Consider the following 114124-nt stretch of genomic DNA (forward strand, 5'->3'; position numbering starts at 1 on the left):
ATGACCCTCGACAAGGCCGTCAAGCAGATGCGCGGCGAGCCGGGCACCAAGGTCACGCTGACGATCTTCCGCAAGAGCGACGACCGCACGTTCCCCGTCACCGTCACGCGCGCGATCATCAAGGTCCAGAGCGTGAAGATGAAGATGCTCGACCCGGGCTACGCGTACATCCGCATCACGAGCTTCCAGGAGCGCACGACGCCCGATCTCGCGCAGAAGCTGCAGGACATCGCGCGCCAGCAGCCGAACCTGAAGGGGCTGATCCTCGACCTGCGCAACAACGGCGGCGGCCTGCTGCAGAGCGCGGTCGGCGTGGCCGGCGCATTCCTGCCGCCCGACTCGGTCGTCGTGTCGACCAACGGCCAGATCCCCGATTCGAAGCAGGTCTACCGCGATACGTACGACAACTATCGCCTGCCGTCCTTCGACGGCGATCCGCTGAAGAACCTGCCGCCCGTCTTCAAGACCGTGCCGATGATCGTGCTGACGAACGCGTATTCGGCGTCCGCATCGGAAATCGTCGCCGGTGCGCTGCAGGATTCGAAGCGCGCGCAGATCATGGGCAAGACGACGTTCGGCAAGGGTTCGGTGCAGACGGTCCGCCCGATGACGGCCGACACCGCGCTGCGCCTGACCACCGCGTACTACTACACGCCGAGCGGCCGTTCGATCCAGAACAAGGGCATCACGCCGGACGTGCCGGTCGATCAGTACGCGGACGGCGATCCGGACGACGTGCTCGTGACGCGCGAGGTCGACTACACGAACCACCTCGCGAACACGCAGGATCCGAACGAGAAGAAGGAACAGGAAGAGCGCGAGCAGCGCCGGCTGGATCAGCTGCGCATTCTCGAGGAGCAGAACGACAAGAAGACGCCGGAGCAGCGCCAGAAGGATCGCGATCGCAAGCCGATCGAGTTCGGCAGCGCCGACGACTTCATGATGCAGCAGGCGCTCAACAAGCTCGAAGGCAAGCCGGTCCAGGAATCGAAGTCGCTGCTCGCCGAGAGCACGACGAAGAGCCCGGCCGCCAAGGCTGCCGCAAGTGCAAAGGCATCGGGCGCGAGCGCCGCGAAGCCGGCTTCCGCACCGAAGCCCGCCTCCGCGCCGAAGTAAGCGCCGGCCGGCATCCAACGGGCCATCGCGGGAAGACCGCGATGGCCCGTTTTTCATGCGCGCCTAAAATAACGAACGTCCGCCCGCCTCGCTCACGATTCCCCATGAACGACGACCAACTCCTTCGCTACTCCCGCCATATCCTCGTCGACGAAATCGGCATCGAGGCGCAGCAGCGCTTTCTCGATGCGCATGCGATCGTCGTCGGCGCGGGCGGCCTCGGCTCGCCCGCCGCGATGTATCTCGCGGCGTCGGGGGTCGGTACGCTCACGCTCGTCGACGCCGATACGGTCGACCTCACGAACCTGCAGCGGCAGATCCTGCACGCGACGGCGTCGGTCGGCCGCAGCAAGGTCGAATCGGGGCGCGACACGCTCGCGCAGCTGAATCCCGAGGTGACGGTGAACGCGGTCGCGGCGCGCGTCGACGATGCGTGGCTCGACGCACACGTGCCGCACGCGAGCGTCGTGCTCGACTGCACCGACAACTTCGCGACGCGGCACGCGATCAACCGCGCATGCGTCGCGCACGGCGTGCCGCTCGTGTCGGGCGCCGCGCTGCGCTTCGACGGCCAGATCAGCACGTTCGACTTCCGCGACGCGGCCGCGCCCTGCTATGCGTGCGTGTTCCCGGAAGACCAGCCGTTCGAGGAAGTCGCGTGCGCGACGATGGGCGTGTTCGCGCCGACCGTCGGGATCATCGGCGCGATGCAGGCGGCCGAGGCGCTGCGCGTGATCGGCGGCATCGGCAAGACGCTCAACGGGCGGCTGATGATGCTCGATTCGCTGCGGATGGAATGGACGACGATGAAAATCGCGCGCCAGGCCGACTGCCCCGTGTGCGGGGGCCGGCACTGACGCGCGACGGGCATGCGCCGGACCGCGCATGCGTAACACTTCTCTACAGTTAGCGGCGACGAAAACGCCTATGCGGCCGCATCCGCCCGCGGCTCGGCGACCGACAGCCGCTGCAGCGCCGCCTGCACTTCTTCCGGCTCGAACGCGGCCAGCACGTCGGCCGTCGGCTTTTCGAGCGCCTTCAGGTGCGCACGCAGGATCTCCTGCTTCACGACGAGCAGCTGGCTCGGGTGCATCGAGAACTCGGTGAGCCCCATCCCGAGCAACAGGCGCGTGAGCGCCGGGTCGCCCGCCATCTCCCCGCACACCGACACCGACACGCCCGCGCGCTTCGCTTCGCGCAACGTGTACGCGATCAGGTGCAGCACGGCCGGATGCAGCGGGTCGTACAGGTGCGCGACCGCGTTGTCGGCGCGATCGATCGCGAGCGTGTACTGGATCAGGTCGTTCGTGCCGATCGACAGGAAATCGAAGCGCTTCAGGAACAGCGGCAGCGCGATCGCCGCGGCCGGAATCTCGATCATCGCGCCGAGACGCACGTTCGGATCGTACGCGAGCCCCGCGTCGTCGAGCTGGCGCTTCGCCTCGCGGATCAGGTCGAGCGTCTGGTCGATCTCCTGCGCGTGCGCGAGCATCGGGATCAGGATCTTCACCTGGCCGAACGCGGACGCGCGCAGGATCGCGCGCAACTGCGTGAGGAACATCTGCGGCTCGGACAGGCTCCAGCGGATCGCGCGCAGCCCGAGCGCCGGGTTCGGCGCCGTTTCGTAGCCTTCGTCGAGCGCCTCGAGCGGTTTATCGGCGCCGACGTCGATCGTGCGGATCGTCACCGGCATGCCCTTCATCCACTCGACGGCCCGCTTGTACGCGGCGAACTGCTCCTCCTCTTCCGGCATCTCCTTCTGATGCATGAACAGGAACTCGGAGCGGAACAGCCCGACGCCGACCGCGCCGGCCTCGACGGCCGCCTTCGCGTCGTCGGGCAGTTCGATGTTCGCGTACAGGTCGATCTTCGTGCCGCACAACGTTTGCGTCGGCGAGAACTTCAGGCGCTGCAGCTTGCGTTGCTCCAGCAGCTTCTCGGACTGGCGGTACGAGTATTCCTCGAGAACGATCGGCGCCGGATCGACGATCACGATGCCCTGGTCGCCATCGACGATGATCAGGTCGTCCTGGCGGATCAGCGCGCTCGCATGCTGGACGCCGACCGCGGCCGGAATGCCGAGGCTGCGCGCGACGATCGCCGTGTGCGACGTGCGGCCGCCGAGATCGGTGACGAACGCCTGGAACGACTGCGTCTTGAACTGCATCATGTCGGCCGGCGCGATGTCGTGCGCGACCACGATCATCTCGTTGGTGCCGTTCCGGGCCGCGCCGTCGAGCGCCTGCGATGCGGACGGCGCGCCGGCAAGCGCCTTCAGCACGCGCTCGACCACCTGCTCGATGTCGGCCTTGCGCTCGCGCAGATATTCGTCCTCGATGTCGTCGAAATGGCGCGTGAGCAGTTCGAGCTGCTCGGTCAGCGCCCATTCGACGTTGTAGCGGCGCGTGCGGATCAGGTCGATGGTTTCCTGCACGAGCATCTCGTCGCTCAGGATCATCGTGTGGACGTCGATGAATGCGCCGACTTCGCTCGGGGTGTCGTCGGTCAGGTCGGCGCGCAGCGCTTCGAGCTCGCGACGCACGACGTCGAGCGCGGTGCGGAATCGCTCCACCTCGGCGTCGGTCTGGTTGGCCTCGATCAGGTAATGGGCGACGTCGAGCGCCGCCGGCGCGATCAGGTACGCTCGCCCGATCGCGATACCTCGTGAGACGGGAATGCCATGCAGCGTGAAGGACACGCGCACCTCCTCTGTACAAGTAAAGCCGCGGCACACTGCTGCGATGCGCTTATGACCCCGGTTAGCGATTATAAATTCCGCGACTCCCTGCTGACTGCATGCAGCGCAGCATTGCGCATTTCGCATCAATGCTTCCGACGAAAAAAATGCCGCGACATCCGCGGCATTCTGGCTGGAAACGGCAACGATCCCGCGTCGCGATCACTGGCCTTCGCCGAACTTGTCGGCGATCAGCTTCAGCAGCGCGTCCATCGCTTCCCGCTCGTCGGGCCCTTCGGTCTCGATCGTCACGGTGCTGCCGATGCCGGCCGCCAGCATCATCACGCCCATGATGCTCTTCGCATTGATCTTGCGCCCGTTGCGTGTCATCCAGACTTCCGACTGGAAGTTGCCGGCCAGTTGCGTAAGCTTGGCCGATGCGCGCGCATGCAGCCCCAATTTATTGACGATGGTGGTTTCTTGTTGAAGCATGATTCTCGGTCGGGTCGGTCGGGACCGCCGGCGGCGCGCGCAGGCGGGTCGGTCTAAAACGAAAAACGCCAGGCTCAGTGCGATTCGGTGCGCGGCTGCGGTTCGGGCGGAATCGGCGCGCACTGGCCGCAGCCGGTTTCGCTCGGCGGCGGCGGCGTGCCGGACGACACCTCGTGGACGCCCTTCGCGCCGCCGGACAGCGCCTTGTCGACCAGCTTGTCGAGCGGCACGGTGCGGTAGCAGACGGCCCGCACGAGCATCGGCAGGTTCACGCCGGCCAGCACGCGCACGTTGTCGAGCTTCGCGAGCTGGCCCGCGATGTTCGCGGGCGTCGCGCCGTACATGTCGGTCAGCACGACCACGCCGTTCTCTTCGCGCAGCCGCGCGAGTTCCGCGTGCGCGAACGCCATCACCTGGGCCGGATCGCTGTCGGCCATCACGTCGATGCAGCCGATGCGGGCGGGCACGCCGCCGTAGATGTGCGCGATGCAGTCCCGCAGCGCGGTGGCGAGCGGAGCGTGCGCGATGATGAGGATCCCGGCCATGTCAGATCGCTCCCGGCCGCCCCTGGCGGGCCGATACCCCGCGGCGGGGCAATGAGCGTAGCGAGTATGGGGAACGTTTCATGTTCAGCCTTGCAACAGTGTCGGCCCGACCGCCGGGCCTTCGGTGCGCCGATCACGGCACCGGGCAAGCGGGCATTGTAGCAGGCCGGTCAAGCTGCTCCGGCGACGGGGGACCTGCGCGGCCGCCGCCGGGGTTGTGCGGGAGGCGGCCTACGCGGCCGCACGCTCCAGCGCGTCGATGAACATCGCGGCGACGTCGAAGCCCGTCTGCTCCATGATCTCGCGGAAACACGTCGGGCTCGTGACGTTGACCTCGGTCAGCCAGTCGCCGATCGCGTCGAGCCCGACCAGCAGCAGCCCGCGCGACGCGAGCACGGGCCCCAGCGTGTCGGCGATCTCGCGATCGCGCGGTGTGAGCGGCTGCGCGACGCCGAGCCCGCCCGCGGCGAGATTGCCGCGCACCTCGCTGCCCTGCGGAATACGCGCGAGCGAATACGGCACCGGCTCGCCGCCGATCAGCAGGATGCGCTTGTCGCCCGCCTTGATCTCGGGAATGAACTTCTGCGCCATCACCGAGCGCGTGCCGTCGTGGCTCAGCATCTCGACGATCGAGCCGAGGTTCATGCCGTCCGGCTTCACGCGGAACACGCCCATCCCGCCCATCCCGTCGAGCGGCTTCAGGATCACGTCGCCGTGCTCGGCGTGGAACGCGCGCAGACGCTTCGCGTCGCGCGTGACGAGCGTCGGCGCGACGAACTGCGGAAACTCGCCGATCGCGAGCTTCTCCGAATGATCGCGGATCGACTGCGCCTTGTTGAACACGCGCGCGCCGGCGCGCTCGGCCAGCTCGAGCAGCCACGTCGACGTCACGTACTCCATGTCGAACGGCGGATCCTTGCGCATCAGCACCGCGCCGAACGATTCGAGGCGGCGCGCGTCGACCGCGCCCGCGTCGAACCAGGTGTCGCGATGCAGATCGTCCAGTTCGCCGACGAACGCGATGCGCCGCACGTCGGCCTCGACCGCCGAGCCCGTCCACGCGAGGTGGCGCGGTTCGCACGCGTACACCGCATGCCCGCGCCGAGCGGCCTCCGCCATCATCGCGTAGGTCGAATCCTTGTAGATCTTGAAACGCTCGAGCGGGTCGGCGATAAAAAGAATGTCCATGCGGGTCCTGTACGTAGCGAAGGTCCGTTACACCTGGATCGCTTCGGGGTCGGTCTTTTCCAGTTCGATCGACGACGCGATCAGCGACAGCCGCGCGACCACGCCGTACATGTAGAAACGGTTCGGCGGCGCGGCGCCCGGCTTGGCGCCGGCATCCGGCAGCGCGGTGTGCTCGAAGCCGAGCGGCACGTAGTGCATGCCGGGCGCGTTCAGGTTCTGGTCGCGCTCGCGGCCGCCGTGCGTGCGGTAGAAGCCGCCGACCACATAGCGGTCGATCATGTACACGACCGGCTCGGCCACTTCGTCGCCGACGCGCTCGAACGTGTAGACGCCTTCCTGCACGATCACGTCGCGCACCGCGAGGCCGGCCTTCGATTCGGCCATCTGCGCGCGCTCGGCCTTCGTCATGCGGCCGATCTCGGCCGCGTCGTGCACGGTCATCACGCCGCGGCCCGCGGTGCCCGCGTCGGCCTTCACGACGACGTACGGCTTCTCGCTGATCCCGTATTCGCGATACTTGCGCGCGATCTTCTTCAGCACGCCGTCGATCGCGTCGGCGAGCGCCTGCTCGCCTTCATGCGCCTGCCAGTCGACGCCTTCGACGTGCGCGAAATACGGATTCACCATCCACGGATCGACGCCGACCATCTTCGCGAACTTCTTCGCGACGTCGTCGTAGCACGCGAAGTGCGTCGACTTGCGGCGCACGGCCCAGCCCGCGTGCAGCGGCGGCAGCAGATATTGCTCGTGCAGGTTTTCCAGCACGGCCGGGATGCCGGCCGACAGGTCGTTGTTCAGCAGGATCGAGCACGGATCGAAATTCTTCAGGCCGAGGCGGCGCTGCGAACGCTCGAGCGGTTCGAGCACGATCTTCTGGCCGTCGGCCAGCGTGATCGGCGTCATGTCGGTGATGCTGGGGTCGAGCGAGCCGAAGCGCACGTGCAGGCCGGCCTGGCGCATGATCGTCGCGAGCCGTGCGACGTTTTCCAGGTAGAACGCGTTGCGGGTCGGCAGCTCGGGAATCACGAGCAGATTCTTCGCGTCCGGGCAGATCTTCTCGATCGCGGCCATCGCGGCCTGCACGGCGAGCGGCAGCACTTCGGACGGCAGATTGTTGAACGCGCCGGGAAACAGGTTCGCGTCGACGGGCGCCAGCTTGAAGCCGGCATTGCGCAGGTCCACCGAACAATAGAACGGCGGGGTGTGTTCCTGCCATTCGAGCCTGAACCAGCGTTCGATCGCAGGCGTCGCGTCGAGGATCTTCTGCTCGAGTTCGAGCAGCGGACCGTTCAACGCGGTAACGAGGTGGGGAACCATGAATCACTCGCGAGCGGGAGAATGAAGATTGTAGAGCAATTGCCTTGCCCATTTGGGGATTGTTCCCGGCTTCGCAAGGATATCGAGGAAGTTTTCGGCTATTGACCCGATAGAGTGAAGGGTTATCCGCTACGGCAGTGGGTGACAGGAGAAAAAAAGCCCGCCGGGTGGGCGGGCCGAAGTCGCTGCGCTCATTCGGGGCGGGCGCCGTCTGCGCGGCGGCCCGCCGTTGATTCGTGTGACTTATTCCACGTGTTCGCCGTGCAGGATCACGTCGAGACCTTCGCGCTCTTCCTCTTCGGTCACGCGCAGGCCCATCGTCAGGTCGATCAGCTTCAGCAGCACGAAGCTCAGCACGCCGCTGTAGACCAGCGTGATCAGCACGCCCTTCGCCTGCAGCAGCAGGCTGCCGTCGAAGCCGCCGATGTCCTTGACCGCGAATACGCCCGTCAGCAGCGCGCCGAGAATCCCGCCCACGCCATGCACGCCGAACGCGTCGAGCGAATCGTCGTAGCCGAGCTTCGACTTGAGCCAGGTCGCCGACCAGAAGCAGATCACACCCGCCGCGATGCCGATCACGAGCGCGCCCGCCACGCCGACGAAGCCGGCTGCCGGCGTGATCGCCACGAGACCCGCGACCGCGCCCGACACGATGCCGAGCACCGAAGGCTTACCCTTGGCGATCCACTCGGCGAACATCCAGCCGAGCGCCGCGCAGGCGGTGGCGACTTGCGTCGTCAGCATCGCGAAGCCGGCACGGCCGTCGGCCGCGACCGCGGAACCCGCGTTGAAGCCGAACCAGCCGACCCACAGCATCGAGCCGCCGATCATCGTCAGCACCAGGTTGTGCGGCGCCATCGATTCGCGGCCGTAGCCGACGCGCTTGCCGAGCACGAGGCACGACACGAGGCCCGCGATACCGGCGTTAATGTGCACCACCGTGCCGCCCGCGAAGTCGAGCACGCCGTCGGCCGACAGCCAGCCGGTCGGCTCCCACACCATGTGCGCGATCGGCACATAGACGATCAGCGACCAGAGCGTCATGAACACGAGCATCGCCGAGAACTTCATGCGATCCGCGAACGCGCCGCAGATCAGCGCCGGCGTGATGATCGCGAACGTCATCTGATAGACGAAGTAGACCGATTCCGGAATCGTCGACGCGAGGTGGCTGACGGTCAGCGTGGTTGCCTTGTCGCCCTTGATGTAGTTCATGCCGTGCAGGAACACGCGCGACAGGCCGCCGATGAAGCCGTTGCCCGGCGTGAACGCGAGGCTGTAGCCGACCACCGTCCACAGCACCGTGATCACCGCGGTGATCGCGAAGCTCTGCATCACGGTCGCGAGCACGTTCTTCTTGCGGACCATGCCCGCGTAGAACAGCGCGAGGCCGGGGATCGTCATGAACAGCACGAGCGCGGTGGACGTCAGCATCCACGCGGTGTCGCCCGCGCTGATCTTCGACGAATCGACCGAGAACGGGGCCGTCGGCGCGGCCGGTGCAGCCGGCGCGGACGCGGCGGCGGCAGCCGATGCGTCGGCCGCGCCCGAAGCCGGTGCGGCGGCGGTGGCGGATGCTTCGGCAGCCGGCGCCGAAGCGGCCGGTGCGGCGGCGGCCGATGCGTCGGAAGCAGCGGCGGCGGGCGCCGAAGCAGCCGCGGCGGACGCCGCGTCGTCCGCGAGCGCGGAACCGACGCCGGCCGCGATCAGCGAGCCGGCCATCAGCAGGGACATCAGAAGTTTGCGCATCTTGGGTTTCCTCTTGTCGCTTGTCTTGTCTGTTCTGTTACAGCGCGTCCGCGCCTGTCTCCCCGGTGCGAATCCGGATCACTTGTTCGATCGGCGTGACGAAGATCTTGCCGTCGCCGATCTTGCCCGTGCGCGCGGCCCGCTCGATCGCTTCCACCGCCTGGTCCACGAGATCGTCGGACACGGCCGCCTCGATCTTCATCTTCGGCAGGAAATCGACCACGTATTCGGCGCCGCGGTACAGCTCGGTATGCCCCTTCTGGCGCCCGAACCCTTTCACCTCCGTCACCGTGATGCCCGAGACGCCAAGCGCCGACAGCGCTTCGCGCGTCTCATCGAGCTTGAACGGCTTGATGATTGCGGTAATGAGTTTCATGAAGTCCTCTCGCTGGGTTGTCCCGTCGAATAGAGTTGGAATGTTGTGACGGACTCTTCTCAGCAACTCGCATGCCATGTTTGCCCGAACACCGTCTCGAAGGGCTCCGGAACGGGGTCATATCTTGCGGTGTAAGGCGCCAGAGCCCGGCCGAATGGCCAACATCGGCCGGTTTGCTGGCGCGGCGAAAGGATCGTTGCTAGAGTGCACGCACGTCCCGGATCGCCGGGCCATTCACCCATGCGGGCGCCATGCCCGGAATTTGCGCCCCGCGCGCACCATTTCCGGTCATGCGTGCATCATGGGCACGTACGCAACTGAAGATGCACATTTTTTGTGCAAGGAAGGGGAATCACATGAAGCAACCCAGCGACGTTTTCAACGATCTGCAGTCGCGCGTCAGCGATTTGCTGAAAAACTCGCCGGCCAAGGATGTCGAGCGCAACGTGAAGGCCATGCTGTCGCAAGGCTTCTCGAAGCTCGACCTCGTCACGCGCGAGGAATTCGACACCCAGGCACAGGTGCTCGCCCGCACCCGCGTGCGCCTCGAGGAACTCGAAAAGCGCGTCGCGGAACTCGAGCAGAAGCTCGCCGCCCCGCAGGCCTGACGTCCACCCGGCAGCAAGGTCCGGGCGCGGGGCCGCCTCGTGCGGCCCGCGCCCGCCACCTTCCTCCGCTCTTCGTCGTCCGTCGTTCTTCGCAGCACCCTCCGCTCTTCGCAGTCCATCGCTCTTCGCAGTCCATCGCAGTTCGTCGTTCGCAACACCTCGTTCTTTCCCCGCGCCACGCCGGCAAGCGCGCACCGATTTCTCCGATTCCCGCGGCATGCGGCCCCGAACGGCCGTCGCCGCCTGTCATGCAGGAGCCTCGCCATGTCGCTCGCCGTGGTGCGCAGTCGCGCGCCCGCCTCCGGCCGCGCGCCGGACGTCACCGTCGAAGTCCATCTCGCCAACGGGTTGCCGTCGTTCTCGATCGTCGGCCTGCCCGATCTCGAAGTCCGCGAAAGCCGCGAGCGCGTACGCGCCGCGCTGCAGAACTGCGGATTCGAATTCCCGGTGCGCCGCATCACAGTCAATCTGGCGCCCGCCGACCTGCCGAAGGAATCCGGCCGCTTCGACCTGCCCATCGCGCTCGGCATCCTCGCCGCGAACGGCCAGATCCCCGCCGACGCGCTGGCCGGCCGCGAATTCGCGGGCGAGCTGTCGCTGACCGGCGCGCTGCGGCCGATGCGCGGCGCGTTCGCGATGGCGTGCGGCGTCGCGCGGGACTGGCGGGCGGACACATCCGGCGCGGGCCTGGATGCCGGCGCACCGCGCGATTCCGTCGCGATATCGCGTCCGCCCGAGCTGTACCTGCCGCTCGACAGCGCCGCCGAGGCTGCGCTCGTACCGGGCGTGACCGTATTCGGTGCGCGCGACCTGCCGGCGCTGTGCGCGCACCTCGCCGATGCGCCGGACGGCCGGCTCGCGCCGGTCGCGGCGCCCTGTCTCGACGGCCTGCCAACGCCCGCCGCACCTGATCTCGCGGACGTCGTCGGCCAGCGCGGCGCGCGGCGCGCGCTGGAAGTCGCCGCCGCGGGCGGCCATCACATGCTGATGGTCGGCCCGCCCGGGGCCGGCAAGTCGATGCTGGCCGCGCGCCTCGCCGGGCTATTGCCGCCGCTGACCGACGACGAGGCGCTGACCTCGGCCGCGCTGCTGTCCGCGAGCCGGCTCGGCTTCTCGCCCGCGCAGTGGCGCCGCCGGCCGTTCCGCTCGCCGCATCACTCGTCGAGCGCCGCCGCGCTCGTTGGCGGCCGCAATCCGCCGCAGCCGGGCGAAATCACGCTCGCGCACCTCGGCGTGCTGTTTCTCGACGAGCTGCCGGAATTCGACCGGCACGTGCTGGAAATGCTGCGCGAGCCGCTCGAAGCCGGCCGCATCACGATCTCGCGCGCGGCCCAGCAGGCCGACTTCCCCGCCGCGTGCCAGCTGATCGCCGCGATGAACCCGTGCCCGTGCGGCTGGCACGGCGATCCGTCCGGCCGCTGCCGCTGCTCGCCGGACGTGGCCGCCCGCTATCTGCGCAAGCTGTCGGGGCCGCTGCTCGACCGCATCGACATCCAGATCGACCTGCCCGCGCTGTCGCCGGCCGAACTCGCGTCGCGCGCGACGGCGCCCGGCGAGCCGAGCGCGGCGGTGGCCGCCCGGGTCGCGCAGGCGCGCGCGCTGCAGCTCGAGCGGCAGGGCAAGACGAATCACATGCTGAGCGGCCGCGAAACCGACGACCTGTGCCGGCCGACCGACGAAGGCGAGCGGTTGCTGCGCGAGGCCGGCGAGCGCTTCGGCTGGTCGGCGCGGGCGTATTTCCGCGTGCTGAAAGTCGCGCGGACGATCGCCGACCTGGCCGGCGACCCGCTGCCGACGGCCGCGCAGATCGCCGAGGCGATCCGCTACCGGCGCGCGCTGACGGCGCTGTGAGCGCGCTGCGAGGACAAAATCAGGCTGTCAAGACTTGACTTATGCACAATTCCGCGAATCCGGCCCCGGGTCGCGGCTTCCCGCGGCCTTTGCCGGACGGAATTTGTATCCCGTTGTTTTGATTGATTTTTCTCAAACGGCACACGAGCGACCAAACGGGCCGGAAGGCCGTCCGGCGCGGCTGCGCGGGCAATACGCAGTACTTTTCAACAAAGTTATCCACATGCGCTGTGGATAGTCGAAAAACCTTCGCAAAATCCGGCGATTAGCGTCGAAAGCTGCGAATGAACTTTCAGTTGTCACGGCGTGTCTGAGCGCCCTCGCCGGCCGTCGTCAATCGAGTTTGAACGAGCCGAAAAACTGGTCGAGCTGCTCCTGCGCGAGCGGGCCGTCGGCGATCACGACAGCCTGGTACGCGTGCCGGCCGCGCGCGGCGAGCCGCGCGACGATCGTCTTGCGCGCGCGATCGCCGCCGGCGGCCGCGCCCGCGATGCGGAGCTCGAGCCCGTTCACCGCGCCGCCGGCGGCGAACGGCACCGGCACCGATGCCGTCTGCGGCGCGCCTTCGAGGTTGCGCGACAGTCCCGCGCGCAGGAATTCGAGCGCCGTGCGCCGCGTGTCGTCGCGGTCGTCGGGCAACGTCAGCGTGCCGACCGCGAATACCGCGCCGTCGACGTGCGCGGCCTGCATCCGCATCGGCATCGACGTACCGCCGAGCGCCACCGGTTGCTCCTCGACGGTCGGCTTCGCCGGCAGATCGATCGTATAGCCGGCGTCGTTGTGCAGCGTGCGCCAGTCGTACGACGGCGAGCACGCGGCCAGCGCCGCGCTCACGCAGGCCAGCGCGGCGAAGTGCCGCAGCGGGCGAAAAAGGGGGCGCAACGAATCGGTGACTTCCTTCGGCATGGCGTGGATCGCGGCAGGCAAAACGCGCATTATCCGCCGAACCTGAAATCGGGGATGCGCGGCGGCGGCCGATGCATACGCCGCATTCGCGCTAAAATGAGCGCCGAATTTCGACGTCGATTTCGACGTCCTTTGCATCGATCCGCGTCATCGACTCCGAGAGCACCAGATGAACACCACGCCTCCCGCCCGCCGCAGCACTGGCCCCGTCCGCTACCTCGTCGCGGCCGCCGTCGTCGCGGCGATCGCCGTCGCCGGCTTCTTCGCGTTCAACGGCAAGTCCAGCGTGCCGGACGCGACCTTCACGCTGCTGTCGGGCCAGAAAGTCTCGACCGCCGGCGACCTGAAGGGCAAGGTCTATCTCGTGAACTTCTGGGCGACGAGCTGCGCGACCTGCATGCAGGAAATGCCGCAGATGGTCGATACCTACAATCGCTTCAAGGGGCAGGGGCTCGAATTCGTCGCGGTCGCGATGAACTACGATCCGCCGATGTACGTCGCGAACTACGCGCAGACGCGCCAGTTGCCGTTCAAGGTCGCGCTCGACGACGGCAGCGTCGCGAAGCAGTTCGGCAACGTGCAGCTCACGCCGACGACCTTCGTCGTCGACAAGGACGGCAAGATCCTGAAGCGCTACGTCGGCGCGCCGCAATTCGCGGAACTCGACGCGCTGCTCAAGAAGGCGCTCGACGGCAACGCGGCCTGAGCGCCGCCGGATCCCGCTAGAAGGGCCGCACGCCGCGCCCTGCTCCGCGAAACGGACCGCACTGCGGTCCGTTTGCTTTTCAGCGCTCGGTTTCGCCTTTCGCCGACAGCCCGTAGCGCTTCATCTTCTCGTACAGCGTCGCCTTGCCCACATGCAGTCGGTCGGCCGTCGCCGCGACCGCGCCGCCCGTCTGGTTCAGCGCCTCGGCGATCACCGCGCGCTCGAACTGCTCGATGCGCTCCTTCAGCGTCTGGTCGTTGTCGGCGTCGTCGCCCGCGCCCGTTTCCTGCGGCATGTCGGCCACGCCGAGCACGAAGCGGTCGGCCGCGTTGCGCAGCTCGCGCACGTTGCCCGGCCAGTCGCGCTGCATCAGGCTCGCGCGCTGCCGGTCGGTCAGCACCGGCGCGGGCCGCCCGTAGCGCACGGCCGCATCGAGCATGAAATGCTCGAACAGCGGCACGATGTCCTCGCGGCGCTCGGCGAGCGGCGGCAGCGCGATCGTCACGACGTTGAGCCGGTACAGCAGGTCGCGCCGGAACGTGCCGGCCGCGACGAGCTCGCTCATGTCGCCTTTCGCGGCCGCGACCACGCGGCAGTTCACGCGGATCGGCTGGTTCGAGCCGAGCCGCTCGAGCACGCCGTCCTGCAGCACGCGCAGCAGCTTCACCTGCAGCGCGAGCGGCATGCTTTCGATTTCGTCGAGGAACAGCGTGCCGCCGGACGCGTATTCGAGCTTGCCGACGCGCCGCTTCGCGGCCCCGGTGAACGCACCGGGCTCGTAGCCGAACATCTCCGATTCGAACATCGGCTCGGGCAGCGCGCCGCAATTCACCGCGATGAACGGCTTGTCGTGGCGCGGCGACAGCTCGTGCAGGCTGCGCGCGATCAGCTCCTTGCCGGCGCCCGTGTCGCCGTTGATCAGCACCGACGCGTCGGTCGGCGCGACGTTCGCGATCAATTTTCGCACCTGCTCGATCGCGGGGCTGCGGCCGATGATGCGCGGCGCGACGACGTTCTGTCCGGCCAGCTCGCGCCGCAGCGCGTGGTTCTCGAGCACGAGCTCGCGGCGCTCGAGCGCGCGGCGCACCGTCTCGATCAGGCGCTCCGCCGCGAACGGCTTTTCGATGAAGTCGTACGCGCCGTCCCGCATCGCCTGCACGGCCATCGAGATGTCGCCGTGCCCGGTGACGAGGATCACCGGCACGTCCGGCACGCGCTCGCGGCACTGGGCGAGCACGTCGAGCCCGCTCGCGCCGGGCAGCCGGATGTCGCTGACGATCGCGCCGGCGGTCTCCGCGACGATCGCCTTCTCGGCCGCCTCGGCCGATTCGAACCCGGCGACGTCGAAGCCCGCCAGTTGAAGGCTCTGCACGCTCGCCCGGCGCACGAGCGCATCGTCTTCGATATAGATCACTTGCAGCCGGTTGGCCATCTTGGTCACTTGCTCCTGACAGACCGCGGCGCGCGCGGCTCTCGTTGATGCCGGTCGTTCGCCGACCGGGCCTGCTCACGCTAGTGCGAGCCCGCCGGCTCGGACACGGAGTCCGGATGATGCGTGCGGGCGCGTCGCAGCGTCAAGACGAACAGCGCGCCGCCCGACGGGGCGTTGCGTGCGGTCAGCGCGCCGCCCGCGTCGCTCGCGATCGACGACGAGATCGCGAGGCCGAGCCCGAGCCCGCGCCCCATTTCCTTGGTCGTGAAGAACGGCTCGAACAGGCGCGGCAGCAGATCGGGCGCGATGCCGGAGCCGTTGTCGCGCACCTCGACCGCGAGCGTCGCGACCGACACCGCGATCGTCACCTCGATGGCCGGCGCCGCGACGCCGGCCACCGCGTCGAGCGCGTTGCCGAGCAGGTTGATCAGCACCTGTTCGAGGCGCAGGTCCTCGCAGCGCGCGACGAGTTCCGGATAGTCTCGCGCCAGATCGAGCGGCGCGTCCAGCGCGGGCGAGACGGTCGCGTCCTGCAGCGTCAGCGTGAGCGCGACGCCGCGCAGGCGTTCGTCGAGCAGCGACAGCACGCTGCGCAGCGCACGCACGACGAGCGCCTGCTCGTTGCGCGGCTTCGCGCGGCCGACGAACAGCTTCAGCTGGTTCGTGATCTTGCCCATCCGTTCGGTGAGCGCGGCGATCGCCTCGAGATTCTCGCGCGCGGCCGCCTGCTCGCCGCGATCGAGCAGCACGCGCGTGTTGTCGGAGAAGCTGCGCAGCGCCGCGAGCGGCTGGTTCAGTTCATGCGTGATGCCGGCCGCCATCTGGCCGAGCGCGGCGAGCTTGCTCGCCTGGATCAGTTCGTCGTGCGCGGCGCGCAGCTCCTGCTCCGCGCGGATCCGGTCGCCGACCTCCTTCTGCAACTGCTCGTTCGCTTCAGACAAATCGGCCGTACGCTCCTCGACGCGCCGGTTCAGCTCCGCGTACGCCTGTTGCAGCAGCGCGCGGCCGCGGATCATCTCGCGCACGCGGGCACGGCGCATCCGCCAGTAGAACGCGAGCAGCGCAACCGACACGAAGCCGAAGCCGGTGACGATCGTCGCGTTGCGCGCATCGGCATCGATCGGCGCGATCGGCGCGAGCGTGACGAGCTGCCAGTCGGGCTCGCCGATCCGCCGCTTGCTGGCGAGAAAGCGCGGCGCGCGCCGGCCGGCGCCCAGGCGCACGATTTCCGCATCGGCGCCGAGCGTCTGCTCGACGCGCAGCGGCAGCGGCGTGACCGGTTGCCGCGCGTACTGGCGTGTTTCGTAGATCGACGCGGCGACCGGGCCCGTGAGCGGGCGCAGCGTGTGGTACTTCCACGCGGGCACGGACGACAGGAACACGACGCCGTGATCGTCCACGACGACGAGCGGCTCGGACGCATCGGCGCCCTGGAACCATTCGAGGTTGAGCTTCACGACGACGACGCCCGCGATCTTGCCGTCGTGCCACACGGGTTGCGAGATGTAGTAGCCAGGATCGCGCGAGATCGTGCCGATCCCGAAGAAGCGGCCGACCCGGCCATTCATCGCATCGAGGAAATACGGGCGGAACCGGTATTCGATCCCGACGAAGCTGTCGGGCGCGCGCCAGTTGCTGGCGGCGACGCACAGGCCGTCCGCGCCGATCACGTAGGTGACGGTCGCGTGCGCGTGCTCGTTGAGGTCTTCGAGATAGCGGTTGACGCGGGCGGTGTAGTCGCCGCGCTTCGGCTCGGCGAGCAGATCCTGCACGTACGGATGGCTGCCGAGCAGATAAGGCAGCGATTCGTAGCGGTCGAGCGTGCTCTTGAGCGCGTTGGTGGTGCGGTCGACGCGCACCGCGGCATTGCGCTGCAGTTCGGCGACGCCGCGCTGCCAGGTGACCGTCCACGTGAGCGCGCACGCCGCGACCAGCGCGGCGGCGAGCACGACGAGGATGAGCAGGCGGCGCGTCACGGTCGAGGCTTCCTGGCGATGCGGATCGCCTATTGTGTCATAGGCCTGCTCGTCGATGCCCCGGCCGCCGCGGGTCGCACGGCCGGCCGGCCGTGCCGCCGCCTGCTCGCTCATCGGGTCAGACGCCGGCCGTCTTCTCGGTCGGCGCGACTTCGCCGCCGCCCTTCAGCGCCTGGCGCAGCTTGTTGCGGTCGAGCTCCTTCTCCCATGCCGACACGACGACGGTCGCCACGCCGTTGCCGACGATGTTGGTCAGCGCACGGCATTCGCTCATGAAGCGGTCGATGCCGAGGATCAGCACCATGCCCGACAGCGGGATCGTCGGCACGACGGCCAGCGTCGCGGCGAGCGTGATGAAGCCCGCGCCGGTCACGCCGCTCGCGCCCTTCGACGTGAGCATCGCGACGGCCAGCAGCGTGAGCTGCTGCATCCACGTCAGCTCGATGTTGGTCGCCTGCGCGATGAACAGCACGGCCATCGTCATGTAGATGTTGGTGCCGTCGAGGTTGAACGAATAGCCGGTCGGCACGACGAGGCCGACGACCGAACGCGAGCAGCCGGCCTTCTCGAGCTTTTCCATCAGCTGCGGCAGCGCGGCTTCCGACGAGCTCGTGCCGAGCACGATCAGCAGTTCTTCCTTGATGTACGACACGAAGCGGATGATCGAGAAGCCGGTGAAGCGCGCGATCGCGCCGAGCACGACCAGCACGAACACGACCGACGTCAGATAGAACGTGCCGATCAGCTTGAGCAGCGGCACCAGCGAGCCGACGCCGTACTTGCCGATCGTGAACGCCATCGCGCCGAACGCGCCGATCGGGGCCAGCTTCGTGACGATGTGCACGATGCCGAACAGCACGCGCGTCAAGCCGTCGATGAAGTCGGTCACGACCTTGCCGCGCTCACCGAGGTGCGCGAGCACGCTGCCGAACAGCAGCGCGATCAGCAGGATCTGCAGGATTTCACCCTGCGCGAACGCATCGACCATCGTGTTCGGGATGATGTGCATCAGGAAGTCGACCGTCGACTGCCCGTGCGCCTTCGCCGCATACGACGCGACGGCCTTGCCGTCGAGCGTCGCCGGATCGATGTTGAAGCCGACGCCCGGGCGCAGCAGGTGCGTGGCCGCGAGGCCGAGCAGCAGCGCGAAGGTCGACACGATCTCGAAATACAGCAGCGCCTTGCCGCCGACGCGGCCGACCTTCTTCATGTCCTCCATGCCGGCGATGCCGGTGACGACCGTACAGAAGATGATCGGCCCGATCACCATCTTGATCAGCTTGATGAAGCCGTCGCCGAGCGGCTTCATGTCGGTGGCGATCGACGGGTAGAAGTGGCCGAGGATCACGCCGACGATGATGGCGAAAATCACCTGCACATAGAGCACTTTGTAGAAGGGTTTCTTCTTCACGATGGTTCCTGCTGAAGTAGATGAGCCGTGGAAACGGCGTCACGCGCGCAGGCGAATGTCTCAGGGGAAAGGCATTCGCCCGCGCGGCTGCCGTGCCGCAACAAGCGATGCCTCAGGACGTCCGGAGGGGGAGGAAGGCAGCGGTCATCGGTTGTCTCCTTGCTTGCTGTAGTAGTTCGGCCGGGGGGACGGCCGTGCGTTTTATATCGCAAGGTCGATGCCAGGTTTCCGGAACCCCTCAAGCCGTTGTTTTCATTGTATTTCTCATAATGCGGCAGGCAAGGAAATCCGGGATTCCGGATTTCCGGAAAATATCCGTCCGGCGATCCGGACGGACGCATCGTTTCATCGGACGAATCAGTGCTGCACGGCCCGGCTGGCCAGCACGCCCGTCTGCGCGTAGAACTCCTGCTGCGCGAACGCATCGCGCTCGCGGCGGGCGCGCTCGCCGCGATCCGCGAGCGAGCCGACCACGATCCCCACGAACGCGAGCGGCACCGACACGAGCGCCGGGTTGTCGAGGAAGACCGCCGCATGCGCGTGGTGCAGCACGTCGACCCACACCGACTTCGACAGCACCGTGAGCGCGACCGCCGACACGAGGCCGAGGCCGCCGCCGAGCACCGCGCCGCGCGTGGTCATTCCGCGCCAGAAGATCGACATCGCGAGCACCGGGAAATTGGCGCTCGCGGCCACCGCCGCGACGAGCCCGACCATGAACGCGACGTTCACGTGCTCGAACAGGATCGACAGCGCGATCGCGACGGCCGACAGCCCGATCGTCGCGGCGCGCGAGATGCGCATCTCGAGCCGTTCGTCGGGCTTGCCGCGCGCCCACATCTGCGCATACAGGTCGTGCGAGATCGTCGTCGCGCCGGCGAGCGTCAGGCCCGCGACCACCGCGAGGATCGTCGCGAACGTGACCGCCGCGATGAAACCGTAGAACCAGTTGCCGCCCACCGCCTGCGCGAGCTTCACCGCGACCATGTTCGAGCCGCCGAGCAGGTCGTGCGTCAGGTTGAACGTGCCGTTCGCGCCGAGCCGGAAGAATTCCGGATGCTGCGCGAGCAGCACGATCGCCGAGAAGCCGATCACGAAGGTCAGCAGGTAGAAGTAGCCGATGAAGCCGGTCGCGTAGAGCACCGACTTGCGCGCCTCCTTCGCGTTCGGCACCGTGAAGAAACGCATCAGGATGTGCGGGAAGCCGGCCGTGCCGAACATCAGCGCGATGCCGAGCGACAGCGCGTTGGCCGGATCGCGGATCAGCTTGCCGGGCCCCATGATCGACAGCGCGCCCGGATGCACGGCCACCGCGCGGCGGAACATCGCGTCGATGCTGAAGCCGAATTCGCCGAGCGCGAGCCATGCGAGCAGCGTCGCGCCGGCGAGCAGCAGCACGGCCTTGATCACCTGCACCCAGGTGGTCGCGGTCATCCCGCCGAAGAACACGTAGACGACCATCAGCACGCCGACGATCAGCTCGGCCGTGCCGTACGACAGCCCGAACAGCAGCTGGATCAGCTTGCCCGCGCCGACCATCTGCACGACGAGGTACAGCACGACGATCGTCAGCGCGTTCGCCGAGGTCAGCAGCCGGATCGGCCGCTGCGCGAAGCGGTACGCGACGACGTCGACGAACGTGAACTTGCCGAGGTTGCGCAGCGGTTCGGCGATCAGGAACATCACGAACGGCCAGCCGACCAGGAAGCCGATCGAGTAGATCAACCCGTCGAAGCCGAACATGAACACCATGCCGGACAGCCCGAGGAACGACGCGGCCGACATGTAGTCGCCGGCGATCGCAAGCCCGTTCTGCAGCCCGGTGATGCCGCCGCCGGCCGTGTAGAAGTCGCGCGTCGAGCGCGTGCGACGCGCGGCCCAGCGGGTGAGCGCGAGCGTCGCGAACACGAACGCGAAGAACATCCCGATCGCGACCGGGTTCAGCTCGACCTTGTCGGGCATCGGGCCGGCGACGCCGGTCGCATGGGCGGTGGAGGAAACGACGGAAACGAGGATGCCCAGCGCGCCGGGCGCGCTCGAAATGAATCGCATGTCGGGCTCCGTCACGGACGTTGCAGGATCGCGTCGACGCGGCGGTCGAACGCACGGTTCGCGCGCAGCACGTAGCACGCGGTCAGGCCGATCGCGACCAGGATGATCGCGACGCCCGCGGCGATCCCGACCGTCGTTGTCGCGCCGCGGTACAGCGGCGCGGCGAGCACGTGCGGCGCGAGCGCGACGAGCAGGATGAAGCCGTAGTACGTGGCGATCATCAGCGCGGTCAGCGTGAAGCTGAAGCGGCGCCGCGCCCGCACGAGTTGCTGGTAGTCGCGGCGCGCCGTGACCGATTCGATGACGGAAAGCTCCATGGTGTCTCCTGTGTCGACCAGAGTTAGCGCTTCAGCGCTTACTCTGGTCCCATGCTTTGCGGTCGACCAGAGTTAGCGCTTTAGCGCTTACTCTGGTCCCATGCTTTGCGGTCGACCGGAGTTGGCGCTTCAGCGCATGCTCAGGTCCCCGCAGGGCAAGCCGGCTCGTCATGGCGAGCGATGTAGTGTGGAATGGTCGGCGCGCGTCGACTCACCGCCCGCGCCGCGGCGGAACAAGCGATCTACACGACGCGATCCGCCCGCAGCCGCGCGACGTCCTCCGCCGACATCCCGAGCCAGCCACCGAGCACCGCCGCCGTATCGGCGCCGAGCACCGGCGGCGCGCCGCGCACCGGCAGCCGCGCGCCGTCGAAGCGGTACGGCGGCGCGAGCACGTCGACGCCGCCCGCGACCGGATGCGGCTGCCGCGTGACGAGCCCGGCGCGGGTCGCGCGTTCGGACGTCAGCGCTTCGTGCAATCCGAGCACTTCGCCGCACGGAATGCCCGCATCGGCGAGCGCCGCCAGCAGCGTCGCGCGCGACCGGCGCGCGAGTTCGCGACGAATCTCGGGCAGCAGGTCGGCACGATTCTCCGAGCGGCCGAGGTTGGTCCTGTAGCGTTCGTCGGCCGCGAGATCGGGCCGCCCGATCGCGTCGCAAAAGCGTGCGAACTGCGTGTTGTTGCCGACCGTGATCACGAGCGGGCCGTCGGCCGCGTCGAACACGCCGTACGGCACGATCGACGGATGCGCGTTGCCGTAGCGCGGCGGGTCCTCGCCCATCAGCAGCGCGTCGAGCCCGTAGTACGCGGTGATCATCAGCCCGCAGTCGAACAGCGCCATCTCGATGCGCCGCCCGCGCCCGGTCGCCTGGCGCTCGTACAACGCGGCGAGGATCGCCTGCGCCGAATACATGCCGGTGAACAGGTCGACCGCCGCGACGCCGAATTTCAACGGCGGCTGGCCGGCCTCGCCATTCAGCGCCATCAGCCCTGCTTCGCCTTGGACGACGAGGTCGTAGCCGGGCCGCGCGGCCTCCGGGCCCGAGCGGTCGTAGCCGGAAATCGCGCAATGCACGAGGCGCGGATTCAGTTCGGCCAGCGCGTCGTAGCCGAGCCCGAGCTTCTCCGCGCCGCCGCACTTGAAGTTGTGGAGCACCACGTCGGCCTGCGCGGCCAGCTCGCGCGCGATGCGCTGGCCGGCTTCCGTCTGCAGGTCGACGCAGATCGACCGCTTGCTGCGATTCACGCTGTTGAAATAGGTGGTCTCGGTGTCGCCGATCCGCAGCCCCCAGTCGCGCGTATCGTCGCCGCGCGCCGGATGCTCGACCTTGATCACTTCCGCGCCGAAATCGGCAAGCACCATCGCGCACCACGGGCCTGCGAGCACGCGCGAGAAATCGAGCACCTTCACGCCGGCGAGCGGCAACGCGCACGATTCGTTCGTCATCCTTGTCTCCTCCATTCGCGTCGTTCGACTTTATTGTTTCGACAGCGCGATGTAGCGCGCGAGATGGTGATCCTCGTCGCCGAGCTGGTGATCGATCATCACGAGCCGCTTCGCGTAATGCGACAGCGGCAGCTCCCACGTCATCCCGATCCCGCCGTGCAGCTGGATGCTCTCCTCGGCGACCAGCGTGCCAATCCGGCCGATGCTGTATTTCGCCGCCGCGAGCGCGCGCTCGCGCACCGCACGCGGCGCATCGAGCTGCGCGGCCGCGTTGATCACCGCCGAACGCGCCTGCTCGACTTCGAGCAGCAGGTCGGCCATCCGGTGCTGCAGCGCCTGGAAGCTGCCGAGCGGCAACCCGAACTGCTTGCGCGTGCGCAGATAGTCGAGCGTGTGCGCCTTTGCGACGTCCATCGCGCCGAGCGCTTCCGCCGACAGCGCGAGCAGCCCGTAGCCGAGCACGCGTTCGAGCAGCGCGGCGCCCGCTTCGCCGTCGTGCGCATCCGGCGCGCCGAGCGCGGCATCGGCCGGCAGCGCGACGCGCTCGAAGCGCACTTCGGCCGCGCGGCCGCCGTCGATCTTCCTGTAATCGCGCAGCGACACGCCCGGCGCATCGGCCGGCACGACGAACAGGCCGATGCCGGCCGCGTCGTCGTCGTTGCCCGACACGCGCGCACTGACGACGAAGAACGCCGCCTGCGCGGCCTGGTCGACGACGCCCTTCGCGCCCGTCAGCACCCAGCCGTCGCCCGAACGTTCGGCGCGCGTGCGCACCGTCGTCAGTTCGTAATGCGAGCCCGGTTCGTCGTGCGCGAACGCGGCGCTCGCGCTGCCGTCGATCAGCGCGGCGAGCCGGTCGCGATGCGCATCGCCGCCGGCGAGCGCGAGCGCCCGGCCTGCGAGCAGCGCGCCGAGGAACGGCTCGACGACGAGCCCGCGCCCGAGGCATTCGAACACCACGGCGATGTCGAAGCCCGCGCCGCCGAAGCCGCCGTCGGCTTCGGCGAACAGCGCGCCGACCGTGCCGAGTTCGGCGAAGCGCCGCCACATCGCGCGGTCGAAGCCTTCGGCCGACTGCGCGATGCGGTCGCGCACCGGGAACGCGTACTGTTCGGCGATGAAGCGGTTCAACGTGTCCGCCAGCATCCGGCGGTCTTCTGTGTGCTGGAAATCCATCGTCGCGTCCCTCTTACAGCCCGAGCATCATCTTCGCGATGATGTTCTTCTGGATCTCGTTCGAGCCGCCGAAGATCGACAGCTTGCGGTTGTTGAAGTACTGCTGCGCGGCGCTCGCGGCTTCGTCGAGGCCGACCGGTTCGCCGTCGTAATCGGCATCGAGCGCCTCCTCGACGAACGGCTGCGCGTACGGCCCCATCGCGCGCCGCATCAGCGCGGTGATCTCCTGGCGGATCTGCGTGCCGCGGATCTTCAGCATCGAGCTTTCCGCGCCCGGCACGCCGCCGCCCGCGACCGCGGCCAGCACGCGCAGGTTGGTCGTGCGCATGTTTTCGAGTTCGATCTCGACACGGGCGAGCCGCGCGGCGAAGAACGGATCGTCGGCAAGCGGCCGGCCGTTCTTCGTGACCTTCGCGGCCACCGCGCGCAGCCGGTCGAGCGCGGCGGTCGAGAAGCCGATTCCGGCGATGTTGGTGCGCTCGTACGTGAGCAGGTATTTCGCGTAGGTCCAGCCGCGGTTCTCTTCGCCGACCAGGTTTTCCACCGGCACGCGCACGTCGGTGAAGAACACCTCGTTCACCTCGTGCTCCCCGTCGAGCGTGATGATCGGGCGGACCTCGACGCCCGGCGTGTTCATGTCGATCAGCAGAAAGCTGATGCCTTCCTGCTTGCGTACGTCCATCGCGGTGCGCACGAGGCAGAAGATCATGTTCGCGTAGTGGCCGAGCGTGGTCCACGTCTTCTGGCCGTTCACGACGTAGTGATCGCCATCGCGCACCGCGCTCGTCTTCACCGCCGCGAGATCGGAGCCGGCGCCCGGCTCCGAATAACCCTGGCACCACCAGTCGGTACCGTCGAGAATGCGCGGCAGCCAGCGGCGCTTCTGCGCTTCGCTGCCGTACTTGATCAGCACGGGGCCGAGCATGTTCACGCCGAACGGCACGATGCGCGGCGCGCCGGCGAGCGCGCATTCGTTGTCGAACAGGAACTTCTGCGCGACGCTCCAGCCGGGGCCGCCGTATTCGCGCGGCCAGTGGCTCGCGAGCCAGCCGCGCGCGTTGAGTGTCGCATGCCATTCGCGCATGTCGTCGCGCGTCAGGTGCAGGCCGCCCTTCACCTTGCGCGCGGTGCGCTCGGGCAGTTCGGCTTGCAGGAAGCGTTGCACTTCCGTGCGGAACGCTTCCTCTTCGGGAGTGAAATCGAGGTCCATCGTGGGTCCGTTGCGAATGCGGTGGGCGTTCAGTCGATGCGGTTCAGGCTCGCGAAATCCGCGCCGCGCGCGACGAGATCGACGAGCAGCGGCGACGGCTTCCAGAACAGCGGATCGTCCTTTGCGAATGAGCGGATATCGGCGAGCACGTTCGCGAGGCCGACCGTGTCCGCGTAGTGCATCGGGCCGCCGCGATAGCGCGGGAAGCCGTAGCCGTACAGGAACACCGCATCGACGTCGAGCGGGCGCAGCGCGATCTTCTCGTGCACGACGTTCGCGCCTTCGTTGATCATCGCGGCGAGATAGCGGCGCAGGATGTCTTCATCGGTGAACGTGCGCGGCGTGACGCCCTTCTTCGCGCGTTCTTCCGCGACGATCGCGTCGACTTCCGGATCGGGCGTGCCGACGCGCGCGCCGTCCGGATACAGGTAGTAGCCGCGGCCGGTCTTCTGCCCGAACCAGCCGCGCTCGCACAGCCGGTCGGAAATCTCCACGTAGCGCGCGTTCGGATCGCGCGTCGCCGCGCGGCGCTTGCGGGTCGCCCAGCCGATGTCGCCGCCCGCGAGATCGACCACCTGGAACGGGCCCATCGGGAAGCCGAACTCGCGCACCGCGCGATCGATCTGGTACGGCGACGCGCCGTCTTCCATCAGGTAGTCGGCAGCCGTCCGATAGACGGCGAGGATCCGGTTGCCGATGAAGCCGTCGCACACGCCCGCGCGCACCGGCGTCTTCTTCAGTTGCTTCGCCAGTGCGAACGCGGTCGCGACGACGTCCGGGCTCGCGCGCTTCGGCACGACGATCTCAAGCAGCTTCATCACGTTGGCCGGCGAGAAGAAATGCAGGCCGATCACGTCGGCCGGCCGGTCGATGCTCGCGGCAAGTGCGTCGATGTCGAGATACGACGTATTGGTCGCGAGCACCGCGCCCGGCTTGCACACGCGGGCGAGTTCGGCGAACACCGCCTGCTTCACGGCCATGTCCTCGAACACGGCTTCGATCACGACGTCGGCCTGCGCGAGCGCGTCGTACGACGTGCTGCCCTTGAAGCGCGCGAGCCGCGCCGCGTGCGCGGCCGGCGTCATCCGCCCTTTCGCGACGAGGCCGTCGTACACCTTCTCGACGTGCGCCCGGCCGCGCGCGAGCGACGCGTCGTCGCGCTCGATCATCGTCACCGGCAACCCGGCGTCGAGCGCCGCGACCGCGATGCCCGCGCCCATCGTGCCGCCGCCGACCACGCCGATCCGCTCGACCGGCCGCGCGCTCGCGCGCCGCGCCTCGGGCGCCTTCGCCGCTTCGCGTTCCGCGAAGAACGCATGCACGAGGCCCGCGCGCTGCGGGCTGTCGAGGCACTGCAGGAACAGGCTGCGTTCGAACTTCATCCCCGCGTCGAACGACTGCGTGAGCGCGGCCTCGACCGCGTCGACGATCTTCGCCGGCGAGAAGAGGCCGCGCGACTTCTTCGGCAATTCCGCGCGCGCCGCGTCGATCGCGGCCTGCGCGGCCGCGCGATCGGCCAGGCCCTGCGCGTCGCGCGTGCGGCGTACCGGCGCGCCGAGCGACACGAGTTCCTGCGCATAGGCGAGCCCTTCGGCGAGCGTGTCGTCGCTGTGCGCGATGCGATCGACGAGGCCGAGCGCGAGCGCTTCCTCCGCGCTCGCATGGCGGCCGGTCAGCATCAGGTCGAGCGCGGCCTTCGCGCCGATCAGGCGCGGCGCGCGCTGCGTGCCGCCCGCGCCGGGCAGCAGGCCCAGCGTCACTTCGGGCAGCCCGAGCTTCGCGCCGGGCACCGCGAGCCGGTAATGCGCGGCGAGCGCGACCTCGAGGCCGCCGCCGAGCGTCGCGCCGTGCAGCGCGACCACGACCGGCTTCGCGCCCGATTCGATCCGCTCGCACACGTCGGGCAGCGACGGCGGCACGGGCGGCTTGCCGAATTCGCGGATGTCGGCGCCCGCGATGAAGTTGCGGCCGGCGCCGACGATCAGCACCGCGCGGATCGCGTCGTCGGCCTGCGCGGCGTCGATCGCGTCGGCGAGACCGCGCCGCACGTCGGCGGACAGCGCGTTGACGGGCGGATGGTCGATCATGACGACGAGCACCTTGTCGCGCCGTTCGCGCGTGACGGTGCCGGCCGTCGGGCTGGCGGGGGAAGCGGTGGAATTCATCGTGTCTCCAGTGGTGCGGTGCGCCGGGCGGCCCACACCGGTCGGGCCGGCCCGCAGCGCCGGTGCGCGAGCCGGTCCAGGCGGCGCGGGCAACGGTCCGGCATGGTTGCCGGGTATGACGCGATTCTCGATTGGTCGAGATTCATTGACAATTCCCGCAGGCCTTTACAAGCTGTCAAGTCTGACTTGACACTGAATGCTTTCGGACCGTTCCCGACCGTTTCGGAGCGGGAAACGGGACGGATCAGGAGACACTCCGCATGGACCTGAACGCGCTGACGCTGCTCGTCGAGATCCTCGACGCCGGCAATCTCAGCAAGGCCGCGCAGCGGCTCAAGATGAGCCGGGCGAACGTCAGCTACCGGTTGAACCAGCTCGAACGCTCGATCGGGCAGCAGCTCGTGCGGCGCACGACGCGGCGCATGGAGCCGACCGAGATCGGGCTGAAGCTGTACGAGCACGGCCGGCGCATCCGCAACGAACTGCTCGCCGCGCAGGAATCGGTGACGACGCTCGGCCAGGACCTGCAGGGCCGCGTGCGGCTGTCGGTGCCGAGCGGCTACGGGCAGATGGTGATGTCCGACTGGCTGCTCGCGTTCAAGCGGCTGCATCCGGGCATCGTGCTCGACGTGGTGTTCGAGAATCGCGTGGAAGACCTGATGCGCGACGAAGTCGACATCGCGATCCGCGTGATGTCCGAGCCGCCGCAGAACCTCGTCGCGCGCGACATGGGCGCGGTGCGCTACATCGCATGCGCGTCGCCCGCGTTCGCGGCCGCGCACGGGATGCCCGCGAGCCTCGGCGCGCTGGCCGCCGCGCCGGTCGTCACCGCGACGGTGCTGGGCCGGCAGTTGCGGATCGCCGCGTATCTCGGCGACGAGCGCCACGAGGTGCTGCTCGAACCGACGCTGATTTCGGAGAACTTCCTGTTCCTGCGCCAGGCGATCCTCGCGGGGATCGGCGTCGGCATCGTGCCCGACTACGTGATGCAGGACGACCTGCGGCACGGCGCCGTCGTCACGTCGCTCGATGCGTACCGGCTGAGCATCTTCGGCACCCACATGTACATGCTCTACATGCCGAACCGCCACCACACGCGCGCGACGTCGACGTTCATAGAGTTCATCCTCGAACAGGCCGGAAAGACCGGCCGGGGCGGGCCCGGCGGGATGCGTCAGGGTTTCCTGTCGGATGACAAGCCGCCGGGCGCACGGCGACAATAGCGCGCCGGGGCGGGCAACGCCGTTGCGCCCGCGCCGACGTCAACATCGACGCCGCCGTCTCCTTCGAATTCACTGCTGCCGAGGGTTCAATGTTCGACCGGATTCGTCCGCATTCGCGTCCCTGGACGCTGCTCGCCGCCGTCGCGCTCGTCGCGTTCAACGCCGGCTGCACGTCCCCGTCCGCGCCGTCGGGCGCCGTCGTCCCGGTCGCCGCCGCATCGGGCGCGGCCGTCCCGCTGCCCGGCGTTCACGCGCCCGAACTGTCGTCGGGGTGGGCCGACAAGCCGGGCTGGACCTCGCAGCACTTCATGATCGCGGCCGCGAACCCGCTCGCGACGCAGGCCGGCTACGACATGCTGAAGGCGGGCGGCACCGCGATCGACGCGGCCATCGCGACGCAGATGGTGCTCGCGCTCGTCGAGCCGCAATCGTCGGGCATCGGCGGCGGCGCGTTCATGCTGTACTTCGACGGCAAGACGACGCAGGCGTACGACGGCCGCGAAACCGCGCCGGCCGCCGCGACCGAGCGCCTCTTCTACGGGCCGACCGGCCAGCCGATGGGCTTCTACGAAGGCGTCGTCGGCGGGCGCTCGGTCGGCACGCCGGGCGTGCTGCGCATGCTCGACGCCGCGCACCGCGCGCACGGCAAGCTGCCGTGGCGCCGGCTGTTCCAGCCGGCCATCCGGCTCGCCGAGCGCGGCTTCACGATCAGCCCGCGCCTGGCGATGCTGATCGCGAACGACAAGTACCTGAACAACGACCCGGCCGCCCGCGCGTACTTCTACAACGCCGACGGCACGCCGAAAACCGCCGGCACGGTGCTGAAGAACCCGGCGCTCGCGACCGTGCTGCGCCAGGTCGCCGACCGCGGCGCGAACGCGTTCTACAGCGGCGCGATCGCGCGCGACATCGTCGCGAAGGTGCGCAAGCATCCGACCAACCCGGGGCTGCTGTCGCTGCAGGATCTCGCGCGCTACCAGCCGAAGGTGCGCGCGCCGCTGTGCGCCGACTACCGGCGCTCGGTCGTGTGCGGGATGCCGCCGCCGTCGTCCGGCGGCCTCGCGATCGCGCAGATGCTCGGCATGCTCGAGGCGATGCCCGACTGGCAGCAGATCGGCGCGCAGAAGCCGGTGCGCAACGCGGTCGGCTACGAGCCGACGCCGTTCGCCGCCCACCTGTTCAGCGAAGCCGGACGTCTCGCGTATGCGGACCGCGCACGCTACGTGGCCGATCCCGATTTCGTGCCGCTGCCCGGCGGCAACTGGGCGAGCCTCACCGACAAGACCTATCTCGCGCAGCGCGCGCGGCTGATCGGCGACACCAGCATGGGCGTCGCGCAGGCCGGCACGCCGCAAGGCGCGACGCTCGCGCTGGCCGACGACCGCAGCCCCGAATTGCCGTCGACGTCCGACATCGCGATCGTCGACCGCTACGGGCAGGCGCTGTCGATGACGACCAGCGTCGAGGATGCGTTCGGCTCGCGGCTGATGGTGCGCGGCTTCATGCTGAACAACCAGCTCACCGATTTCTCGTTCGCGTCGACCGACAACGGCCGACCGGTCGCGAACCGCGTGCAGCCCGGCAAGCGCCCGCGCTCGGCGATGTCGCCGGAACTCGTGTTCGACAAGAAGACGAAGCAGGTGACGATGATCGTCGGTTCGGCCGGCGGCCCCGCGATCATCAATCACGTCGCGAAGACGCTGGTCGGCGTGCTCGACTGGGGGATGACGATGCAGCAGGCGATCGCGCTGCCGAATTTCGGGTCGATGAACGGGCCGACGCAGCTCGAACGCGGCCGCGTATCGGACGCGCTCGCCGACGGGCTGAAGGGCCGCGGGCACGACGTGCAGGTCGTCGAGATGAACTCGGGGCTGCAGGGAATCCAGCGGCTGAACGTGCAGGGGCAGACGGTGTGGTTCGGCGGGGCCGATCCGCGGCGGGAAGGCGTGGCGATGGGGGATTGAGCGCGGCAGGCATGGGCGGCGCGTACGTGCTCGTCGCCCGTGCCGTCAGCATGACGTCAGCCGCGCCCCTTCCACGGCACCACCCGCCGCTCGACCCAGCGCATCGCCAGATCGAACAGCCACGCGATCGCGCCGATGAGCAGGATGCCCATCACGACGATGTCGGTGCGCAGGAAGCTCGATGCGTTGAGCACCATCTGCCCGAGCCCGGCTGTCGCGGCGACCATCTCGGCCGCGACGAGCGTCGTCCAGCCGAAGCCGATCGCGATCCGCAGCCCGGTGAGGATTTCCGGCAGCGCGGCCGGCAGCACCACGTGGCGCACGATCTGCGCGAAGCTGCCGCCGAGCGAATACGCGGCGTTGATCTGCTCGACCGTCGCCGCACGCACGCCGGCGCGCGCGGCCATCGCGATCGGCGCGAAGCACGCGAGGAAGATCACGACGAGCTTCGCCGTCTCGTCGATGCCGAACCAGATCACGACGAGCGGCAGATACGCGAGCGGCGGCAGCGGCCGATAGAACTCCAGCAGCGGATCGAGCACGCCGCGTGCGATGCGGCTCACGCCCATCAGGATGCCGGCCGGCACGCCGATCGCGGTCGCGAGCGCGAACGCACCGAACACGCGGGCAGCGCTCCACAACAGATGATCGGACAACGGCAGGCCGCCCTGGATGCGGCCGTGCCACGCATCGACGAACGCGGTCCACACCGCTTCCGGCGCGGGCAGGAACAATGGCGGCAGCCACTGCAGATGCGTCGCGACCCACCACAGCACGGCCAGCGCCGCGACCGTCGCCGCGCTGAGCCCGGCCGTCCTCCCCTGCCCCGGCAACCGGTAGCGATGCGAGGCGCGCGCCGGACGCGGTACGTCGCGCCGCTGCGTATCGCGTCCGTCCGGCCCGAAGCCCGCGGCCGCTCGATCGGCCGCCCAAGAATCCTGCGTGCTCATGTCGTCCTGCCTGTGCAATGTGCTGATGCGGCCGCGCCCGACGGACGCGCCCTGCCGCGCGAACTCGTGCATCACGCCGGCTCCGCGACCGCCTCGTCGCGATGCAGATACGCGATCAGCCGCTCGCGCCACGCGATGAAATCCGGCGACGATTTCACCGCGCGCGCGTCGCGCGATTCGACGTAGCGGCGCGCGAACGGCAGCTCGAAGGTTTCGGCAATGCGGCCGGGGCCCGGCGTCATCACGACGAGACGCGTCGCGAGGAACAACGCCTCCTCGACGTCGTGCGTGATGAAGAACACCGTCTTGCCGGTGCGCGCCCACACGTCGAGCACGAGCGCCTGCATCGTGCCGCGCGTCATCGCGTCGAGCGCACCCATCGGCTCGTCCATCAGCAGCACGCGCGGGTCGCTCGCGAGCGCGCGCGCGATGCCGACGCGCTGCTGCATCCCGCCGGAGAGTTCATACACGCGCGCATGCGCATGGCGCTCGAGGCCGACGAGCGCGAGCATCTCTTTCGCACGCGCTTCGCGTTCGGCTTTCGACACGCGCGCGAAGCGCAGCCCGAGCGCGACGTTATCGAGCACGTCGAGCCACGGCAGCAACGCGTATTTCTGGAACACGACGCCGCGATCGGCGCCGGGGCCCGTGACCGGCACGCCGTCGACGCACACGTCGCCGGTCGTCGGCGCGACGAAGCCGGCCATGCAGTTCAGCAGCGTCGTCTTCCCGCACCCGGACGCACCGAGCGCGACGACGAATTCACCGGACTCGATGCGCAGGTCGACGCGCGCGAGCGCCTGCGTCGTCGGCCTGCCGCGCTCGCCCGGATAGGCGACCGATACCTGACGGACTTCCAGCGTGCTCATGATCGAAGGGCTCCGCGACGAAAGGGCTAACCGGCCGCGCTCAGCGCGCGGCCTTCTGCACGAACTGCGGATCGACGCCGGCCGAATAGTCGGCGAGCACCGTCTGGATCGTGCCTTGCGACTTGAGGAATGCAGCCGTGGCCGCGAGCGACTTCGCGGCGCCCGATTGCGCGCCGCCGCCGAGCCACGTCGGCGATGCCTGTTCGGCCGCCGTCGGGAATGCATAGAGCGCGAGGCTGGCCGGCACGTCCTGCGCGTTCGCGCCGGACACCTTCGCGACCGCCGCGACCTGCGGCGAGCCGACCTTCCACGCGGCAGCGTGCGCGCGGTAGTCGGCGTCCGCCGCCGCGAGCACCTTCACGAAGCGCGTGACGAACTCGGGGTTCTCGCGCGCGAACTTGCGGCTCACGACGAAGCCGTCGAAGGTCGACTTGCCGCTTTCCTTCGCAACCTGGCCCGACGTCGTGAGCACGGTGCCCGACTGCTTGACCTTCGCGAGCACCGGATCCCAGATGTAGGTCGCGTCGATGTCGCCGCGCGCCCACGCAGCCGCGACTTCGGGCGGACGCAGGTTGACGATCTTCACGTCGTTCGGATTGACGCCCGCTGCCTGCAGCGCGACGAGCGTATGGAAGTGCGACGTCGACACGAACGGCACGCCGATCTTCTTGCCCTTCAGCCCGGCGACGTTCGTGACGCCCGAGCCGTTGCGCGCGACGAGCGCCTCGGCGTCGTTGATGTTGTCGAGCACCCAGAACAGCGAGATGTCGAGCCCCTGCGACAGCCCGGCCGCGATCGGGCTCGAGCCGGCTTCGCCGAGCTGCACGGAGCCCGACGCGAGCGCGCGGATCACGTCGGCGCCGCTGTCGAGCTTGCGGAAGGTGACCTTGTAGCCGGTCGCCTTTTCGACTTCACCGCTCGCCTGCGCGTAGCGCCACGGCACGACCATGTCCTGGTACGCGATCACGACTTCGCGCGATTCGGCGTGCGCCGCGCCCAGCGCGGCAAAGGCGGTCAGCGCGACGACGGCGCGGCGGATGAAGCTGAAACGGGACATGCGGCTCTCCTTCGGAATGCGGGCATTGCTGCGGGAGAGCCGACTTTACGGGCTTTGCGCGCGGCGGGAGCGAACTTATCCTGCGAAGCTATCGATGCCGTTTCAGCTTTGCTTTTCATGCTCGACCGGATTGCGCGTCCGGTCGGGTGACGATTGGCGTGCGCATGCGCGGATCATCGCCGCGCCAACGAAAAAGCCCGCATCGCTGCGGGCTTTTTTCGACTGCTCGAGACTGCTGCAGATGCAGGCGAGCGCGAGCGCTCAGACCACCCCCGCCCCATGCGCCTGCAGATCGGCGTGATAGCTCGAGCGCACCATCGCGCCGACGGCCGCGTGCGTGAAGCCCATCTTGTACGCCTCTTCCTCGTACATCTTGAACGTATCCGGATGCACGTAAGCGCGCACCGGCAGGTGGTGCTCCGACGGCTGCAGGTACTGGCCGATCGTCAGCATGTCGACGTCGTGCGCGCGCAGGTCGCGCATCACCTGCAGGATTTCCTCTTCGGTCTCGCCGAGGCCGACCATCAGGCCCGACTTCGTCGCGACGTCCGGATGCAGCGCCTTGAAGTCCTTCAGCAGCTTCAGCGAGTGCGCGTAGTCCGAACCCGGGCGCGCTTCCTTGTACAGGCGCGGCACCGTTTCGAGGTTGTGGTTCATCACGTCGGGCGGCGCGGCGTTCAGGATCGAGATCGCGCGGTCGAGACGGCCGCGGAAGTCCGGCGTCAGGATCTCGATGCGCGTGTCCGGCGACTGTGCACGCGTTTCGCGGATGCACTCGACGAAGTGGGCGGCGCCGCCGTCGCGCAGGTCGTCGCGATCCACGCTCGTGATCACCACGTACTTGAGCTTGAGCGCGGCGATCGTGCGCGCGAGGTTCTTCGGCTCATCCGCGTCGAGCGGATCGGGACGGCCGTGGCCGACGTCGCAGAACGGGCAGCGGCGCGTGCACTTGTCGCCCATGATCATGAACGTCGCGGTGCCCTTGCCGAAGCATTCGCCGATGTTCGGGCAGCTCGCTTCCTCGCACACGGTATGCAGGTTGTGCTCGCGCAGGATCGTCTTGATCTCGTTGAAACGCGAGCTGCCGGTGGCCGCCTTCACGCGGATCCACTCCGGCTTCTTCAGCTTTTCGATCGGAATGACCTTGATCGGGATGCGCGCCGTCTTCGCCTGCGCCTTCTGCTTGGCGGTCGGATCGTAGGCAGGGGTCGCGGCCGTATCGGCCGGTGCGGGAGAAGCGGTAACGTCAGTCATTCGATTGTTCCAGTGCGTGCGGCTTGTCGGCGGCCGCGGATGCGCCGTCGAGGTTGGCGATCAGACGGCTCACCAGCGTGTGGGCGACGTCGTTCCAGTCGGCGGCAACCCCGAGGCTCGCCATGTCGACGGTTTCCAGTCCGGCATAGCCGCACGGGTTGATCGCGAGAAACGGGCGCAGATCCATCTTCACGTTCAGGCTCAGCCCGTGATAGCTGCAGCCGTTACGGATCTTCAGGCCGAGGGCCGCGATTTTCGCGCCCTCGTGCACGCCGGATGCCACGTAGATCCCGGGCGCGCCCGCCTTGCGGACCGAAGCGAGATTATACGCCGCGAGGGTTTCGATCACGGCCTCCTCGATCTTCGTCACGAGCGTGCGCACCATCAGCTTGCGCCGGCGCAGGTCCAGCAGCAGGTAGACGACGATCTGGCCGGGGCCGTGGTAAGTGATCTGTCCGCCGCGGTCGACCTTCACGAGCGGCACGCCGCTGTCGGCCACCAGCAGGTGCGCGGGGTCGCCGGCCTGGCCGAGCGTGTAGACGGGCGGATGCTCGACCACCCAGAGCTCGTCGCCGGTGTCGGCCGTGCGCGTGTCGGTGAACGCGCGCATCGCGTCGAAGCTTGCCTCGTACGCCTCGCGGCCCCGCCACCGCACGGTAACCGGCTGGGCCGGCTGAGCCGGGAGTCCGGCGGGCGATGCGGAAACGGCGACAGGCGTGGACACGATGGAAACCGGCGAAACGGACATGGGCGGTAGTTTACCGAAAACCCGTGGGTCTCGCCGGCCTTAGGACGGGGACGGATCGCCGGTATCCGTCGGATGAAACGATGGTCAGACGGTGCGCCAGCCGTCGTGCAGCAGCGCGTTGACGCGTTCGCGCAGCCGGGACAGCCCGCCGAGCGCGACTTCCCGCGGCGGCCGCGACACCGAGAACGCGACGCGTGCGCCCTCGCGGCCTTCCGCGCTGAGCCACAGCCGCTCGCCGCGGCGCAGCTTCAGCGTCTCGCCGTCGGCCAGGAAGTAGTCGTCGACGTCGTTGCTGCGCGTCGCCCAGACCGGCCCGCACTGGACGACCAGCCGCGTGCTGCGCTGCACCTTCATCGGCACGGTCTCGCCCGGGGGAATTTCGAAGGTGATGCTTGAAGAGATTTCTTGCATGATCGACTCCGCCAATAAGTGCTTCGATGACTACAATCCTAGTCACTTGAAGGTGTCCGACCAAACGACCAATTTTCACGTCGATGTGAGGAAAATTAGCAAATGGACCTCCGCCAGCTGCCGGCGCTGAACGCGATTCGCGCGTTCGAAGCCGCCGCCCGCCACGAGAACTTCTCGCGCGCCGCCGACGAGCTGTTCGTCACGCACGGCGCGGTCAGCCACCAGGTGCGCGCGCTCGAGGAAGAGCTCGGCGTGCAGCTGTTCACGCGCAACGGCAAGCGGCTGTGCCTGACCGACGCCGGCATGCGCTACGCACAGCAGATCCGCACCGCGCTGATGGTGATCGCCGACGCGACGCGCGACGTGCGCGCGAGCGACCGCGACCGGCGGCTGGTCGTGTCGATGCTGTCGTCGTTCGCCGCGCGCTTCATCACGCCGCGCATCGGCACGTTCATCGAGCGGCATCCGGAAATCGACGTCGAGCTGCAGTCGACCAACTCGCTCACCGATTTCGCGCGCGACGACGTCGATCTCGCGATCCGCTTCGGCTTCGGCAGCTATCCGGGGCTGCACGTGGAGCCGCTGTTCGAGGAGGTGTTCTTTCCGGCGTGCGCGCCGACGCTGAACGGCGGCAAGCTGCCGCAGACGCCCGCCGATCTCGCGCACTACCCGCTGCTGCGTTCGGACGACGAGCTATGGCGGCCGTGGTTCGACGCGGCCGGGCTCGACACGCTGACCGAGCCGAAACGGGGGATTCTGTACCAGGATTCGTCGAACCTGCTGCTGGCCGCGATCGAGGGCCAGGGCATCGCGCTGGTGCGCCGCTCGCTCGCGGTGCACGACCTGCTCGACGGGCGCATCGTGCGCCTGTTCGACATCGACGGGCCGAGCCCGTGGCACTATTTTTTCGTGTGTCCGCCGCCGCTCTTGAACACGCCGCGCGTGCAGGCGTTCCGCACCTGGCTGTTCGAGGAAGTCGCCGAATACAAGCGGCTGTGCGACGAGCTGGACGCGCGGCGCGCGGCGGGGAAATGCCCCGCCGAGTGCGCGCGGGAAGGAGGATGGAAAGGGATCAGCGGCCGTTTGCGCTGACCCCGGACGCCGGAACGGGCGTTAAAGGACGACCTTGACCATCGGATGGCCGGTCAGTGCGCGATAGATGTTGTCGAGCTGTTCCTGGCTCGTCGCGCGCACGGTGATCGTGAGGCCCGTGTAATTGCCGCCGCTCGATGCACGCTCCTCGATCTTCTCGACGTCGATCTCGTTGTCGTGAACGGCGACGACCTTGAAGATCGTGTCCTTGAATTCGGGGTGCGCCTTGCCCATGATCTTGATCGGGAAATCGCACGGAAACTCCAGCAGCGACTCCTTCCGGGTCTCGATCGCGCCGGTCACCTCGACGGTTTTGGTCGGTTCGCTCATCATTTTCTCCGGGTTAGGTCAAACTGTTCAAACTCGCGTGCCTTCGCACGCTGGTACGCGTCGTAGAGCGCCGCGAACACAGGGCCCGGCTTGCCGCCCTGCACGGGCAGATCGTCGAGCGACGTAACGGGCAGGATTTCCTTGGTGGCCGACGTCAGCATGATCTCGTCGGCCGTACGCAGCTCGACCTCGCTGATCTCGCGCGCGACGAACCGGATCCCGCATTCTTCGGCCAGCTGCTCGACCAGCGCGTAGCGGATCCCTTCGAGGATCTTGTTGCTGCGCGGCGGCGCGAACAGTTCGCCGTTCTTCACGATCCACACGTTCGACGACGAGCCTTCGGTCACGTTGTCGTCGCGCAGTTGGATCGTCTCAAACGCGTCGCGTTCGGCCGCATGCTGCGCCATCAACACGTTGCCGAGCAGCGAGATCGACTTGATGTCGCAATGCAGCCAGCGGCGATCCTCGGCCGTCACGCAGCGCACGCCCTTCGCGCGCTCCGCTTCGGACGGCAGGCGCAGCGGGGTCGTCATCGCGAACACCGTCGGCACCGCGTTCGCCGGGAACGCGTGACCGCGCTTCGCGACGCCGCGCGTCACCTGCAGGTAGACGAGCGCGTTGCCGTCGGCGAGGCCTTCCGCGTTCGCCGCGACGACCCGCTCGATCAGCGCGCGCCAGCCGGCCGCATCGTGCGGGTCGTCGATGCCGATCTTCTTCAGGCTGCGCGCGAGCCGGTCGAGATGCTGTTCGATCCGGAACGGCACGTGCGCGCCGTCGTGCGCATACACGGGGACGACTTCATACACGCCGTCGCCGAAGATGAACCCGCGGTCGAGCACCGGCACACGGGCTTCGGACAGCGGCACCAGTTCCTCCTGCGCCGAGACGCTGAGGTAGACGATCGGTTCGAATTCGGCTTGGCTCATAGCTTTGACAGATGGGGATGAAGTCGTGAAAACAAAGGCCCGTCGTGCTTACTTTTTCTTGCTGAACATCAGCAGGATCGAGTCCCAGATACGTCCGAAGATACCCGCTTCCGGCACCGCCTGCAGCGCGACGACCGGGAATTCGGACAGCGTCTTGCCGTCGGCGACGATCTTCACGGTGCCGACCTGCTGGCCTTGCGCGAGCGGCGCGATCAGCGGCGCGTTGACGTCGACCTCGGTCTTGACCTTGTCGCCGAGGCCGCGCGGCACGGTCGCCCACTGGTCGCCCTTCACGCCGACCTGCACGGTGTTGTCCTTGCCCTTGTAGACGCGCGGCGTCGAGATCGCCTGGCCGCCCTTGAACAGGCGCACCGAATCGAACGCGCTGTAGCCGTAGTTCAGCATCTTCATGCTGTCCTGCGTACGGTCGCTTTCCTTCTGCTCGCCCATCATCACCGACACGAGGCGGCGCTGGCCGTCGACGCCCGGGATCGCGCGCTTCGCCGACGCGATCAGGCAGTAGCCGGCCGCCTGCGTGTGGCCCGTCTTCAGGCCGTCGACCGTCGGGTCGAGCCACAACAGACGGTTGCGGTTCCCCTGGCGGATGTTGTTGTACTTGAATTCCTTCTCCGAGAAGATGCCGTAGTACTGCGGAAAATCGCGGATCAGGTGGGCCGACAGCTTCGCGAGATCGCCGGCCGTCGTGTAGTGGTTCGGGTCGGGCATGCCGTTCACGTCGGCGAAGTGCGTGCCCTTCATGCCGAGGCGCGCCGCCTCGTCGTTCATCAGCGTGACGAACTGCCCTTCGCTGCCGCCGACCAGTTCGGCCAGCGCGATCGCGGCGTCGTTGCCCGACTGGATGATCATCCCGTACACGAGGTCGTGCACGGACACCGGCTTGTTCGCCTCGATGAACATGCGCGACTCGTCGCGGCCGACGCGGCGCACGGCTTCGCTCGGCGTGACGATCTGCTCCATCGAGATCTTCTTCTTGTCGAGTGCCTCGAACACGAGGTAGGCCGTCATCAGCTTCGTCAGCGACGCCGGCTCGACGCGTTCGTCCGCATTGCCCGATGCGAGCACCGTGTTGCTCGTCGCGTCGACGAGCACCCACGAGCGCGCGTTCACGCCCGGCGGCGGCACCGCGCCCGGCATGTAGGTCGCGGGCGCGCCGGTGAACTGCTCGGCGGCCGGCGCCGCATGCGCGGCCTTGGCCTTGGCGGCCGGCTTCGCCTCGGCGACGACGATCGTCGATGCGAGCGCGACGGGCAGCATCACGCCGAGCGCGACGTTGCGCGCGGCGGTGCTGAAGGCGATGGAGGAAGCGAGGGACTTGAGGCCTTGGGAAGACAGACGCATGATCGATTCAGGCTGATGGCAGAAAGTGCGGTGCGAAACGCGCAGGGTTGAACGGCAAGGCGGCGGGCGTGTCGGGCATTCGCCCGACACCGTCGGGCGACGCGAAACGCGCCGGTTGGACTCGTGCGGGCGCGTTCGGTTCGCGGCCGTCGCGAGCGGGCGGACAGGCGGCGAAACGAGCGCCGCATGGGCCCAGCCGGGCCGCGGGCAACGCGAAATGCGGCCATTATACGTGGCCGCGAACGGCGTTTTCGCGAACCGGGCAGCGGACGTCCGCAACCCCGTTGCGGGAGCATGGCACGGGAATGCGGCGAGCATGCGTGCTCGAAGCCGCGCGAAAGGTGTGCGCAGGCGGCGTGCAAGCCGGGTTGCGCCGCCGTGCGGCACGCGGCGCGCCGCGTGGGGCGGCGCGATGTCGCATGAAGCTTCGGGAAGGGTCGCGCATCGTCCGGCCGGCGCCGGTGCGCGACACGGCCGCCGGCGCTTACGCCGGCGGCCGCATGCGGACTAGCGCCACGCGTCGACGATGATGCGCTTCAGCACGTGCAGCTTGCGATGGAGGAAATGCTCGGCGCCGGGGATCACGACGACCGGCAGCTCCTGCGGCCGCGCCCAGTCGTACACCGACGCGATCGGCACCGTATCGTCGGTTTCGCCGTGGATCACGAGCGTGTTCTCGGGCACGTCGGCCACCTGCCAGCGGCTCGCGGCCGTGCCGACGAACACCATCCGCTCGATCGCTTCGCCCGCGTCGCGCAGGCGCTTCGCGACGTGCGACAGCACGAAGGTGCCGAACGAGAAGCCCGCGAGCACGAGCGGCAGGTCCGCATACGCGGGCTGCGCGCGCATGTGCGCGAGCACCGCGAGCAGGTCGTCCGCCTCGCCCGTGCCATTGTCGTGCACGCCTTCGGTCGCGCCGACGCCACGGAAGTTCGACCGGTAGACGACGTAGTTCAGTTGCACGAGCGTGCGCGCGAGCGTCTGCGCGACCTTGTTGTCCATCGTGCCGCCGAACAGCGGGTGCGGATGCGCGACGAGCGCGATGCCGCGCGGCGCGGCGCCACCTTCGCGCACGGCGTCGGGCAGGTCGACCGCGATTTCGATCTGGCCGATCGGGCCCGCGATCAGCGATTTCTGCGTATGAACGTTCATTCGGCCGGCCCGCTCAGATCTTCAGGCGGTCGACGACCTTGCCGTCGCGCAGGTGCGACTCGACGATCTCGTCGATGTCGGCCTGGTCGACGTACGTGTACCACGTGCCTTCCGGATACACGACCATCACCGGCCCTTCCTCGCAGCGATCGAGGCAGCCGGCCTTGTTGATGCGCACCTTGCCGGGCCCCGCGAGACCGAGCTCCTTCACGCGCTTTTTCGCGTATTCCTGCATGGTCTGCGCATTGCATTGCGCGCAGCTCGGGCGCTCGGCGCCCGGTTCGCGCTGGTTCAGGCAGAAGAAGACGTGGTGCTGGTAGTAGGAATCCATGATGGTGACGAGCGGCCCGGCGCGAGGCCGTGCGGAAAGAGCGGCGATGAATTGCCGTTGCGCGGGGCGGCAACGGAGGATGCGGACGATTATAGCGAGCGGCGCACGCGGCTGCCCGCGGCACGGCCGCCGCCGCACGGCCCGGGCTGCCGCGTCAGCGGCGCAGCGCGGCCGGCAGCCACGCGTGCTCGACGCGCTGGCCGAGCCAGATCAGCGCCGCGTAGGGCCAGATCCACGCGAGCCAGCGCGCGATGCTGTTGAAGTGCACGTAGCGGCCCTGCCGCCAGCCCGACAGCGTGAAGTCGAAGAACGGGTTGACCGGCAGCAGGTTCACGAGCGCGACGCCGGCCAGCAGCGCGAGCGCCGCGAGCATCGCGCGCCACGTCGCCGGCACGCGCAAGGCGACGAGCGCCGCCGCGAAACCGAGCTCGATGCCGAGCCTCGCGCCGGGCGTCGCCCATACGACGACGAGGCCGGTGGTCGACTGCATGTACGTCGCGGCCGCCTTCAGCACCAGCGTGGCGACCACCAGCGCGATCAACAGCCGGATGCGCGGCGCGCGCGGGCGCATCGCGAGCGACGCGATCGTCAACGCGGCGAACAGCATCAGCCCGCCCAGCACGGCCTCCCACGCGGAATCGGACAGCCAGCCGTCGACCCGCTCGGGCCATTCGCTGACGCGCCACGCGGCCGGCAGCCACGCGAGCAACGCGTCCTGCATCGACGCGTCGGCGCGCTCCCACAGCGCGGCCGGCCAGTCGCCGATACCGAACAGGAACGGCGACGGAAACACGATCGCGAACGGCCACAGCGCGGCCAGCAGCAGCGGCGTCGAACCGTCGGCCTCCAGCCACGCGAAGCGCAGCCGGCGCAGCGCGCCGCGGTCGAGCAGCGCGCCGGTGGCCGGCGCGGCAAGCGCCGCGCCCAGTAGCGCGCCGAGCGCGTTGGCGCCGAGGTCGAGATTCGACGCGACACGCGTCGGCAGGTAGGTCTGCAGCGCTTCCATCGTGCCCGACAGCAGCACGCCGAGCCCGCCGGCGATCAGCGTCGCGGCCACGCCGCGCCAGCGCGGGTGCAGCGCCAGCACGCCGAGCGCGCCGAACGGCAGGTAGCCGAGCACGTTCGTGGCCACGTCGAACGCGGTCACGTAGCGCTGCATCGGCGCGAACAGGTAATCGAACGGACCGATGCCGAGCGACAGCCAGCCTTCGAACGGATACAGCGACGCATAGACGATCAGCGCCGCGTAAGCGGCAAACGCCTGCCGCGCGAGCGGTGACGCGCGATGCGTGCCCGGCACGTTCATCGCGGATGCAAGCGCGGATGCACGTCGGCCGTCACGGCGTGCCCGCGTACGCCTGCACGCCGACCCACGCGGCGATCTGCGACACGAGTTCGTCGCTGGCCGCCGCGAGCGCACGCGCGCCGCCGGCCGCGTCGGGCGTGCTCGACGGCGCGCGCGCGACGAACGTGCGCTGGCCAAGCACCTTGCCGTCCTGCATCAGCGTCGCGCGCGCGGTCACCGCGCCGTGGCTTTGCGACTGGCCGTCGAAGACCTGCTCGAATTCGCTCAGGTCGACCTTGAGCGTCGGCGCGCGCACGCCGTCGGCGCCTTCGAGCACCGTCCCGCGCGACGACAGCGCGCCGCGCAGCCGCTGCGTGAGCAGTTGCGCGGGCGGCGCGGTCCAGCGGCTGTCGCGATAGACGGCCACGTGCTGCGCATCGGCGTACGCGAGCCGGTACGCGAACTTGTCCGAGTCGAGCGCATCCGGCGCGGCGACGTCGAGCACCTTCAGCGCGGGGCCCGACCCGGTGGTCGCCACCGACGACGCGGGCCCGAGGTCGTAGCGGATGTTCGACAACACCGCGTCGTTGCCGGCGCAGCCGGCCGCCAGTGCGAGCGTCAGTACGGCAAGTGCGCCCGCGGCCGGGCGCAGCGCGCGGTCAAGAATTCGTGGCATGGCGTATTCCTGCATGAGGTTTCCGGTTTCGATAGGCGTCAGTGCGCGGCCGTCGCACCCGGCCAGACGAAGCCCGCTTCGCCCGGCCCCGGCGCCGCGCCGGGCGAGCCGAACAACAGACTGCGCGGATTGCGGCCGAGTTCACCGGCAACGTCCTTCAATTGCCGGGATGCATCGCCGACGCTATCGGCCAGCGCGTTGAAGCGCGGCAGCGTGTCGTACTGCACGCGCGCGTTGAGGCCGTTCAGCGCGACGCCGACCTGCTCGGCGGCCGTGCCGGCCTTGTTCAGGTTCGACACGAGCGGCCCGTTCGGCTGCAGCAGCGTGTTCGCCGACGCCATCGCGCGGTTCACCTCGTGCATCGTTTCCGGCAGCGCGGTGACGGCCGGGCCGAGCTGCTTCGTCAGCGTCGCGGCGCCGTCGGCCGCGTGCTGCAGGCTTTCGGCGGTCGCGCGCAACTGCTCGCGCATCTCGGGCGACATCAGCGCGTTCGCGCTCTTCGCGGCCAGTTCGAGTTGCCGCAGCAGCACGTCGCCGCGCTCCTGGATCTGGTCGAACAGGCTCGGCCGCATCGGGATCTGCGCGATCGCCTTCGGCGACGACGGCAGCGGCGACAGATCGCGCCCCGTATCCTCGAGCTGCACGAACGCGATGCCGGTCACGCCCTGGAAGCCGAGGCTGCCGTAGGTCGACTGCGTGATCGGCGCGTCGTGATCGACGAGAATGCGGATCCGGATCTGGCCCGGATGCGTGCGATCGAAGCCGATCGACTGCACCTTGCCGACGTCGAGGCCGCGAAAGCGCACGGCCGCGTCCGGGAACAGCCCGGTCACGTTGGTGCGCGCGAGCAGGTCGTACGGCACGCGCACGGTGCGGTCGACGTTGAACCAGAACACGGTGCCCGCGATCGCGAGCGTCAGCGCGATCGTGAACAGGCCGGCCCAGAACGCATGTGATTTGTTTTCCATTCGCGGGTTCCTTGCTTCTACAGCTCGACGCTCGACAGCGCCGGTTCGAGGGCCGCCTTCGGCAGCTTCGCGCGCCGCTCGGGCGGCAGCGCCTGCAATGCGCGGCGCCCGCGCAGCCCCAGGAAATATTCGTGGATGAACGGATGGTCGACGTTCGCGGCCTCCTCGACAGGCGCCGCGACCAGCACCTTGCGGTCGGCCAGCACCGCGACGCGCGTCGACAGCGCGACCATCGTGTCGAGGTCGTGCGTCACCATCACGACGGTCAGACCGAGCGTGCGGTGCAGCGTCGCGATCAGCTCGACGAATTCGTCGGACGCCTGCGGATCGAGGCCGGCCGTCGGCTCGTCGAGGAACAGCAGCTCGGGCTCGAGCGCGATCGCGCGCGCGATGCCAACCCGCTTCACCATCCCGCCCGACAGCGCGGCCGGCATCTTCGACGCGTGCTTGCACGGCAGCCCGACCATCTCGAGTTTCAGCATCACGATGTCGTGCAGCAGGTCCGGCGGCACGCGGCCGAGCTCGCGCAGCGGCTGCGCGACGTTGTCGAACACCGTCATCGACGAGAACAGCGCGCCCTGCTGGAACAGCATTCCCGAACGCGTGCGCATCATCCGCGCGCTCGCGTCGTCGATCGTCGCCGTATCCTCCCCGAACACCTTGATCGTGCCCGACGTCGGCCGTTCGAGGCCGAGGATCTGGCGCACGAGCGTCGTCTTCCCGGAGCCCGACCCGCCGACGATCGACACGATCTCGCCGCGCCGCACGTCGAAGTCGAGCTTCTGGTGAACGATGTTGCGCCCGTAGCGCTTGGTCAGGTTGCGCACCTCGATCACGAGGTCGCCGGCATCGGCGGCCGCGTCCGGCCGGGCGCCGAGCGACCCGGCGCCGATCGCCGCGGCATGCGCGGTCGTTTCGTTCGATGCGCTCATCCGAGCCCCACGTTCTGGAACAGGATCGCGAACACCGCGTCGGCGAGGATCACGACCGTGATCGACGACACGACCGACGTGGTCGTGCCTTCGCCGAGGCTCTGCGAGTTCGCCTTGATCCGGAAGCCGAAATGGCACGCGACCAGCGCGATCAGCATGCCGAACACGACGCCCTTGCCGACGCCGATGTACAGGTTCGCGATCGGCACGACGCCCGGCAGCGAGCGCACGAAATAGTTGATGTCGATGCCGAGCACCAGCTTCGCGGCGAGCGCGCCGCCCGTCAGCGCGATGATGTTGGTCCACATCACGAGCAGCGGCATCGCGACGCCGAGCGCGAGCACGCGCGGCAGGATCAGCCGCAGCCCGTGCGGGATGCCCATCACGCGCATCGCGTCGAGCTCCTCGGTCACGCGCATCACGCCGATCTGCGCGGTAATCGCCGAGCCCGAGCGGCCCGCGACCAGGATCGCCGACAGTACGGGGCCGAGCTCGCGGATCACCGACAGCCCGAGGATGTTCACGATATAGCGGTTCGCGCCGAACATCTGCAACTGCTGCGCGGACAGGTAGCTGAGCACGATGCCGATCAGGAACGCGACGAGCGCGGTGATCGGCAGCGCCTGCGCGCCGGCGCTGTAGATGTTCGCCGAGGTTTCCTTCCACGGCATCGTCCGCGGGCGGCGCAACACCGACAGCGCATCGAGGATCACGAGGCCGAACATCGCGATGCCGCCCTGCAGGTGTTCGCCGAACGCGAAGATCGCCTGGCCGAGCCGCGTGACGGGATCGAACCGCACGATGCGCTCGGGCGCCTCGCGCTGGCTGTCGAGCCGTTCGATGCGCTCGAAGATCGTGCGCTGCGTGGCGCTCAGCGCGACGCCGGCCGGCAGCTTGCGGCCCCACACGCGCCACAGCGCCTGGCCGCCGACGTGGTCGAGCCGCTCGATGCCGGACAGATCCCACTCGCTCACGCGCCCGGCGGCGATCGTCGCGATGCGGCGCGCCACGGCGCCGCGGTTGCGCGCGAGCGACAGCGCGGTCCACTGGCCGGTCAGGCGCACCGTCTGGCCCTGGCCGCCGGCGTCGACCGACAGGCCGGGAGGAGTCTCGAAGTCCAAGGGCGGGTTGTTTGCAAAAGGATGACAGCGGCCATTGTAGCGAACCGTCCGGCGCCGCGACGTGAGGATTACGGTGCGGACGGCGAGCTCGGGCGCGCAGCCGCGGCACCGGGCCGGGTGGGCCGGCCGGGACCGGCCCGAAACCGCCGCGGGCCTCGGCCAGCGGCCGGCGTCGCGACCTTTCATTGTTCCGTCACGTTTCCTTTCGATACTCTCACGCGCCGCACCTCAGGCCGTCGGCGCCCCGCGCCGCCATTCGTGCGTACCTCGCGTTTCATAAAACAGAACACCGAACAGGACAACCGATGCGTCTCCCCCCGCTTTCCCGCCGCCACCTGCCGGCCGCCGCCGCGCTCGCCTGCCTCGCCTTCGTCCTCGCCGGCTGCGGCGGCGACGACGTCACCGCCACGCCGCCGTCGCAGTCCGAGGCCCAGGCGCCCGTCGGCACGACGGCCACGCTCGCGCTGCTCGAGACGACCGACCTGCACACCAACGTGCTGTCGTACGACTATTTCAAGCTCGCCGCCGACAATTCGCTCGGCTTCGAACGCGTGTCGACGCTGATCGCGCAGGCGCGCAAGCAGTACCCGAACACGCTGCTGCTCGACAACGGCGACACGATCCAGGGCACCGCGCTGTCGGACTACCAGGCGCTCGTGAAGCCGCTCGGCTGCGACCAGACGCTCGCGATCTACAAGGTGATGAACGCCGCGAAATTCGACGGCGGCGGGATCGGCAACCACGAGTTCAACTACGGGCTGCCGTACCTGTCACAGGTGACCGGCAACACGTTCGAGGTCGACGGCCTGCCCGCGCCGGCCCAGCAGAAGAAGTGCGCGGGCCCGAACTTCCCGCAGGTGCTCGCGAACGTGATCAGCGCGAAGACCCATGCGCCGCTGTTCACGCCGTACACGATCCTGACGCGCACGGTGACAGCCACGACGCCGGACGGCAAGACGGTCAGCGCGCCCGTGAAAATCGGCATCATCGGCTTCACGCCGCCCGCGATCATGAACTGGGACAAGCGCTGGCTCGACGGCAAGGTCTACACGACCGGGCTGAAGGAAGCGGCCGAGAAATACATTCCGGAGATGCGCGCGAAGGGCGCCGATCTCGTCGTCGCGATCTCGCACGGCGGCCTCGACAATTCCGCGTACTCGCCGACGATGGAAAACGGCAGCTGGTGGCTGTCGAAGGTGTCCGGCATCGACGCGATGCTGATCGGCCACTCGCACCAGGTGTTCCCGGACGCGAACAGCACCGTGGCGCAGTTCAACCTGCCGGGCGTCGACAAGGTCAAGGGCACCGTCAACGGCGTGCCGACCGTGATGGCCAACTACTGGGGCAAGCACCTCGGCGTGATCAAGCTCGGCCTGAAATTCGACGGCAAGACGTGGGCCGTCGACAAGTCGCAGACGACCGTCGAGGCGCGGCCGATCCAGAACGCCGACAAGAGCTACGTCGCGGCCGACCCGTCGGTCTCCGCCGCGATCGCGGCCGAGCACCAGGCGACGATCGACTACGTGAAGACGCCGATCGGCTCGACCGACTACCGGATGAACTCGTACTTCGCGGACGTCGGCGATCCGGGCGCGATCCAGATCGTCAACGAGGCGCAGGCCGACTACGTGAAGACCTACGTGCAGGCGAACCTGCCGCAGTACGCGTCGCTGCCGGTGCTGTCGGTCAGCGCGCCGTTCAAGAGCGGCTTCGGCGGCGGCACCGACTACACCGACGTCGCGCCGGGCGCGCTCGCGATCAACAACGCGGCCGACCTGTACCTGTATCCGAACACCGTGTACGCGGTGAAGGTGAGCGGCGCCGACGTGAAGAACTGGCTCGAGACGGCCGCGAAGCGCTTCAACACGATCGATCCGACCAAGGCGACCGTGCAGCCGCTCGTCAGCACCTTCCCCGGCTACAACTTCGACATGTTCACGTCGGCCGATCTCGCCTATGAAATCGACGTCACGCAGCCGGTCGGCAGCCGTATCCGGAACCTGACGTACAAGGGTGCGCCGATCGACGCGAACGCGCAGTTCATCGTCGCGACCAACAATTACCGCGCGAGCGGCGGCGGCAATTTCCCGGGCCTCGACGGCAGCAAGACGATCTTCGCGTCGCCCGACGCGAACCGCGACGTGCTGATCGCGTTCATCAAGAAGCGCGGCGCGATCACGCGTGCGGCCGACGGCGCGCAGCGCAGCTGGCGCTTCACGAAGCTCGCGAGCTCGGTCGCGCACGTGCGGTTCGCGTCCGCGCCGAACCGCCTCGGCGACGCCGCGGCGGCCGGCCTGACCGGCATCACGCAGGTCGCGGCCGACGACGGCTCGGGCAAGAACCTCGCGACCTACGAGATCGACCTCACCCAATGAGACACGTGATGCAACCGATCCGGACGATGCGGCCCGCCGAAACCGGCTTCGCCGCCGCCGCGCGGCGCGTGCTGCGCGCGAAACTCCCGCCGGCCGCGCTGCTCGCGGCGGCGGCCGTGACCGTCGCGGCCGTCGTCGCGGCGACCGGCCTGCGCGGCGCCGGCCCCACGCCGAGCGCCGCACAGCTCGACGAATGGCAGGCGATGGTCACGCAGGCGACCGAGCCGCATGCGCTGGCCCGGTTGCGCACGCTCGCGCGCCGCGGCTCGGGCGCAGCGCAGGCGGCGCTCGGCATCGCGCTCGTCGATGCGCATGAGCCGGGGCTGCGCGACGAGGGGCGCGGCTGGCTGGAAACGGCCGCGGCGGCCGACGACAAGGCCGATGGGCCGGCTGCGCGGCGCGCGCAGCTCGCGCTCGGCAAGGCGTTGCTGCTCGGCAGCGGCGATCTCCCGAAAGACTATGCGCGCGCCCGCGCGTTGCTCGGCGCAGCGGCTTCGAACGGCGATCCGGCCGCCGCGTATTACCTCGGGCTGATCTACCGCAGCGGCTACGGCATCGCCGCCGACCCGGTGCAGGCCGCGCACTGGTTCGACATCGCGTCGCGCGCGGACATTCCGGCCGCCGACTTCATGCTCGCGAACGCGTACCGCGACGGCAGCGGCGTGCCGCGCGACGAAGCGCGCGCGCTCGCGCTGTATCGCCGGGCTGCCGAGCATGAACTGCCGGAAGCCGTGCAGACGCTCGCGATGGCCTATCGCAACGGCGAACTCGGGCTTCGGCCCGACGCGGACGAGTTCCACGCGCAGTGGATCGAGACCGCGCATGCGCTGAAGCACCCGGTGGTCGCGCCGTGACGGCCGTTCGGCCGGGACGCGCGCGGGCGTGACCCGGCCGAACGGTGGTTGCTTCGCATGCGCCATCCACGCGCCGCGTAGCGGTCGTCCGGAAACGGAAACGGAACCGGTTGCGGGGCGCCTCGACGGCGAAGTCGCCGACCGGCTCGCCGAGCGCTATCAGCTCACGCTCGAGAAAGGCCACCTGCCAGGGGAATCGTCCGTCGGCTATTCGCGCCGGCTGACCGTCCGCGGCCCGGGCGGCGCGCGGATCCTCGTGTCGGCCCGCCAGGGCCCGGCGCTGAAGGGCAAGACGCTGCTGGCCTGCGAAATGACGACCGAAGAAGACATCGAGACGCTGGAGCGGATGGAACAGCACCAAGCCGCGCGACGGCGCCCGCCGCCCTGCAGATTGAGTGCGCCGTCCGGCGCGCGCGCCCGCCCCCTGTCGCTACAATAGGCGCCATGAACGCCCCCACCTCCTCCGACACGCCCGAATCCGGCGACGCGCACATCGCGCGCACCCGGCTCGAGGCGCACCTCGATGCCGCGCCGCGCGCGTGGCCGCTCGACATCGTCGCCGCCACCGGCTCGACCAACGCCGACGTCGCGACCCGGCTCAAGGCGCTGCCGCGCAGCGCGAGCGCATTGCCCGCGCCGCTCGTGCGCGTCGCGTTCGAGCAGACGGCCGGCCGCGGCCGGCAGGGCCGCCCGTGGTTCGCGCAGCCCGGCAATGCGCTGCTGTGCTCGGTCGGCTGCATCGTGCCGCGCGCCGTCGATGCGCTCGGCGGCCTCAGCATCGCGATCGGCGTCGCGCTCGCCGAAGGGCTGGCCACGCTGCCGCTCGACGCCCGCATGCGCGTCGCGCTCAAATGGCCGAACGACCTGCTGCTGACGGCCGACGACGACGGCGCGCCGCGCATCGTCGGCAAGCTCGCCGGGATCCTGATCGAAACCGTCTGGACCACCGCCGACGCCACCGCCGTCGTGATCGGCTTCGGCATCAACGTGCGCGGCGCGGAAGCCGTCGCCGCGCAGGTCGACGCGCTGCGCGCGCGCGAAGCCGCGCTCGCAAGCGGGCTGCCGCCCGCCGCGCTGTCGATCGCGTGCGCGTCGGCGAACCTCACCGATACGCTCGCCGCGTCGCTGAACGCGCTCACGCCCGCGCTCGCGCAGTTCGGCACCGACGGCCTCGCGCCGTTCCTGCCGCGCTGGCACGCGCTGCACGCGTACGCGGGCCGCGAAGTCGTGCTGCTCGAACAGGGCGTCGAGCGCGCGCGCGGCATCGCGACGGGCATCGACGCGACCGGCCAGTTGCTGCTCGACACGCCGAGCGGCGTACAAACGATCGCAGCCGGCGACGTGTCGCTGCGCGAAGCGCAATGAGCGAACCGCATCTGCTGATCGACGCCGGCAACAGCCGGATCAAGTGGGCGCTCGCCGACGCGCGGCGCACGCTCGTCGACACGGGCGCGTTCGGCCACACGCGCGACGGCGGCGCCGATCCCGACTGGTCGATGCTGCCGCGGCCGCGCGGCGCGTGGATCTCGAACGTCGCGGGCGCCGACGTGGCCGCACGGATCGACGCGCTGCTCGACGCGCGCTGGCCGGGCTTGCCGCGCACGACGATCCGCTCGCGCCCCGCGCAATGCGGCGTGACGAACGGCTATACGACGCCCGAACAGCTCGGCAGCGACCGGTGGGCCGGCCTGATAGGCGCGCACGCGGCGTTTCCGGGCGAGCATCTGCTGATCGCGACGTTCGGCACCGCGACGACGCTCGAGGCACTGCGCGCGGACGGTCGCTTCACGGGCGGGCTGATCGCGCCGGGCTGGGCGCTGATGATGCGCGCGCTCGGCACGTACACCGCACAGTTGCCGACGCTGACCACCGATATCGCCAGCGACCTGCTCGCGGGCGCGCAGGCCGAACCGTTCCAGGTCGATACGCCGCGCTCGCTGTCGGCCGGCTGCCTGTACGCGCAGGCCGGGCTGATCGAACGCGCGTGGCGCGATCTCGTCGCCGCGTGGCAGGCGCCGGTGCGGCTCGTGCTGGCTGGCGGTGCGGCGGACGACATCGCACGTGCGCTGACGGTCCCGCATACGCGGCATGACGCGCTGATCCTGTCCGGGCTCGCGCTGATCGCAACGGACGCGGCCGGCCCGGCAACGGCGCAGGATTGATGCACAGGCGCCGGCATCGCGCCGGCGCGTGGCGAAGCAGGACGAAGCGGGTCCCGACGGGCCCGCGTCACGCCGACGAATACGCGCGGCGCCGCGCCAGCGGTCCGCACGAACGGTCGACGGAAGCCATGAAAAAGCCGGCCATGCGGCCGGCTCGACTGAACGACGTGAACCACGTCGATGACGACAAGGAGTTTCGACGATGCTGCGCTGGCTGATCGCTGTTCTCTTTCTCGCCAACATGCTCGCGTTCGTGGTGGCGCGCGGCGTGTTCGGGCCGCTGCCGGCGGCCGGCCCGCGCGAACCCGGCGTGCTGTCTCGGCAGGTGCAGCCCGACGCATTGCGCGTGACACCGCTCGTGCGGGCGACCGACCAGCCCATCGTCGGCGGCCCGATCGCCGCGCCGGCCGTCACGACCGCACCGCTCGCGGCATCGGCCCCGTGACGGCGCCGCGCCCCGCTCAGGACTGTTGCGCGCGCACCTTCTTCAACAACGCAGTGGTCGAGCGGTCGTGCTCGAACGGAATTGCCAGCGCCCGGCCGCCCCAGCCGCGCACGAGCGCGGATTCCGGCAGCGCGTCCATGTCGTAATCGCCGCCCTTCACGAGGATGTCCGGACGGACGGCCTCGATCAGCGACACGGGCGTCTTTTCCGCGAACGTCACGACCCAGTCGACGCTTTCCAGCGCCGCCAGCAATGCCGCGCGATCCTCTTCGCGGTTGATCGGCCGGTCGTCGCCCTTGCCGAGCATGCGCACCGACGCATCGCTGTTCACGCCGACGATCAGGCAGGCGCCGAGCGCTTTCGCATCGGCGAGATACGTGACGTGACCGCGATGCAGGATGTCGAACACGCCGTTGGTGAACACGACGGGCGACGGCAGCGACGCGCGCAGCGCGACGAGGGCATCACGGGTGATCAGCTTGCGTTCGAAGGTGGCGGACATGATGGAGATCGGACGGAATGAACGACGGTGCGCGCGACGGCGGCACCCGATAAAAAGCCCGCCGGACCGGCCGGGCGGGCTTCATGCAATGCATGCAACACGGTGCCGCGAGCCGCGCGCGAATCGGGGCGACTCGGGGCGACTCGGGGCGAATCGGGGCGAATCGGGGCGAATCGCGCCGGCGGCGGCGCCTGCCGACCTCAGGCCGGCTGCGCGGCCGACGACGGACCGCTTTCGGCCTGCAGGCGGCCGGTGACCTCCTTGCGGTAGCGGTTCAGTTCCTGCGCGGTCGCGAACGTGCGCTCGAACAGGATCGACAGGTTGTGCAGGATCCGCTCGACGACCTTCTTCTCCCACTCGCCGTCGAAACGGATCTGCTCGTCGAGCCAGCGCTCGAGCCATTCCGGATCCGGCAGGCGCGACTGCACGGTGTCGCGCGGGAACAGCGCCTGGTTCACGTGCAGGTTGGTCGGGTGCAGCGGCTTCTCGGTGCGACGCGCCGACGCCATCAGCACGCCGATCTTCGCGAATGCGGCACGGGCGACGTCGCCGCAGTTGTTCAGCGCCTTCTTCATGTAGCGCAGGTACGCGCCACCATGACGCGCTTCGTCGCGCGAAATCGTTTCGTAGATCTGCTTGATGACGGGCTCGGTGTGCCAGTCGGCCGCGCAGCGGTACCAGTGGTTCAGGCGGATTTCGCCGCAGAAGTGCAGCATCAGCGTCTCGAGCGGCGGCGCCGGATCGAACTGGAAGCGCACCGCGTGCAGTTCCTCTTCGGTCGGCACCATCTCCGGCTTGAAGCGGCGCAGGTATTCCATCAGCACGAGCGAATGCTTCTGCTCCTCGAAGAACCACACGCTCATGAACGCGGAAAAATCGCTGTCGTGCTGGTTGTCGCGCAGGAACATTTCCGTCGCGGGCAGCGCCGACCATTCGGTGATCGCGTTCATCTTGATCGTCTTCGCCTGCTCGTCGGTGAGCAGCGAAGCGTCGAACTTGTCCCACGGAATGTCCTTCTCCATGTCCCAGCGGACAGCTTCGAGCGACCTGTAAAGTTCCGGATAAAGCATGGTGTTCATGATGGTCCCACCCCTGTTCTGCGCAATGCGACTTCTCTAAACGTGACTGTTGCCGCGCGAGCGCGCCACGCGCGCTTTTTGCAGCCAAGACTGTAATTTTACGCGGGAAACCGGCCCGCCGGACGCCGATTCCTCGTCCGGCAGCCAGGCGGCCGCGTGGCCGCCGTTGGGCATGCCGCAACCCGCTCCGTTCGTGCGGAGCCGGCCGCGCTTGCCTGAGTGGGGGCCGGCGCTGGCCGGCTCGTTGGCGCGCCCGTCCCCTGCCCCAGGCGGGTTCCCCGAAAGGTCCCGTGCGGATGCCGGATCGGCGGGCTGCTCGATATGGTGTATACGGCGGCGGCCATGATAGCACGCGTGCATGACGGTTCCGAGACGCCCGGCCGCTCGCGCGCCGCCCACCGCGGTGCGGCGATCGGTCGCGGCCAGCCGTCGCGAAAACGCAACCTTACAGTGCGCCCGCGCGTGTCAGACCCGCATTTCGCCGGTCGCGAGCCCGCCTTCCGGCGGCGTGCCGGCCGCCGGCGCGCTGCCGCCGTCCGCCCCCGCGATCCAGCCGGCCAGCGTCTCCCGCTGGGCCCGGCCGTCGCGGTAGCCGAGCTCGATCAGCTCGCGCGTGAACGCTTCCTCGAACAGCAGGTAGCTGGCGAACGACGCGCCGGCCGGCTGGCTGCCGCCGATCGCGCCGAGCAGCCCGCGCATCGTCGCCGGCATCTGCTTCAGGTGCTTCGCGGCGATCAGCTCGATGCGCTCGGACGGCGCAATCGCGAGCACGTCGACGTGCCGCCAGCCGCTGTCGATCTCGACCTGGTGCGGCAGGTGCTCGATCATCCGGTTGATGTGCTCGATCCGTTCGATGTCCGAGCCGATCGAGTCGAGAAACACGCTCGCGAGCACCTGCTGGCCGATCTGCGCGAGCGTCGGGTAGCCACGGGCCCGTCCCGTGCCATTTGCGGCGGGAATCTCGGGCCGCGGATCGGCTGCGCCGACGACGACGATCCGGTCCGCGCCGAAGTGGATCGCCGGCGACAGCGGCGCAATCTGCCGGATCGAGCCGTCGCCGAAGTACTCGACCTGCCCGTCGAGCACGAGCGGCACGGCGGGGAACACGAACGGAATGGCCGACGACGCGAGCAGGTGCGACGCCGACAGGTCGACGAGCCGCGCGGTGCGCTGCGCGCGACGCCATGCCTGGATCGGCTCGGCGGCCTGGTAGAACGTGAGGTGCCGGCCGCTCGAATAGCTGAGCGCGGTAACCGCGAGCGCGTGCAGCAGGCGCGCCTCGAGCATCTGCTCGATCCGGTGGAAGCTGAGCTCGCGCTGCAGCAGGTGCGCGAGCGGCGTGTTGTCGAGCAGCCCGCGCGGCGAGCGGCGGGCCGCCCAGCCGAACGTCATCGTCGCGAGCCAGCGCGCGCCGGCGCCGGCGATGCCGAGCCAGTCGGTGCGATACACGTAATCGGCACGCAGCGGCTCCCAGAATTCGAGCAGGCGCCGCACGCCATGGGAAAAGTCGTCCGCGTGGCTCGCGATCGACGTCGCGTTGATCGCGCCGGCCGACGAACCGCACACGACCGAGAACGGCACCGTATGCCGCTGCGGATCGGCCTCGCGCGCGATCTCGGCCAGCGCCTTCAGCACGCCGACCTGATAGGCGGCGCGCGCGCCGCCTCCCATCAGAACGAGCGCGAGTCGCATGATCGACCTGCTAGCTGCGCCGCATCACGTCGAGCGCTTCGGCGGACGCGTTTCCGGCGACGAAGCGGCCGCCGCGCGCGCCGCGGCCGAACCGGACGGCTTCGCGCGCTTCGCGGCGGGCTTGCGCGGCGCGGCCGCGGCGGACTTCGCGGCGGGTTCGGGCGCGGCGGCGGTCTCCGGCGCCGCGGGCTGCATGCCCGGCTGCGCCATCGCCAGGCTCGCGAGCTGGTTGAATTGCGTCTGCAGCAGGTTCCACCAGCCGGACGGGTCGAACGGCTGCTGCGCGGGGTCGCCTTCCGGCGCATCCGCGGCGGGCGCCGCGGCATCGGCCGTGGGCGCGGCCCCGCCCGCCGACGCGGGTTTAGCGGCCTGCGCGGCGGCCACGGCCGCGTCCTCGGCCGCCGACATCGAGCTTTGCGCGAACGCGCCGAACGCGCGCAGCGTCGCGAGCGTCGCGCGCTGCACCTCGAGCGCCTGGATCGCGGACTGCAGCATCCCGAGATTGAGCTTCAGCCACTGCTCGACCGCGCGCAGATCGGTGATCCGCTTGTCGAGTTCCTCGACGTTCGTGAGCGGCGACATCATGTCGGACATGCTCGACAGCGACGGCGGCAGCCCGTGCGTGGCGCCCGGAAACGGCGCCATCCCGCCGAACGGCGACATCCGGATCATGTCCCACATCCGGTCCATCATGTCGGCGGGCTGGAACCCGGCAAAGCCGGCGAAAGGGTTCGCGCCGGAGGCATCGGTCGTCATACGGGCATCCTGGTTGACTGGGAGAGCGAGGCGGCCGCCGTGCACCGCGCAGCCGCGCATGGTTCGATCATAGCGCGCACGTCAGAACGGCGCGTCGCCGGGAAATGCGGGCGGGCGCCGTTCGCGCAGCGAGCGGATGCCTTCCTGCACGTCGGGCCCCGAAAAACCCATGAATTCGAGCGCGAGCGACGTATCGAAGGTCGGCCCGGCCGTGCGCAGCCAGTTGTTCAGCGCGTACTTGGTCCAGCGGATCGCCGACTGCGAACCGTGCGCGAGCCGCTCGGCCACTTCGTATGTCTTCGGCAGCAGGTCGGCCGGCTCGACCGCGAGCGAGACCAGCCCGATCCGCTCGGCCTCCTCGCCGCTCACGGGCTCGCACAGCATCAGGTAGTACTTCGCCTTCGCCATCCCGCACAGCAGCGGCCACACGATCGCCGCGTGGTCGCCGGCCGCGACGCCGAGCCGCGTATGGCCGTCGATGATGCGCGCATCCTTCGCGGCGATCGAGATGTCGGCAAGCAGCCCGGCGACGAGCCCCGCGCCGACGGCCGGGCCATGCATCGCCGACACGATCGGCTTGCTGCAGTTGATCACGTTGTAGACGAGGTCGCGCGCCTCGCGCCACACGCGGGCGCGCACGTCGAAATCGTTCGCCATGTCCTCGACGAGCGCGAGATCGCCGCCCGCCGAGAAGCCCTTCCCTTCGCCGCGGATCACCGCGACGCGCGTGTCGGGATCGCGATCGACGTCGCGCCAGATGTCGGCGAGCTCGCGATGCATGCGCGCGTTCGCGGTCGCGAGGCCGCTGCGGTTCGCGCCCTCGCCGCTCATCACGATGTCGAGCACGCCATGGTCGCGGCGCGTCACCTTCAGTGCTTCGTAACCGCCGTATGCGGCGAGATCGGCCATCTGCTGCTCCTTGCTCAAGGCGCTCGAACGCTTGAATCGAGTGTAGCCAAGCCCGCGCGGTCAAACATCGGGCGAAACCCGGCGCGCGGGCCGACGCCGGGTGTCGCCGGCGCGTTGCGTACCGCGCCGCTTATGCCGCGCCGTCGGGCGGGGAAACCGACTGCTCGATCGCGCCGAAGATCGACTTGCCGGCCGCATCGAACATCTCGATGCGCACGGTGTCGCCATAGCGCATGAACTCGGTCTGCGGCGCGCCGTGCTCGATCGTCTCGAGGCAGCGCTTCTCGGCGATGCAGCAGTAGCCGCGCTTCGCGTCCTTGTTCGACACCGTACCGGAGCCGACGATCGAGCCGGCGCGCAGGTTGCGCGTCTTCGCCGCGTGCGCGATCAACTGGCCGAAGTGGAACACCATGTCGGTGCCGGCGTCAGGCTGGCCGACCTTCTTGCCGTTCCAGTGGACGATCATCGGGCGGTGCACGCGGCCCTCGCGCCATTCGTCGCCGAGCTCGTCGGGCGTGACGGCAACCGGCGCGAACGCGGTGGCCGGCTTGCTCTGGAAGAAGCCGAAGCCCTTCGCGAGTTCGGCCGGAATCAGGTTGCGCAGCGACACGTCGTTCACGAGCGTGACGAGCCGCACGGCCTTCAGTGCGTCGTCGGGCGACGCGCTCATCGGCACGTCGCCGGTGATCACTGCGACCTCCGCCTCGAAATCGATGCCCCATTCCTCGGACGGGCACACGACGTCGTCGCGCGGCCCCAGGAAATCGTCGCTGCCGCCCTGGTACATCAGCGGATCGGTCCAGAACTCGGGCGGCATCTCGGCGCCGCGCGCGCGGCGCACGAGCTCGACGTGGTTCACGTACGCGGAGCCGTCGGCCCACTGGAACGCGCGCGGCAGCGGCGCCATGCAGTTGGCCGGATCGAACGCGAACGCGTTGCGCGCGCGGCCGTGGTTCAGCGCGTCGTACAGGTCGCGCAGTTGCGGCGCGTAGAACGCCCAGTCGTCGAGGACGCGCTGCAGCGTCGGCGCGATCGCATCGGCAATCGCCGCGATGTGCAGGTCGCGCGACACGACGATCAGCTGGCCGTCGCGCGTGCCGTCCTTCAGCGAAGCAAGTTTCATAGGGAGGATCTGCCGTTGTAGTGACGATGGAGGGAATCTATTTTACGATGGTGAATCCCTGCGGCGCGCCATGATCGCGCACGCCGTTTTCGCCCCGTTTCCTGTCGCATTTTCGCGCACCCGTTGCCCATGCCCGCCAGCCCGCTCCCCGACGACGATCTCGCCGACTCCGATACCGACGACGCCGCCTCCGGCGAGCACGGCGAAAAAGTCCGTTCCGGCATCCAGTCGATCGAGGTCGGCTTCCGCCTGCTCGACGTGCTGACGAGCGAGCCGCGCGCGATGATGCTGCGCGATCTCGCGCAGCGCGCGGGGATGAGCCCGGCGAAGGCGCACCGCTACCTGGTCAGCTTCTCGCGGCTCGGCGTCGTGTCGCAGGACCCCGTCTCGGGACGCTACGAGCTCGGCGGCTTCGCGCTGCAGATGGGCCTCGCGCGGCTCGCGCGCGTCGACGGCGTGAAGCTCGCGCGGATCGCGCTGACCGAATTCCGCGACCGTCTCGACCAGACGGTCGGCATCGCGGTATGGGGCAACCAGGGGCCGACGATCGTGCACTGGATGGAATCGAGCCATCCGGCGAAGGCGTCGCTGAAGCTCGGCGACGTGATGCCGCTGCTCGGCTCCGCGACGGGCCTGCTGTTCGCCGCGTACCTGCCGCGCAGCAAGACCGCCGCGATGCTCGAGCGCGAACTCGCCGATACGCGCCGCTCGCCGCACCACGGCGGCCCGCGCACGCTCGACGAAGTCGATGCGGTGCTCGCCGACGTGCGCCGGCATCAGGCCGCACGCGTCGAGGGGATGCTGCTGCCGACGATCCATGCGTTCTGCATGCCCGTGTTCGACGCGGTCGGCGAACTCGCGCTCGCGATCGTCGCGCTCGGCCAGGAAGGCTCGTTCGACATCGCGTGGGGCGGCGAGATCGACACCGCGCTGCGCGCATGCGCGCAGAAACTGTCTTACGAACTCGGCTATAGTCCCGACGCACGCGACGCCTGACGCATCCGGTTCACGCGACGTCACGCTTCGCGAACGCGCAGCGCATCCGGCGGTCCGATTCCTGTGGCGCGCGCCGCGCGCCCGACGTCACCCACGCGCCCGATCCTGTTCCGATGCCCAACCAGCCCGCCGACCTTCGCCCGAGTCACGCCCTGCCCCGCCGCTGGCTGCGCGTGGGCGTCGCGCTCGTCGCTGTGCTGGTGCTGCACGCGCTTGCCGGGTTCTGGCTGATGCGCAACCGCGAATCGTTCACGCCGCCGCCGCCCGCCGACGTCCCCGTGCAGATCGAACTGCTGAAACCGCAGCCGATCGAGCGTCAACCGGCGCCACCGGAGCCGAAGCCGGTCGAACGTCCGGCCGCACCCAAGGCTGCCGCGCCGAAGGCCGCCCCGCCGAAACCCGCGCCGTCGCACGAGCCGGTGCTCACGTCCACGCAAACGGCCGAGCACGGCGAACCGCCGGCTGCCGCCGCGTCCGCGGCGAGCGGCACACCGGAGGCCTCCGGCGCGCAAGCCGCGTCGGCCGCGGGCGCCAGCGCCGCGACACCGGGGCCTGCCACGAGCGGCGTGAAGTTCGCCGCGCCGCCGTCCGGCGACCTGCAGTACGACACGTTCTACAACGGCATGCAGAACATGATCGGCACGATCCACTGGCGCACCGACGGGCACACGTACGACCTGTCGGTGTCGATGCCGGTGCCGTTCGTCGGCCCGTTCACCTATCGCAGCGAAGGCCGCATCGACGCATTCGGCGTCGCGCCCGACCGTTACGTCGAGAAACGCGGCAAGCGGCCGGAAGACATCGCGATCTTCAACCGCGAGATCCGGCAGGTGGTGTTCACGCGCACGCCGAACAACGCGCCTCTGCCCGACGGCGTGCAGGACCGGTTCAGCATGCTGATGCAGTTGTCGGGGCTGCTGCGCGGCAATCCCGCGGCCTACAAGCCGGGCGTCACGCAGCAGTTCTTCGTGATCGACAACAATAGCGGCGAGACGTGGCCGATCACCGTGATCGGCGACGAGCAGGTGCAGACGCAGGCCGGCATCGTCGCGGCGCGACACTTCATGCGCCTGCCGCGCCGCGACGGCGACACGCGCCGCATCGACATGTGGCTCGCGCCGTCGCTCGGCTGGCTGCCCGCGCGCCTGGTGCAGACCGAGCCGAACGGTGCGCAGATCGAGCTGCTGTGGCACGGCCGCCTCGCCGCACCGAACGTGCCTGCCGACGCCGCCCCGCCCGGCGGCACAACGAACGCGCCCGCCGCGGCTCCGACGCCCGATCCATCACCTGCGTCGCCGGCGGAACCGGCACCGCCGGCACCGCCCGCGACGATGCAACCACCGACGTCGTCGACTGTCACACAGTGATAGACGCACAGGAATCGGCAATTTCGACCGATTACAGTTTCCCCGGAAATGGCCGATGACACTCTTTAACAACTATTTCAGTCCACCGGCTCACAATGAGAAACGTTTGATAGACATCGGCTTCTAACCGATACACCCCACGCAAACGGGAGAACGGGGTGTGCAGCGCAAGCCCCTTGAAACCGGCGAGGCTTGCCCCACCTAGGGGACAACAAGGCCAGATGCCACTGCGAAGAGGAGTGCCGCCATGCAAATGATCTACAACAGCCCCAACTACTGCGTCGTCGAATTTGCGCCGCAGGCCGGCCATCACCTGATGAATGCCGGCGGATACGAAATCGTCGACAAGAACGCGCAGCGCGAAATCTTCATCGACGGCGAACTTGCCGAACGATTCCGCGCGCACGTGAAGCAGTTGATCGAGGATGAACCGTCGCTCGACGAGGTCGACGAATTCCTCGGACAATTCGACAGCCTGATGATGATGCCCGTCGTGCTGCACTGACGACCCGCGGCCCGGCGCGTCACGCGGCCGGGCCATTCGCCGCGCATCGATGCGGCGCCGCGTGCACTCCGATCCTGCCCCCGTCCGGCTCGCCGGCGGGGGCTTTCATTTGGCGGGCCGGCCGGCCGCGCGGCGAGGGCCGGCGACCGCTTGACGCACCGGCTACAATGACGGTTTTCCGTCTTCGCCGGTCTTCCGCCCATGTCTGCGACTCCTCTCGCCGCTCCCGTCCCGCTCGACACGTCCTACACGCGCGGCGCCGCCCTGCCTGCGCTGCTGAAATCGCGCATCCTGATTCTCGACGGCGCGATGGGCACGATGATCCAGCGCTACAAGCTCGACGAGGCCGCGTATCGCGGCGAGCGCTTCAAGGATTTCCCGCGCGACATCAAGGGCAACAACGAGCTGCTGTCGCTCACGCAGCCGCAGATCATCCGCGAGATCCACGACCAGTACTTCGCGGCCGGCGCCGACATCGTCGAAACCAACACGTTCGGTGCGACGACCGTCGCGCAGGCCGACTACGGAATGGAAGAGCTCGTCGTCGAGATGAACGTCGAATCGGCGAAGCTCGCGCGCGAATCGGCCGCGAAATACGCGACTCGGACCAAGCCACGCTTCGTCGCGGGCGCGATCGGGCCGACGCCGAAGACGGCCAGCATTTCGCCGGACGTCAACGATCCGGGCGCACGCAACGTCACGTTCGACGAGCTGCGCACGTCGTACTACCAGCAGGCGAAGGCGCTGCTCGACGGCGGCGTCGACCTGTTCCTCGTCGAAACGATCTTCGACACGCTGAACGCGAAAGCCGCGCTGTTCGCGCTCGACGAACTGTTCGAGGACACCGGGGAGCGCCTGCCGATCATGATTTCGGGCACCGTCACTGATGCGTCGGGCCGGATCCTGTCGGGCCAGACCGTCGAGGCGTTCTGGAATTCGCTGCGTCACGCGAAACCGCTCACGTTCGGCCTGAACTGCGCACTCGGCGCGGCGCTGATGCGGCCGTACATCGCCGAGCTCGCGAAGCTGTGCGACACCTACGTGTCGTGCTACCCGAACGCGGGCCTGCCGAACCCGATGAGCGACACCGGTTTCGACGAAACCCCCGACGTCACGTCGGGCCTGCTGAAGGAATTCGCGCAGGCCGGGCTCGTGAACCTCGCGGGCGGCTGCTGCGGCACGACGCCCGAGCACATCGCCGAGATCGCGAAGGCGCTCGCCGACGTGAAGCCGCGCCGCTGGCCGAACCAGTACAGCGACAACGCCTGACCGACCGCCCCACGTCCTTCATCACAAGAATTCGCACCGCCATGACCGATCACATGATGCGCCTTGCCGGCCTCGAGCCGTTCAACGTCACGCCCGGGACGCTCTTCATCAACGTCGGCGAACGCACCAACGTCACCGGCTCGAAGGCGTTCGCACGAATGATCCTCAACGGCCAGTTCGACGAGGCGCTCGCCGTCGCGCGCCAGCAGGTCGAGAACGGCGCGCAGGTGATCGACATCAACATGGACGAGGCGATGCTCGACTCGAAGGCGGCGATGGTGCGCTTCCTGAACCTGATCGCATCGGAGCCGGACATCGCGCGCGTGCCGATCATGATCGACTCGTCGAAGTGGGACGTGATCGAAGCCGGCCTCAAGTGCGTGCAGGGCAAGGCGATCGTGAACTCGATCTCGCTGAAGGAAGGCGAGGACGCGTTCCGCCACCACGCGAACCTGATCCGCCGCTACGGCGCGGCCGCGGTCGTGATGGCGTTCGACGAAACCGGCCAGGCCGATACGTACGAGCGCAAGACCGAGATCTGCAAGCGCTCGTACGACTTCCTCGTGAACGAAGTCGGCTTCCCGCCGGAAGACATCATCTTCGACCCGAACATCTTCGCGGTCGCGACCGGCATCGAGGAGCACAACAACTACGCGGTCGACTTCATCGAGGCGACCCGCTGGATCAAGCAGAACCTGCCGTTCGCGAAGGTGAGCGGCGGCGTGTCGAACGTGTCGTTCTCGTTCCGCGGCAACGACCCGGTACGCGAGGCGATCCACACCGTGTTCCTGTACCACGCGATCCAGGCGGGGATGGACATGGGCATCGTGAACGCGGGTCAGCTCGGCGTGTACGCCGATCTCGACCCGGAGCTGCGCGAGCGCGTGGAAGACGTGATCCTGAACCGCCGCGCGGATTCCACCGACCGCCTGCTCGAGATCGCCGACAAGTTCAAGACCGGCGCCGCGAAGAAGGAAGAGAACCTCGAGTGGCGCAACCAGCCGGTCGAGAAGCGCCTCGCGCACGCGCTCGTGCACGGCATCACGACCTTCATCGTCGACGATACGGAAGAAGCGCGCGCGAAGATCGCCGCGGCAGGCGGCCGTCCGATCAATGTGATCGAAGGGCCGCTGATGGACGGGATGAACGTCGTCGGCGACCTGTTCGGCCAGGGCAAGATGTTCCTGCCGCAGGTCGTGAAGTCGGCGCGCGTGATGAAGCAGGCGGTCGCGCACCTGATCCCGTTCATCGAGGAAGAAAAGCGGCTGCTCGCGGAAGCGGGGGGCGACGTGCGCGCGAAGGGCAAGATCGTCATCGCGACCGTGAAGGGCGACGTGCACGACATCGGCAAGAACATCGTGTCGGTCGTGCTCCAGTGCAACAACTTCGAAGTCGTCAACATGGGCGTGATGGTCCCGTGCAACGAGATCCTCGCGAAGGCGAAGGTCGAGGGCGCGGACATCATCGGGCTGTCGGGCCTCATCACGCCGAGCCTCGAGGAAATGGCGTACGTCGCGTCCGAAATGCAGCGCGACGACTACTTCCGCGTGAAGAAGATTCCGCTGCTGATCGGCGGCGCGACGACGTCGCGCGTGCACACGGCCGTGAAGATCGCGCCGCACTACGAAGGCCCGGTCGTCTACGTGCCCGATGCATCGCGCTCGGTGTCGGTCGCGTCGAACCTGCTGTCGGACGAAGGCGCGGCGAAGTACCTCGACGAGCTGAAGTCCGATTACGAACGCATTCGCGACCAGCATGCGAACCGCAAGGCGCAGCCGATGGTCACGCTCGCCGACGCGCGCGCGAACAAGACGAAGATCGACTGGGCCGGCTACCAGCCGGTGAAGCCGAAATTCATCGGCCGCCGCGTGTTCAAGAATTACGACCTGAACGAACTCGCGAACTACATCGACTGGGGCCCGTTCTTCCAGACCTGGGATCTCGCGGGCCCGTACCCGGCGATCCTGAACGACGAGATCGTCGGCGAATCGGCGCGGCGCGTGTTCTCCGATGCGAAATCGATGCTCGCGCGGCTGATCCAGGGCCGCTGGCTGACCGCGAACGGCGTGATCGCGCTGCTGCCGGCCAACACGGTCAACGACGACGACATCGAAATCTACGGCGACGAGTCGCGCTCGGAAGTGCTGCTCACGTGGCGCAACCTGCGCCAGCAGAGCGTGCGCCCGGTGGTCGACGGCGTGATGCGGCCGAACCGTTCGCTCGCCGATTTCATCGCACCGAAGGAATCGGGCGTGGCCGACTACATCGGGATGTTCGCGGTGACGGCCGGCCTCGGCGTCGACGTGAAGGAAAAGCAGTTCGAAGCCGACCACGACGACTACAGCGCGATCATGCTGAAGGCGCTCGCCGACCGCTTCGCGGAAGCGTTCGCCGAAGCGATGCACGCGCGCGTGCGGCGCGAGCTGTGGGGCTATGCGAGCGGCGAGACGCTCGACAACGACGCGCTGATCGCCGAGAAGTACGCGGGCATCCGCCCGGCGCCCGGCTACCCGGCCTGCCCCGATCACCTCGTGAAGCGCGACATGTTCGACGTGCTGCACGCGGACGAGATCGGCATGAGCGTGACCGATTCGCTGGCGATGCTGCCGGCCGCGAGCGTGTCGGGGTTCTACCTCGCGCATCCGGACAGCCGCTATTTCTCGGTCGGCAAAATCGGGCAGGATCAGCTCGAGGACTACGCGCGACGCATGGCGCTGTCGCTCGACGACGCGCGCCGCGCGCTCGCGCCGCAGCTCTGATCGACGCAAACGGGCGGCCCGGCCGCCCTTTCATCATACAAAATAAAAAGCCCGCTCGAACGCGGGCTTTTTGCTGTCCGGCGAACCGTTCGATCCGCCAGGCAAGGAAGCTCAGAAGCCCCAGTGCACGTCGGCCTGGCCGGCCTTCGCTTCGCGCAGCATCGTCAGGAACGGCGCGACGCGCTGGGCCAGGCTCGGCGGCACTTCGTGGTGCGCGTGGTCGGCTTCGTCCTCGTGGAAATGGCCAGCGTGCTCGGCGCGCTCCTGCTTCGCCTGCGCGACCGCGCCTTCCAGCTTGGCGATCGCGTGGTCCAGTTCGTCGTGCGTAATCACACCGCGCTCGCCCAGCTGCTTGCCGACGAGACCCAGCACATACACGGCGAAATCCTTCAGCACGTCGAGATCCTGTGCCGCCTTGCTCTTGAACGTAATCATGACAATTCCCTTTTCATCTTGTTGTGCCTGCGCGGCGCGGTTGGGGAACGCCCACAGACCGGCGTCCGGCCTCGCGGACGCGGGCCGCCTGAGCGGCATATTAGCACCTGTTAAAATTCTGCGATCCCTGAAACGCGCGCTTAAAAAGCGCGCCGGCGGCCCGGCATTTCCGGCCGCCACCAACGAAGCCTTCTACCAGCATGCTGCCAGCACACAAACAGACCCTCGAAGCCCTGCTCGCGGATAGCGTCAAGCAGGTCGCACACGCGCTGAAAGGCGCCGACGCGGCGTTCGTCGCCCCCGCCATCACGCTGGAGCGCCCGAAGGTCGCCGCGCACGGCGACGTCGCATGCAACGTCGCGATGCAGCTCGCGAAGCCGCTCGGCGCGAACCCGCGCCAGCTGGCCGAGCAGATCGTCGCCGCGCTGACCGCGCAGCCGGCCGCGCAGGGCCTCGTCGAAGCCGCCGAGATCGCCGGCCCCGGCTTCATCAACCTGCGCCTGTCGGCCGCCGCGAAACAGGCGGTGATCGCCGCCGTGTTCGACCAGGGCCGCGCGTTCGGCACGTCGGATCGCGAGAAAGGCAAGCAGGTGCTGCTCGAATTCGTGTCGGCCAACCCGACCGGCCCGCTGCACGTCGGCCACGGCCGTCAGGCCGCGCTCGGCGACGTGCTCGCGAACGTGATCGCGAGCCAGGGCTATGCGGTGCACCGCGAGTTCTACTACAACGACGCGGGCGTGCAGATCGGCAACCTCGCGATCTCGACGCAGGCGCGCGCCCGCGGCCTGAAGCCGGGCGACGCGGGCTGGCCGGAAGCCGCGTACAACGGCGAGTACATCGCCGACATCGCGCGCGACTACCTGAACGGCGAAACGGTCGCCGCGTCGGACGGCGAGCCGGTCAAGGGCGCGGGCGACGTCGAGGATCTCGACGCGATCCGCAAGTTCGCGGTCACGTACCTGCGTCGCGAGCAGGACATGGACCTGCAGGCGTTCGGCGTGAAGTTCGACCAGTACTACCTCGAGTCGTCGCTGTACAGCGAAGGCCGCGTCGAGAAGACGGTCGACGCACTGATCAAGGCCGGCATGACCTACGAGCAGGACGGCGCGCTGTGGCTGCGCACGACCGACGAAGGCGACGACAAGGATCGCGTGATGCGCAAGTCGGACGGCACGTACACGTACTTCGTGCCGGACGTCGCCTACCACGTGACGAAGTGGGAGCGCGGCTTCACGAAGGTGATCAACATCCAGGGCTCGGACCACCACGGCACGATCGCGCGCGTGCGCGCCGGCCTGCAGGGGCTGCACATCGGGATCCCGAAGGGCTATCCCGACTACGTGCTGCACAAGATGGTCACGGTGATGCGCGACGGCCAGGAAGTGAAGATCTCGAAGCGCGCGGGCAGCTACGTGACGGTGCGCGACCTGATCGAATGGTCGGGCGGCGCGGCCGCGGGCCAGGAAGCGGCACCCGACCTGATCGACGAGGCGACCATCACGCGCGGCCGCGACGCGGTGCGTTTCTTCCTGATCTCGCGCAAGGCCGATACCGAGTTCGTGTTCGACATCGACCTCGCGCTGAAACAGAACGACGAAAACCCGGTCTATTACGTCCAGTACGCGCATGCGCGGATCTGCTCGGTGCTCAACGAACTGAAGTCGCGCTACAACGTCGACGTCGCGCAACTGCCGGGCGCCGACCTGTCGCAACTGACGAGCGCGCAAGCGGCGTCGCTGATGCAGAAGCTCGCCGAGTATCCGGACATGCTCACGCACGCGGCGAACGAGCTGGCGCCGCACGCGGTCGCGTTCTACCTGCGCGATCTCGCTGGCGAATTCCACTCGTTCTACAATGCGGAGCGCGTGCTGGTCGACGACGAAGCGCCGCGCAATGCGCGCGCCGCGCTGCTCGCCGCGACGCGGCAGGTGCTCGAGAACGGCCTGGCGGTGCTCGGCGTATCCGCGCCCGCCAAGATGTAAGGATGTCAGCGCGGCCCCGAACCGGGCCGCGAATGGCCGCGGCGGCACCTGCCGGCGGATGCCCGCCGGCGGACGCCCGCCGCAGCCCTCTCACGATTCTTTTTGCAGGTGACTCAAGCAATGGCACAACCACGCCGAACTTCGAAGCAATCGAAACAAGCAGGAGGGACATTTCTTGGAATCGTGCTGGGCCTGATCGTCGGCCTCGCGATCGCCGTGGTGGTGGCGCTCTACATCACGCGTTCGCCGTCGCCGTTCGTGTCGAAGGTCGCGCCGCCGCCGGCAGACAACGGCGCGAGCCAGCCGCAGCAGTTCGACCCGAACCGCGCGCTGCAGGGCAAGACGCCCGGCCAGCCGGTGCCGCAGGCCGCGCAATCCGCGCCGCCCAACACCGCGCCCGGCCAGGCCGCGAACCAGACCCAGGGCGGCCTGCTGCCCGAGCCGCAGATCGTCGAAGTGCCGCCGTCGGGCAACACGAACGGCGCAACCGGCTCGAACAACACCGCCGCGTCGAACAATCCGTCGTCGGGCAACGGCGTCGCCGTCGCGCCGAAGCCGGCCGACACCACGCCGCCGCCGAAGAAGACGCAACAGGCGCAGCAACAGCAGCAAGGCGGCGAGGACGACCTCGCACGCTTCGCCGCGCAGAAGCAGGCGCAGCAGGCCGCCGCGCAAAAGCAGCAGCAACAGCAGCAGGCCGCGAACACGCCGAAGCCGACGTCGTCGGCCACGGCCGCCGCGGCAGCAACGGCGAAGCCGCCGACCGCGAACGACGCGAACACCGGCTACTTCCTGCAGGTCGGCGCGTACAAGACGGAAGGCGATGCCGAGCAGCAGCGTGCGCGCCTCGGCTTCCAGGGCTTCGAATCGAAGGTGTCGAAGCGCGACGTCAGCGGCGTGACCTACTTCCGCGTGCGCGTCGGCCCGTTCTCGAAGTTCGAGGATATGAACTCGGCCCGTCAGCGCCTGTCCGATGCAGGTGTCGACACGGCGGTGATCCGCTTCACGAAGCAGTAAGCCAACCGGCCGCGCCCACGCAGAACCCGTTACGTTCCGTAACCCGAGCAACTGATTCGACGTTCACAACATGAAAAAACTGCTTAGCACGCTCCTTCTGTCCCTGGGCCTGGCCGCCGGCCTCGCGCAGGCTTCGCCCGCCGCGCCGGCCGCCGGCAAGGACTTCGAGGTGATGAAGTCGCCGCAGCCGGTGTCCGCGCCGGCCGGCAAGGTCGAGGTCATCGAGTTCTTCTGGTACGGCTGCCCGCACTGCTACGAATTCGAGCCGACGATCGAGGCCTGGGTGAAGAAACAGGGCAACAACATCGACTTCAAGCGCGTGCCGGTCGCATTCCGTGACGATTTCCTCCCGCACTCGAAGCTGTTCTACGCAGTGTCCGCGCTCGGCATTTCCGAGAAGGTCACGCCGGCGATCTTCAACGCGATCCACAAGCAGAAGAACTATCTGCTGACGCCGCAGGCGCAGGCCGACTTCCTGGCCACGCAAGGCGTCGACAAGAAGAAGTTCATGGACGCGTACAACTCGTTCAGCGTGCAGGGCGAGGTGAACCAGTCGGCCAAGCTGCTGAAGGACTACGCGATCGACGGCGTGCCGACGGTCGTCGTCCAGGGCAAGTACAAGACGGGTCCGGCTTACACGAACAGCATCCCGGGTACCGCGCAGGTGCTCGACTTCCTCGTGAAGCAGGTTCAGGACAAGAAGCTCTGATCCCCGCCCGCGCGCCGGCATGACTACTCCGCTGAAGGTCTTCATCACCGGCGCGTCGAGCGGCCTCGGCCTCGCGATGGCCGAGGAATACGCCCGCCAGGGCGCCACGCTCGCGCTCGTCGCGCGGCGCACCGATGCACTCGACGCGTTCGCGCGGCGTTTCCCGAAGCTGTCCATCTCCGTCTATTCCGCCGATGTGCGCGACGCCGACGCGCTCGCGACGGCCGCCGCGTCGTTCATCGCCGCGCATGGCTGTCCCGACGTCGTGATCGCGAACGCGGGCATCAGCCAGGGCGCCGTCACGGGCCAGGGCGACCTCGCCGCGTTCCGCGACGTGATGGACATCAACTACTACGGGATGGTCGCGACGTTCGAGCCGTTCGTCGGCCCGATGACGGCCGCGCGCCACGGCACGCTGGTCGGCGTCGCGAGCGTCGCCGGCGTGCGCGGGCTGCCCGGCTCCGGCGCGTACAGCGCGTCGAAATCGGCCGCGATCAAGTATCTGGAAGCGCTGCGCGTCGAGCTGCGCCCGGCCGGCGTCGGCGTCGTGACGATCGCGCCCGGCTACATTCGCACGCCGATGACCGCGCACAACCCGTACAAAATGCCGTTCCTGATGGACGCCGACCGCTTCGCCGCGCGCGCGGCGCGCGCGATCGCCCGGCAGCACGCGTTCCGCGTGATTCCATGGCAGATGGGGGTCGTCGCGAAGGTGCTGCACGTGCTGCCGCGCTGGCTGTACGACCGCCTGTTCGAAAAGGCGCCGCGCAAGCCGAAGGCCGGCGCGCGCTGAGTGCGTCGCGGATCCGGCGCGCGTCTCGCCGGATCACTGTCGCGCCGCGGCCTGACCTGCATCGCGATACCGCGCGAATCCGCGCGGATCTCTCCCCTCGTATCGCACCCCGTACCGCGCACCGCTGCCGCACTCCGTTCCGTCGCGCGCGTCGCGCCGCGCATTTCCGCCGCGTATTCGCAGCCACTCGTCCCGCCCGTCGCCCCCACGCCGCGCTCGCCCTACCCGCTCCGCCGCATCAACACCCGTTCCGTCGCGAACGCAGCCGTTTTTCGGTCAATTCACCGCGTTCCGACGCCTTTTTTCACACGCCGCGCGCTTTGACGGTATGCTATTCGTCAGCCGCGCCGGCCCTGCACGCTTCCGGGCCGCGCCTGCCTCCGTCATCCAGCGAAAAACACACGCCACGTGGGAGATCCTATGCACGTCAAGCTGTTCGCCGGGGCCGCCGTGGCCACGGCCCTCGCCGCCCTTGCCGCCCCCGGCGTCGTCGCCGCCAAGCCGCTCACCGTCTGCACGGAATCGAGCCCGGACGGCTTCGACGTCGTGCAGTACAACTCGCTCGTCACGACCAACGCGTCGGCCGACGTGATCTTCAACACGCTCGTGTCCTACGACGAAGCCGCGAAGAAAGTCGTACCCGCGCTCGCGGACAAATGGGAAGCGAGCGCCGACGGCCTCACGTACACGTTCCACCTGCGCCCGAACGTCGCGTTCCAGACCACCGACTATTTCAAGCCGGGCCGCGCGCTGAACGCGGACGACGTCGTGTTCACGTTCGCGCGGATGCTCGACGATGCGAATCCGTGGCACAAGGTGGCCGGCGCGAGCGGCTTCCCGCACGCGCAATCGATGGGCCTCGTGAAGCTCGTGAAGTCGGTCACGAAGGTCGACGACAGCACGGTGAAATTCGTGCTGAACGAGCCGAACGCGACGTTCGTGCCGATCCTGACGATGGGCTTCGCGTCGATCTACTCGGCCGAATACGCGGACCAGTTGCTGAAGGCCGGCAAGCAGGCCGACCTGAACGCGAAGCCGGTCGGCACCGGCCCGTTCGTGCTGAAGAGCTATACGAAGGACGCGCTGATCCGCTACGACGCGAACCCGACGTACTGGGGCACGAAACCGAAGGTCGATCGGCTGATCTACGCGATCACGCCCGACCCGTCGGTGCGCCTGCAGAAGGTGAAGGCCGGCGAATGCCAGATCGCGCTGTCGCCGAAGCCTCAGGACGTGCTCGCCGCGAAGGGCGAAAGCGCGCTGAAGGTCGTGCAGACGCCCGCGTTCATGACCGCGTTCGTCGCGCTGAACACGCAGAAGAAACCGCTCGACAACGACAAGGTGCGCGAGGCGCTGAACCTCGCGTTCGACCGCGCGACCTACCTGAAGGTCGTGTTCGACAACACCGCGACGGCCGCAAACAACCCGTATCCGCCGAACACGTGGAGCTACGCGAAGGACGTCGCGCCGTATGCGTACGATCCCGCGAAAGCGAAGCAGCTGCTCGCGCAGGCCGGCTTCCCGAACGGCTTCTCGACGACCATCTGGACGCGCCCGACCGGCAGCGTGCTGAACCCGAACCCGAAGGTCGGCGCGGAACTGCTGCAGGCCGATCTCGCGAAGGTTGGCGTGAAGGCGGAGGTGAAGGTGATCGAATGGGGCGAGCTGATCAAGCAGGCGAAGCTCGGCCAGCATGACATGCTGTTCATGGGCTGGGCCGGCGACAACGGCGATCCGGACAACTACCTGTCGCCGCTGTTCAGCTGCAATGCAGTGAAGTCGGGCATCAACTTCGCACGCTTCTGCGATGCGCAGCTCGACAAGCTGATCGCCGACGGCAAGTCGACCGCCGATCAGGCCAAGCGCGCGAAGCTGTACGAAAGCGCGCAGAAGATCATCCACGACGAGGCGCTGTGGATCCCGCTCGGTTATCCGACCGCGGCCGCGCTCACGCGCGCGAACGTGAGCGGCTATCGCGTGAGTCCGTTCGGACGGCAGAACTTCACGACGGTCGCCGTGCAGTAACCGTGCGTGGCGCGCAAGCGACGGCGCACACGCCGCTCGCTTGCGGCCCGCGCGCCGCGCTTGCTACACTGCGCGCTCATTCCTCATACCGGACGCCAGCCAAAGTGAACAACTAAGCCTTCCCGAAATGTTTTCGCCGCCCGTGCCACGCACGCCGCGCGCGAAGGTCTTCATGCATTTTTGGAGGTGCTTATGGCTGCTGCCACGCCCACCGGCGCGCTCGTCGCGCTTCATCACGTTTCCTTCCGCTTCGACGACGGCGTCACGCTGTTCGATGCGCTCGACCTGTCCATCGACCGCACGCCGACCGGCATCGTCGGTCGCAACGGCGTCGGCAAGAGCCTGCTCGCGCAACTGATCGCGGGCCGGCGCGCGCCGAGCGCGGGGACGATCGAGCGGCATGCGCCCGTCGTCTACGTCGCGCAGCAGCACGATCACGACCGCGCCGACGCGGCGGCCGCCCCGCTGACCGTCGCGCAGATCGCCGCGCTCGATGCGCCGCTCGGCGCGCTCGCGCGTCTCGCGGACGGCCGCGCGACACCGCACGACTTCGACCTGATCGGCGATCGCTGGGATCTTGCCGAGCGGCTGCGCGCGGCGCTCGACGCGGCCGGCCTGCAGGACGTCCATGCCGACACGCCCGCACACGCGCTGAGCGGCGGCCAGCTCGCGCGCGTCGCGTTGATCGGCGCGCTGCTGTCGGGCGCCGGCCTGCTCGTGCTCGACGAACCGACCAACCATCTCGACGCACCGGGCCGCGCGTGGCTGCGCGCGGCGCTCGACGGCTGGCGGGGCGGCGTCGTCATCGTCAGCCACGACCGTGCGCTGCTCGCCGGCGTGCAGCGCATCGTCGAGCTGACGCCACACGGCGCGCGCTCGTACGGCGGCAATTACGCGCTCTACCGCGCGCAACGCGACGCGCAACAGGAGGCCGCGCACGCGGCGCTCGATCATGCGCGCACCGAGCGCGGGCGCGTGCGGCGCAGGCTCGAACAGGAGCACGACACGATCCAGCGCCACGCGGCCGCATCGCTGCGCGACGCGAAGACGGCCAACCTGTCGTCGATGGCGCGCCAAAGCCGCAAGGGCGCGGCGCGCGCGATCATGGGAACGGTCCGGCGCCATCAGAGCGACTTCAAGGCGACGCTCGACACGCGCGTGCAGGAAGCGGCCGCGCGCGTCGAAGCCGACGCGCCGGTGCTCGTCTCGCTGCCGGGCACGGAAGTCAGCGCGCGCCGCCAGCTGTTCACGCTCGAGTGCGCTCGATTGCCGTGGCGCGTCGCGGGCGACGCCGACACGATCACGTGGTCGGCGAGCGGCGCCGTGCGCATCGCGCTGACCGGGCCGAACGGCTGCGGCAAGTCGACGTTGCTGCGGATGCTCGCGGGCGAACTCGCGCCGCGTTCAGGTAGCTGCACGACGCACGTGAGCGCCGCGTATCTCGACCAGCGGCTCGCGCTGCTCGACCCCGAGCGCTCGGTCGTCGAGCAACTGGGTGCGCTCGATACGCCGCTCGCGGAAGGCGACCTGCGCAGCCGTCTCGCGCTGCTACAACTCGATGCGACACGGGCGACGCAACCGGCGCGGCAACTGAGTGGCGGCGAACGGCTGAAGGCCGCGCTCGCCTGCGCGCTGTGGCGCGGCACGCCCGCGCAACTGCTGCTGCTCGACGAGCCGACCAATCACCTCGATCTCGAATCGGTGCGCGCGATCGAAGCCGCGCTGGCCGGCTTCCCCGGCGCGATCGTGGTCGCGTCGCACGACGCCGCGTTTCTCGCGGCGCTCGAACCGACGCACACGATGCAGTGGCAGCGCGACGGGTGGCGTTACGAACCCGTCGCGTAACGACGACGAAGCGCGCTCAGCCGGCGATGCGGAACCGCAGCACCCCGTCGTCCCCCTGCTCGCGCACGAGTTCGCCCGCGAGCCACAGCAGGTTCAGGTGCGCGAGCGCCTCGCCGAGCGCGAAGGTCATCTGGTGGATGTCGAGCTCGCGGCGGCGGAACATGATCGGCACGATGTCGGCCGCGCTCATTGGCCGCTGCGCGCACGCGACGCGCACTTCGGCCAGGCGCGCATCGTGGTGTTCGCGCAGCTGCGCGATGCGCGTGCGCACGCCGCGGAACGGCTTGCCGTGCGACGGCAGCACGAGCGTGTCGGGCGCCATCGTCTCGTAGCGGCCGAGCGATTCGAGGTACAGCGCGAGCGGGTTCGCTTCCGGCTCGAGATCAAACACCGACACGTTCGTCGAGATGCGCGGCAGCACCATGTCGCCGGAAATCAGCACGCCGTCCGCGTCGCTGTGGAGCGCGCAATGTTCAGGCGAATGACCGAAGCCGGTGACGACGCGCCACGTGCGCGCGCCGATCGTCACCGCGTCGCCTTCGCGCAGGCGCCGGTAGCGCGGCGGCACGGCCGGCACGAGGTCCGAGTAATAGCTGCGGCGGTTGCGCAGCTTGTCGAGCGCGGCCGGATCGGTCAGCCCGTGGCGCGCGAAGTGCTCGGCGGCGGCCGCGCCGCCCGCGTTCGAACCGTTGCCGGCCGCCATCAGGCAGCCGAACAGGTATTCGCCGAGCGTCATCCACAGCCGCACGTTCCAGCGGCCCTTGTCGCCGCCTTCGCACAGCCAGTTCGCGAGGCCGAAGTGATCGGGGTGGCAATGCGTGACGAGCACGCGTAGCACGGGCAGGCCGTCGAGATGCGTGTCGAAGATCCGCTCCCAGTGCGTGCGGATCGCGTCCGACGCGATCCCGCAATCGACGATCGTCCAGCCGGCCTGCCCGTCGATCTCGTCGCGCAGCAGCCACAGATTGATGTGGTCGAGCGAGAACGGCAGCGGCATGCGCAGCCAGCGCACGCCGGGCGCGACCTCGAACGTGTCGCCCGCGGCGGGCAGCGTATCGGCGAAGGGATAGTCGAGTTGGTGTTCCAGGGCGTTCATCGGTGGGGCGTCTCGTCGTTATCGGTGCGAATGCGCGCCGGCGGCAGCGCGCGGCGGGCGTGCGTCGATTCTATCGCCGTCGCGCGAAACAGGTGCCCGACGCGCACCGGACCGCCGCAAAAAAGTTCGTGTCAGAATCGGTTCCGTACCCGTATCTTTACGCGAAGATGCGCCGAACGGCGCCCAACGGCGAACAACACGCCGATTCACGACCGCCCGCGCGTCACTGCGAAAGTCCTTGAAACGCCGACTTGGGCGCTAAAATGGCGAGTGCTTACAGCCCCTTGAACGAGCCTGCACGCGATGAATCACTTCCCCAAACTGCTGTCGTCGCAGATCGGTTTCGACGTCGCGCAGACGATGCTCGAATACTTCGATCGCCATTACCGGATCTTCCGCGAAGCGGCGGTCGACGCGAAGACGCTGTTCGAGCGCGGCGACTGGCACGGGCTGCAGCGGCTCGCGCGCGAGCGGATCACGTCGTACGACGATCGCGTGAAGGAATGCGTCGAGGTGCTGGAGGACGAATACGACGCGGAGAACATCGACGACGAAGTGTGGCAGCAGATCAAGCTGCACTACATTGGCCTACTCACGTCGCACCGCCAGCCCGAGTGCGCGGAAACCTTCTTCAATTCGGTGTGCTGCAAGATCCTGCACCGCTCGTATTTCAGCAACGATTTCATCTTCGTGCGCCCGGCGATCTCGACCGAGTACCTGGAGAACGACGAGCCGGCCGCGAAGCCGACCTACCGCGCGTACTATCCGGGCACCGACGGGCTCGCGGTCACGCTCGAGCGCATCGTCACGAACTTCCAGCTCGAGCCGGCGTTCGAGGATCTCTCGCGCGACATCGGCTGCGTGATGCAGGCGATCGACGACGAATTCGGCCACTTCGACGAAGCGCCGAATTTCCAGATCCACGTGCTGTCGTCGCTGTTCTTCCGCAACAAGAGCGCGTACATCGTCGGCCGCATCATCAACGCCGATCGCGTGCTGCCGTTCGCGGTGCCGATCCGCCACGTGCGCCCGGGCGTGCTCGCGCTCGACACCGTGCTGCTGCGCCGCGACCTGCTGCAGATCATCTTCAGCTTCTCGCATTCGTACTTCCTCGTCGACATGGGCGTGCCGTCCGCGTACGTGGATTTTCTCTGCACGATCATGCCGGGCAAGCCGAAGGCCGAGATCTACACGTCGGTCGGGCTGCAGAAGCAGGGCAAGAACCTGTTCTACCGCGACCTGCTGCACCATCTGTCGCATTCGAGCGACCGCTTCATCATCGCGCCCGGGATCAAGGGCCTCGTGATGCTCGTGTTCACGCTGCCGTCGTTCCCGTACGTGTTCAAGATCATCAAGGATCACTTCCCGCCGCCGAAGGAAACGACGCGCGCGCAGATCATGGAGAAGTACCAGCTCGTGAAGCGCCACGACCGCCTCGGTCGGATGGCCGACACGCTCGAGTATTCGAGCGTCGCGCTGCCGCTCGCGCGGCTCGATCACGCGCTCGTGCGCGAACTCGAGAAGGAAGTGCCGTCGCTGCTCGAATACGAGGACGACAAGCTCGTGATCAAGCACCTGTACATCGAGCGCCGGATGACGCCGCTGAACCTGTATCTGCAGAACGGCAGCGACGCGGACGTCGAGCACGGCGTGAAGGAATACGGCAACGCGGTGAAGGAGCTGATGAAGGCGAACATCTTCCCCGGCGACATGCTGTACAAGAACTTCGGCGTCACGCGCCACGGCCGCGTCGTGTTCTACGACTACGACGAGATCGAGTACCTGACCGACTGCAACGTGCGGCGCGTGCCGGCGCCGCGCAACGAGGAAGACGAGCTGTCCGGCGAACCGTGGTATACCGTCGGCCCGCACGACATCTTTCCGGAGACCTACGGGCCGTTTCTGCTCGGCGACCCGCGCGTGCGCGACGTCTTCATGAAGCATCACGCGGACTTTTTCGATCCCGCGCTATGGCAGGCGAGCAAGGACAAGCTGATGCAGGGCGAATTGCCCGATTTTTATCCGTACGACACGGCCCTGCGCTTCAGCGTGCGCTACCCCGCGCGCTTCGACGCGACGGGCCGGAACGACGACGCAGGCGACGCGCAGCGCGCCGCCTGACGCCGGCAACACCCGATCCGATATCGACTTGATTTCCGCCAACGGAATCCACACCGATGACTACCCAAGACAATCCGCTTTCACATCTGTTCGACAACAACGATGCCTGGGTCAAGCGCCAGCTCGCCGACGATCCCGATTTCTTCGCACGGCTCGCCGACCAGCAGGCGCCGGAATATCTGTGGATCGGCTGCTCCGATTCGCGCGTGCCGGCGAACCAGATCATCGGCCTGCCGCCGGGTGAAGTGTTCGTGCATCGCAACATCGCGAACGTGGTCGTGCACAGCGACCTGAACTGCCTGTCGGTGATCCAGTTCGCGGTCGACATCCTGCGCGTGAAGCACATCATGGTCGTCGGCCACTACGGCTGCTCGGGCGTGAACGCGGCGCTGCACAACCGCCGCGTCGGCCTCGCGGACAACTGGCTGCATCACGTGCAGGACGTGCGCGAACGCCACGCGGCGCTGCTCGACGAATGGCCGGTCGGCGAAGCGCGGTATCGCCGCCTGATCGAGCTGAATTCGATCGAGCAGGTCGTCAACGTGTGCCGCACGACGATCGTCAACGACGCGTGGGCGCGCGGCCAGTCGCTCACCGTGCACGGGCTCGTGTACGGCGTGCACGACGGCCGGATGCGCAACCTCGGGATGTCCGTGTCGAACTTCGACGCGCTCGACGCAACCTACCGGCGCTGCGTGGCGGCGCTGACCGCACGCGGCCAGCACGCGCCCGACAACGACATGGTCGCGGCGGACGCCGCGCAGCTCGAAGACGTCGCGCAGGCGGTCGCCGCCACGCTGAAGCCGTGCGACGACGCGCAGTAACGTGCAGTGACGCGCCAGCCGCCTGACGGCGGCTGCCACGCGGGCGCGGCACGCATCGAACGGATCTGACACCGGCACTGCCTCGGCGGCGCCAACCCAAGGAGCGACGGCATGAAAACCGTATTGATCGTCGGCGCATCGCGCGGCCTCGGCCGCGAATTCGTCCGGCAATACCGGCGCGACGGCTGGAACGTGATCGCCACCGCGCGCGACGCGGCGTCGCTCGATGCGTTGCGTGCGCTCGGCGCGCAGCCGCATGCGCTCGATATCGCGCAGCCCGCGCAGATCGCGGCGCTCGGCTGGAAGCTCGACGGGGAGCGGCTCGATGCGGCCGTGCTCGTGTCGGGCGTGTACGGGCCGCGCACCGAAGGCGTCGAGACGATCACCGCCGAGGATTTCGACGCGGTGATGCATACGAACGTGCGCGGGCCGATGCAGTTGCTGCCGATCCTGCTGCCGCTCGTCGAGGACGCGCGCGGCGTGCTGGCCGTGGTGTCGAGCCGGATGGGCAGCATCGCCGAGGCGACCGGCACGACCGGCTGGCTCTACCGCGCGAGCAAGGCCGCGCTGAACGACGCGCTGCGCATCGCGTCGCTGCAGACGCGTCATGCCGCGTGCATTTCGCTGCACCCCGGCTGGGTGCGCACCGACATGGGCGGCGCGCAGGCCGCGATCGATCCGGAAACGAGCGTGACCGGCATGCGTCGCGTGATCGCCGAATCCGCTTCGGACGTATCCCAGGCGAACGGCCGGTTCTTCCAGTACGACGGCATCGAGCTCAGCTGGTGAGCGGCGCCGGTAACCGGACGTTGTTAATTCGCATTTCGCATGATTTTGAACCGACCTGACGCGTGCCCGTGCGGCGGCGCCTCCCCCGCACCCGCCGGCAACGCGCCGGCGCCGCGCTACGCCGCCTGCTGCGGCCGCTTCATCGACGACGGGCAAGCCGCCCCGACCGCACTCGAATTGATGCGCTCGCGGTACAGCGCGTACGTGCTCGGCGCGACCGATTATCTGCGCGCGACGTGGGCCGCGCGCACCTGCCCGCCCGATCTCGAGGCCGACCCGGCAGCGCCGGACGCGCCGCGCTGGCTCGGCCTCGCGGTTAAACGCCACGTACCGCTCGACGACCGGCACGCGGAGGTCGAATTCGTGGCGCGCTACAAGGTCGGCGGACGCGCTTACCGGCTGCACGAGACGAGCCGTTTCGAGCGCGACGAGCAGGGATTCTGGCGCTATGTCGACGGCGAAGTAAGTGAACGCTGACAAATAGTTGCCATGTCAGACGCCGGGTAATTCCCGCATTGCACAACCTGATTTTGTCGGGCTACGATGGGCTCGAATTGGTCATGTTGCATGGCAGGGCTTACGGATGGCGTTCAGCAAGGTATTGGTGGGATGGATGGCGGCCTGTGCGCTGTCGGCCGCTCAGGCCGGTACGCTGCCGAGCGCCAGTACGGGTGCGGGCGCCAGCGGGTCGCTCGCCCACGCCGAGCATTTCGACTACGCCGACTCGAATCTGCCGCAGGTCGCCGCCGATCTCAACGAGCAGATCCTCCGCATTCCGGCCGACGCTTCGGGCGCCATCACGCTCGAGGCGACACTGTTCAAGCCGAACGGGCCCGGCCCGTTCCCGCTCGTCGTCTTCAACCACGGCAAAAATACCGGCGATCTCCATCTGCAGCCGCGCAGCCGGCCGCTCGCGTTCGCGCGCGAATTCGTGCGCCGCGGCTATGCGGTGATCGCCCCGAATCGCCAGGGCTTCGCCGGTTCGGACGGAACGTACCAGCAGGAAGGCTGCAACGTCGGCAAGAACGGCCTCGCGCAGGCCGCCGACGTCGATGCGACGGTGCGCTACATGTCGCGCCAGCCGTACGTCGATGCGTCGCGCATCGTCGTCGCCGGCACGTCGCACGGCGGCCTCGCGTCGGTCGCGTACGGCACCGAAGCCGCGGCGGGCGTGCGCGGCATCATCAATTTCTCCGGCGGGCTGCGCCAGGACCTCTGCGACGGCTGGCAGCGCAACCTCGTCGACGCGTTCGACCACTACGGCGCGCATACGGCCGTGCGGTCGCTGTGGCTGTACGGCGACAACGATTCGGTGTGGACGCCCGCGCTCGTCGCGCAGATGCACGATGCGTACGTGTCGCACGGCACGCAGGCCCGCTTCATCGATTTCGGCCGCTACAAGGACGATGCGCACCGGCTGATCGTCGATCGCGACGGCGTGCCCGTATGGTGGCCGGCCGTGCACGCCTTCCTCGCCGAACTGAACCTGCCGACCGCGGTGCGCTATGCGGTCGCCGACCCGCACGAGCCGAAGGCCACCGGCTACGCATCGATCGATGCGGTCAACGCGGTGCCGTACGTGGACGAAGCGGGCCGCGAAGGCTATCGCCGCTTCCTGAACCAGCATCCGAGCCGCGCGTTCGCGGTGTCGTCGGAAGGCGCATGGTCGTGGGCCGAAGGCGGCGACGACCCGATGGCGCTCGCGCTCGACAACTGCGCGAAGCAAGGCGCCGGCGCGTGCCGGCTGTATGCGGTCAACGACCGCGTCGTGTGGAACGCCAACACGACACAGACGGCCGACAACGGCGACGATCACGCCCGCGATACCGATACGCGCGCACTGGCTTCGCGCTGACGCGGTCGTCGTTCCTCCTGCCTCTCCTTCGCGCGCCGTCGCTTCAAGGTCGCCGCGGCACGCCCCGGCTGCTCGTCCAATCGGGCACACGCCGCGTAATGCTCGTTTTGACGAGCAATCGACTTGAATTCGCGCCAGATCCCGTCCAGCCATCCGGGCCTTCCGCCCCCTGTCGATCTGACGATGCACGAAGCAAGATCGCCCCTCGTCGCCGCAAATACCGCACCCTCATCGCTCCCCATATTTCGTCGCTGCATCGCCCCTCGCCCCGCGATTTTTTTCTGTCGGGGGGTGTCACTCGAACGTCGTCATCTGCGCGCATTTCGCCCGATCCGCCGCGTTCCGTTCCGAGCCCCCCCGAACTGCGTCGAACTCCCGCCCAGCAAGGCTGTGCGGCGTTTGTAACCGCTAGTGCAACGTCCGGCGGAACACGCTAATCTCTGCGCGTTTCGTATTGCGCCGCGCGGCATCCCGTCGATGCCGCGCGGTCGTTTTACCCCCGGAGTCGCCTTGAGTACGCCAGCCACCGACGACTGGGTCGCGCGCAGCCTGCGCGCGGTCTGGCATCCCTGCACCCAGATGAAGCACCACGAGCGCCTGCCGCTCGTCCCCGTCGCGCGCGGCGCGGGCGTGTGGCTGTACGACCGCGACGGCCGCCGCTATTTCGACGCGATCAGCTCGTGGTGGGTGAACCTGTTCGGCCATGCGAACCCGGACATCAACGCGGCGCTGAAGGACCAGCTCGACACGCTCGAGCACGCGATGCTCGCCGGCTGCACGCACGAACCGGCGATCGAGCTCGCCGAACGGTTGCATGCGCTCACCGCGCGCACGCTCGGCCATGCGTTCTTCGCGTCGGACGGCGCGTCGGCCGTCGAGATCGCGCTGAAGATGAGCTTCCACGCGTGGCGCAACCGCAGCCGCGCGAACAAGCAGGAATTCGTCTGCGTCGCGAACAGCTATCACGGCGAGACGATCGGCGCGCTCGGCGTGACCGACGTCGCGCTGTTCAAGGATGCGTACGACCCGCTGATCCGCCACGCGCACGTGGTCGCGTCGCCCGATGCGCGCGGCGCGCTGCCGGGCGAGACGGCCGCCGACGTCACGGGCCGCGCGCTCGCGGACGTGCGGCGCCTGTTCGTCGAGCGCGGCGACCGGATCGCCGCGCTGATCGTCGAGCCGCTCGTGCAGTGCGCGGCCGGCATGGCGATGCACGATCCGTCGTACGTACGCGGGCTGCGCGCACTGTGCGACGAATTCGGCGTGCACCTGATCGCCGACGAGATCGCGGTCGGCTGCGGCCGCACCGGCACCTTCTTCGCGTGCGAGCAGGCCGGCGTCTGGCCCGACTTCATGTGCCTGTCGAAAGGCATCAGCGGCGGCTACCTGCCGCTGTCGCTGGTGCTTACGCGCGACGACGTGTTCGCGGCGTTCTACGACGACGACACGACGCGCGGCTTCCTGCATTCGCATTCGTACACCGGCAACCCGCTCGCGTGCCGCGCGGCAGTCGCGACGCTCGACCTGTTCGCGCGCGACGACGTGCTCGCGAGCAACGCCCGCAAATCGGCGACGCTGCGCGCGGCGCTCGCGCCGCTCGATGCGCATCCGCAGGTGCGCCACCTGCGCGAGCGCGGCACGCTGTTCGCGTTCGACGTCGCGCTCGACGGCGATGCGGCGCGCGGCTTCTCGCGGCGTTTCTTCGAACACGCGCTGGCGCGCGAACTGCTGCTGCGCCCGATCGGCACGACCGTGTACCTGATGCCGCCGTACGTGATGAGCGACGACGACATCGCATGGCTCGCGCAGCGCACGCGCGACACGCTCGACGCGACGCTGGAGGACCTCGGCCGATGAGCCTGCTCGACACCCTGCAACGCGGCCTCGCGGACCTCGACGCGCAAGGGCTGCGCCGCGTGCGACGCATCGCCGACACCGCGTGCGACGCGCGCATGACCGTGAACGGCCGCGAGATCGTCGGCTTCGCGAGCAACGACTACCTCGGCCTCGCCGCGCATCCGGCGCTCGTCGCCGCGTTCGCCGAAGGCGCGCAGCGCTACGGCTCCGGCAGCGGCGGCTCGCACCTGCTCGGCGGCCATTCGCGCGCGCACGCCAAACTGGAAGACGAACTCGCGGGCTTCGCGGGCGGCTTCTCCGACGCGCCGCGCGCGCTGTACTTCAGCACCGGCTACATGGCGAACCTCGCGGCGATGACGGCGCTCGCCGGCAAGGGCGCGACGATCTTCTCCGACGCACTGAACCACGCGTCGCTGATCGACGGCATGCGGCTGTCGCGTGCGAACGTGCAGGTCTATCCGCATGCGGACATGGCCGCGCTCGCCGCGCTGCTCGACGCATCGGATGCGCAAACGAAGCTGATCGTCAGCGACACCGTGTTCAGCATGGACGGCGATATCGCGCCGCTCGCCGAGCTCGTCGCGCTGGCCGAACGCCACGGCGCGTGGCTCGTCGTCGACGATGCACACGGCTTCGGCGTGCTCGGCCCGCAGGGTCGCGGCGCGCTTGCCGCCGCCGCGCTGCGTTCGCCGAATCTCGTGTACGTCGGCACGCTCGGCAAGGCGGCGGGCGTCGCGGGCGCATTCGTGATCGCGCATGAGACCGTGATCGAATGGCTGATCCAGCGCGCGCGCAGCTACATCTTCACGACGGCCGCGCCGCCGGCCGTCGCGCATGCGGTATCGGCAAGCCTGAAGGTGATCGCGGGCGACGAAGGCGACGCGCGCCGCGCGCACCTCGCCGCGCTGATCGAACGCACGCGCGCGCTGCTGCGCAGCACGCGCTGGCAGCCGGTCGATTCGCACACGGCCGTGCAGCCGCTCGTGATCGGCAGCAACGACGCGACGCTCGCGGCGATGCGCGCGCTCGACGCGCACGGCCTGTGGGTGCCGGCGATCCGGCCGCCGACGGTGCCGGCCGGCACGTCGCGGCTGCGCGTGTCGCTGTCGGCCGCGCATTCGTTCGACGATCTGGCAAGGCTCGAAGCCGCGCTGATCGAAGCCAGCGAGGAGGCAGCAGCATGACCACCGCCCCGCTGTCCGTCTTCGTCACCGGCACCGACACCGAAATCGGCAAGACCTTCGTGTCGGCCGCGATGCTGCACGGCTTCGCGCGGCACGGCCTGCGCGCGGCCGCATTGAAGCCGGTCGCGGCCGGCGCGTACGAACGCGACGGCGTGTGGCGCAACGAGGACACCGACCAGCTCGACGCGGCCGCGAACGTCGTGCTGCCGCCCGAACTGCGCACGCCGTTCCTGCTGAAGGCGCCTGCCGCGCCGCATATCGTCGCCGCGCACGAAGGCGTGACGCTCGACCTCGACACGATCGTCGCGTGCCATCGCGAAGCGCTGACGCGCGCGGACGTCGTCGTCGTCGAAGGCGTCGGCGGCTTTCGCGTGCCGCTGAACGACACGCAGGACACCGCCGATCTCGCGGTCGCGCTCGGCCTGCCCGTCGTGCTCGTCGTCGGCGTCCGGCTCGGCTGCATCAGCCACGCGTTGCTGACGGCCGATGCAATCGTCGCTCGCGGCCTCACGCTCGCGGGCTGGGTCGCGAACCACGTCGACCCGGCCATGTCGTTCGCCGACGAGAACGTCGCGACGATTCGCGACTGGCTCGCGCGCGAGCACCGCGCGCCACTGCTCGGCCGCATCGCGCACATGACGCCGGCCGCCCCCGAATCCGCCGCGGCGATGCTCGACATCGCCGCGCTCGTCGAGTCGCTGCGCACCGCGCGGCATTGACCCAACCGATCCCCCATCCCGCCAGGACAGGAAAACGAAATGACCCAAGCCCAGACCGCCGCCGTGCAACCCGACGCGATTCCCGTGGCTGCGCCGGCCCCGCAGCGCTGGCGCGTCGCCGACGTCGTCGCGCTGTTCGAGCTGCCGTTCAACGATCTGATGTTCCGCGCGCAGCAGGTGCATCGCGAGCACTTCGACGCGAACGCGGTGCAGCTGTCGACGCTGCTGTCGATCAAGACGGGCGGCTGCGAGGAAGACTGCGGCTACTGCTCGCAGTCGTCGCATCACGACACGGGCCTGAAGGCCGAGAAGCTGATGGACGTCGACACGGTGCTCGACGCCGCGCGCGCGGCGAAGGCGAACGGCGCGAGCCGCTTCTGCATGGGCGCCGCGTGGCGCAACCCGAAGGAGCGCCACATGCCCGCGCTGACCGAAATGGTGCGCGGCGTGAAGGAGCTCGGCCTCGAGACCTGCATGACGCTCGGCATGCTGGAAAACGAACAGGCTCGGCAGCTCGCCGACGCGGGCCTCGACTACTACAACCACAACCTCGACACGTCGCCGGAGTTCTACGGCCAGGTGATCTCGACGCGCACGTACCAGGACCGCCTCGACACGCTCGACCGCGTGCGCGACGCGGGCATCAACGTGTGCTGCGGCGGCATCATCGGGATGGGCGAATCGCGCCGCGAGCGCGCGGGCCTGATCTCGCAGCTCGCGAACCTGAACCCGTATCCGGAATCGGTGCCGATCAACAACCTCGTCGCGATCGAAGGCACGCCGCTCGAAGGCACCGCGCCGCTCGACCCGTTCGAGTTCGTGCGCACGATCGCGGTCGCCCGAATCACGATGCCGAAGGCCGTCGTGCGCCTGTCGGCCGGCCGCGAGCAGCTCGACGACGCGATGCAGGCGATGTGCTTCCTCGCGGGTGCGAACTCGATGTTCTACGGCGACCAGCTGCTGACGACCAGCAACCCGCAGACGCAGCGCGACCGTGCGTTGTTCGAGCGGCTCGGCATCCGCGCGAGCCAGGCCGACGCGCTGTCGGACAACGCGTAAGCGATAGCGGCGGGCGCGCCGCGCCCGCCGATGAAAAAGCCGGGGCATGCCCCGGCTTTTGTTTTACCCGACCGTCGGCATCGGGTCGCGCGACGCGCCATGAATCGACGGTGTTCTCGACGCGCCGACGCGCAGCTTCGGCATACGCATTACACGTGCGACGCCGCGCCGTCGAGCGCCGCGCGCACGCGCTCGACGCGCTGCGCGTCGACGGGCGCCAGCACCTCGCCGCGCGGCCGCACGCCCGAGCCGAAATGCACCGCGCGCACGCCGGTCGCACGCACGAAATCGCCGACCGCGTCGACCGTGAGCCCCGAACCGGCCAGCACCGTGCAGGTCGTGCCCGCCGCCTGCCGCACGAGCCGCGTGATCGTCGCGACCGCGTCGAGCACCGACGGATGACCGCCCGACGTCAGCACGGACGTGACGGCCGGCACGCGCAACAGCGCGTCGAACGCGGCGTTCAGATCGCGCGCGACGTCGAACGCGCGATGGAACGTGAGCGCGCGCCCGTCCGCGGCGGCCGCGATCCGGGCGAGCGCGCCGAGATCGACGTCGCCGCGCGCATCGAGCGCGCCGAACACGACGCCGTTCGCGCCGGCCGCGACGGCCGCGCGCACGTCGCGCTCGATCACGCGCAGCTCGTCGGCGTCATAGACGAACGAGCGGCTGTGCGGACGCACGATCACGTTGACGGGAATCGGCACGGCGGCCACGACGGCCTCGATCAGGCCGACGCTCGGCGTCAGCCCGCCTTCGGTGATCGCGGTCACGAGTTCGAGGCGGTCGGCGCCCGCACGGGCGGCGACCTTCGCATCGCCGACGGTCGTGGCGATCACTTCGAGGAGAACGGAAGAAGCGGCATGTCGGTTCATGGGCGGCCCGCGAATCGTCTGGACAATTCGCGCATCCTAGCCGAGCCGCGCGACGGACGCCAGCGTGCCGGCCGCCGCGTATTTCAGCCGCGTATTTCAGCCAGGTCCGTCAGCCGCGCCGCACGAGCCAGACGCCGCCGAGAGCGGACAACGCCGTCACCGCGGTGCCCGGTACGAACCGGAACATGCGCGCGTTGACGTACGCGCCCTGCTGCTGCATCACGTCGACGATCGCCGGCGTGAGCACGAGCATCGCCCAGCCGATCATCCCGAACGCGGTGGTCGCGGCCGCGACGAGCAGCGTGATGCCCGCACCGCGCGCACGCGGCCGGAACGCGCCGGCAAACGCGCCCGCGGCGAGCAGCCCGGCCGACACCGCGAACAGCACGGCGACGAATACGGTCGTCGCGCCCGTCTGGCCGACCTTCATGAACACGACCATCTGCGCGGCGATCATGCAGAAGCCGGCGATCGAGAACAGCACGATCGCCAGCGCGTTGCGCACGAAGCTCACGCGCGGGCCTGCCTGAAATACGCGGTCGCCGGGCGCCGGAACAGCAGGTAAACGAACACCGCGAACAGCAGGACGCCGGGGATCAGCACCGCGAGCATCGACGCCGGCATGTTGATCAACGAGAACGCGATGCCGAACACGAACGTCACGATATAGGCCTTGCGCGACCATTCGCGGCCTTTCAGGATCGCGATGCCGATCACGACGTTGGCGGCCTCGACGATCATGCTGATGCCGAACGTCGCCCACACGGGCAGCAGGTAGTGCGACATCAGCGCCTGGGTGGTCGGCATGCCGATCGAGAACGGCGTATAGACGCAGGTGATCGCGTTGGTCACGATGATGATCCACGCGAGGATGGTCAGCGAGATCGGTCTTTTCATGGCGTTTTCCTTTTTATATTCGCCGCCATGGTGGCCCCCGGGACGGCGCGCGCGGTCACGACGGCCGCGCTCGCGCCATTGTCGGGGAAGCGCACGGCGAACACAACGGCCGCCCCCGCGCCGTCGGTCGCCGCATCCCGACCGTGTGCCGCTACGCCGCTTGCGCGTCCTCGTCGATCCAGTCGATATCGCCGCACAGCACGCGCTGCGTATCGCCGACGCGCACGGCCACCGACAGCGTCACGCACGGCTGCGCCTCGTTGATCGACAGGTACGGCCGCGTGACCTGCACGCGCCCCGGTTCGGCGATCGCCGAGCGGAAATACGGCCGGCGCAGCCAGTTCGCGCCCTGCGCGTCCGCCAGCGGCGAAAAGCGCGCCTCGGCGAGCGCGCGATCGGCGCGCAGCACGACGTTGCGGCCCGACTGCCGGCCCTGCGCGTCGAGCAGGAAGCAGCGCGCGGCCGCGTCGAGCGCGAGGAAGTTCCAGCACACCTCGTCGAGCGGCTCGCCGGCCGCGAGGCGCTCGGCCGCCCGTTCGAACGCGCGCAGGTACGGCGCGAGCCGCTGCGCGTCGCGCCGCTCGCGCACTTCGGTCTGCTGACGAAAGCGCTCGGTCAGCTCGCCGATGCAGCCGGTCGCGGCCGCGCTGTCGGGCAGCCCCGGCGCCGGCCGGCCGAAGTAGTAGCCCTGCACGAAATCGGCCTCGCACGACAGCGCGATCTGCGCTTCGTGCTCGGTCTCGATCCCTTCGACGAGCACCAGCTTGCCGGCCTCGTGCAACAGCGTCACGAGCCCGTGCAGGATCGCGGTGAGCCCCGTGCGGTGCGCCGCGTGCGACAGCATGATCCGGTCGAGCTTCACGATGTCCGGGTTCAGCTGCCAGATCCGTTCGAGGTTCGAGTGGCCCGCGCCGAAATCGTCGAGTGCGATCAGGAAGCCGTGCGTGCGGAACTCGCGCACGGCCTCCGCGAGCCGCTCGACGTCATCCGCGCGCTGTTCGAGCACTTCGAGCACGATGCGCCGCGGCGGCATGCCGAGCCGTTTCAGGTTCGCGAGCAGCGCGGCCGCCTGGAACGGATCGGTGAGCACGCCCGGATGGACGTTGAGAAACAGCCACTCGCGCTCCGCGCCGAGCAGTGCGAAGTTTTCCAGATGCAGCGCCTGCGCGAGCCGGTCGAGCTGCAGCAGTTCATCGCGGCGCGCGGCTTCGCCGAACACGTCGAGCGGCGACACGGCGCGGTCGAGCGCATCGTGCGCGCGCAGCAGCGCCTCGTAGCCCACCGCACGCTGGTGCGACAGGCTGAATATCGGCTGGAACACGGTCGTGAGCGTCAGGTCGCGGTGCTGCGTCGCCAGCCGTTCGAAGCCCGAGCTCATCTCCCGCTCGAACCGGTACGGCGACGCGGCGGCCGGACGCTCCTGTTGCACGATCGTCATGCCTTCCTCCTGGTGATGCAGTCGAACGCGACGTCCGGCGTCCGCCGAAAAACGACGAACGGGACGGCGCGCCATGTCATTGGTTGGACCCTCGGTTACCCGGCGCAAGCCGGGCGGCTGCTCTCCCTCAAGCAAGCTCCGTGCGAGGTGCCGACAACCCGTGCGCCATGCGGCTGTGCGGGGCTGCCGCACCACCGTGGCGCGCGTTCGACGCACCATTCCCGTGCGCACGCACCGGCCGCTCGAGCGCACCGGTTACGTCGGCACGCTACACTCCGTACGATCGTTTCATTCCGCGTAACTCGCCGTATCGATGGAAATCGTTTTCACAGTCCTCATTCTGCTGCTGACCGTCGCGCTGTCCGGCGCCGTCACGCGTCTCCTGCCGTTGCAACTGCCGCTGCCGCTGATGCAGATCGCGTTCGGCGCGATACTCGCGTGGCCGAAGCTGAACCTGCACGTCACGTTCGACCCCGAGATCTTCATGCTGCTGTTCATTCCGCCGCTGCTGTTCGCGGACGGCTGGCGGATTCCGAAACGCGAGCTTTACCTGCAGCGCCGCGCGATCCTGATGCTCGCGTTCGGGCTCGTGTTCATGACGGTACTCGCAGTCGGCTATTTCGCGCATTGGCTGATTCCCGAGCTACCGCTGCCGATCGCGTTCGCGCTCGCGGCAGTGCTGTCGCCGACCGACGCGGTCGCGCTGTCCGGGATCGCCGGCAAGGGTCGCATTCCGCCGCAACTGATGCACATCCTCGAAGGCGAGGCGCTAATGAACGACGCGTCGGGCCTCGTCGCGCTGAAGTTCGCGATCGCGGCCGCGCTGACGGGCGTGTTCTCGCTGCGCGCCGCGTCGGTCACGTTCGTGATCGTCGCGGCGGGCGGGCTCGCGACGGGCGCGATCGTCGCGTGGCTGTTCAGCGCGCTGTCGACGCGCTTCCTGAATGCCGAGCAGGAAGGCGACCCGGCCCCCGGCATCGTGATGACGCTGCTGGTGCCGTTCGCGGCCTACCTGTTCGCCGAGCACCTCGAGCTGTCCGGCGTGCTCGCGGCCGTGTCGGCCGGGATGATGATGAACTACACGAGCTTCTCGCGCAAAAGCACCGTCGCGTCGCGCGTGCGGGCCGAAAGCACGTGGGCGATGATCGAGTTCGTGTTCAACGGCATGGTGTTCATCATGCTCGGGCTGCAGCTGCCGCACATCATCGGCCGCGCGCTCGTCGACGCGCACCATACGAGCGACGCGCTGGTCGGCCGGATGATCTTCAACGTGTGCGCGATGATGCTCGCGCTGTATGCGATCCGCTTCCTGTGGGTGTGGCTGCTGCGCTGGTTCGCGAGCCGCCGCGCCGCGCGCCATGGCCTCGCCGGCACGATGGCCGGCGTGCGCACGATCGCGGTGATGACGGTCGGCGGCGTGCGCGGCGCGGTCACGCTCGCCGGCGTGCTGTCGATCCCGGTCGCGCTGTCCGACGGCGCGCCGCTGCCGGGCCGCGACACCGCGGTCTTCATCGCGTCGGCCGTGATCCTCGGTTCGCTGATCGTCGCGGTGATCGGCCTGCCGCTGCTGCTGCGCGGCGTGCGCTCGTCGCGCAATCCGCTCGGCGACGAGGAGCGCATCGCCCGGTCGGCCGCCGCGCAGGCCGCGATTCGCGCGATCGATGCGTCGCACGACGCGATCTCGGCCGATCTCGACGAATCGGGCGCGGCGCGTTGCGCGGACATCTCCGCACGCGTGATGGATCAATACCGCCGCCGGCTCGCCGCGCTGGCTGACGACGGCCCCACGCCGCGCGCGCAAGCGCAGCAGGCCGAAACGATGGAGCTGCAGATGCGGATCGCGGCCGTGCGCGCGGAACGCTCGGCGCTGTACCGGCTGCGCGGCGACAGCAAGATTTCCGACGAGACGCTGACGAAGCTGATTCGCGAGATCGACCTGTCGGAAACCGCGCTGTCGACGCGCAAGAAAGGCATTGTTTGACGACCGCCGGCGGCCGACGGGCACAAAAAACGGCGACGCACACGCGTCGCCGTTTTCACATCCGCCGGCCGCGGCGTTACTTCGCGACGACGACCGGAATTCCCTTCAGCATCCCGGCGCCCTTCATTTCGTCGAGCGCGTGCTGCACGGCCGCGCTCGTCGCCGCGTCGATGCCGAGCTGCAGCGCGAGCTCGCGTTCCGCGCGCTTCACGCCGGCCAGGTTGCGCACCTTCACGTGGCCGAAGCCGCGCGCGCGCGCGTGCAGGTCGGCCAATTGCACGACCTGCGCCGCGTTGCCGGCGGTCATCGCGGCGAACGCACGCGTGAGCGTCGTCTCGTAGTCGTCGGCCAGCGCGCGCTCCATCTTGCGCTCGACCGTGCGGCCGAACGGATCGAGCCACGTGCCGCGCAGGCTGCGCACGCGCGCGAGCATGCCGAGCACCGGCCACATCCACTGGCCGAACACGCGCTTCCTCGGCGTGCTGCCGTCGCTCCCGGCCTTCGCGACCGTCGGCGGCGCCAGGTTGAACTTCACGCGGTACGTCTGCCCCGGCACGCCTTCGAACTGCGCTTCGAGCGCGCTGCGGAACGCGTCGTCCGTGTACAGCCGCGCGACTTCGTATTCGTCCTTCACCGCAAGCAGCCGGTAGAACGTCGTCGCGACCGCGCGCGTCAGCGCGTCGTCGCCCTTGGCGCGTGCCGCGTTCACCAGCGCCCGGTAGCGCTCGACGTAGCGCACGCCGCCGTACGCGTCGAGACGCGCTTCGCGATCGGCGATCAGTTCGGCGAGCGTCTCCGGCGCCGCGTGGGCGGCCACCGCATGGCGCGCGTTCCACAACGCATCGAGGCCCGCCGCGTCGCCGGCCGCCATCCGGCCGATCGAGAACGCGAGCTTGTTCATCGGCACCGCGACGTTGTTCAGCTCGATCGCGCGCATCATCGCGGCGAGCGACACCGGCACGAGCCCGAGCTGCCACGCATAGCCGAGCATCAGGATGTTCGCGCCGATCGAATCGCCGAGGAACTTCGCGGCGAGCGCCTGCGCGTCGCAGCTCGACAGGTAGCCGTCGCCGGCCGCGTGGCGCATCTTCTCGAGCAGCGCGTCCGCATGCAGGTTCGCGTCGGGGTTCTGCACGAATGACGCATTCGGGATCCGGTGCGTGTTGACGACGATCCGCGAACGCGCGTGACGCACCGTCTGCAGCGCCTCGGCGCTCGCGCCGACCACCATGTCGCACGCGAGCAGCACGTCGGCCTGCTGCGTGTCGATGCGCACCTGGTTCAGCCAGCGGTCGCTCGACGCGATCCGCACGAACGACAGCACCGAGCCGCCCTTCTGCGCGAAGCCCATGAAGTCGAGCACCGACGCGCTCTTGCCTTCGAGGTGCGCGGCCATGCTGATCAGCGCGCCGACCGTCACGACGCCGGTGCCGCCGACGCCCGTCACGAGCATGTCGAACGGCGCCGCGTCGAGGTGCGTCGCCGGCACCGGCAGCGCATCGACGCGCGCGGCGAGCGCGGCTTCGTCGAATGCCGCGCCGGCCGCCTTCTTCAGCGCCGCGCCTTCGACCGTCACGAAGCTCGGGCAGAAGCCGTTCACGCACGAGTAGTCCTTGTTGCACGACGACTGGTCGATGCGGCGCTTGCGGCCGAGCGGCGTCTCGAGCGGCTCGACCGACAGGCAGTTCGACTGCACGCCGCAGTCGCCGCAGCCTTCGCACACCGCGTCGTTGATGAACAGCCGCTTGTCCGGGTCGGGGAACTCGCCCTTCTTGCGGCGGCGGCGCTTCTCGGCCGCGCAGGTCTGGTCGTAGATCAGCACGGTGACGCCCGGCGTCTCGCGCAATTCGCGCTGCACCGTGTCGAGTTCGCTGCGGTGATGGAACGTCGTGCCCTTCGGGAACTGCCCGTGATGGCCGTCGTACTTCTCCGGTTCGTCGGACACGACGACGAAGCGCGACACGCCTTCCGCCTCGACCTGCCGCGCGATCTGCGGCACCGAGATGCTGCCGTCGACCGGCTGGCCGCCCGTCATCGCGACCGCGTCGTTGTAGAGGATCTTGTACGTGATGTTCGCTTTCGCGGCGACCGCCTGGCGGATCGCGAGGATGCCCGAGTGGAAGTAGGTGCCGTCGCCGAGGTTCTGGAACACATGCCTCGTGTTGGTGAACATCGCGTGCGCGGCCCAGTCGACGCCTTCGCCGCCCATCTGGATCAGGCCCGTCGTGTCGCGCTCCATCCACGACGCCATGAAGTGGCAGCCGATGCCGGCCTGCGCGATCGAGCCTTCGGGCACCTTCGTCGACGTGTTGTGCGGGCAACCCGAACAGAAGTACGGCGTGCGCTTCACCGCGTCCGCCTCGTTCGACAGGATCTGCGGCGCGACGAGATCGACGACGCGCTCGCGGCGGTCGAGCGCCGGCTTGTGGCGCGCGAGCCATTCCGCGAACACCGGCAGGATGCGCGACGGGCGCAGTTCGCCGAGTTCGGACAGCAGGCACGCGCCGGCCGCATCGTGCTTGCCGAGCACGCGCGGGCGCGCGCCGTCCGCACGGTTGTACAGGTAGTCCTTGATCTGCTGCTCGATGACCGGGCCCTTCTCCTCGATCACCAGCACTTCGGCGAGCCCGTCGACGAAGCGCTCGATGCGCGTCATTTCGAGCGGATACGACAGGCCGACCTTGTAGATCCGTACGCCGGCCGCGTCGAGATCGGCGACCGTCAGGTCGAGGCGGCGCAGCGCTTCCATCAGGTCGAGGTGCGCCTTGCCGCAGGTGACGATGCCGACGTTCGCGTGCGTGCTCGGCGCGATCCACTTGTCGATGCTGTTGGTGCGCGCGAAATGGCGGACCGCGTCGAGCTTCGCCGCGAGGCGCGCCTCGATCGTGAGGCTCGGCAGGTCGGGCCAGCGGTTGTGCAGGCCGCCCGCCGGCGGCGTGAAGCCTGCCGGCGCCGGCCAGCGCGTCTGCAACGCATCGAGGTCGACGGTGGAGCCGGACTCGACCGTTTCCGAGATCGCCTTGAAGCCGACCCACGCGCCCGAGTAGCGCGACAGCGCCCAGCCGTACAGGCCGAATTCGAGCATGTCGGCGATGTTCGACGGGTTCACGACCGGCATGTGCCACGCCATCATCGCGAAGTCGCTCTGGTGCGGCATCGACGACGACACGCAGCCGTGATCGTCGCCCGCCACCACCAGCACGCCGCCGTGCGGCGACGAGCCGTACGCGTTGCCGTGCTTCAGCGCGTCGCCCGCGCGATCGACGCCCGGGCCCTTGCCGTACCACATCGCATACACGCCCTCGACCGTGCGCTCGGGGTCGGCCTCGACCCGCTGTGTGCCGAGCACGGCCGTGCCGCCGAGTTCCTCGTTGATCGCGGGCAGGAAGCGCACGCCGCTCGTGTCGAGCAGTTTCTTCGCCTTCCACAGCTGCTGGTCGACCATGCCGAGCGGCGAGCCGCGGTAGCCGCTGACGAAGCCGGCCGTGTTGAGACCCTGTTCGGTATCGACTGTGCGCTGCATCAGCAGCAGCCGGATCAACGCCTGCGTGCCGGTCAGGAAGATCCGGCCGCGGGTGGCGGTCAGGTTGTCGGTCAGGCGGTAGTCGGACAGGGCGGGCGGGCCGTCGACGGGCAGGCGGGCGGTCATGGGGGAAGTCTCCGGATTGTGCTGTTCTGGGCCGTGCGCGGCGGGCGCCGGGGGACGCATGAGTGCGGCAGCGAATGGCTCTATTTTTTCGCGCGCGGCCGAGAATGTTTTTTCTCATCTTGCTCGGACCGGCGCACGGCGAGAAAAACTGCGCAGCTTTTTCGCGGGATTTGAGAGAGTTTTCGCGCGGCGTGCCGGCGCGTGATGGACAGGTTCGCGGCGGTCGGGCGGTCTGCCGGAAAAGGCGGCGCGTGCCGCCACGCGCGCAGCCTGGCCCGAGAATGGCGCTTGAGCCTCGTGCGGCAAGGGTTTCTGCGGCATCGGACCGTCCCCCTCACCATTGAAATGCACAGGGTTCCGATTGATTGGCGACGACGGATGTCCACAATGTCGCGCCCTTCGGCCGATCTGGCTCGCGCGCTCACCGTTCGATTGCACAGCGTTTCGAGTGGTGTCGGGAGCGGGATGTCCACATCCGGAATCGGCATGCGGAGCGCGCGGGCCGCGACACTCACCGTTGAAATTCACAGCGCGGCGAGTGGGTTGCGGCGGTGGATATCCACATCCGAAACCGCGAGTTTCGTCGGTCCTCTGCTTGCGCTCACCGTTCGAATACATGGGGGCGAGGGTGGGCTTGGAGGGCGAATATCCTCACCGAAATCCGCATGCCGTGCGACTGCCGGCTCGCACTCACCTTTGAAATACACAGGGGTTCGACTCGCTGCGGTGGCGGTTGTCCACGTTCGGATCTGCGTTGCCTCCCGGCCATTCGCACGCACTCACCGTTGAAAACCACAGCGCTTCGAGTGGTTGGCAGGGCCGGATATCCACGTCTGAACGCGCAAGCCATGCCACTGCCGACTCACGCTCACCATTGAAATACACAGGGGTTCGACTGGCTGCGGTGGCGGTTGTCCACGTTCGGATCTGCGTTGCCTCCCGGCCATTCGCACGCACTCACCGTTGAAAACCACAGCGCTTCGAGTGATCGAGCGAGGCAGATATCCACATGGACGAGCGTTCTACGATCGATAACCGACGCGCGTTTCGACGGACGCCGACGACTGGCAATCCATACCGGGAGCGGCTCATCACCCGATCAGGCGCCGATGCTCACCGTCGAAATACACAGCGCCGCGAGTCATTCCGACGGATGGATATCCACACGAAAACGCGCGTAGCCGTTGCTCGCACCTTGCGCCCGGGCCTGACAGGAACCCCGCTTCGCGTGACATATACGGTCGCACGGCCGCATCCTGACGGGCTACGCGCCGGTCGTCGACTCATGCTCACCATCGAATTGCACAGCGCGCCGAGTCGCTGGAAAAGGCGGAGATACGACGTCGAAATCCGCATGTTGCGAACCACGCGCCTGCACTCACCGTTAGAATGCACAGCCCTTCGATTGGGGGACGGAGCCGGATACCGACATCGCGGAGCCGGCCGATGATGGTCATGCACGCGCGTCATTCGGCTAGAATGCGCGTCGCCCCGAACCGCGGCAACGGCCTGAAACCCATGCCGGTACGGGCGCACCGCCAGGTCGTGGGCGACACTCACCGTTGGATTTCACAGCATTTCGCTTCGTCTTGCCGCGAGTTGTCCACAACCCGCTTCATGTCTCGCGCAGCGTCCGGCCTCCTCACCTGTGAAAACCACAGGTCGCCGAGTCGTTTCGATGCCGGATATCCACAACCGTGCTCGCGATCGAATCTTCATCTGCCGCTCGACGGACGACGCGACGCGCGACAACCCGGAAAAGCCGCAAAGGCTTGTCCGGACGGCCTCGGCGGCACACTCACCGTTCAGATGCACAGCGTTTCGACTGGCTCTGGCGGCGGGTTGTCCACATCCCATCGCCGATGCTTCATCGCGCCGGCACGCACGCCGGACGACTTTATTCCGCAATCGATCGAATGATCTTCGCCGGATTGCCGCCGACCAGCGTATTCGGCGGAACGTCCCGGGTAACGACCGCCGCGGCCGCAACGACCGCGTTCTCGCCGATCGTCACGCCGCCGATGATCGTCGCACCTGCGCCGATCCACACGTTCCGCTCGATCACGATCGGCTTCGCGACCACGCAGTCGCGCCGCCGCGAAGGCTCGACCGGATGGCCAGACGTGATCAGGCTGACGTTCGGGCCGATCATCACGTCGTCGCCGATCTCGAGTCCGCCCAGGTCGTAGAACGTGCAGTTCTGGTTGACGAACACGTTGCGCCCGAGCTTCATGCCGGTGCCGCCCGTCGCATGGAACGGCGGGATCAGCGTGAAACCGTCGTCCACCTGCGTGCCGATCAGTTCGCCGAACAATGCGCGCACGTCCACCGCATCGTCGAACGTCAGGCGGTTGAGCCGCGCGGTGATCGCCATCGCCCGTTTGACCTCGGCCACCATGGCCGCCGATTCGGGCGTTCTGCGCGGAATGATCGTGGTGCGATCGTCGTTTGCCATGCGTGACTTGTCTCCGGTGAGTGTGGGTTGCGGGATGCGTTGGCGGTCGCGGACGGGCGATTGCGTGGCTGTGCGCGGGTACCGCGGATAGGGCGGGCACATTGTGTCGTGCCGATTTCCGCGGGAATCTCCGTGAATTTTCATAACTAGTTTCTATATAACTAGTTATTTATTGAACTTCCGCTGTGCAAGGCTTTACGGGCGATTTAGTCGATTCATCGCATGCAATCGACCCGGCGCCCTGTCCCAACCTCGCGCGCTCCGGTACGCTTGGGCATCGACCCCTGCACCCCAACCCGGAGGCGCGATGAAGCTCTACTACTGGCCGAAAACCCGGGCATTCCGGGCGCTGTGGATGCTCGAGGAAATCGGCGTGGTGTACGAACTCGTGCCGATCGACCTGCGTTCGCACGAACAGGGCAGCGATGCGTTCGTGCAGGTCAACCCGATGGCCAAGCTGCCCGCGCTCGACGACGGCGGCGCGCCGTTCGCCGAATCGGGCGCCGTGCTGCTCTATCTCGCCGACCGCTGTCCGGCTGCCGGGCTCGGCGTCGCGCCCGACGATCCGCTGCGCGGCCGTTTCCTCCAGTGGATGTTCTTCACGCCGACCTGCCTCGAACCGGCAATGGCCGAGAAATTCACCGGCGCGTCGGGCAACCCCGTCGCGTTCGGCTGGGGCAACATCGCGCGCGTGCAGCGCGCCCTCGCGCAAGCGCTCGCCCATAGCCGCTGGCTCGTCGGCGAGCGCTTCACCGCCGCCGACCTGCTGCTCGCGAGCACGCTGAGGATCGCGTTCGATGCGCATCTGCTGCCGCACGAAGGCGTGCTCGGCGACTACGTCGCGCGCGCCGAGGATCGCGACGCGTTCCGTCGCGCGGTCGCGATCGAACAGCGCGAAGCGGCGCGCCTGCTGCACGCGTGACGCGCAGCGGGGCCGCGCCCCGCCGCACTCGATCACGCCTGCGCGGCCGGCCCCGGCGCCGATGCCGACGCGTCCGCGTCGATCACCACGCCCGGCGAACCGCGTTCGTCGGTGTCGTCGTCGATCGGCACGACTTCATGAAAATGCGTGTAATCGATGTGCGTGATGCCGTCCTCGTCGTGCATCAGATCGACATAGCGGTGGCGCCAGCGGATCTCGCCATGCGCCCACGCATGACGCGCCTGCATGACCTGCGCGGTCGTCTCGTCCGAGCCCTCGATCGTGATCAGCAATTGCGCGTCGCGCGCGGCGAGCGATTCGGGCGTCTCGCCGAACAGCGCGCTCGACTCGTCGATCACGTGCATCAGGTTCCAGCCGAGCAGGAAGATCGGATGCTCGTTGCGTACGAGCGGCAGGTCGTGAATCTTGCGCAGCGCGTAGCCCTCGTGCGTGCCTTCGACGCGCAGCAGCCGCAATTTCGCCTGCGCCTCGGCAATCACGTTCTGGCGGGCATTCGCGGCGCGCACCATCAGCGTCATCCGGCCGTTCAGCGGCCGCACGATCGCGTAGCGCGCGAACAGGATCTTCGCCTGCGGCCGCGAAAACCGCGCGAACACGAGCCCCGTGGCCAGCGCGATGCTCGACATCCCGACGAAGATCTCGAACGTCGCGACGAGATGCGCATACACCGTCTGCGGATGCATGTCGCCGTAGCCGACGGTCGCGAGCGTCTCGACGCTGAAGAAGAATGCGCCGCCGAAGCCGGGCGGCGCCTGGTTCGCGATCGGCTCGTGACCGAGCAGATAGAGCATCGCGAAGCCGCTGTTGAGCAGCAGGAACAGCACCGCGAGCGACAGGAAGAACACGGGCCAGCTCACCGTCAGCGCGCGGTGATAGAAGTCGCGCCAGCCGAGCGGCGGCATCCCGTACGCGACCACCGGGCGGGTGCCCGACCAGATCTTGCGGCCACGGCCGCGGGAGGCTGGGGAAGACGAATCGACGTTCATCGCGGGGCGCCGGTTGCAGGAAGGCGATGAGCGTAGCACGCGCGGCGGCGGCCGGGAATGCGGCCGGTCCGGAGCGGCGATCCGCCGCGCAACCGCAAAAAAAGCCGGCCGCACGAGCGGCCGGCTGCGTCGTCATGCAAACGCGCGCGTGGCGCGCGCCGCGCTCACTTCCGGTCGACGATCACCTGGTCGAACGTGCCGCCGTCGGCGAAATGGGTCTTCTGCGCGTTCGCCCAGCTGCCGAAGACCTGCTCGACGCTGAACGTCTTCAGCGCCTTGAACTCGGCCGCATGCTTCTTCAGCACGGCCGCGTCGCGCGGGCGCAGATGGTGCTGCGCGATGATCTCCTGCGCTTGCGGCGTGTACAGATAGTCGAGATACGCCTGCGCGACCTTGCGCGTGCCCTTCTTGTCGACCACCTTGTCGACGACCGCGACGGGCGGCTCCGCGAGGATGCTCGCCGACGGATACACGGCGTCGAACTGCGCGCCCGATGCGCCCGTGTCCATCAGCGCGACCTCGTTCTCGAACGTGACGAGCACGTCGCCGATGCCGCGCTGCGTGAACGTCGTCGTCGCGCCGCGGCCGCCCGAATCGAGCACCGGCACGTTGCGGAAGATCGCCTTCTCGAAGTCGAGCGCCTGCTGGTCGGTCGCGCCCTTCTGCTTCTGGAAGCCCCATGCGGCGAGATACGCATAGCGGCCGTTGCCCGACGTCTTCGGGTTCGCGATGATCACCTGCACGCCCGGCTTCGCGAGATCGCTCCAGTCCTTGATCGCCTTCGGGTTGCCCTTGCGCACGAGGAACACCATCGTCGTCGAGTACGGCGAGCTGTTGTCCGGGAAGCGCGCGCGCCAGTCCTTCGGCAGCAGCTGGCCGCGCTCGGCGAGCAGGTCGATGTCGTTCGGCTGGTTCATCGTCACGACGTCGGCCTGCAACCCCTGCAGCACCGACAGCGCCTGCGCGCTCGACGCGCCGTGCGACTGCTTGATCTCGACCGTCTCGCCGGTCTTCTGCTTGTAGGCGGCGGTAAAGCTCGCGTTGATGTCCTTGTACAGCTCGCGCGTCACGTCGTACGACACGTTCAGGATCGACGTGTCCGCGTGCGCGGCCGTCGCCGCCACGACCAGCGCCGCCGCCGCGCCCGTGTGCAGCCAGCGACCGATCCCCTTGATGCTTGCCATCGTGATATGCCCCGTTTCCAGTGGTGGTGAATGTGCGTGACCGCCCGCGTACGCGCTGTCATCGAAACGTAAGCGGGCATTCTAGCGGCCGGCCGCGGCGCCCCTTCCAATCAGTCGTGGAAAGCAAATCTCGAATCCTGCTAAAGGGCAGCCGGGACTCGCGCGCGCCGCCGCCCCGATGTTAAGATCGCCGCTCAGCCCACTCACGGTTCATCCATGTCCGCTCTCCTGCGCTCGCCCTCGATCCTCGCCGCCGTCGCGGCAGGTGTGCGCGCGGCCGGGCTGAAACTGAAAAAACGACGCCTCGACTGACGGGGACGTCGCGTCCCGTCAGGCGAATGCCGGACGGGATGCCCGCAGGTCGTTTCTTTCTCCTTGCACGCATGCCTCGCTCCGGCACACCGCCGGCGGAACGGTTCCTTTCCACTCCGTTTCCACCATGAGGCTTTGCATGAACACACGTTTCGAAGGTATCTGGCTGCCGATCATCACGCCGTTCCACCACGGCGAGGTCGACCATGCGGCGCTCGCGCGGCTCGCGCGCCACTATGCGGCCACGGGCATCGCGGGCTTCGTCGCGGGAGCGACGACCGGTGAAGGCGTGCTGCTCGACGCGCGCGAACAGGACGCGGTGTTCGCGACGCTGCGCGACGCGGCGGCCGGAATGCCGATTGTCGTCGGGCTGACCGCGAGCGCCACGCACTTCGCAGCCGCCCGCGCGCGCGAACTCGCGGCGCTGCGCCCCGATGGGCTGCTCGTCACGCCGCCCGTCTACGTGCGGCCGACGCAGGACGGCATCCGCCGCCATGTCGAGGCGATCGTCGACGCGGCCGACCTGCCGGTGCTCGTCTACAACATCCCGTACCGCACCGGCGTGAATGTCGAACTGGACACGCTGCAGGCGCTCGCGCGCGACTCGCGCGTCGCGGGCATCAAGGAATGCGGCGGCACGCTGGACCGGATGAGCCGGCTGGTGCACGACACGCCGCTCGCGATCCTGTCCGGGGACGACAACCAGAACTTCGCGGCGATGTGCGCGGGCGCGCACGGCGCGATCGCGAGCAGCGCGCACGTGCTGCCCGAATGGCATGTGCGGATTCACGCGTGGCTGCGCGACGGGCGGCTCGCCGATGCGCGACGCCTGTCGGTCGCGCTGCAGCCGCTCGTCGCGGCGCTGTTCGCGGAACCGAACCCGGCGCCGGTGAAGGCCGTGCTCGCCGCGCAAGGATGGTGCGAGGACGGATTGCGGCTGCCGTTCGTGCCGGCGAGCGACGGGTTGCGGGCGCGGTTGGGCAAGCTCTGTGCGGAGCTCGAGGCGATCGAGCCGGACGCCGCAGCGGCATAGGAATCACGCCGCAAGCGCCTGCTCCGTCGCACCGCGCACCGCCTGCGTCACGATCCGCGCGAGCCGCTCGACCGTCGGCGTCGCCGACGACGTGCGCCGCAGCAGGATCAGCGGCAGGCTCGGCAGCGCCGGCAGCCCGCACGACGCGGCGTCGAGCACGCGCACCGACGCCGGCAGCCCGTAATGCGAGCGCACCGTCAGCCCGAGGCCGGCCGCCGCGGCCGCCCATAGCCCGGCCAGGCTCGGCGTCGTGAACGCGACGCGCCACGGCACGCCGGCGCGGTCGAGCGCATCGGTCGCCGCACCGAAGAACCGGCACGGCCGGTCGAACACGACGAGCGGCAACGGCTCGTCCGTCCCCCGCACGGCACGACCGCCCGCTTCGCCGACACCGCCCTCCCCACGCGCCTCCGCGCCGCCATCCGGCATCCCGACAGCCCCGCCCGCCACCGCGCCGATCCATTGCATCGGCACCTGCGCGATCGCTTCGCCGTCGATCCCCGCCCGCGACACGAGCGCCGCCGACGCCGGATCGCCCCACACGAGCGCGAGATCGAGCTGGTTCGCATCGAGCCGGTCGAGCAGATCGGCATTGCGCGCCACGCGCGCCTCGATCTTCACCTTCGGATGCGCGCGCGCGAACCGCCCGAGCACGTCCGGCAGGATCGCCTCGCCGAAATCCTCCTGCAGCCCCACCCGCACCCAGCCGTCGAGTTTCACGCCGCGCACGGCCGCGGCCGCCTCGTCGTTCAGCTCGATCATCCGCCGCGCGTAGCGCAGCATCGCGTCGCCGGCGTCGGTCAGCGCGAGCCCGCGCCCGGCTTTCACGAACAGCGGCGTGCCGGCCTGCTCCTCGAGCTTGCGAATCTGCGCACTCACCGCCGACGACGAGCGTGCGACGCGATCCGCCGCCTTCGCGAAACTGCCGAGATCCACACCCGCGACGAGGCTGCGCAGCGCCGCGACGTCGAAGTTGGGCCGCGCCAGCGCGGCGTCGGCCCCCGCGAGCGGCTCGCCGCCGTCGCGTGGAATGTCTTGTTCGGGCATCTCAATCATCCTGATTTATCGAACGATTCATCAAAAACTTTCCGATTTTCAGGATGAATGTAGGCCGCCAGACTATGGGCGTCAACTTCGAATCGGGCTTGCCGTCATGGATACCTCGTATATCGCTTCCCCCGCTTCGCCTGCCCGCGACGTGCGCGGGCCGGCTCATCGCTGGCGCGTGCTGGCCGCCGGTGTCGCCGCGAACATGAGCTTTTCGGCCGCCGCGGCCGGCATTCCGACCACGGCCGTGTGGATGCGCTCGGCCTATCACCTCGACAACGGCGCGCTCGGCCTCGTGCTCGGCGCGCTCGGCTTCGGCGTCGCGCTGTCCGAGCTGCCGTGGGGGATCGCCGCCGACCGCTTCGGCGATCGCCGCGTGCTGCTGACCGGGCTCGTCGCGACGGCCGCGATGCTCGCGCTGATGATGGGCACGATCGCCCCGACCGCGCACGCGGTGCCGCCGCTGATGCGGGTCGTCGCGGCCATGGGCTGCGTCGGCCTGCTCGGCGGCAGCGTGAACGGGTCGAGCGGGCGCGCGGTGATGCGCTGGTTCGGCGAGCGCGAACGCGGGCTCGCGATGAGCATCCGGCAGACGGCCGTGCCGCTCGGCGGCGGCCTCGGGGCGGCGCTGCTGCCGTCGCTCGCGTCGCATGCCGGCTTCGCCGCGGTATTCGGTGCGCTGATGCTGCTGTGCGCGGGATCGGCCGCGCTCACCTGGCGCTGGCTGCACGAGCCGCCCGCCGTGCCGGCCGCGGCGCACGTCGCCACGCCGCTCGCCCTGCCACGGTCGCAGCCCGCCGGCCACGCGCGCAACCCGCTCGTGAGCGGCCCCGTGTGGCGCATCGTGCTCGGCATCGGCCTGCTGTGCGCGCCGCAGTTCGCGGTGCTCACGTTCGCGACGGTGTTCCTGCACGACTTCGGCCGGCTCGGCCTCGCCGGCATCAGCGCGGCGATGGTCGCGCTGCAACTCGGCGCGATGGTGATGCGCGTCTGGAGCGGCCGCCATACCGACCGGCACGGCAACCGGCGCGCGTACCTGCGCGGTTCCGTGTTCGTCGCGGCCGGATCGTTCACGCTGCTCGCGGCCGCGACGGCCGGCAGCCCGCATGTGCCGCTCGCCGCGATCGTCGCGATTCTCGTGTTCGCCGGCGTCTGCGTATCGGCATGGCACGGCGTCGCGTACACCGAGCTCGCGACGCTCGCGGGTGCGAACCACGCGGGCACCGCGCTCGGGATGGCCAACACGGTCGTCTACCTCGGGCTGTTCGCGACGCCGCTCGCGATTCCGCCGCTGCTCGCCGCGAGTTCCTGGAGCGTGGTGTGGCTCGCCGCGGCGTTAATCGCCGCCTCGACCTACCCGCTGTTTGCGCGATGACGGGCGCGCGCGGCGGCCGACGGCGTCGAGCGCGGCCGCCGTTGCGCGACGCGCTCAGAACTTGTACACGGCCGACAGCATCGCCGAACGGCCGTCGCCGAACTCGACCGCCGACGATCGCGATTCGCTGCCCGACACCTGCCGCACGCGTTCGACGTACGCGCGATCGAACAGATTGTCGACGTTCAGCTGGATACGCAGCCGGCGGCTTACGTCATAGCTCGCCATCAGGTTGTGCACCCAGTACGCACCGAGCTTGCCGTCGCCCTGCGACGTCACGTTGCGCCGGCCGACGAAGTGCGAACCGTAGCCGACCGTCCAGCCCGCCGGCAACCGATAGGTCGTCCACACGTTGAACGCGTGCCGCGGCGTGTTGCCGAGCGCCTGCCCGTCGCGCCGCGGCGACGACGGCGAGCTGAGCGTCACGCTCGCGAGATACGTGTAGTTCGCGAACACGTCCCAGCGCGGCGTCACCTTGCCGGCGGCACCGAGCTCGACACCGCGCACGCGTTGCCGGCCCACGAGCGCATAGCTGCCGTCCGCCATTCGTTCGCGCGCGTTCTTCTTTTCGGTCTGGAACAGCGCGCCGTTCAGCGCGATGCCCGCGAGTCCTTCCCATTTCGCACCGAATTCGAAGCTCTCGTTTTTCTCGGGCGCGAGCGCGCCGGTCGCCGCGCTCACGCCGGAGCCGGTGGTCACGAGGAATTCGGCGGACGGGTTGAACGACGTGCCGTATGCGAAGTACGCGCGACCGTTGTCGGTCGGCTTGAACACGAGCCCCGCGCGCGTGCTCAGATGCCGATCGGCCGTATCCGCGCGCTCGGTGGGCTTGCCGGCCGCGGCGCCTTCCGACCGGCCGTCGATCCAGTCGTGCCGCAGCCCGACGTCGATGTCCCAGTGGCGGCCGACCGAGATCGTGTCGAACGCGTACAGTGCTTTCACGACCAGCGCTGTGTCGTTGCGCGCGCTGTCCTGGCGGTGCGCCGGGCCGCGCCACACGCCGGGCGGCGCGGCGAGCGCGAAGCCGTCGGCCGGGTAGAAGCGGTTGAGTCCGTACGAATAGGTCGTGCGGCCGTACGTCTCGCGCGAGATCTCGAAGCCCGCGACCAGCGTATGTCCGATGCCGAACGTCGAAAACGCGCCGGTGACGTTCGTCTGGTTCGCCCACATCGCGGTCGACGCATCGCGGCCATAGCCCTGCGGCCCGGCCGGCTGGTAGCGCCCCGGCGGCAGGCCCTGCAAGTTCACGTGCGACGCCGAAATCACCGTGTCGCGATTCAGGTGCGCATAGCGGCTCAGGTTCTGCACCTTCAGGCCGGACGACACGTCGTGTTCGGCCTTCACGGTGAACGTATCCGACGTGATGCGCTCGCGGTCGAGGTTGCGCCAGCCGAAATAGCGGTCGCGCGGCACGCCGGCCAGCACCTGGCCGTTGTGCGCCGGCAGCCCGTAGTCGGGCAGGTTGTTGTCGTACTGGTGAAAATAGCCGAGCGTGACGCGCGTCGGCGTGCCGAGACCGAACGCGAGCGACGGCGCGATGCCCCAGCGCCGCTTGCGGATGTCGTCGCGGCCGGGCACGTCGTTGACGTGCGCCATCGCATTCAGGCGGAACGCCGCGCGGCCGTCGGTGCCGGGCAGCGGCCGGTTCGCATCGAGCGTCACGCGGCGGTAGTCCGACGTGCCGAGCATCGTGCCGGCCTCGGTGAACGCGCCGGCCTTCGGCGTCTTGCTGACCAGGTTCACCGAGCCGCCCGTCGTGCCGGCGCCGCCGAACACCGAATTCGGCCCCTTGATCACCTCGACCGCCTCGACGTTGAACAGGTCGCTGCGATTGTTCTGCGCGCTGTCGCGCAGCCCGTCGAGCTGCAGGTTCGCGTTCGCGCCGAAACCGCGGATATTGAACATGTCGCCCGACCCGCCGCCGCCCTCGCCGGCGTTGAACGTGATGCCCGCGACGTTCGACAGCGCCTCGCGCAAGCTCAGCGCCTGCTGTTCGTCGAGCACCGCGCGCGGCACGACGGTGATCGTCTGCGGCACGTCGAGCAGCGGCGTCGCATATTTGGCGGAGCCCGATCGGTCGACGCGCGAACCGGCATCGCGCGCGCCGTGCACGACGATCGGGTCCAGTTGCGGTGCGTGGCGCGACTCGCCTTCCTCCGCGCAGGCCGGCGCGGCCGCACAGGTCATCATCGCGAACGCGACGGATGCGGTCGCGCGGCGCGGCGGCGTCGCGCTCGACTGGATGCAACGGCTCATGTTCACTCCACTCCATTGATGATAATGATTCTCATTCAATAGAATTGAGTGCGACATGGCAATTGGACACGTCCGAACTTCGCGGTCCGAACGAACCGCCGAACGAAACGGCCGGGCCACCGGCCGGCCGCGCGCCACCCCGTCAGCCTCCCTCGCGCGCCAGCGCGCGCCGCGCGGCCGGCCGTTCGGCCTCGCGCTGCGCATGAGCGGTCCATGCGGAATGCCGCGTCATGTCGAGCCCGATCGCGACGCCCCAGCGATACAGCACGAGCAGGAACGGATCGACGATCGAATGCGCGCCCGGCTCCGCCCACGTGCGGCCGTCGGCCAGCAGGGCTTCGATCGACGCGTTCGCGGCCTCGATCGTGCTGCGTCCGTGTGCGCTGATCGCGCCGTGCAGCGCCGGATCGTCGATGAAGCGGGCCGGCCGCCACAGCGCGCCGTAGCCGACGCCGTGCACCCAGCCGACCAGCCAGGCGAGCCATTCGTGGCACCGCGCCTCGCGTAGCGGATCGTCGAGCGGCAGCAATTGCGCATCCGGATGGCGGCGCGCGAGATACGTGAGGATCGCCGGCGTTTCGGTCAGCACGCGCGGCTCGCCCGGAATCGCGAGCACGGGCACGCGCGCTTTCGGGTTGATCGCGAGATAGCGCGCGTCGAGGTTCTGCCGCTCGCGCACGGACACGATCTCGACGTCGAACGGCGCGCCGGTTTCCTCCAGCGCGATGTGGGCGGCGAGCGAGCAGGCGCCCGGCGAAAGATAGAGACGATAGGCGTTCATGGTGGTGTGCGCGACGGGCTGTGGAAGACGGCACCGAGTGTAGGAACGCATGCCGGTGCGCGACAAACGATGAATTGTCGTGCTCGGACATTAGTGTTACTAATACCCGAATGCGACGCATCCACCTCCCTCCGCTGCAGACGCTGCGCGCGTTCGAAGCCGCCGTGCGGCTGCAGAGCTTCACGCGCGCGGCCGACGAGCTCGCGCTCACGCAAGGCGCGGTCAGCCAGCACATCCGCGCGCTCGAGGCGCAGCTCGGCTACCCGCTGTTCACGCGCGAACGCAACGGCGCGACGCCGACGCACGCCGCGCATGCACTCGCACTGCAGGTGCGCCAGGGCCTGAGCGTGCTCGAACGCGCGTTCGAGCCGACGCTGGCGGTGCGCCGCCCGCGCACCTGCGACGTGACGTTGAACGTGAGCGTGCTGCCGAGCGTCGCCGAGCGCTGGCTCGCGCCGCGCCTGCCGCGCTTCTCGGCCGCGCATCCGCACATCTCGATCGTGCTGCATCCGACTGTCGCGCTCGCGCCGCTGCGCAAGCGCGACCGCATCGACGTCGCGCTGCGCTACGGGCCCGGCACGTGGCCCGGCGTCGTCGCCGAGAAGCTGATGAACGAGACGATCTTCCCGGTCGCGAGCCCCGCGTACCGCAATCGCGACGGCGTCGCCCCGCGCACGCCGGCCGACCTCGTGCGCGCGACGCTGCTGCGCCATCCCGCGCAGCCGTGGGAACCGTGGTTCCAGGCCGCGCGGCTCGACCTCACCGAATCCGCACGCGCGCCGCGCTTCGCCGATACGAACGCGCTGATCGACGCGGCGCTGCAAGGCCGAGGCGTCGCGCTCGCGCGCCGCTCGCTGATCGAGCCCGAACTCGCGGACGGCACGCTCGTGCGCGTGTCCACGGTGCGCATCGCCGACGTGTACGCGCACTACGTCGTGTGGCGCCCCGGCCATCCCTGCGAAGCGGCGATCCGCACGTGGCTCGACTGGCTGCGCAGCGAAGTGCGGCGCAGGACGCCGCGGCGCTGACGCCGATGCCGACGCTCACGCGCGCATCGGCATCGCCACCTTGTCGAGCGTGATCGGCAGATCGCGCACCCGCACCCCGGTCGCGTGATAGACCGCATTGGCGATCGCGGCCGGCACGCCGGTGATGCCGATCTCGCCGATGCCGCGAATGCCGAGCGGATTGAAATGCGTGTCGCTTTCGTCGACGAAAGTCACGTCGAGCTCGCCGATGTCCGCGTTCACGGGGACGTGATATTCGGCGAGATTCGCGTTCGTGAAGCGGCCGTGCCGCACGTCGAGATGCGAGCCTTCCTCGAGCGCGGTGCCGAGCCCCCACACCATCCCGCCGATCAGCTGGCTGCGCGCCGTTTTCGCGTTGAGCAGGCGGCCGACGCTGTAGACGCCGACGATGCGCGGTACGCGAATCGTGCCGAGTTCGGCGTCGACGTGCACTTCGGCAAACACCGCGCCGAACGAATGGGACGCATAGCGCGACTTCTCGTCGCCCGGCTTCGTCGTCGCCTGCGCGTCGATCGGCTGGCCGCCCGCACGCGCGATCACCGCCGCGGCCGGATCGCGCCGCGACACCTCGCCGCGATGCACGACCCAGCCGTTGTCGACCGTCACGTCATCGGCCGCGGCGCCGTGCAGCGGCGACCCGGGATCGGCGATCGCCAGCGCGATCAGCTTCGCGCGCGCCTGCAGCGCGGCCTCGCGCACGGCGGGCGCCACGCTCGCCGCCGACTGCGAGCCGCCCGATACCGGCGCGCGCGGCAGGCTCGAATCGCCGAGCGCGAAGCGTACGTTCCGCGGCGCGAAACCGAGCGCATCGGCCGCGACTTGCGTCATCACCGTATAGGTGCCGGTGCCGATGTCCTGCGTGCCCGACGCGACTTCGGCCGTGCCGTCCGGCAGGATGCGCGCCCGCGCCGACGCTTCGCTGCGGTTCGCCGGATACGTGGCGGCCGCCATCCCGAGGCCGATCAGCGTGTCGCCGTCGCGCATCGTGCGCGTCGCGCCGGTGCGGCGCGACCAGCCGAAGCGTCGCGCGCCGAGCGCGTAGCATTCGCGCAACTCGTTGCTCGACCACGGCTTGCCGTCCTGCGGATCGACCGCCGCGTAATTCGCGAGCCGCAGCGCGACCGGGTCCATGCCGAGTTGCCATGCGAGCTCGTCCATCGCCGATTCGAGCGCGAACGAGCCCGACGCCTCGCCGGGCGCACGCATGAACGTCGGCGTGCCGACGTTCAGCGACACGATCCGGTGCGTGGTCGCGTGATTCGGCACCGCGTACATGATCCGCGACGGCATCCCGCACATTTCCATCCAGTCCTCGAACGTCGACGTGGTGGCGATCGTGTCGTGGCGCATCGCGGTCAACGTGCCGTCCTGGCGGGCGGCCAGCACGATGCGCTGTTCTGTGAACGGCCGCCCGCCGACCGGGCCGAACATCTGCGGCCGCGTCAACGCGAGGCGAACCGGACGCCCCACCTGCTTCGCGGCCATCGCGCACAACGACACGTGCGACCACGACGAACCCTTGCAGCCGAAGCCGCCGCCGAGAAACGGCGAAATCACGCGCACGTGTTCCGGTGCGATGCCGAACACGGCGGCCACTGCCGTGCTCGCGCCCGACACGCCCTGCGTCGCATCGTGCAGCGTGAGCGTCGGGCCGTCCCAGCGCGCCATCGTCGCGTGCGGCTCGATCGGGTTGTGGTGCTGCATCGGCGTCGTATAGGTCGCGTCGATGCGCACCGTGCCTTCGCGCAGGCCCGCATCGACGTCGCCGCGCTGCGTATCCATCGGGCGGCCCTGCTGCTTCGGCGGCACGCGCGCGCCGCGCTTCGCCTGCGCGAAATCCGCGACGGCATCGGTCGCGCGATAGCGCACCTGCACGGCATGGGCGGCGTCGGTCGCCTGCTCGAGCGTTTCGGCGACGACGACCGCGACGGGTTCGTTGCTGTAGCGCACCGTGTCGTCCTGCAGCAACGTGAGACGGCGCCCGGCCGGCGGCGACAGCGGCGGCTTGCCGCCGTTGGGCAGCCGCATCGCGTTCTCGTGCGTGATCACGAGCAGCACGCCCGGCATCGCGCGGGCGCGCGCCGCATCGATCGACTCGATGCGCCCGGATGCGATCGTGCTCGTGACGAGCACCGCGTGCGCGAGCCGCGCATCGGAGAATTCGGCCGCGTAGTGCGCGCCGCCCGTCACCTTCAGTACACCGTCGACCCGGTCGAGCGGTTGTCCCGTCATCGTGTTCATGCGGCACCTCCCGTCGTGGCAGCGGCCGTTTCGACCGCACGGACGATCGCCCGCTGCGCGAGCGCGATCTTGAATCCATTGCCGTCGAGCGGCCGCGCATCGCGCAACGCCAGCGCGGCCGCCTCGCGCAGCGTCGCGTCGGTCGGCGTGCGGCCAACGAGATGCGCTTCCGCTTCCGTCGCACGCAACGGCTTGTGCGCGACGCCGCCGAGCGCGATCCGCGCGTCGGCGATACGCGAGCCGTCCATCCGCAGGGCGGCCGCGACCGACACCAGCGCGAACGCGTAGCTCGCGCGATCGCGCACCTTCAGATAGTGCGCATGGTCGGCAAAGCGCGGCGGCGGCAAGTCCACCGCGGTGATCAGTTCGCCCGCTTCGAGCGTCGTGTCGAGATCGGGACGATCGCCCGGCAAGCGGTGAAACGACGCGATCGGAATCTGCCGTGCACCGCGCGGGCCGCTCACCTGCACGACCGCGTCGAGCGCGGCGAGCGCGACGCTCATGTCCGACGGGTTCACCGCCACGCACTGCGGGCTGGCGCCGAGGATCGCGTGCATCCGGTTGTGGCCGCCGATCGCCGCGCAGCCGCTGCCCGGCTCGCGCTTGTTGCATTGCGCGAACGCGGGATCGTAGAAATACGGGCAGCGCGTACGCTGCATCAGGTTGCCGCCGACGGTCGCCATGTTGCGCAATTGCGCGGACGCGCCGGCGAGCAGCGCCTGCGACAGCAGCGGATAGTCGGCGCGCACGCGCGGATGATCGGCCGCATCGCTGTTGCGCACGAGCGCGCCGATGCGCACGCCGCCGCCGGGCAGCGCATCGACCGTATCGAGGCCCGCGATGCGCGTGATGTCGATGAGCGCGACGGGCCGCGCGACGCCGCCCTTCATCAGGTCGAGCAGGTTCGTGCCGCCGCCGATGAAGGCCGCGCCGGGCCGCTGCGCCGCGCGCATGGCGCCGGCAACGTCGGTCGCGCGTTCGTAGGAGATTGCTTCCATGGCGGTGCCCTCCGTCGGCTAGCCGTGCGCCGCATGCGCGGCGCGCACGGCGGCGACGATGTTCGGGTACGCGCCGCAGCGGCACAGGTTGCCGCTCATGCGCTCGCGGATCTCGTCGTCCGACAGCTGCGCGGGCCGGCGCCGCACGTCGTCGGTGGCGGCGCTCCCGGCCCCCGCCGCGAACTCGTCGAGCAGCGCGGTCGCCGAGCAGAGCTGGCCGGACGTGCAGTAGCCGCACTGGAACGCATCGCATTCGACGAACGCGCGCTGCACCGGGCTCAGCACGCCGCCGCGCGCCAGCCCTTCGACGGTCGTGATCCGCGCGCCTTCGTGCATCACGGCGAGGGTCAGGCAAGCGTTGATGCGCCGCCCGTCGACGAGCACCGTGCACGCGCCGCACTGCCCGCGATCGCAGCCCTTCTTCGTGCCCGTGAGGCCCGCGTATTCGCGCAGTGCGTCGAGCAGCGTGACGCGCGGTTCGAGCTGCAGCGTGTACGCGCGCCCGTTGATGTCGAGATGCACGGGCCGCGCCGGCACCGTATCGCGACGGGGCGCGGCCGGCGTGGACGCCGCGTGCGGCGGCTGCGGATGAACGTGCGATGTGGCGCCGACGGTCGCGGCCGCCGCCGCGGATTGCAGGAAACGGCGCCGCGCGGCGCTGGACGGCGTATCGTGCGGCAACGGCGGCGGCGCCGCCGAACGGCCGGGCCCGAGCGGCGACGGGGCAGCGTCGCGCGCCGGTTCGGCAGACGGGGAATCGGATCGATCGCTGGACATGGCTTCTGCTCGCTCCGTGGTTGATGGACGCGGACGTGCGCCGCGTGCCCGGATGGCAGCGCGGTCGGCACGCGCATCGGCAAAGAGCAATTCGGGTGCCGCGAAACGGCGCGGGCCGCATGCAGGTGCGGCGCCGGCCACCGTGCGCGGCGCGCACCGGGCGGCAGACGGGCCGAGCCGGCGGCGATCGCGCGTCCATGACGCCACGCTGACGCGCGGCTGGCCGCTTGCTGACGAAGCGGCAATAACGCCCGATTTTTGCGTGCGGCCGGCTGCGCATCGGTCGGAAGTTGCCGGTCGCATGTGCGATGCCGCGCATGGCGCCCGCATCGCCGCGGCCGGGTCGCGGCGTCGCGCGCCGTGTAAATGCGCGCAGCATCCGCCTCTGCTGGAAAATTCCGCCATGCGTACCGGTGGATCGCCGCGACCGCGGTCAGCCTGACGAAACCATTTCGCGATCACGCCGGAATCGCAAACGATTCACCGAAACGTCGCATCGCGGCGGCATACTCGAAAACGTTTCCCGATCAGCCTGCCAGGAGAGAAGTCATGCGTCGCGTTTCCGTCGCCGTGGTTCTGTGTGCCGCCGTGTTCGTCGCCGCGTGCAGCGACGACGCACCGCACGACGCCAACGTGACCGACGCCACGCCGCAGGCCGGCGCGTCGAGCGGCGCCGCCAGCGCATTCAACAGCGACGCGACCGCGAACGCCGCCGCATCCGATGCCGCGCCGCTCGCGCCGCCCGTCGTGCACTACCCGCCCGATGACGACGACGATGCGAAGCCCACCGCGAATGCAGCCGCGTCGAGCGCCGCCGCGTCGTCGCCGGGCTGATCCCGCCGCCGCGTGATAGGAGTCGGATCTGTTCAGGCAGAGCAGTGGGCGCTCGCGTCGAGCCGCCCCTGACATGACGTAACGGTCGGCGACGGCGCGAACGGCACGGGGGCGCGCCGCTTCGCGGGCCACGTCGGGCACGGCCGGCCGAGCGATTCGGGCCTGGCCGCCGTCAGCCCCGCCCGCGCATGGCAAGCGCGCCGGCCCGCCATGCCGCGACAGCCACCGCGCGGCATGCGCCGCGCAACCGGCCCGTCAGACCGCGTGCGCGAGCGCGCGATCGACGAGCGCGGCCTCGAAGCCGTCGTCCGCGTCGCGAAAACGCAGCGGCGCCGCGCAATGCACCAGCGTGTCGATGAAGTATTTCGCGCGCGGCCACGGCCCGAAGCCGGCCGCCGTGTTGATGTGCCCGGCATCGCCGAGGTTCACGAACGCGCTGCCCAGACGCTGCGCGAGCGTGCGCGCATCGGCGAGCGGCATCCACGGATCGGTCTCGCTGCCGATCACGATCGACGGCACCGCGAGCCGGCGCGCGTCGAACGGCCCGGCAAACGTGAATTTCTTCGGGCTGGCCGGCGCGACGAACAGCACGCCCGCGACATCGCCCACGTGCGGCCACTGCGCGAGCGCATGCGCGGTCGCGAGGCAGCCGAAGCTGTGCGCGGCGAGCACGAACGGGCCGCGCTCGCGATCGAGCAGCGCGCGCACCGCTTGCGCCCAGCCCGCGAGATCGGGCGCATCCCAGTCGTGCTGCTCGACACGCAACGAGCGCGGGAACTGTCGCTCGAGCCAGGTCTGCCAGTGGGCGCCTTCGCTGCCGTGCAGGCCCGGGACGGTGACGAGCCGCGGCGGCCACGCCGATTTGCTGCATGCGCGCATGATTGCCCTCGCTTGCTTGAAGACGAGGTTCGATTGTGGCGTCGGGTACGCCGCGGCCGAACCAATATTTTGTGCTTTGCTTTTGCGCGGCGCGGTGACCGGCCGCGGCCCGCGCCGGGCGCATGGCCCGCACCGGGGGCGCAATGTGCCGCGAAACCGTAGAATGTGGGCTTCCCGTCCGCTTCACACGGAACCGGTCCCCGCGCCGACGCGCCGGGCCAGTCGTCAGGAGTCGCCCGATGTCCGCTACGTCCGCCGGCGCGCCGCGCCCGGCTTCGCTCGCCGTTCCCGTGACGCGCCTCGCCGGCGCGCGCGCCGTCACGCAATGAAGATCCTGTTCCATTCACCGCATCAGGAAGCCGGCGCCTGGCGCGACGAGATCGCGCGGGCGCTGCCGGAAGCCGAACTGCGCGCGTGGCAGCCGGGCGATACGGCCGCCGCCGACTACGCGCTCGTGTGGCGCGCACCGCGCGAGTTCTTCACGCCGCGCGACGGCCTGCGCGCGATCTTCAACCTCGGCGCGGGCGTCGACGCGCTGCTCGCGCTCGAGCACGCGCATCCGGGCACGCTGCCCGCGCACGTGCCGCTCGTGCGGCTCGAAGATTCGGGCATGGCGCGGCAGATGGTCGAATACGTGACGCACGCGGTGCTGCGCTACCTGCGCCGCTTCGACGAATACGACCTGCAACAGCGCGAACGCCGCTGGCAGCCGCTCGAACCGCATGCGCGCACGAGCTTCACCGTCGCGGTCCTCGGCCTCGGCGTGCTCGGCGCCGCGGTCGCCCGCGCGCTCGCCGCGCTCGGCCTGCCGGTGCGCGGCTACAGCCGCAGTGCGAAGCAGCTCGACGGCATCGCGACCTTCGCCGGCGACGGCGCGTTCGACGCGTGCATCGACGGCGCGAAGGTGCTCGTCAACCTGCTGCCGAGCACGCGCGACACCGACGGCATCCTGTCGGCGCGCGCATTCGCGCGGCTCGCACGCGGCGCGTACGTCGTCAACGTCGCGCGCGGCGCCCATCTCGTCGAAGCCGACCTGCTCGACGCGCTCGCGAGCGGCCAGGTCGCCGCGGCCACGCTCGACGTGTTCCAGCACGAACCGCTGCCGGACGACCATCCGTTCTGGCAAGCGCCGCGCATCACGATCACGCCGCACAGCTCGGCCGAGACGCTGCGCGCGGAAGCCGTCGAGCAGATCGCCGGCAAGATCCGCGCGTTCGAGCGCGGCGCGCCCGTCAGCGGCATCGTCGACTACGCGCGCGGCTACTGAATTCCGCCCTACACAAAATTGGAGACAACCATGACGTTCCCCACCGCCGTCAAGATCGTCGAAGTCGGGCCGCGCGACGGCCTGCAGAACGAGAAGACCTTCGTGCCCACCGACGTGAAGATCGCGCTCGTCGACCGGCTGTCGCGCGCCGGCTTCCGCAACGTCGAGGCCGCGTCGTTCGTGTCGCCGAAATGGGTGCCGCAGATGGCCGACGGCGCCGACGTGATGGCCGGCATCGAGCGCCGCGCGGGCACCGTGTACTCGGTGCTCACGCCGAACCTGAAGGGCTTCGAGAACGCAGTCGCCGCCCGCGCGGACGAAGTCGTGATCTTCGGCGCGGCGAGCGAAGCCTTCTCGCAGCGGAACATCAACTGCAGCATCGCCGAGAGCATCGCGCGCTTCGAGCCCGTCGCGAAGGC

98 protein-coding genes (2 of these 98 cut by a window edge) are annotated in these 114124 nt (G+C 69.0%); 42 read left to right on the plus strand and 56 right to left on the minus strand.

What is annotated here, in order from left to right; genetic code table 11:
* A protein-coding gene (locus CFB81_RS14735; protein WP_069620236.1) for a S41 family peptidase crosses the window boundary here: on the plus strand, positions 1–1116 show its 3' portion. The gene continues 438 nt to the left of window position 1, outside the view; the window shows 1116 of its 1554 coding nt (coding positions 439–1554); the start codon falls outside the window, past its left edge; the stop codon is at positions 1114–1116.
* A gap of 104 nt (positions 1117–1220) precedes the next feature.
* The gene (locus tag CFB81_RS14740; RefSeq protein ID WP_069620235.1) at positions 1221–1973 is read left to right on the plus strand and encodes a molybdopterin-synthase adenylyltransferase MoeB; all 753 of its coding nucleotides are present in this window, start codon (positions 1221–1223) and stop codon (positions 1971–1973) included.
* 68 nt (positions 1974–2041) lie between these two features.
* Here CFB81_RS14740 and ptsP read toward each other — a convergent pair whose 3' ends face one another.
* The 7 genes from ptsP to CFB81_RS14775 all read right to left on the minus strand — a co-directional run bounded on the left by ptsP (position 2042) and on the right by CFB81_RS14775 (position 9460).
* Positions 2042–3814 carry a phosphoenolpyruvate--protein phosphotransferase gene (gene ptsP, locus CFB81_RS14745; RefSeq protein WP_069620234.1) on the minus strand — a complete coding sequence of 591 codons (1773 nt, stop codon included), beginning with the start codon at positions 3812–3814 and terminating at the stop codon, positions 2042–2044.
* Positions 3815–4015: 201 nt separating this feature from the next.
* Positions 4016–4285, minus strand: a complete 270-nt coding sequence (locus CFB81_RS14750; RefSeq protein ID WP_006477716.1) for an HPr family phosphocarrier protein — start codon at positions 4283–4285, stop codon at positions 4016–4018.
* A 74-nt stretch (positions 4286–4359) separates the two neighbouring features.
* Positions 4360–4830, minus strand: coding sequence for a PTS sugar transporter subunit IIA (locus tag CFB81_RS14755; protein ID WP_069620233.1), 471 nt, complete (start codon positions 4828–4830; stop codon positions 4360–4362).
* A 231-nt stretch (positions 4831–5061) separates the two neighbouring features.
* Complete coding sequence (gene gshB, locus CFB81_RS14760; RefSeq protein ID WP_089435676.1) at positions 5062–6018, minus strand: glutathione synthase; 957 nt, start codon at positions 6016–6018, stop codon at positions 5062–5064.
* A gap of 27 nt (positions 6019–6045) precedes the next feature.
* The gene (gene gshA, locus CFB81_RS14765; protein ID WP_069620231.1) at positions 6046–7335 is read right to left on the minus strand and encodes a glutamate--cysteine ligase; all 1290 of its coding nucleotides are present in this window, start codon (positions 7333–7335) and stop codon (positions 6046–6048) included.
* A gap of 243 nt (positions 7336–7578) precedes the next feature.
* Entirely contained in the window at positions 7579–9084 is a 1506-nt protein-coding gene (locus tag CFB81_RS14770; RefSeq protein WP_089435677.1) for an ammonium transporter, read from the minus strand.
* Positions 9085–9121: 37 nt separating this feature from the next.
* A complete protein-coding gene (locus CFB81_RS14775; RefSeq protein ID WP_006398175.1) occupies positions 9122–9460 on the minus strand; it encodes a P-II family nitrogen regulator in 339 nt (112 codons plus the stop codon).
* A 356-nt stretch (positions 9461–9816) separates the two neighbouring features.
* Here CFB81_RS14775 and CFB81_RS14780 point away from each other — a divergent pair, with 356 nt between their 5' ends.
* Entirely contained in the window at positions 9817–10068 is a 252-nt protein-coding gene (locus CFB81_RS14780; protein WP_006489451.1) for an accessory factor UbiK family protein, read from the plus strand.
* Between the two features lie 264 nt (positions 10069–10332).
* Positions 10333–11919 carry a YifB family Mg chelatase-like AAA ATPase gene (locus CFB81_RS14785; RefSeq protein WP_089435678.1) on the plus strand — a complete coding sequence of 529 codons (1587 nt, stop codon included), beginning with the start codon at positions 10333–10335 and terminating at the stop codon, positions 11917–11919.
* A gap of 333 nt (positions 11920–12252) precedes the next feature.
* Here the strand turns inward: CFB81_RS14785 and CFB81_RS14790 are convergent, their stop codons facing one another.
* Entirely contained in the window at positions 12253–12825 is a 573-nt protein-coding gene (locus CFB81_RS14790; protein WP_089435852.1) for a hypothetical protein, read from the minus strand.
* 169 nt (positions 12826–12994) lie between these two features.
* On the opposite strand from CFB81_RS14790, the gene CFB81_RS14795 reads away from it, so the two are divergent.
* On the plus strand, positions 12995–13531 hold the full coding sequence (locus CFB81_RS14795) for a peroxiredoxin (RefSeq protein WP_069620227.1): 537 nt from the start codon (positions 12995–12997) through the stop codon (positions 13529–13531).
* 79 nt (positions 13532–13610) lie between these two features.
* On the opposite strand, the gene CFB81_RS14800 is transcribed toward CFB81_RS14795, so the two are convergent.
* The 9 genes from CFB81_RS14800 to CFB81_RS14840 form a co-directional block, all read right to left on the minus strand.
* Positions 13611–14963, minus strand: coding sequence for a sigma-54 dependent transcriptional regulator (locus CFB81_RS14800; RefSeq protein ID WP_069620226.1), 1353 nt, complete (start codon positions 14961–14963; stop codon positions 13611–13613).
* Positions 14964–15043: 80 nt separating this feature from the next.
* On the minus strand, positions 15044–17053 hold the full coding sequence (locus tag CFB81_RS14805; protein WP_069620225.1) for an ATP-binding protein: 2010 nt from the start codon (positions 17051–17053) through the stop codon (positions 15044–15046).
* A gap of 4 nt (positions 17054–17057) precedes the next feature.
* The gene (locus tag CFB81_RS14810) at positions 17058–18350 is read right to left on the minus strand and encodes a dicarboxylate/amino acid:cation symporter (RefSeq protein WP_069620224.1); all 1293 of its coding nucleotides are present in this window, start codon (positions 18348–18350) and stop codon (positions 17058–17060) included.
* 357 nt (positions 18351–18707) lie between these two features.
* On the minus strand, positions 18708–20402 hold the full coding sequence (locus CFB81_RS14815) for a cation acetate symporter (protein WP_069620223.1): 1695 nt from the start codon (positions 20400–20402) through the stop codon (positions 18708–18710).
* Positions 20403–20413: 11 nt separating this feature from the next.
* On the minus strand, positions 20414–20719 hold the full coding sequence (locus tag CFB81_RS14820) for a DUF485 domain-containing protein (RefSeq protein WP_069620222.1): 306 nt from the start codon (positions 20717–20719) through the stop codon (positions 20414–20416).
* Between the two features lie 242 nt (positions 20720–20961).
* Positions 20962–22167, minus strand: coding sequence for a CaiB/BaiF CoA-transferase family protein (locus tag CFB81_RS14825; RefSeq protein ID WP_069620221.1), 1206 nt, complete (start codon positions 22165–22167; stop codon positions 20962–20964).
* Between the two features lie 30 nt (positions 22168–22197).
* On the minus strand, positions 22198–23343 hold the full coding sequence (locus CFB81_RS14830) for an acyl-CoA dehydrogenase family protein (RefSeq protein ID WP_089435679.1): 1146 nt from the start codon (positions 23341–23343) through the stop codon (positions 22198–22200).
* 13 nt (positions 23344–23356) lie between these two features.
* A complete protein-coding gene (locus CFB81_RS14835; RefSeq protein ID WP_089435680.1) occupies positions 23357–24553 on the minus strand; it encodes an acyl-CoA dehydrogenase family protein in 1197 nt (398 codons plus the stop codon).
* 29 nt (positions 24554–24582) lie between these two features.
* A complete protein-coding gene (locus CFB81_RS14840) occupies positions 24583–26718 on the minus strand; it encodes a 3-hydroxyacyl-CoA dehydrogenase NAD-binding domain-containing protein (RefSeq protein WP_089435681.1) in 2136 nt (711 codons plus the stop codon).
* A 260-nt stretch (positions 26719–26978) separates the two neighbouring features.
* Between CFB81_RS14840 and CFB81_RS14845 the strand changes: the two genes are divergently transcribed.
* Complete coding sequence (locus tag CFB81_RS14845) at positions 26979–27941, plus strand: LysR family transcriptional regulator (RefSeq protein WP_069620217.1); 963 nt, start codon at positions 26979–26981, stop codon at positions 27939–27941.
* Positions 27942–28030: 89 nt separating this feature from the next.
* Entirely contained in the window at positions 28031–29905 is a 1875-nt protein-coding gene (ggt, locus tag CFB81_RS14850) for a gamma-glutamyltransferase (RefSeq protein ID WP_089435682.1), read from the plus strand.
* 56 nt (positions 29906–29961) lie between these two features.
* On the opposite strand, the gene CFB81_RS14855 is transcribed toward ggt, so the two are convergent.
* From CFB81_RS14855 to CFB81_RS14880, 6 genes are all read right to left on the minus strand, one after another.
* A complete protein-coding gene (locus CFB81_RS14855) occupies positions 29962–30927 on the minus strand; it encodes an ABC transporter permease subunit (RefSeq protein ID WP_069620215.1) in 966 nt (321 codons plus the stop codon).
* Entirely contained in the window at positions 30927–31724 is a 798-nt protein-coding gene (locus CFB81_RS14860) for a taurine ABC transporter ATP-binding protein (RefSeq protein ID WP_089435683.1), read from the minus strand. Before CFB81_RS14860 ends, CFB81_RS14855 begins: the two co-directional genes overlap by 1 nt.
* Before the next feature lie 40 nt (positions 31725–31764).
* On the minus strand, positions 31765–32781 hold the full coding sequence (gene tauA, locus CFB81_RS14865) for a taurine ABC transporter substrate-binding protein (RefSeq protein ID WP_089435684.1): 1017 nt from the start codon (positions 32779–32781) through the stop codon (positions 31765–31767).
* Between the two features lie 261 nt (positions 32782–33042).
* Positions 33043–34035 (minus strand): lipoyl synthase, encoded by a 993-nt coding sequence (gene lipA / locus CFB81_RS14870; protein WP_006477693.1) that lies wholly within the window; start codon positions 34033–34035, stop codon positions 33043–33045.
* Positions 34028–34783: a lipoyl(octanoyl) transferase LipB gene (lipB, locus tag CFB81_RS14875; protein ID WP_089435685.1), complete on the minus strand. Its 756-nt coding sequence runs from the start codon at positions 34781–34783 to the stop codon at positions 34028–34030. Before lipB ends, lipA begins: the two co-directional genes overlap by 8 nt.
* Before the next feature lie 84 nt (positions 34784–34867).
* Positions 34868–35194, minus strand: coding sequence for a DUF2917 domain-containing protein (locus CFB81_RS14880; protein ID WP_089435853.1), 327 nt, complete (start codon positions 35192–35194; stop codon positions 34868–34870).
* A 102-nt stretch (positions 35195–35296) separates the two neighbouring features.
* Between CFB81_RS14880 and CFB81_RS14885 the strand changes: the two genes are divergently transcribed.
* On the plus strand, positions 35297–36286 hold the full coding sequence (locus tag CFB81_RS14885; RefSeq protein ID WP_069620211.1) for a transcriptional regulator GcvA: 990 nt from the start codon (positions 35297–35299) through the stop codon (positions 36284–36286).
* 21 nt (positions 36287–36307) lie between these two features.
* Here the strand turns inward: CFB81_RS14885 and CFB81_RS14890 are convergent, their stop codons facing one another.
* The 10 genes from CFB81_RS14890 to CFB81_RS14935 form a co-directional block, all read right to left on the minus strand.
* On the minus strand, positions 36308–36616 hold the full coding sequence (locus tag CFB81_RS14890; protein WP_011546305.1) for a YbeD family protein: 309 nt from the start codon (positions 36614–36616) through the stop codon (positions 36308–36310).
* Positions 36616–37542, minus strand: coding sequence for a D-amino acid aminotransferase (locus CFB81_RS14895; protein WP_069620210.1), 927 nt, complete (start codon positions 37540–37542; stop codon positions 36616–36618). The genes CFB81_RS14890 and CFB81_RS14895 overlap by 1 nt, the downstream gene beginning before the upstream one ends.
* A 48-nt stretch (positions 37543–37590) precedes the next feature.
* Positions 37591–38901 carry a D-alanyl-D-alanine carboxypeptidase family protein gene (locus CFB81_RS14900; RefSeq protein WP_069620209.1) on the minus strand — a complete coding sequence of 437 codons (1311 nt, stop codon included), beginning with the start codon at positions 38899–38901 and terminating at the stop codon, positions 37591–37593.
* A gap of 507 nt (positions 38902–39408) precedes the next feature.
* On the minus strand, positions 39409–40053 hold the full coding sequence (locus CFB81_RS14905) for an alpha/beta hydrolase (protein WP_069620208.1): 645 nt from the start codon (positions 40051–40053) through the stop codon (positions 39409–39411).
* Positions 40054–40066: 13 nt separating this feature from the next.
* Positions 40067–40384: a ferredoxin gene (locus CFB81_RS14910; RefSeq protein ID WP_069620207.1), complete on the minus strand. Its 318-nt coding sequence runs from the start codon at positions 40382–40384 to the stop codon at positions 40067–40069.
* 154 nt (positions 40385–40538) lie between these two features.
* Complete coding sequence (locus CFB81_RS14915) at positions 40539–41690, minus strand: VanZ family protein (protein WP_069620206.1); 1152 nt, start codon at positions 41688–41690, stop codon at positions 40539–40541.
* 31 nt (positions 41691–41721) lie between these two features.
* Positions 41722–42345 (minus strand): ABC-type transport auxiliary lipoprotein family protein, encoded by a 624-nt coding sequence (locus CFB81_RS14920; protein ID WP_089435854.1) that lies wholly within the window; start codon positions 42343–42345, stop codon positions 41722–41724.
* Positions 42346–42383: 38 nt separating this feature from the next.
* Positions 42384–43313: an MlaD family protein gene (locus CFB81_RS14925; RefSeq protein ID WP_069620205.1), complete on the minus strand. Its 930-nt coding sequence runs from the start codon at positions 43311–43313 to the stop codon at positions 42384–42386.
* Between the two features lie 17 nt (positions 43314–43330).
* Positions 43331–44245: an ABC transporter ATP-binding protein gene (locus CFB81_RS14930; RefSeq protein ID WP_069620204.1), complete on the minus strand. Its 915-nt coding sequence runs from the start codon at positions 44243–44245 to the stop codon at positions 43331–43333.
* The gene (locus CFB81_RS14935; RefSeq protein ID WP_069620203.1) at positions 44242–45366 is read right to left on the minus strand and encodes an ABC transporter permease; all 1125 of its coding nucleotides are present in this window, start codon (positions 45364–45366) and stop codon (positions 44242–44244) included. The genes CFB81_RS14930 and CFB81_RS14935 overlap by 4 nt, the downstream gene beginning before the upstream one ends.
* A 305-nt stretch (positions 45367–45671) precedes the next feature.
* Here CFB81_RS14935 and CFB81_RS14940 point away from each other — a divergent pair, with 305 nt between their 5' ends.
* The 6 genes from CFB81_RS14940 to CFB81_RS14965 all read left to right on the plus strand — a co-directional run bounded on the left by CFB81_RS14940 (position 45672) and on the right by CFB81_RS14965 (position 51202).
* Positions 45672–47741 carry a bifunctional 2',3'-cyclic-nucleotide 2'-phosphodiesterase/3'-nucleotidase gene (locus tag CFB81_RS14940; protein WP_089435686.1) on the plus strand — a complete coding sequence of 690 codons (2070 nt, stop codon included), beginning with the start codon at positions 45672–45674 and terminating at the stop codon, positions 47739–47741.
* An 8-nt stretch (positions 47742–47749) separates the two neighbouring features.
* A complete protein-coding gene (locus CFB81_RS14945; RefSeq protein WP_089435687.1) occupies positions 47750–48595 on the plus strand; it encodes a tetratricopeptide repeat protein in 846 nt (281 codons plus the stop codon).
* Positions 48596–48623: 28 nt separating this feature from the next.
* Entirely contained in the window at positions 48624–49034 is a 411-nt protein-coding gene (locus CFB81_RS36555) for a hypothetical protein (RefSeq protein WP_256976167.1), read from the plus strand.
* A gap of 5 nt (positions 49035–49039) precedes the next feature.
* Positions 49040–49960 (plus strand): biotin--[acetyl-CoA-carboxylase] ligase, encoded by a 921-nt coding sequence (locus CFB81_RS14955; protein WP_069620200.1) that lies wholly within the window; start codon positions 49040–49042, stop codon positions 49958–49960.
* On the plus strand, positions 49957–50757 hold the full coding sequence (locus CFB81_RS14960) for a type III pantothenate kinase (protein WP_069620199.1): 801 nt from the start codon (positions 49957–49959) through the stop codon (positions 50755–50757). The genes CFB81_RS14955 and CFB81_RS14960 overlap by 4 nt, the downstream gene beginning before the upstream one ends.
* 202 nt (positions 50758–50959) lie before the next feature.
* The gene (locus CFB81_RS14965) at positions 50960–51202 is read left to right on the plus strand and encodes a hypothetical protein (protein ID WP_089435688.1); all 243 of its coding nucleotides are present in this window, start codon (positions 50960–50962) and stop codon (positions 51200–51202) included.
* Positions 51203–51218: 16 nt separating this feature from the next.
* Here the strand turns inward: CFB81_RS14965 and rfaE2 are convergent, their stop codons facing one another.
* The 6 genes from rfaE2 to CFB81_RS15000 form a co-directional block, all read right to left on the minus strand.
* Positions 51219–51704: a D-glycero-beta-D-manno-heptose 1-phosphate adenylyltransferase gene (gene rfaE2, locus CFB81_RS14970; RefSeq protein WP_069620197.1), complete on the minus strand. Its 486-nt coding sequence runs from the start codon at positions 51702–51704 to the stop codon at positions 51219–51221.
* Between the two features lie 200 nt (positions 51705–51904).
* Positions 51905–52783, minus strand: coding sequence for a diiron oxygenase (locus tag CFB81_RS14975; RefSeq protein WP_011353352.1), 879 nt, complete (start codon positions 52781–52783; stop codon positions 51905–51907).
* 465 nt (positions 52784–53248) lie between these two features.
* Positions 53249–54475, minus strand: a complete 1227-nt coding sequence (locus tag CFB81_RS14985; protein WP_069620196.1) for a patatin-like phospholipase family protein — start codon at positions 54473–54475, stop codon at positions 53249–53251.
* Positions 54476–54499: 24 nt separating this feature from the next.
* Positions 54500–55231, minus strand: coding sequence for a PhaM family polyhydroxyalkanoate granule multifunctional regulatory protein (locus CFB81_RS14990; protein WP_089435689.1), 732 nt, complete (start codon positions 55229–55231; stop codon positions 54500–54502).
* A gap of 81 nt (positions 55232–55312) precedes the next feature.
* Positions 55313–56140, minus strand: coding sequence for an enoyl-CoA hydratase/isomerase family protein (locus CFB81_RS14995; protein ID WP_089435855.1), 828 nt, complete (start codon positions 56138–56140; stop codon positions 55313–55315).
* Between the two features lie 130 nt (positions 56141–56270).
* Entirely contained in the window at positions 56271–57263 is a 993-nt protein-coding gene (locus CFB81_RS15000; RefSeq protein ID WP_089435690.1) for a fumarylacetoacetate hydrolase family protein, read from the minus strand.
* 129 nt (positions 57264–57392) lie between these two features.
* On the opposite strand from CFB81_RS15000, the gene CFB81_RS15005 reads away from it, so the two are divergent.
* The 5 genes from CFB81_RS15005 to metH all read left to right on the plus strand — a co-directional run bounded on the left by CFB81_RS15005 (position 57393) and on the right by metH (position 64159).
* The gene (locus CFB81_RS15005; protein ID WP_011546324.1) at positions 57393–58259 is read left to right on the plus strand and encodes an IclR family transcriptional regulator; all 867 of its coding nucleotides are present in this window, start codon (positions 57393–57395) and stop codon (positions 58257–58259) included.
* Between the two features lie 113 nt (positions 58260–58372).
* Complete coding sequence (locus CFB81_RS15010; protein ID WP_089435691.1) at positions 58373–59626, plus strand: DUF3108 domain-containing protein; 1254 nt, start codon at positions 58373–58375, stop codon at positions 59624–59626.
* Positions 59627–59873: 247 nt separating this feature from the next.
* The gene (locus tag CFB81_RS15020; RefSeq protein WP_006477667.1) at positions 59874–60131 is read left to right on the plus strand and encodes a DUF3567 domain-containing protein; all 258 of its coding nucleotides are present in this window, start codon (positions 59874–59876) and stop codon (positions 60129–60131) included.
* Between the two features lie 201 nt (positions 60132–60332).
* The gene (locus CFB81_RS15025; protein ID WP_089435692.1) at positions 60333–61400 is read left to right on the plus strand and encodes a homocysteine S-methyltransferase family protein; all 1068 of its coding nucleotides are present in this window, start codon (positions 60333–60335) and stop codon (positions 61398–61400) included.
* A 41-nt stretch (positions 61401–61441) separates the two neighbouring features.
* The gene (metH, locus tag CFB81_RS15030) at positions 61442–64159 is read left to right on the plus strand and encodes a methionine synthase (protein WP_179235959.1); all 2718 of its coding nucleotides are present in this window, start codon (positions 61442–61444) and stop codon (positions 64157–64159) included.
* Between the two features lie 111 nt (positions 64160–64270).
* Here the strand turns inward: metH and CFB81_RS15035 are convergent, their stop codons facing one another.
* The gene (locus CFB81_RS15035; RefSeq protein ID WP_006489103.1) at positions 64271–64594 is read right to left on the minus strand and encodes a DUF1840 domain-containing protein; all 324 of its coding nucleotides are present in this window, start codon (positions 64592–64594) and stop codon (positions 64271–64273) included.
* Between the two features lie 200 nt (positions 64595–64794).
* Between CFB81_RS15035 and argS the strand changes: the two genes are divergently transcribed.
* The 6 genes from argS to CFB81_RS15065 all read left to right on the plus strand — a co-directional run bounded on the left by argS (position 64795) and on the right by CFB81_RS15065 (position 72965).
* On the plus strand, positions 64795–66576 hold the full coding sequence (argS, locus tag CFB81_RS15040) for an arginine--tRNA ligase (RefSeq protein WP_069620188.1): 1782 nt from the start codon (positions 64795–64797) through the stop codon (positions 66574–66576).
* A gap of 120 nt (positions 66577–66696) precedes the next feature.
* Complete coding sequence (locus tag CFB81_RS15045) at positions 66697–67593, plus strand: SPOR domain-containing protein (protein WP_089435693.1); 897 nt, start codon at positions 66697–66699, stop codon at positions 67591–67593.
* A gap of 70 nt (positions 67594–67663) precedes the next feature.
* Positions 67664–68302 carry a thiol:disulfide interchange protein DsbA/DsbL gene (locus CFB81_RS15050; RefSeq protein WP_011694426.1) on the plus strand — a complete coding sequence of 213 codons (639 nt, stop codon included), beginning with the start codon at positions 67664–67666 and terminating at the stop codon, positions 68300–68302.
* A 19-nt stretch (positions 68303–68321) separates the two neighbouring features.
* Complete coding sequence (locus tag CFB81_RS15055) at positions 68322–69095, plus strand: SDR family oxidoreductase (protein ID WP_089435694.1); 774 nt, start codon at positions 68322–68324, stop codon at positions 69093–69095.
* A 420-nt stretch (positions 69096–69515) separates the two neighbouring features.
* Positions 69516–71120 carry an ABC transporter substrate-binding protein gene (locus CFB81_RS15060; protein WP_089435695.1) on the plus strand — a complete coding sequence of 535 codons (1605 nt, stop codon included), beginning with the start codon at positions 69516–69518 and terminating at the stop codon, positions 71118–71120.
* Between the two features lie 192 nt (positions 71121–71312).
* Positions 71313–72965, plus strand: a complete 1653-nt coding sequence (locus tag CFB81_RS15065) for an ABC-F family ATP-binding cassette domain-containing protein (RefSeq protein ID WP_089435696.1) — start codon at positions 71313–71315, stop codon at positions 72963–72965.
* Positions 72966–72981: 16 nt separating this feature from the next.
* Here CFB81_RS15065 and CFB81_RS15070 read toward each other — a convergent pair whose 3' ends face one another.
* Positions 72982–74061: an MBL fold metallo-hydrolase gene (locus tag CFB81_RS15070; protein WP_089435697.1), complete on the minus strand. Its 1080-nt coding sequence runs from the start codon at positions 74059–74061 to the stop codon at positions 72982–72984.
* Between the two features lie 303 nt (positions 74062–74364).
* Between CFB81_RS15070 and aceK the strand changes: the two genes are divergently transcribed.
* From aceK to bioB, 9 genes are all read left to right on the plus strand, one after another.
* On the plus strand, positions 74365–76182 hold the full coding sequence (gene aceK / locus CFB81_RS15080; protein ID WP_069620182.1) for a bifunctional isocitrate dehydrogenase kinase/phosphatase: 1818 nt from the start codon (positions 74365–74367) through the stop codon (positions 76180–76182).
* Positions 76183–76238: 56 nt separating this feature from the next.
* A complete protein-coding gene (gene can, locus CFB81_RS15085; protein ID WP_069620181.1) occupies positions 76239–77006 on the plus strand; it encodes a carbonate dehydratase in 768 nt (255 codons plus the stop codon).
* 111 nt (positions 77007–77117) lie between these two features.
* Entirely contained in the window at positions 77118–77795 is a 678-nt protein-coding gene (locus CFB81_RS15090; protein WP_089435698.1) for an SDR family oxidoreductase, read from the plus strand.
* Between the two features lie 39 nt (positions 77796–77834).
* Complete coding sequence (locus CFB81_RS15095) at positions 77835–78272, plus strand: YchJ family protein (RefSeq protein WP_089435699.1); 438 nt, start codon at positions 77835–77837, stop codon at positions 78270–78272.
* A gap of 106 nt (positions 78273–78378) precedes the next feature.
* Positions 78379–79650, plus strand: coding sequence for a dienelactone hydrolase family protein (locus tag CFB81_RS15100; protein WP_089435700.1), 1272 nt, complete (start codon positions 78379–78381; stop codon positions 79648–79650).
* 510 nt (positions 79651–80160) lie between these two features.
* The gene (gene bioA / locus CFB81_RS15110; protein ID WP_179235961.1) at positions 80161–81507 is read left to right on the plus strand and encodes an adenosylmethionine--8-amino-7-oxononanoate transaminase; all 1347 of its coding nucleotides are present in this window, start codon (positions 80161–80163) and stop codon (positions 81505–81507) included.
* Positions 81504–82691 carry an 8-amino-7-oxononanoate synthase gene (bioF, locus tag CFB81_RS15115; RefSeq protein ID WP_069620176.1) on the plus strand — a complete coding sequence of 396 codons (1188 nt, stop codon included), beginning with the start codon at positions 81504–81506 and terminating at the stop codon, positions 82689–82691. Before bioA ends, bioF begins: the two co-directional genes overlap by 4 nt.
* On the plus strand, positions 82688–83410 hold the full coding sequence (bioD, locus tag CFB81_RS15120; RefSeq protein ID WP_069620175.1) for a dethiobiotin synthase: 723 nt from the start codon (positions 82688–82690) through the stop codon (positions 83408–83410). Before bioF ends, bioD begins: the two co-directional genes overlap by 4 nt.
* A gap of 39 nt (positions 83411–83449) precedes the next feature.
* Positions 83450–84469: a biotin synthase BioB gene (gene bioB / locus CFB81_RS15125; RefSeq protein WP_089435703.1), complete on the plus strand. Its 1020-nt coding sequence runs from the start codon at positions 83450–83452 to the stop codon at positions 84467–84469.
* Between the two features lie 149 nt (positions 84470–84618).
* Here bioB and CFB81_RS15130 read toward each other — a convergent pair whose 3' ends face one another.
* The 4 genes from CFB81_RS15130 to CFB81_RS15145 form a co-directional block, all read right to left on the minus strand.
* Positions 84619–85344, minus strand: coding sequence for a copper homeostasis protein CutC (locus tag CFB81_RS15130; RefSeq protein WP_069620173.1), 726 nt, complete (start codon positions 85342–85344; stop codon positions 84619–84621).
* Between the two features lie 109 nt (positions 85345–85453).
* Entirely contained in the window at positions 85454–85858 is a 405-nt protein-coding gene (locus CFB81_RS15135) for a hypothetical protein (RefSeq protein WP_089435704.1), read from the minus strand.
* Positions 85855–86241, minus strand: coding sequence for a hypothetical protein (locus CFB81_RS15140; protein ID WP_069620171.1), 387 nt, complete (start codon positions 86239–86241; stop codon positions 85855–85857). Before CFB81_RS15140 ends, CFB81_RS15135 begins: the two co-directional genes overlap by 4 nt.
* 151 nt (positions 86242–86392) lie before the next feature.
* A complete protein-coding gene (locus CFB81_RS15145; protein WP_069620170.1) occupies positions 86393–87679 on the minus strand; it encodes an EAL domain-containing protein in 1287 nt (428 codons plus the stop codon).
* Between the two features lie 313 nt (positions 87680–87992).
* On the opposite strand from CFB81_RS15145, the gene CFB81_RS15150 reads away from it, so the two are divergent.
* Positions 87993–89660, plus strand: a complete 1668-nt coding sequence (locus tag CFB81_RS15150) for a Na+/H+ antiporter (protein WP_089435705.1) — start codon at positions 87993–87995, stop codon at positions 89658–89660.
* Positions 89661–89736: 76 nt separating this feature from the next.
* Here the strand turns inward: CFB81_RS15150 and CFB81_RS15155 are convergent, their stop codons facing one another.
* Positions 89737–93309 (minus strand): indolepyruvate ferredoxin oxidoreductase family protein, encoded by a 3573-nt coding sequence (locus CFB81_RS15155; RefSeq protein WP_089435706.1) that lies wholly within the window; start codon positions 93307–93309, stop codon positions 89737–89739.
* 1897 nt (positions 93310–95206) lie between these two features.
* Positions 95207–95764, minus strand: coding sequence for a DapH/DapD/GlmU-related protein (locus tag CFB81_RS15170; protein ID WP_069620167.1), 558 nt, complete (start codon positions 95762–95764; stop codon positions 95207–95209).
* 307 nt (positions 95765–96071) lie between these two features.
* On the opposite strand from CFB81_RS15170, the gene CFB81_RS15175 reads away from it, so the two are divergent.
* Entirely contained in the window at positions 96072–96686 is a 615-nt protein-coding gene (locus CFB81_RS15175; protein ID WP_069620166.1) for a glutathione S-transferase family protein, read from the plus strand.
* A 32-nt stretch (positions 96687–96718) separates the two neighbouring features.
* Here the strand turns inward: CFB81_RS15175 and CFB81_RS15180 are convergent, their stop codons facing one another.
* Together CFB81_RS15180 and CFB81_RS15185 are read right to left on the minus strand one after the other, a co-directional pair.
* Positions 96719–97693: an ion channel gene (locus tag CFB81_RS15180; protein WP_089435707.1), complete on the minus strand. Its 975-nt coding sequence runs from the start codon at positions 97691–97693 to the stop codon at positions 96719–96721.
* A 164-nt stretch (positions 97694–97857) separates the two neighbouring features.
* Positions 97858–98877, minus strand: coding sequence for a sulfate ABC transporter substrate-binding protein (locus CFB81_RS15185; RefSeq protein WP_069620164.1), 1020 nt, complete (start codon positions 98875–98877; stop codon positions 97858–97860).
* A 451-nt stretch (positions 98878–99328) separates the two neighbouring features.
* On the opposite strand from CFB81_RS15185, the gene dapA reads away from it, so the two are divergent.
* On the plus strand, positions 99329–100222 hold the full coding sequence (gene dapA / locus CFB81_RS15195; RefSeq protein WP_089435708.1) for a 4-hydroxy-tetrahydrodipicolinate synthase: 894 nt from the start codon (positions 99329–99331) through the stop codon (positions 100220–100222).
* 3 nt (positions 100223–100225) lie between these two features.
* Here dapA and CFB81_RS15200 read toward each other — a convergent pair whose 3' ends face one another.
* Positions 100226–101269, minus strand: a complete 1044-nt coding sequence (locus tag CFB81_RS15200) for a LysR substrate-binding domain-containing protein (RefSeq protein WP_069620162.1) — start codon at positions 101267–101269, stop codon at positions 100226–100228.
* Between the two features lie 106 nt (positions 101270–101375).
* Between CFB81_RS15200 and CFB81_RS15205 the strand changes: the two genes are divergently transcribed.
* Positions 101376–102644 (plus strand): MFS transporter, encoded by a 1269-nt coding sequence (locus tag CFB81_RS15205; protein ID WP_089435709.1) that lies wholly within the window; start codon positions 101376–101378, stop codon positions 102642–102644.
* A 54-nt stretch (positions 102645–102698) separates the two neighbouring features.
* Here the strand turns inward: CFB81_RS15205 and CFB81_RS15210 are convergent, their stop codons facing one another.
* Together CFB81_RS15210 and CFB81_RS15215 are read right to left on the minus strand one after the other, a co-directional pair.
* The gene (locus CFB81_RS15210; protein ID WP_089435710.1) at positions 102699–104900 is read right to left on the minus strand and encodes a TonB-dependent siderophore receptor; all 2202 of its coding nucleotides are present in this window, start codon (positions 104898–104900) and stop codon (positions 102699–102701) included.
* 142 nt (positions 104901–105042) lie between these two features.
* A complete protein-coding gene (locus tag CFB81_RS15215) occupies positions 105043–105681 on the minus strand; it encodes a glutathione S-transferase family protein (RefSeq protein ID WP_089435711.1) in 639 nt (212 codons plus the stop codon).
* A 110-nt stretch (positions 105682–105791) separates the two neighbouring features.
* Here CFB81_RS15215 and CFB81_RS15220 point away from each other — a divergent pair, with 110 nt between their 5' ends.
* A complete protein-coding gene (locus CFB81_RS15220) occupies positions 105792–106709 on the plus strand; it encodes a LysR substrate-binding domain-containing protein (RefSeq protein ID WP_089435712.1) in 918 nt (305 codons plus the stop codon).
* 15 nt (positions 106710–106724) lie between these two features.
* On the opposite strand, the gene CFB81_RS15225 is transcribed toward CFB81_RS15220, so the two are convergent.
* The 3 genes from CFB81_RS15225 to CFB81_RS15235 are packed head-to-tail and all read right to left on the minus strand — an operon-like array spanning position 106725 to position 110725.
* Positions 106725–108950, minus strand: a complete 2226-nt coding sequence (locus CFB81_RS15225) for a xanthine dehydrogenase family protein molybdopterin-binding subunit (RefSeq protein ID WP_089435713.1) — start codon at positions 108948–108950, stop codon at positions 106725–106727.
* The gene (locus CFB81_RS15230) at positions 108947–109948 is read right to left on the minus strand and encodes a xanthine dehydrogenase family protein subunit M (RefSeq protein ID WP_089435714.1); all 1002 of its coding nucleotides are present in this window, start codon (positions 109946–109948) and stop codon (positions 108947–108949) included. The genes CFB81_RS15225 and CFB81_RS15230 overlap by 4 nt, the downstream gene beginning before the upstream one ends.
* Before the next feature lie 18 nt (positions 109949–109966).
* Positions 109967–110725 carry a (2Fe-2S)-binding protein gene (locus CFB81_RS15235; RefSeq protein WP_089435715.1) on the minus strand — a complete coding sequence of 253 codons (759 nt, stop codon included), beginning with the start codon at positions 110723–110725 and terminating at the stop codon, positions 109967–109969.
* A gap of 549 nt (positions 110726–111274) precedes the next feature.
* On the opposite strand from CFB81_RS15235, the gene CFB81_RS15240 reads away from it, so the two are divergent.
* Positions 111275–111559 carry a hypothetical protein gene (locus CFB81_RS15240; RefSeq protein ID WP_089435716.1) on the plus strand — a complete coding sequence of 95 codons (285 nt, stop codon included), beginning with the start codon at positions 111275–111277 and terminating at the stop codon, positions 111557–111559.
* 255 nt (positions 111560–111814) lie between these two features.
* Here CFB81_RS15240 and CFB81_RS15245 read toward each other — a convergent pair whose 3' ends face one another.
* The gene (locus tag CFB81_RS15245; protein WP_069620153.1) at positions 111815–112438 is read right to left on the minus strand and encodes an alpha/beta hydrolase; all 624 of its coding nucleotides are present in this window, start codon (positions 112436–112438) and stop codon (positions 111815–111817) included.
* A 325-nt stretch (positions 112439–112763) separates the two neighbouring features.
* Here CFB81_RS15245 and CFB81_RS15250 point away from each other — a divergent pair, with 325 nt between their 5' ends.
* The gene (locus tag CFB81_RS15250; RefSeq protein ID WP_089435717.1) at positions 112764–113705 is read left to right on the plus strand and encodes a glyoxylate/hydroxypyruvate reductase A; all 942 of its coding nucleotides are present in this window, start codon (positions 112764–112766) and stop codon (positions 113703–113705) included.
* 30 nt (positions 113706–113735) lie between these two features.
* Positions 113736–114124 carry the 5' portion of a hydroxymethylglutaryl-CoA lyase gene (locus CFB81_RS15255; protein ID WP_069620151.1) on the plus strand. Its footprint extends 544 nt past the window's final position, so only the first 389 of its 933 coding nucleotides appear in the window; the start codon lies at positions 113736–113738; its stop codon lies off the right edge, out of view.

It is taken from the genome of Burkholderia sp. AU28863, assembly GCF_002223195.1.
In the GTDB taxonomy this organism is placed as follows: domain Bacteria; phylum Pseudomonadota; class Gammaproteobacteria; order Burkholderiales; family Burkholderiaceae; genus Burkholderia; species Burkholderia sola.

Excerpts from the sequence above, each read along its gene's own strand:
- CFB81_RS14740 (WP_069620235.1), top strand. The coding sequence starts at position 1,221 with ATGAACGACGACCAACTCCTTCGCTACTCCCGCCATATCCTCGTCGAC.
- CFB81_RS14750 (WP_006477716.1), bottom strand. The coding sequence starts at position 4,285 with ATGCTTCAACAAGAAACCACCATCGTCAATAAATTGGGGCTGCATGCG.
- CFB81_RS14755 (WP_069620233.1), bottom strand. The coding sequence starts at position 4,830 with ATGGCCGGGATCCTCATCATCGCGCACGCTCCGCTCGCCACCGCGCTG.
- gshB (WP_089435676.1), bottom strand. The coding sequence starts at position 6,018 with ATGGACATTCTTTTTATCGCCGACCCGCTCGAGCGTTTCAAGATCTAC.
- gshA (WP_069620231.1), bottom strand. The coding sequence starts at position 7,335 with ATGGTTCCCCACCTCGTTACCGCGTTGAACGGTCCGCTGCTCGAACTC.
- CFB81_RS14770 (WP_089435677.1), bottom strand. The coding sequence starts at position 9,084 with ATGCGCAAACTTCTGATGTCCCTGCTGATGGCCGGCTCGCTGATCGCG.
- CFB81_RS14775 (WP_006398175.1), bottom strand. The coding sequence starts at position 9,460 with ATGAAACTCATTACCGCAATCATCAAGCCGTTCAAGCTCGATGAGACG.
- CFB81_RS14780 (WP_006489451.1), top strand. The coding sequence starts at position 9,817 with ATGAAGCAACCCAGCGACGTTTTCAACGATCTGCAGTCGCGCGTCAGC.
- CFB81_RS14785 (WP_089435678.1), top strand. The coding sequence starts at position 10,333 with ATGTCGCTCGCCGTGGTGCGCAGTCGCGCGCCCGCCTCCGGCCGCGCG.
- CFB81_RS14790 (WP_089435852.1), bottom strand. The coding sequence starts at position 12,825 with ATGCCGAAGGAAGTCACCGATTCGTTGCGCCCCCTTTTTCGCCCGCTG.
- CFB81_RS14795 (WP_069620227.1), top strand. The coding sequence starts at position 12,995 with ATGAACACCACGCCTCCCGCCCGCCGCAGCACTGGCCCCGTCCGCTAC.
- CFB81_RS14800 (WP_069620226.1), bottom strand. The coding sequence starts at position 14,963 with ATGGCCAACCGGCTGCAAGTGATCTATATCGAAGACGATGCGCTCGTG.
- CFB81_RS14805 (WP_069620225.1), bottom strand. The coding sequence starts at position 17,053 with ATGAGCGAGCAGGCGGCGGCACGGCCGGCCGGCCGTGCGACCCGCGGC.
- CFB81_RS14815 (WP_069620223.1), bottom strand. The coding sequence starts at position 20,402 with ATGCGATTCATTTCGAGCGCGCCCGGCGCGCTGGGCATCCTCGTTTCC.
- CFB81_RS14820 (WP_069620222.1), bottom strand. The coding sequence starts at position 20,719 with ATGGAGCTTTCCGTCATCGAATCGGTCACGGCGCGCCGCGACTACCAG.
- CFB81_RS14825 (WP_069620221.1), bottom strand. The coding sequence starts at position 22,167 with ATGACGAACGAATCGTGCGCGTTGCCGCTCGCCGGCGTGAAGGTGCTC.
- CFB81_RS14830 (WP_089435679.1), bottom strand. The coding sequence starts at position 23,343 with ATGGATTTCCAGCACACAGAAGACCGCCGGATGCTGGCGGACACGTTG.
- CFB81_RS14835 (WP_089435680.1), bottom strand. The coding sequence starts at position 24,553 with ATGGACCTCGATTTCACTCCCGAAGAGGAAGCGTTCCGCACGGAAGTG.
- CFB81_RS14840 (WP_089435681.1), bottom strand. The coding sequence starts at position 26,718 with ATGAATTCCACCGCTTCCCCCGCCAGCCCGACGGCCGGCACCGTCACG.
- CFB81_RS14845 (WP_069620217.1), top strand. The coding sequence starts at position 26,979 with ATGGACCTGAACGCGCTGACGCTGCTCGTCGAGATCCTCGACGCCGGC.
- ggt (WP_089435682.1), top strand. The coding sequence starts at position 28,031 with ATGTTCGACCGGATTCGTCCGCATTCGCGTCCCTGGACGCTGCTCGCC.
- CFB81_RS14855 (WP_069620215.1), bottom strand. The coding sequence starts at position 30,927 with ATGCACGAGTTCGCGCGGCAGGGCGCGTCCGTCGGGCGCGGCCGCATC.
- CFB81_RS14860 (WP_089435683.1), bottom strand. The coding sequence starts at position 31,724 with ATGAGCACGCTGGAAGTCCGTCAGGTATCGGTCGCCTATCCGGGCGAG.
- tauA (WP_089435684.1), bottom strand. The coding sequence starts at position 32,781 with ATGTCCCGTTTCAGCTTCATCCGCCGCGCCGTCGTCGCGCTGACCGCC.
- lipA (WP_006477693.1), bottom strand. The coding sequence starts at position 34,035 with ATGACTGACGTTACCGCTTCTCCCGCACCGGCCGATACGGCCGCGACC.
- lipB (WP_089435685.1), bottom strand. The coding sequence starts at position 34,783 with ATGTCCGTTTCGCCGGTTTCCATCGTGTCCACGCCTGTCGCCGTTTCC.
- CFB81_RS14880 (WP_089435853.1), bottom strand. The coding sequence starts at position 35,194 with ATGCAAGAAATCTCTTCAAGCATCACCTTCGAAATTCCCCCGGGCGAG.
- CFB81_RS14885 (WP_069620211.1), top strand. The coding sequence starts at position 35,297 with ATGGACCTCCGCCAGCTGCCGGCGCTGAACGCGATTCGCGCGTTCGAA.
- CFB81_RS14890 (WP_011546305.1), bottom strand. The coding sequence starts at position 36,616 with ATGAGCGAACCGACCAAAACCGTCGAGGTGACCGGCGCGATCGAGACC.
- CFB81_RS14895 (WP_069620210.1), bottom strand. The coding sequence starts at position 37,542 with ATGAGCCAAGCCGAATTCGAACCGATCGTCTACCTCAGCGTCTCGGCG.
- CFB81_RS14900 (WP_069620209.1), bottom strand. The coding sequence starts at position 38,901 with ATGCGTCTGTCTTCCCAAGGCCTCAAGTCCCTCGCTTCCTCCATCGCC.
- CFB81_RS14905 (WP_069620208.1), bottom strand. The coding sequence starts at position 40,053 with ATGAACGTTCATACGCAGAAATCGCTGATCGCGGGCCCGATCGGCCAG.
- CFB81_RS14910 (WP_069620207.1), bottom strand. The coding sequence starts at position 40,384 with ATGGATTCCTACTACCAGCACCACGTCTTCTTCTGCCTGAACCAGCGC.
- CFB81_RS14915 (WP_069620206.1), bottom strand. The coding sequence starts at position 41,690 with ATGAACGTGCCGGGCACGCATCGCGCGTCACCGCTCGCGCGGCAGGCG.
- CFB81_RS14920 (WP_089435854.1), bottom strand. The coding sequence starts at position 42,345 with ATGCCACGAATTCTTGACCGCGCGCTGCGCCCGGCCGCGGGCGCACTT.
- CFB81_RS14925 (WP_069620205.1), bottom strand. The coding sequence starts at position 43,313 with ATGGAAAACAAATCACATGCGTTCTGGGCCGGCCTGTTCACGATCGCG.
- CFB81_RS14930 (WP_069620204.1), bottom strand. The coding sequence starts at position 44,245 with ATGAGCGCATCGAACGAAACGACCGCGCATGCCGCGGCGATCGGCGCC.
- CFB81_RS14940 (WP_089435686.1), top strand. The coding sequence starts at position 45,672 with ATGCGTCTCCCCCCGCTTTCCCGCCGCCACCTGCCGGCCGCCGCCGCG.
- CFB81_RS14945 (WP_089435687.1), top strand. The coding sequence starts at position 47,750 with ATGCAACCGATCCGGACGATGCGGCCCGCCGAAACCGGCTTCGCCGCC.
- CFB81_RS14955 (WP_069620200.1), top strand. The coding sequence starts at position 49,040 with ATGAACGCCCCCACCTCCTCCGACACGCCCGAATCCGGCGACGCGCAC.
- CFB81_RS14960 (WP_069620199.1), top strand. The coding sequence starts at position 49,957 with ATGAGCGAACCGCATCTGCTGATCGACGCCGGCAACAGCCGGATCAAG.
- CFB81_RS14965 (WP_089435688.1), top strand. The coding sequence starts at position 50,960 with ATGCTGCGCTGGCTGATCGCTGTTCTCTTTCTCGCCAACATGCTCGCG.
- rfaE2 (WP_069620197.1), bottom strand. The coding sequence starts at position 51,704 with ATGTCCGCCACCTTCGAACGCAAGCTGATCACCCGTGATGCCCTCGTC.
- CFB81_RS14975 (WP_011353352.1), bottom strand. The coding sequence starts at position 52,783 with ATGAACACCATGCTTTATCCGGAACTTTACAGGTCGCTCGAAGCTGTC.
- CFB81_RS14985 (WP_069620196.1), bottom strand. The coding sequence starts at position 54,475 with ATGCGACTCGCGCTCGTTCTGATGGGAGGCGGCGCGCGCGCCGCCTAT.
- CFB81_RS14990 (WP_089435689.1), bottom strand. The coding sequence starts at position 55,231 with ATGACGACCGATGCCTCCGGCGCGAACCCTTTCGCCGGCTTTGCCGGG.
- CFB81_RS14995 (WP_089435855.1), bottom strand. The coding sequence starts at position 56,140 with ATGGCCGATCTCGCCGCATACGGCGGTTACGAAGCACTGAAGGTGACG.
- CFB81_RS15000 (WP_089435690.1), bottom strand. The coding sequence starts at position 57,263 with ATGAAACTTGCTTCGCTGAAGGACGGCACGCGCGACGGCCAGCTGATC.
- CFB81_RS15005 (WP_011546324.1), top strand. The coding sequence starts at position 57,393 with ATGCCCGCCAGCCCGCTCCCCGACGACGATCTCGCCGACTCCGATACC.
- CFB81_RS15010 (WP_089435691.1), top strand. The coding sequence starts at position 58,373 with ATGCCCAACCAGCCCGCCGACCTTCGCCCGAGTCACGCCCTGCCCCGC.
- CFB81_RS15020 (WP_006477667.1), top strand. The coding sequence starts at position 59,874 with ATGCAAATGATCTACAACAGCCCCAACTACTGCGTCGTCGAATTTGCG.
- CFB81_RS15025 (WP_089435692.1), top strand. The coding sequence starts at position 60,333 with ATGTCTGCGACTCCTCTCGCCGCTCCCGTCCCGCTCGACACGTCCTAC.
- metH (WP_179235959.1), top strand. The coding sequence starts at position 61,442 with ATGACCGATCACATGATGCGCCTTGCCGGCCTCGAGCCGTTCAACGTC.
- CFB81_RS15035 (WP_006489103.1), bottom strand. The coding sequence starts at position 64,594 with ATGATTACGTTCAAGAGCAAGGCGGCACAGGATCTCGACGTGCTGAAG.
- argS (WP_069620188.1), top strand. The coding sequence starts at position 64,795 with ATGCTGCCAGCACACAAACAGACCCTCGAAGCCCTGCTCGCGGATAGC.
- CFB81_RS15045 (WP_089435693.1), top strand. The coding sequence starts at position 66,697 with ATGGCACAACCACGCCGAACTTCGAAGCAATCGAAACAAGCAGGAGGG.
- CFB81_RS15050 (WP_011694426.1), top strand. The coding sequence starts at position 67,664 with ATGAAAAAACTGCTTAGCACGCTCCTTCTGTCCCTGGGCCTGGCCGCC.
- CFB81_RS15055 (WP_089435694.1), top strand. The coding sequence starts at position 68,322 with ATGACTACTCCGCTGAAGGTCTTCATCACCGGCGCGTCGAGCGGCCTC.
- CFB81_RS15060 (WP_089435695.1), top strand. The coding sequence starts at position 69,516 with ATGCACGTCAAGCTGTTCGCCGGGGCCGCCGTGGCCACGGCCCTCGCC.
- CFB81_RS15065 (WP_089435696.1), top strand. The coding sequence starts at position 71,313 with ATGGCTGCTGCCACGCCCACCGGCGCGCTCGTCGCGCTTCATCACGTT.
- CFB81_RS15070 (WP_089435697.1), bottom strand. The coding sequence starts at position 74,061 with ATGAACGCCCTGGAACACCAACTCGACTATCCCTTCGCCGATACGCTG.
- aceK (WP_069620182.1), top strand. The coding sequence starts at position 74,365 with ATGAATCACTTCCCCAAACTGCTGTCGTCGCAGATCGGTTTCGACGTC.
- can (WP_069620181.1), top strand. The coding sequence starts at position 76,239 with ATGACTACCCAAGACAATCCGCTTTCACATCTGTTCGACAACAACGAT.
- CFB81_RS15090 (WP_089435698.1), top strand. The coding sequence starts at position 77,118 with ATGAAAACCGTATTGATCGTCGGCGCATCGCGCGGCCTCGGCCGCGAA.
- CFB81_RS15095 (WP_089435699.1), top strand. The coding sequence starts at position 77,835 with ATGATTTTGAACCGACCTGACGCGTGCCCGTGCGGCGGCGCCTCCCCC.
- CFB81_RS15100 (WP_089435700.1), top strand. The coding sequence starts at position 78,379 with ATGGCGTTCAGCAAGGTATTGGTGGGATGGATGGCGGCCTGTGCGCTG.
- bioF (WP_069620176.1), top strand. The coding sequence starts at position 81,504 with ATGAGCCTGCTCGACACCCTGCAACGCGGCCTCGCGGACCTCGACGCG.
- bioD (WP_069620175.1), top strand. The coding sequence starts at position 82,688 with ATGACCACCGCCCCGCTGTCCGTCTTCGTCACCGGCACCGACACCGAA.
- bioB (WP_089435703.1), top strand. The coding sequence starts at position 83,450 with ATGACCCAAGCCCAGACCGCCGCCGTGCAACCCGACGCGATTCCCGTG.
- CFB81_RS15130 (WP_069620173.1), bottom strand. The coding sequence starts at position 85,344 with ATGAACCGACATGCCGCTTCTTCCGTTCTCCTCGAAGTGATCGCCACG.
- CFB81_RS15140 (WP_069620171.1), bottom strand. The coding sequence starts at position 86,241 with ATGAAAAGACCGATCTCGCTGACCATCCTCGCGTGGATCATCATCGTG.
- CFB81_RS15145 (WP_069620170.1), bottom strand. The coding sequence starts at position 87,679 with ATGACGATCGTGCAACAGGAGCGTCCGGCCGCCGCGTCGCCGTACCGG.
- CFB81_RS15150 (WP_089435705.1), top strand. The coding sequence starts at position 87,993 with ATGGAAATCGTTTTCACAGTCCTCATTCTGCTGCTGACCGTCGCGCTG.
- CFB81_RS15155 (WP_089435706.1), bottom strand. The coding sequence starts at position 93,309 with ATGACCGCCCGCCTGCCCGTCGACGGCCCGCCCGCCCTGTCCGACTAC.
- CFB81_RS15170 (WP_069620167.1), bottom strand. The coding sequence starts at position 95,764 with ATGGCAAACGACGATCGCACCACGATCATTCCGCGCAGAACGCCCGAA.
- CFB81_RS15175 (WP_069620166.1), top strand. The coding sequence starts at position 96,072 with ATGAAGCTCTACTACTGGCCGAAAACCCGGGCATTCCGGGCGCTGTGG.
- CFB81_RS15180 (WP_089435707.1), bottom strand. The coding sequence starts at position 97,693 with ATGAACGTCGATTCGTCTTCCCCAGCCTCCCGCGGCCGTGGCCGCAAG.
- CFB81_RS15185 (WP_069620164.1), bottom strand. The coding sequence starts at position 98,877 with ATGGCAAGCATCAAGGGGATCGGTCGCTGGCTGCACACGGGCGCGGCG.
- dapA (WP_089435708.1), top strand. The coding sequence starts at position 99,329 with ATGAACACACGTTTCGAAGGTATCTGGCTGCCGATCATCACGCCGTTC.
- CFB81_RS15200 (WP_069620162.1), bottom strand. The coding sequence starts at position 101,269 with ATGCCCGAACAAGACATTCCACGCGACGGCGGCGAGCCGCTCGCGGGG.
- CFB81_RS15205 (WP_089435709.1), top strand. The coding sequence starts at position 101,376 with ATGGATACCTCGTATATCGCTTCCCCCGCTTCGCCTGCCCGCGACGTG.
- CFB81_RS15210 (WP_089435710.1), bottom strand. The coding sequence starts at position 104,900 with ATGAGCCGTTGCATCCAGTCGAGCGCGACGCCGCCGCGCCGCGCGACC.
- CFB81_RS15215 (WP_089435711.1), bottom strand. The coding sequence starts at position 105,681 with ATGAACGCCTATCGTCTCTATCTTTCGCCGGGCGCCTGCTCGCTCGCC.
- CFB81_RS15220 (WP_089435712.1), top strand. The coding sequence starts at position 105,792 with ATGCGACGCATCCACCTCCCTCCGCTGCAGACGCTGCGCGCGTTCGAA.
- CFB81_RS15225 (WP_089435713.1), bottom strand. The coding sequence starts at position 108,950 with ATGAACACGATGACGGGACAACCGCTCGACCGGGTCGACGGTGTACTG.
- CFB81_RS15230 (WP_089435714.1), bottom strand. The coding sequence starts at position 109,948 with ATGGAAGCAATCTCCTACGAACGCGCGACCGACGTTGCCGGCGCCATG.
- CFB81_RS15235 (WP_089435715.1), bottom strand. The coding sequence starts at position 110,725 with ATGTCCAGCGATCGATCCGATTCCCCGTCTGCCGAACCGGCGCGCGAC.
- CFB81_RS15240 (WP_089435716.1), top strand. The coding sequence starts at position 111,275 with ATGCGTCGCGTTTCCGTCGCCGTGGTTCTGTGTGCCGCCGTGTTCGTC.
- CFB81_RS15245 (WP_069620153.1), bottom strand. The coding sequence starts at position 112,438 with ATGCGCGCATGCAGCAAATCGGCGTGGCCGCCGCGGCTCGTCACCGTC.
- CFB81_RS15250 (WP_089435717.1), top strand. The coding sequence starts at position 112,764 with ATGAAGATCCTGTTCCATTCACCGCATCAGGAAGCCGGCGCCTGGCGC.